112 protein-coding genes and 2 tRNA genes (1 of these 114 only partly in view) are annotated in these 112,305 nt (G+C 66.8%); 66 read left to right on the top strand and 48 right to left on the bottom strand.

Features of this window, described 5'->3' with window-relative positions:
* The 14 genes from lptB to BUA54_RS21210 form a co-directional block, all read right to left on the bottom strand.
* Positions 1 to 204, bottom strand: the beginning of a protein-coding gene (lptB, locus tag BUA54_RS08355; RefSeq protein WP_072856791.1) for an LPS export ABC transporter ATP-binding protein. 558 nt of this gene lie to the left of the window's left edge; only the first 204 of its 762 coding nucleotides appear in the window; the start codon lies at positions 202 to 204; the stop codon falls past the left edge of the window.
* A complete protein-coding gene (gene lptA, locus BUA54_RS08350; protein ID WP_072856790.1) occupies positions 204 to 683 on the bottom strand; it encodes a lipopolysaccharide transport periplasmic protein LptA in 480 nt (159 codons plus the stop codon). The genes lptB and lptA overlap by 1 nt, the downstream gene beginning before the upstream one ends.
* A 1-nt stretch (position 684) precedes the next feature.
* Entirely contained in the window at positions 685 to 1,302 is a 618-nt protein-coding gene (locus tag BUA54_RS08345; RefSeq protein WP_072856789.1) for an LptA/OstA family protein, read from the bottom strand.
* Complete coding sequence (locus tag BUA54_RS08340; RefSeq protein WP_072857036.1) at positions 1,302 to 1,913, bottom strand: ribonuclease D; 612 nt, start codon at positions 1,911 to 1,913, stop codon at positions 1,302 to 1,304. The genes BUA54_RS08345 and BUA54_RS08340 overlap by 1 nt, the downstream gene beginning before the upstream one ends.
* 55 nt (positions 1,914 to 1,968) lie before the next feature.
* On the bottom strand, positions 1,969 to 2,676 hold the full coding sequence (locus BUA54_RS08335) for an endonuclease/exonuclease/phosphatase family protein (protein WP_072856788.1): 708 nt from the start codon (positions 2,674 to 2,676) through the stop codon (positions 1,969 to 1,971).
* Positions 2,673 to 4,022, bottom strand: a complete 1,350-nt coding sequence (locus BUA54_RS08330; protein WP_072856787.1) for a phospholipase D-like domain-containing protein — start codon at positions 4,020 to 4,022, stop codon at positions 2,673 to 2,675. Before BUA54_RS08330 ends, BUA54_RS08335 begins: the two co-directional genes overlap by 4 nt.
* 189 nt (positions 4,023 to 4,211) lie before the next feature.
* Positions 4,212 to 4,288, bottom strand: a tRNA-Pro gene (locus BUA54_RS08325).
* A gap of 42 nt (positions 4,289 to 4,330) precedes the next feature.
* Entirely contained in the window at positions 4,331 to 5,389 is a 1,059-nt protein-coding gene (locus BUA54_RS08320; RefSeq protein ID WP_084114247.1) for a DMT family transporter, read from the bottom strand.
* Between the two features lie 127 nt (positions 5,390 to 5,516).
* Positions 5,517 to 6,623 (bottom strand): 3-isopropylmalate dehydrogenase, encoded by a 1,107-nt coding sequence (leuB, locus tag BUA54_RS08315; RefSeq protein ID WP_072856786.1) that lies wholly within the window; start codon positions 6,621 to 6,623, stop codon positions 5,517 to 5,519.
* A gap of 69 nt (positions 6,624 to 6,692) precedes the next feature.
* Complete coding sequence (locus BUA54_RS08310) at positions 6,693 to 7,616, bottom strand: endonuclease/exonuclease/phosphatase family protein (RefSeq protein ID WP_342742702.1); 924 nt, start codon at positions 7,614 to 7,616, stop codon at positions 6,693 to 6,695.
* 95 nt (positions 7,617 to 7,711) lie between these two features.
* A complete protein-coding gene (locus BUA54_RS08305) occupies positions 7,712 to 8,581 on the bottom strand; it encodes a hypothetical protein (RefSeq protein WP_342742698.1) in 870 nt (289 codons plus the stop codon).
* 267 nt (positions 8,582 to 8,848) lie between these two features.
* Entirely contained in the window at positions 8,849 to 9,454 is a 606-nt protein-coding gene (gene leuD, locus BUA54_RS08300; protein ID WP_072856784.1) for a 3-isopropylmalate dehydratase small subunit, read from the bottom strand.
* Entirely contained in the window at positions 9,454 to 10,857 is a 1,404-nt protein-coding gene (leuC, locus tag BUA54_RS08295) for a 3-isopropylmalate dehydratase large subunit (protein ID WP_072856783.1), read from the bottom strand. Before leuC ends, leuD begins: the two co-directional genes overlap by 1 nt.
* A gap of 204 nt (positions 10,858 to 11,061) precedes the next feature.
* Positions 11,062 to 11,235 carry a hypothetical protein gene (locus tag BUA54_RS21210; protein ID WP_178352728.1) on the bottom strand — a complete coding sequence of 58 codons (174 nt, stop codon included), beginning with the start codon at positions 11,233 to 11,235 and terminating at the stop codon, positions 11,062 to 11,064.
* A 416-nt stretch (positions 11,236 to 11,651) separates the two neighbouring features.
* On the opposite strand from BUA54_RS21210, the gene BUA54_RS08290 reads away from it, so the two are divergent.
* The 5 genes from BUA54_RS08290 to rlmH all read left to right on the top strand — a co-directional run bounded on the left by BUA54_RS08290 (position 11,652) and on the right by rlmH (position 16,432).
* Entirely contained in the window at positions 11,652 to 13,022 is a 1,371-nt protein-coding gene (locus BUA54_RS08290) for a mechanosensitive ion channel family protein (RefSeq protein ID WP_084114245.1), read from the top strand.
* Positions 13,023 to 13,114: 92 nt separating this feature from the next.
* Entirely contained in the window at positions 13,115 to 14,923 is a 1,809-nt protein-coding gene (locus BUA54_RS08285; protein WP_072856782.1) for a YadA-like family protein, read from the top strand.
* A complete protein-coding gene (locus BUA54_RS08280) occupies positions 14,920 to 15,426 on the top strand; it encodes a hypothetical protein (RefSeq protein WP_143155376.1) in 507 nt (168 codons plus the stop codon). The genes BUA54_RS08285 and BUA54_RS08280 overlap by 4 nt, the downstream gene beginning before the upstream one ends.
* 104 nt (positions 15,427 to 15,530) lie before the next feature.
* Positions 15,531 to 15,962 (top strand): ribosome silencing factor, encoded by a 432-nt coding sequence (gene rsfS, locus BUA54_RS08275; protein WP_072857033.1) that lies wholly within the window; start codon positions 15,531 to 15,533, stop codon positions 15,960 to 15,962.
* Entirely contained in the window at positions 15,962 to 16,432 is a 471-nt protein-coding gene (gene rlmH / locus BUA54_RS08270) for a 23S rRNA (pseudouridine(1915)-N(3))-methyltransferase RlmH (protein ID WP_072856780.1), read from the top strand. The genes rsfS and rlmH overlap by 1 nt, the downstream gene beginning before the upstream one ends.
* Before the next feature lie 41 nt (positions 16,433 to 16,473).
* On the opposite strand, the gene BUA54_RS08265 is transcribed toward rlmH, so the two are convergent.
* On the bottom strand, positions 16,474 to 17,109 hold the full coding sequence (locus tag BUA54_RS08265; RefSeq protein WP_072856779.1) for an SGNH/GDSL hydrolase family protein: 636 nt from the start codon (positions 17,107 to 17,109) through the stop codon (positions 16,474 to 16,476).
* Between the two features lie 100 nt (positions 17,110 to 17,209).
* On the opposite strand from BUA54_RS08265, the gene BUA54_RS08260 reads away from it, so the two are divergent.
* From BUA54_RS08260 to BUA54_RS08250, 3 genes are read left to right on the top strand one after another with little or no spacing between them, the layout of a single operon-like run.
* Positions 17,210 to 18,124: a thioredoxin family protein gene (locus BUA54_RS08260; RefSeq protein ID WP_072856778.1), complete on the top strand. Its 915-nt coding sequence runs from the start codon at positions 17,210 to 17,212 to the stop codon at positions 18,122 to 18,124.
* A 30-nt stretch (positions 18,125 to 18,154) separates the two neighbouring features.
* Complete coding sequence (locus tag BUA54_RS08255) at positions 18,155 to 18,793, top strand: LON peptidase substrate-binding domain-containing protein (RefSeq protein WP_072856777.1); 639 nt, start codon at positions 18,155 to 18,157, stop codon at positions 18,791 to 18,793.
* Positions 18,790 to 18,972 (top strand): Trm112 family protein, encoded by a 183-nt coding sequence (locus BUA54_RS08250; RefSeq protein ID WP_072856776.1) that lies wholly within the window; start codon positions 18,790 to 18,792, stop codon positions 18,970 to 18,972. Before BUA54_RS08255 ends, BUA54_RS08250 begins: the two co-directional genes overlap by 4 nt.
* Here the strand turns inward: BUA54_RS08250 and BUA54_RS08245 are convergent.
* Positions 18,969 to 20,216 carry a UbiH/UbiF/VisC/COQ6 family ubiquinone biosynthesis hydroxylase gene (locus BUA54_RS08245; RefSeq protein ID WP_072856775.1) on the bottom strand — a complete coding sequence of 416 codons (1,248 nt, stop codon included), beginning with the start codon at positions 20,214 to 20,216 and terminating at the stop codon, positions 18,969 to 18,971. The two genes, BUA54_RS08250 and BUA54_RS08245, sit on opposite strands and share 4 nt — an antisense overlap.
* 48 nt (positions 20,217 to 20,264) lie before the next feature.
* On the opposite strand from BUA54_RS08245, the gene BUA54_RS08240 reads away from it, so the two are divergent.
* The 5 genes from BUA54_RS08240 (at position 20,265) to BUA54_RS08220 (ending at position 27,876) form a co-directional block, all read left to right on the top strand.
* Positions 20,265 to 21,590 (top strand): amidase, encoded by a 1,326-nt coding sequence (locus BUA54_RS08240; protein WP_072856774.1) that lies wholly within the window; start codon positions 20,265 to 20,267, stop codon positions 21,588 to 21,590.
* Positions 21,591 to 21,726: 136 nt separating this feature from the next.
* Positions 21,727 to 22,905, top strand: a complete 1,179-nt coding sequence (locus tag BUA54_RS08235; protein ID WP_072856773.1) for an aminotransferase class I/II-fold pyridoxal phosphate-dependent enzyme — start codon at positions 21,727 to 21,729, stop codon at positions 22,903 to 22,905.
* Between the two features lie 11 nt (positions 22,906 to 22,916).
* The gene (locus BUA54_RS08230; RefSeq protein WP_072856772.1) at positions 22,917 to 25,949 is read left to right on the top strand and encodes a DNA translocase FtsK 4TM domain-containing protein; all 3,033 of its coding nucleotides are present in this window, start codon (positions 22,917 to 22,919) and stop codon (positions 25,947 to 25,949) included.
* A gap of 123 nt (positions 25,950 to 26,072) precedes the next feature.
* Positions 26,073 to 26,894, top strand: a complete 822-nt coding sequence (locus tag BUA54_RS08225; RefSeq protein ID WP_072856771.1) for a bifunctional allantoicase/(S)-ureidoglycine aminohydrolase — start codon at positions 26,073 to 26,075, stop codon at positions 26,892 to 26,894.
* A 1-nt stretch (position 26,895) separates the two neighbouring features.
* Positions 26,896 to 27,876 (top strand): type I glyceraldehyde-3-phosphate dehydrogenase, encoded by a 981-nt coding sequence (locus tag BUA54_RS08220; RefSeq protein ID WP_072856770.1) that lies wholly within the window; start codon positions 26,896 to 26,898, stop codon positions 27,874 to 27,876.
* 45 nt (positions 27,877 to 27,921) lie between these two features.
* Here BUA54_RS08220 and BUA54_RS08215 read toward each other — a convergent pair whose 3' ends face one another.
* Together BUA54_RS08215 and puuE are read right to left on the bottom strand one after the other, a co-directional pair.
* A complete protein-coding gene (locus BUA54_RS08215) occupies positions 27,922 to 28,350 on the bottom strand; it encodes an ureidoglycolate lyase (protein WP_245810607.1) in 429 nt (142 codons plus the stop codon).
* Positions 28,351 to 28,400: 50 nt separating this feature from the next.
* Entirely contained in the window at positions 28,401 to 29,804 is a 1,404-nt protein-coding gene (gene puuE / locus BUA54_RS08210) for an allantoinase PuuE (protein ID WP_072856768.1), read from the bottom strand.
* A 66-nt stretch (positions 29,805 to 29,870) separates the two neighbouring features.
* Between puuE and BUA54_RS08205 the strand changes: the two genes are divergently transcribed.
* Complete coding sequence (locus BUA54_RS08205; protein ID WP_072856767.1) at positions 29,871 to 31,091, top strand: urate hydroxylase PuuD; 1,221 nt, start codon at positions 29,871 to 29,873, stop codon at positions 31,089 to 31,091.
* 3 nt (positions 31,092 to 31,094) lie between these two features.
* Here the strand turns inward: BUA54_RS08205 and BUA54_RS08200 are convergent, their stop codons facing one another.
* Positions 31,095 to 31,694 carry a LolA family protein gene (locus BUA54_RS08200; RefSeq protein ID WP_072856766.1) on the bottom strand — a complete coding sequence of 200 codons (600 nt, stop codon included), beginning with the start codon at positions 31,692 to 31,694 and terminating at the stop codon, positions 31,095 to 31,097.
* A 192-nt stretch (positions 31,695 to 31,886) separates the two neighbouring features.
* On the opposite strand from BUA54_RS08200, the gene dps reads away from it, so the two are divergent.
* Entirely contained in the window at positions 31,887 to 32,366 is a 480-nt protein-coding gene (gene dps / locus BUA54_RS08195) for a DNA starvation/stationary phase protection protein Dps (RefSeq protein WP_072856765.1), read from the top strand.
* Positions 32,367 to 32,419: 53 nt separating this feature from the next.
* On the opposite strand, the gene BUA54_RS08190 is transcribed toward dps, so the two are convergent.
* Complete coding sequence (locus BUA54_RS08190; RefSeq protein WP_072856764.1) at positions 32,420 to 33,004, bottom strand: transglycosylase SLT domain-containing protein; 585 nt, start codon at positions 33,002 to 33,004, stop codon at positions 32,420 to 32,422.
* A gap of 218 nt (positions 33,005 to 33,222) precedes the next feature.
* Between BUA54_RS08190 and hspQ the strand changes: the two genes are divergently transcribed.
* Entirely contained in the window at positions 33,223 to 33,549 is a 327-nt protein-coding gene (gene hspQ / locus BUA54_RS08185) for a heat shock protein HspQ (RefSeq protein ID WP_072856763.1), read from the top strand.
* On the opposite strand, the gene BUA54_RS08180 is transcribed toward hspQ, so the two are convergent.
* The 3 genes from BUA54_RS08180 to ggt form a co-directional block, all read right to left on the bottom strand.
* On the bottom strand, positions 33,542 to 34,435 hold the full coding sequence (locus BUA54_RS08180; RefSeq protein WP_072856762.1) for a cytochrome c: 894 nt from the start codon (positions 34,433 to 34,435) through the stop codon (positions 33,542 to 33,544). The two genes, hspQ and BUA54_RS08180, sit on opposite strands and share 8 nt — an antisense overlap.
* A gap of 1 nt (position 34,436) precedes the next feature.
* Positions 34,437 to 34,916, bottom strand: coding sequence for a c-type cytochrome (locus BUA54_RS08175; RefSeq protein ID WP_084114241.1), 480 nt, complete (start codon positions 34,914 to 34,916; stop codon positions 34,437 to 34,439).
* A gap of 112 nt (positions 34,917 to 35,028) precedes the next feature.
* The gene (gene ggt, locus BUA54_RS08170) at positions 35,029 to 36,606 is read right to left on the bottom strand and encodes a gamma-glutamyltransferase (RefSeq protein ID WP_072856761.1); all 1,578 of its coding nucleotides are present in this window, start codon (positions 36,604 to 36,606) and stop codon (positions 35,029 to 35,031) included.
* Between the two features lie 236 nt (positions 36,607 to 36,842).
* Here ggt and BUA54_RS08165 point away from each other — a divergent pair, with 236 nt between their 5' ends.
* From BUA54_RS08165 to BUA54_RS08155, 3 genes are read left to right on the top strand one after another with little or no spacing between them, the layout of a single operon-like run.
* Positions 36,843 to 37,304, top strand: a complete 462-nt coding sequence (locus BUA54_RS08165) for a GAF domain-containing protein (RefSeq protein WP_072856760.1) — start codon at positions 36,843 to 36,845, stop codon at positions 37,302 to 37,304.
* 38 nt (positions 37,305 to 37,342) lie between these two features.
* Positions 37,343 to 38,230 (top strand): homocysteine S-methyltransferase family protein, encoded by an 888-nt coding sequence (locus BUA54_RS08160; RefSeq protein WP_072856759.1) that lies wholly within the window; start codon positions 37,343 to 37,345, stop codon positions 38,228 to 38,230.
* A gap of 20 nt (positions 38,231 to 38,250) precedes the next feature.
* Entirely contained in the window at positions 38,251 to 38,634 is a 384-nt protein-coding gene (locus BUA54_RS08155) for a VOC family protein (RefSeq protein ID WP_342742696.1), read from the top strand.
* A 91-nt stretch (positions 38,635 to 38,725) separates the two neighbouring features.
* Here the strand turns inward: BUA54_RS08155 and BUA54_RS08150 are convergent, their stop codons facing one another.
* From BUA54_RS08150 to BUA54_RS08130, 5 genes are all read right to left on the bottom strand, one after another.
* The gene (locus BUA54_RS08150) at positions 38,726 to 40,135 is read right to left on the bottom strand and encodes a S41 family peptidase (protein ID WP_072856758.1); all 1,410 of its coding nucleotides are present in this window, start codon (positions 40,133 to 40,135) and stop codon (positions 38,726 to 38,728) included.
* 12 nt (positions 40,136 to 40,147) lie between these two features.
* A complete protein-coding gene (locus BUA54_RS08145) occupies positions 40,148 to 41,251 on the bottom strand; it encodes a murein hydrolase activator EnvC family protein (RefSeq protein WP_178352727.1) in 1,104 nt (367 codons plus the stop codon).
* Positions 41,251 to 42,777, bottom strand: coding sequence for a 2,3-bisphosphoglycerate-independent phosphoglycerate mutase (gene gpmI, locus BUA54_RS08140; protein WP_072856756.1), 1,527 nt, complete (start codon positions 42,775 to 42,777; stop codon positions 41,251 to 41,253). Before gpmI ends, BUA54_RS08145 begins: the two co-directional genes overlap by 1 nt.
* A gap of 140 nt (positions 42,778 to 42,917) precedes the next feature.
* On the bottom strand, positions 42,918 to 43,706 hold the full coding sequence (locus BUA54_RS08135; protein ID WP_072856755.1) for an exodeoxyribonuclease III: 789 nt from the start codon (positions 43,704 to 43,706) through the stop codon (positions 42,918 to 42,920).
* Positions 43,707 to 43,715: 9 nt separating this feature from the next.
* A complete protein-coding gene (locus BUA54_RS08130) occupies positions 43,716 to 44,711 on the bottom strand; it encodes an asparaginase (protein ID WP_072856754.1) in 996 nt (331 codons plus the stop codon).
* Positions 44,712 to 44,893: 182 nt separating this feature from the next.
* Between BUA54_RS08130 and BUA54_RS08125 the strand changes: the two genes are divergently transcribed.
* From BUA54_RS08125 to BUA54_RS08115, 3 genes are all read left to right on the top strand, one after another.
* The gene (locus BUA54_RS08125; RefSeq protein WP_178352726.1) at positions 44,894 to 45,427 is read left to right on the top strand and encodes an invasion associated locus B family protein; all 534 of its coding nucleotides are present in this window, start codon (positions 44,894 to 44,896) and stop codon (positions 45,425 to 45,427) included.
* Positions 45,428 to 45,563: 136 nt separating this feature from the next.
* A complete protein-coding gene (gene rlmN, locus BUA54_RS08120) occupies positions 45,564 to 46,745 on the top strand; it encodes a dual-specificity RNA methyltransferase RlmN (protein WP_072856753.1) in 1,182 nt (393 codons plus the stop codon).
* A 35-nt stretch (positions 46,746 to 46,780) separates the two neighbouring features.
* Complete coding sequence (locus BUA54_RS08115) at positions 46,781 to 47,230, top strand: ribbon-helix-helix protein, CopG family (RefSeq protein WP_072856752.1); 450 nt, start codon at positions 46,781 to 46,783, stop codon at positions 47,228 to 47,230.
* Here BUA54_RS08115 and BUA54_RS08110 read toward each other — a convergent pair.
* Positions 47,227 to 47,871 (bottom strand): DUF4396 domain-containing protein, encoded by a 645-nt coding sequence (locus BUA54_RS08110; protein ID WP_072856751.1) that lies wholly within the window; start codon positions 47,869 to 47,871, stop codon positions 47,227 to 47,229. The genes BUA54_RS08115 and BUA54_RS08110 overlap by 4 nt on opposite strands.
* Positions 47,872 to 47,905: 34 nt before the next feature.
* Positions 47,906 to 48,751, bottom strand: a complete 846-nt coding sequence (locus BUA54_RS08105) for an LOG family protein (RefSeq protein ID WP_072856750.1) — start codon at positions 48,749 to 48,751, stop codon at positions 47,906 to 47,908.
* Positions 48,752 to 48,834: 83 nt separating this feature from the next.
* Here BUA54_RS08105 and dapD point away from each other — a divergent pair, with 83 nt between their 5' ends.
* The 8 genes from dapD (at position 48,835) to BUA54_RS08065 (ending at position 56,752) form a co-directional block, all read left to right on the top strand.
* On the top strand, positions 48,835 to 49,662 hold the full coding sequence (dapD, locus tag BUA54_RS08100) for a 2,3,4,5-tetrahydropyridine-2,6-dicarboxylate N-succinyltransferase (RefSeq protein ID WP_072856749.1): 828 nt from the start codon (positions 48,835 to 48,837) through the stop codon (positions 49,660 to 49,662).
* The gene (locus BUA54_RS08095; RefSeq protein ID WP_072856748.1) at positions 49,662 to 49,991 is read left to right on the top strand and encodes a hypothetical protein; all 330 of its coding nucleotides are present in this window, start codon (positions 49,662 to 49,664) and stop codon (positions 49,989 to 49,991) included. Before dapD ends, BUA54_RS08095 begins: the two co-directional genes overlap by 1 nt.
* A 55-nt stretch (positions 49,992 to 50,046) precedes the next feature.
* The gene (locus BUA54_RS08090) at positions 50,047 to 50,295 is read left to right on the top strand and encodes a GlsB/YeaQ/YmgE family stress response membrane protein (RefSeq protein WP_072856747.1); all 249 of its coding nucleotides are present in this window, start codon (positions 50,047 to 50,049) and stop codon (positions 50,293 to 50,295) included.
* 84 nt (positions 50,296 to 50,379) lie between these two features.
* Positions 50,380 to 51,405: a sodium:calcium antiporter gene (locus BUA54_RS08085; protein ID WP_072856746.1), complete on the top strand. Its 1,026-nt coding sequence runs from the start codon at positions 50,380 to 50,382 to the stop codon at positions 51,403 to 51,405.
* Between the two features lie 32 nt (positions 51,406 to 51,437).
* On the top strand, positions 51,438 to 51,773 hold the full coding sequence (locus BUA54_RS08080) for a hypothetical protein (RefSeq protein WP_072856745.1): 336 nt from the start codon (positions 51,438 to 51,440) through the stop codon (positions 51,771 to 51,773).
* 62 nt (positions 51,774 to 51,835) lie between these two features.
* On the top strand, positions 51,836 to 52,978 hold the full coding sequence (dapE, locus tag BUA54_RS08075) for a succinyl-diaminopimelate desuccinylase (RefSeq protein ID WP_072856744.1): 1,143 nt from the start codon (positions 51,836 to 51,838) through the stop codon (positions 52,976 to 52,978).
* Between the two features lie 96 nt (positions 52,979 to 53,074).
* Entirely contained in the window at positions 53,075 to 55,324 is a 2,250-nt protein-coding gene (gene rnr / locus BUA54_RS08070; RefSeq protein ID WP_072856743.1) for a ribonuclease R, read from the top strand.
* A gap of 162 nt (positions 55,325 to 55,486) precedes the next feature.
* A complete protein-coding gene (locus BUA54_RS08065) occupies positions 55,487 to 56,752 on the top strand; it encodes a lytic murein transglycosylase (RefSeq protein ID WP_072857029.1) in 1,266 nt (421 codons plus the stop codon).
* On the opposite strand, the gene BUA54_RS08060 is transcribed toward BUA54_RS08065, so the two are convergent.
* The 3 genes from BUA54_RS08060 to BUA54_RS08050 are packed head-to-tail and all read right to left on the bottom strand — an operon-like array spanning position 56,732 to position 58,234.
* A complete protein-coding gene (locus tag BUA54_RS08060; RefSeq protein WP_072856742.1) occupies positions 56,732 to 57,193 on the bottom strand; it encodes a hypothetical protein in 462 nt (153 codons plus the stop codon). The two genes, BUA54_RS08065 and BUA54_RS08060, sit on opposite strands and share 21 nt — an antisense overlap.
* Positions 57,190 to 57,693: an RNA pyrophosphohydrolase gene (locus tag BUA54_RS08055; protein WP_245810598.1), complete on the bottom strand. Its 504-nt coding sequence runs from the start codon at positions 57,691 to 57,693 to the stop codon at positions 57,190 to 57,192. The genes BUA54_RS08060 and BUA54_RS08055 overlap by 4 nt, the downstream gene beginning before the upstream one ends.
* 46 nt (positions 57,694 to 57,739) lie before the next feature.
* Positions 57,740 to 58,234, bottom strand: coding sequence for a L,D-transpeptidase family protein (locus BUA54_RS08050; RefSeq protein ID WP_072856741.1), 495 nt, complete (start codon positions 58,232 to 58,234; stop codon positions 57,740 to 57,742).
* Between the two features lie 82 nt (positions 58,235 to 58,316).
* On the opposite strand from BUA54_RS08050, the gene BUA54_RS08045 reads away from it, so the two are divergent.
* A complete protein-coding gene (locus BUA54_RS08045; protein WP_072856740.1) occupies positions 58,317 to 59,084 on the top strand; it encodes a bestrophin-like domain in 768 nt (255 codons plus the stop codon).
* On the opposite strand, the gene ribA is transcribed toward BUA54_RS08045, so the two are convergent.
* Positions 59,081 to 60,151: a GTP cyclohydrolase II gene (gene ribA / locus BUA54_RS08040; protein ID WP_072856739.1), complete on the bottom strand. Its 1,071-nt coding sequence runs from the start codon at positions 60,149 to 60,151 to the stop codon at positions 59,081 to 59,083. The genes BUA54_RS08045 and ribA overlap by 4 nt on opposite strands.
* 159 nt (positions 60,152 to 60,310) lie before the next feature.
* Here ribA and BUA54_RS08035 point away from each other — a divergent pair, with 159 nt between their 5' ends.
* The 3 genes from BUA54_RS08035 (at position 60,311) to BUA54_RS08025 (ending at position 61,929) form a co-directional block, all read left to right on the top strand.
* On the top strand, positions 60,311 to 60,997 hold the full coding sequence (locus BUA54_RS08035) for a response regulator transcription factor (RefSeq protein ID WP_072856738.1): 687 nt from the start codon (positions 60,311 to 60,313) through the stop codon (positions 60,995 to 60,997).
* 210 nt (positions 60,998 to 61,207) lie between these two features.
* Complete coding sequence (locus BUA54_RS08030; RefSeq protein ID WP_072856737.1) at positions 61,208 to 61,495, top strand: SH3 domain-containing protein; 288 nt, start codon at positions 61,208 to 61,210, stop codon at positions 61,493 to 61,495.
* A 53-nt stretch (positions 61,496 to 61,548) separates the two neighbouring features.
* Positions 61,549 to 61,929 (top strand): rhodanese-like domain-containing protein, encoded by a 381-nt coding sequence (locus BUA54_RS08025; RefSeq protein ID WP_072856736.1) that lies wholly within the window; start codon positions 61,549 to 61,551, stop codon positions 61,927 to 61,929.
* On the opposite strand, the gene BUA54_RS08020 is transcribed toward BUA54_RS08025, so the two are convergent.
* Positions 61,930 to 62,691 carry a TSUP family transporter gene (locus BUA54_RS08020; RefSeq protein ID WP_072856735.1) on the bottom strand — a complete coding sequence of 254 codons (762 nt, stop codon included), beginning with the start codon at positions 62,689 to 62,691 and terminating at the stop codon, positions 61,930 to 61,932. It lies immediately after the preceding gene.
* 6 nt (positions 62,692 to 62,697) lie between these two features.
* The gene (gene serB, locus BUA54_RS08015) at positions 62,698 to 63,567 is read right to left on the bottom strand and encodes a phosphoserine phosphatase SerB (protein ID WP_072856734.1); all 870 of its coding nucleotides are present in this window, start codon (positions 63,565 to 63,567) and stop codon (positions 62,698 to 62,700) included.
* Between the two features lie 235 nt (positions 63,568 to 63,802).
* On the opposite strand from serB, the gene BUA54_RS08010 reads away from it, so the two are divergent.
* Together BUA54_RS08010 and BUA54_RS08005 are read left to right on the top strand one after the other, a co-directional pair.
* Positions 63,803 to 64,975, top strand: a complete 1,173-nt coding sequence (locus BUA54_RS08010) for an efflux RND transporter periplasmic adaptor subunit (protein ID WP_072856733.1) — start codon at positions 63,803 to 63,805, stop codon at positions 64,973 to 64,975.
* Between the two features lie 30 nt (positions 64,976 to 65,005).
* Positions 65,006 to 68,131: an efflux RND transporter permease subunit gene (locus BUA54_RS08005; protein ID WP_072856732.1), complete on the top strand. Its 3,126-nt coding sequence runs from the start codon at positions 65,006 to 65,008 to the stop codon at positions 68,129 to 68,131.
* Here BUA54_RS08005 and BUA54_RS08000 read toward each other — a convergent pair.
* Positions 68,128 to 69,057 (bottom strand): acetamidase/formamidase family protein, encoded by a 930-nt coding sequence (locus tag BUA54_RS08000; RefSeq protein WP_072856731.1) that lies wholly within the window; start codon positions 69,055 to 69,057, stop codon positions 68,128 to 68,130. The genes BUA54_RS08005 and BUA54_RS08000 overlap by 4 nt on opposite strands.
* On the bottom strand, positions 69,054 to 70,220 hold the full coding sequence (locus BUA54_RS07995; protein ID WP_072856730.1) for a M20 aminoacylase family protein: 1,167 nt from the start codon (positions 70,218 to 70,220) through the stop codon (positions 69,054 to 69,056). The genes BUA54_RS08000 and BUA54_RS07995 overlap by 4 nt, the downstream gene beginning before the upstream one ends.
* A 157-nt stretch (positions 70,221 to 70,377) precedes the next feature.
* Here BUA54_RS07995 and BUA54_RS21205 point away from each other — a divergent pair, with 157 nt between their 5' ends.
* Positions 70,378 to 70,515 carry a hypothetical protein gene (locus tag BUA54_RS21205; RefSeq protein WP_178352725.1) on the top strand — a complete coding sequence of 46 codons (138 nt, stop codon included), beginning with the start codon at positions 70,378 to 70,380 and terminating at the stop codon, positions 70,513 to 70,515.
* Between the two features lie 100 nt (positions 70,516 to 70,615).
* Here the strand turns inward: BUA54_RS21205 and BUA54_RS07990 are convergent, their stop codons facing one another.
* From BUA54_RS07990 to BUA54_RS07980, 3 genes are all read right to left on the bottom strand, one after another.
* On the bottom strand, positions 70,616 to 71,284 hold the full coding sequence (locus BUA54_RS07990) for a ferredoxin reductase domain-containing protein (RefSeq protein ID WP_072856729.1): 669 nt from the start codon (positions 71,282 to 71,284) through the stop codon (positions 70,616 to 70,618).
* Between the two features lie 66 nt (positions 71,285 to 71,350).
* Positions 71,351 to 73,246: a potassium transporter Kup gene (locus tag BUA54_RS07985; protein WP_072856728.1), complete on the bottom strand. Its 1,896-nt coding sequence runs from the start codon at positions 73,244 to 73,246 to the stop codon at positions 71,351 to 71,353.
* 54 nt (positions 73,247 to 73,300) lie between these two features.
* Positions 73,301 to 73,927: a TetR family transcriptional regulator C-terminal domain-containing protein gene (locus BUA54_RS07980; RefSeq protein WP_072856727.1), complete on the bottom strand. Its 627-nt coding sequence runs from the start codon at positions 73,925 to 73,927 to the stop codon at positions 73,301 to 73,303.
* A 168-nt stretch (positions 73,928 to 74,095) separates the two neighbouring features.
* On the opposite strand from BUA54_RS07980, the gene BUA54_RS07975 reads away from it, so the two are divergent.
* The 7 genes from BUA54_RS07975 to BUA54_RS07945 all read left to right on the top strand — a co-directional run bounded on the left by BUA54_RS07975 (position 74,096) and on the right by BUA54_RS07945 (position 84,558).
* Positions 74,096 to 75,346 (top strand): Zn-dependent hydrolase, encoded by a 1,251-nt coding sequence (locus tag BUA54_RS07975; RefSeq protein WP_072856726.1) that lies wholly within the window; start codon positions 74,096 to 74,098, stop codon positions 75,344 to 75,346.
* Between the two features lie 74 nt (positions 75,347 to 75,420).
* Positions 75,421 to 76,872 (top strand): dihydropyrimidinase, encoded by a 1,452-nt coding sequence (hydA, locus tag BUA54_RS07970; protein WP_072856725.1) that lies wholly within the window; start codon positions 75,421 to 75,423, stop codon positions 76,870 to 76,872.
* An 84-nt stretch (positions 76,873 to 76,956) separates the two neighbouring features.
* A complete protein-coding gene (locus BUA54_RS07965) occupies positions 76,957 to 77,721 on the top strand; it encodes an ABC transporter ATP-binding protein (RefSeq protein WP_072857027.1) in 765 nt (254 codons plus the stop codon).
* A gap of 69 nt (positions 77,722 to 77,790) precedes the next feature.
* Positions 77,791 to 78,708 (top strand): ABC transporter permease, encoded by a 918-nt coding sequence (locus BUA54_RS07960; protein ID WP_072856724.1) that lies wholly within the window; start codon positions 77,791 to 77,793, stop codon positions 78,706 to 78,708.
* A complete protein-coding gene (locus BUA54_RS07955) occupies positions 78,705 to 79,541 on the top strand; it encodes an ABC transporter permease (protein ID WP_072856723.1) in 837 nt (278 codons plus the stop codon). Before BUA54_RS07960 ends, BUA54_RS07955 begins: the two co-directional genes overlap by 4 nt.
* 42 nt (positions 79,542 to 79,583) lie before the next feature.
* Entirely contained in the window at positions 79,584 to 80,567 is a 984-nt protein-coding gene (locus BUA54_RS07950) for an ABC transporter substrate-binding protein (protein ID WP_072856722.1), read from the top strand.
* 265 nt (positions 80,568 to 80,832) lie between these two features.
* Entirely contained in the window at positions 80,833 to 84,558 is a 3,726-nt protein-coding gene (locus BUA54_RS07945) for an ExeM/NucH family extracellular endonuclease (RefSeq protein WP_072856721.1), read from the top strand.
* A gap of 85 nt (positions 84,559 to 84,643) precedes the next feature.
* On the opposite strand, the gene BUA54_RS07940 is transcribed toward BUA54_RS07945, so the two are convergent.
* Positions 84,644 to 84,719: transfer RNA gene (locus tag BUA54_RS07940), tRNA-Val, on the bottom strand.
* Between the two features lie 29 nt (positions 84,720 to 84,748).
* On the bottom strand, positions 84,749 to 85,318 hold the full coding sequence (locus tag BUA54_RS07935) for a histidine phosphatase family protein (protein ID WP_072856720.1): 570 nt from the start codon (positions 85,316 to 85,318) through the stop codon (positions 84,749 to 84,751).
* Positions 85,319 to 85,451: 133 nt separating this feature from the next.
* Between BUA54_RS07935 and BUA54_RS07930 the strand changes: the two genes are divergently transcribed.
* The gene (locus tag BUA54_RS07930) at positions 85,452 to 86,372 is read left to right on the top strand and encodes a 5'-methylthioadenosine/S-adenosylhomocysteine nucleosidase (RefSeq protein ID WP_072856719.1); all 921 of its coding nucleotides are present in this window, start codon (positions 85,452 to 85,454) and stop codon (positions 86,370 to 86,372) included.
* 5 nt (positions 86,373 to 86,377) lie between these two features.
* On the opposite strand, the gene BUA54_RS07925 is transcribed toward BUA54_RS07930, so the two are convergent.
* The 3 genes from BUA54_RS07925 to crtD are packed head-to-tail and all read right to left on the bottom strand — an operon-like array spanning position 86,378 to position 90,194.
* Positions 86,378 to 87,775, bottom strand: a complete 1,398-nt coding sequence (locus BUA54_RS07925) for a DUF2252 domain-containing protein (RefSeq protein WP_072856718.1) — start codon at positions 87,773 to 87,775, stop codon at positions 86,378 to 86,380.
* Between the two features lie 32 nt (positions 87,776 to 87,807).
* Positions 87,808 to 88,692, bottom strand: coding sequence for a carotenoid 1,2-hydratase (crtC, locus tag BUA54_RS07920; RefSeq protein ID WP_072857026.1), 885 nt, complete (start codon positions 88,690 to 88,692; stop codon positions 87,808 to 87,810).
* Positions 88,656 to 90,194, bottom strand: a complete 1,539-nt coding sequence (crtD, locus tag BUA54_RS07915) for a 1-hydroxycarotenoid 3,4-desaturase CrtD (protein ID WP_072856717.1) — start codon at positions 90,192 to 90,194, stop codon at positions 88,656 to 88,658. The genes crtC and crtD overlap by 37 nt, the downstream gene beginning before the upstream one ends.
* 105 nt (positions 90,195 to 90,299) lie before the next feature.
* On the opposite strand from crtD, the gene BUA54_RS07910 reads away from it, so the two are divergent.
* The 16 genes from BUA54_RS07910 (at position 90,300) to BUA54_RS07835 (ending at position 104,312) form a co-directional block, all read left to right on the top strand.
* On the top strand, positions 90,300 to 91,175 hold the full coding sequence (locus BUA54_RS07910; RefSeq protein WP_072856716.1) for a polyprenyl synthetase family protein: 876 nt from the start codon (positions 90,300 to 90,302) through the stop codon (positions 91,173 to 91,175).
* Complete coding sequence (locus BUA54_RS07905) at positions 91,172 to 92,302, top strand: methyltransferase (RefSeq protein WP_072856715.1); 1,131 nt, start codon at positions 91,172 to 91,174, stop codon at positions 92,300 to 92,302. Before BUA54_RS07910 ends, BUA54_RS07905 begins: the two co-directional genes overlap by 4 nt.
* A 107-nt stretch (positions 92,303 to 92,409) precedes the next feature.
* Positions 92,410 to 93,348 carry a chlorophyll synthesis pathway protein BchC gene (gene bchC / locus BUA54_RS07900; RefSeq protein WP_072856714.1) on the top strand — a complete coding sequence of 313 codons (939 nt, stop codon included), beginning with the start codon at positions 92,410 to 92,412 and terminating at the stop codon, positions 93,346 to 93,348.
* Positions 93,345 to 94,346, top strand: a complete 1,002-nt coding sequence (locus BUA54_RS07895; RefSeq protein WP_072857025.1) for a chlorophyllide a reductase iron protein subunit X — start codon at positions 93,345 to 93,347, stop codon at positions 94,344 to 94,346. The genes bchC and BUA54_RS07895 overlap by 4 nt, the downstream gene beginning before the upstream one ends.
* Positions 94,336 to 95,937 carry a chlorophyllide a reductase subunit Y gene (bchY, locus tag BUA54_RS07890; protein ID WP_072856713.1) on the top strand — a complete coding sequence of 534 codons (1,602 nt, stop codon included), beginning with the start codon at positions 94,336 to 94,338 and terminating at the stop codon, positions 95,935 to 95,937. The genes BUA54_RS07895 and bchY overlap by 11 nt, the downstream gene beginning before the upstream one ends.
* Before the next feature lie 109 nt (positions 95,938 to 96,046).
* Positions 96,047 to 97,504, top strand: a complete 1,458-nt coding sequence (gene bchZ, locus BUA54_RS07885) for a chlorophyllide a reductase subunit Z (protein WP_072856712.1) — start codon at positions 96,047 to 96,049, stop codon at positions 97,502 to 97,504.
* Positions 97,501 to 97,725 carry a cytochrome PufQ gene (gene pufQ / locus BUA54_RS07880; RefSeq protein ID WP_072856711.1) on the top strand — a complete coding sequence of 75 codons (225 nt, stop codon included), beginning with the start codon at positions 97,501 to 97,503 and terminating at the stop codon, positions 97,723 to 97,725. Before bchZ ends, pufQ begins: the two co-directional genes overlap by 4 nt.
* Positions 97,726 to 97,860: 135 nt before the next feature.
* On the top strand, positions 97,861 to 98,016 hold the full coding sequence (gene pufB, locus BUA54_RS07875; RefSeq protein ID WP_072856710.1) for a light-harvesting antenna LH1, beta subunit: 156 nt from the start codon (positions 97,861 to 97,863) through the stop codon (positions 98,014 to 98,016).
* Between the two features lie 15 nt (positions 98,017 to 98,031).
* The gene (pufA, locus tag BUA54_RS07870; RefSeq protein WP_072856709.1) at positions 98,032 to 98,202 is read left to right on the top strand and encodes a light-harvesting antenna LH1, alpha subunit; all 171 of its coding nucleotides are present in this window, start codon (positions 98,032 to 98,034) and stop codon (positions 98,200 to 98,202) included.
* A 136-nt stretch (positions 98,203 to 98,338) separates the two neighbouring features.
* Entirely contained in the window at positions 98,339 to 99,172 is an 834-nt protein-coding gene (pufL, locus tag BUA54_RS07865; protein WP_072856708.1) for a photosynthetic reaction center subunit L, read from the top strand.
* A gap of 13 nt (positions 99,173 to 99,185) precedes the next feature.
* On the top strand, positions 99,186 to 100,115 hold the full coding sequence (gene pufM, locus BUA54_RS07860; protein ID WP_072856707.1) for a photosynthetic reaction center subunit M: 930 nt from the start codon (positions 99,186 to 99,188) through the stop codon (positions 100,113 to 100,115).
* Positions 100,116 to 100,128: 13 nt separating this feature from the next.
* Positions 100,129 to 100,365 (top strand): RC-LH1 core complex protein PufX, encoded by a 237-nt coding sequence (gene pufX / locus BUA54_RS07855; protein WP_072856706.1) that lies wholly within the window; start codon positions 100,129 to 100,131, stop codon positions 100,363 to 100,365.
* Positions 100,366 to 100,560: 195 nt separating this feature from the next.
* A complete protein-coding gene (dxs, locus tag BUA54_RS07850) occupies positions 100,561 to 102,474 on the top strand; it encodes a 1-deoxy-D-xylulose-5-phosphate synthase (RefSeq protein ID WP_072856705.1) in 1,914 nt (637 codons plus the stop codon).
* 230 nt (positions 102,475 to 102,704) lie between these two features.
* Entirely contained in the window at positions 102,705 to 103,598 is an 894-nt protein-coding gene (locus BUA54_RS07845) for an SPFH domain-containing protein (protein WP_072856704.1), read from the top strand.
* Positions 103,598 to 103,864, top strand: a complete 267-nt coding sequence (locus BUA54_RS07840; protein ID WP_072857024.1) for an NfeD family protein — start codon at positions 103,598 to 103,600, stop codon at positions 103,862 to 103,864. The genes BUA54_RS07845 and BUA54_RS07840 overlap by 1 nt, the downstream gene beginning before the upstream one ends.
* Complete coding sequence (locus tag BUA54_RS07835; protein WP_143155373.1) at positions 103,857 to 104,312, top strand: hypothetical protein; 456 nt, start codon at positions 103,857 to 103,859, stop codon at positions 104,310 to 104,312. Before BUA54_RS07840 ends, BUA54_RS07835 begins: the two co-directional genes overlap by 8 nt.
* A gap of 112 nt (positions 104,313 to 104,424) precedes the next feature.
* Here BUA54_RS07835 and BUA54_RS07830 read toward each other — a convergent pair whose 3' ends face one another.
* Both BUA54_RS07830 and pyrF read right to left on the bottom strand, forming a co-directional pair.
* Positions 104,425 to 104,637 (bottom strand): orotidine 5'-phosphate decarboxylase, encoded by a 213-nt coding sequence (locus BUA54_RS07830; protein ID WP_072856702.1) that lies wholly within the window; start codon positions 104,635 to 104,637, stop codon positions 104,425 to 104,427.
* 104 nt (positions 104,638 to 104,741) lie between these two features.
* Positions 104,742 to 105,461, bottom strand: coding sequence for an orotidine-5'-phosphate decarboxylase (pyrF, locus tag BUA54_RS07825; protein WP_072856701.1), 720 nt, complete (start codon positions 105,459 to 105,461; stop codon positions 104,742 to 104,744).
* Between the two features lie 66 nt (positions 105,462 to 105,527).
* Between pyrF and BUA54_RS07820 the strand changes: the two genes are divergently transcribed.
* From BUA54_RS07820 to msrQ, 5 genes are all read left to right on the top strand, one after another.
* Positions 105,528 to 106,346, top strand: a complete 819-nt coding sequence (locus tag BUA54_RS07820; protein WP_072856700.1) for a TolB family protein — start codon at positions 105,528 to 105,530, stop codon at positions 106,344 to 106,346.
* Positions 106,347 to 106,416: 70 nt separating this feature from the next.
* Entirely contained in the window at positions 106,417 to 107,382 is a 966-nt protein-coding gene (locus BUA54_RS07815) for a hypothetical protein (protein ID WP_072856699.1), read from the top strand.
* A gap of 187 nt (positions 107,383 to 107,569) precedes the next feature.
* A complete protein-coding gene (gene clpB / locus BUA54_RS07810) occupies positions 107,570 to 110,179 on the top strand; it encodes an ATP-dependent chaperone ClpB (protein WP_072856698.1) in 2,610 nt (869 codons plus the stop codon).
* 158 nt (positions 110,180 to 110,337) lie between these two features.
* Positions 110,338 to 111,237, top strand: coding sequence for a protein-methionine-sulfoxide reductase catalytic subunit MsrP (msrP, locus tag BUA54_RS07805; RefSeq protein ID WP_072856697.1), 900 nt, complete (start codon positions 110,338 to 110,340; stop codon positions 111,235 to 111,237).
* The gene (gene msrQ / locus BUA54_RS07800; RefSeq protein ID WP_072856696.1) at positions 111,237 to 111,881 is read left to right on the top strand and encodes a protein-methionine-sulfoxide reductase heme-binding subunit MsrQ; all 645 of its coding nucleotides are present in this window, start codon (positions 111,237 to 111,239) and stop codon (positions 111,879 to 111,881) included. The genes msrP and msrQ overlap by 1 nt, the downstream gene beginning before the upstream one ends.
* The last annotated feature ends 424 nt before the right edge of the window (positions 111,882 to 112,305 follow it).

Here is a 112,305-nt window from a genome sequence, read left to right as displayed (position 1 = left end):
TTCCAGCGTGATCAGGCCGGCGATCAGGTAAAAGCAGGTGGTTTTGCCGGACCCGTTCGGCCCCAGCAAGGCCACGACCTCGCCCCGGCCCAGATGCAGGCTCACGTCGCGGATGACCGGGCGCTTGCGATAGCTCTTGCGCAGGTTGCTGACCCGCAGCCCGCCGGCCTCCACCTCGGTCTCTGCACCGGCGTCGCGGGGCATCAGTTGTTGCCGTCCTGCTGGAACACCGTCTTGACCCGGCCCGACATCTGCGCCGTGCCGTCGTTCAGGTTGACGGTCATCGAATCCGACGACAGCGCGCTCTTGCCCTGCGTCAGCAATACCGAGCCATCAAGCTGCAGCAGTCCGTCCGCAAGGTTGTAGTCGGCCGTCTCGGCCTCCGCCGCCTCGGTTGCGGTGGCAAAGGTTACGCCGCCGCTGGCCTGCAGGCGGGTGATGTCGCCGCTATCCGCGGCATAGGTCACGCGCACTTCTGGCGCGGCCAGCCGCAGGTCGCCCTGCCCAATCTTCACGTTGCCGCTGAAAACGGCAGAGCCGGTGTCCTGATCGACCTTCAGGTTGTCCGCCGTCACCTCGACCGGCGCATTCGGGTCGGCCCGGATGCCGCCAAGATCGATGTTGGTCTGCGCCAACAACGGTGTCGCGCCAAGGGCGAGGACGATGGCTAGAAGTCGGGTCATCTCAATTGTCCTTCGCTGGGGCGGCTGAGGGGGTATATACCAGTTTCACGCCCTTGGTGAAATTCATCTGCTGCCCGGCGCCGTCCTGCCCGGCAGAAAACGTCACCTGCCCCGCCTCCAGCTGGCCATAGGGGGCATGCACCTCCAGCGCGCCGTCAGAGGTGACGGTGCCGCTGGTCATGTCGGCCACCAGCCCGGCGGTTTCCATCGTGTAGCCGGAAGAGGTTTCAACCCGCGCCAGACCCGAAAGGTGCGCGACACGGCTTTGCGTGTCGATCGCGCCGCTGCCGGCGGTGACGCGCAGGGTTGTCCCGTCGGTGGCGTCGAGCGACAGGCTGGGGCGATCGATGCTGACTTGCGGACCGCCTGCGGCATCGGGACGCGCGGCGGCGGCCGTGATCTGAATCGTGTCACCGGTGTTCGTCAGGCCTGAAAAGCGTGGCGCCGCGATGCGCTGTTCGGCGGCGGCGGCGTCGATGTCGGCAAAGGGGATGGTCTGCGTGCCGCGATCGCCGCGTGCGAACAGAAACAGCGTTGACAGCAGCATCAGCGCGGCAAGCGGCAGCAGGATCTTCAGCCAGCCGACCAGCTGCGAATGAAAGTTCGACGCGACCGCCATCAGTGCGCGAACACGTCGGGATCGGCCCAACCCGCAAGGTCGAGGCGTGCGCGGGTCGGCAGAAAGTCGAAGCAGGCCTGCGCGAGGTCGGTGCGCCCCTCACGGGCCAGACGCTCTTCCAGCACGGCCTTCAGCCGATGCAGGTGCAGCACGTCGGATGCGGCATAGTCTAGCTGTGCCGTCGTCAGCTCCGGCGCGCCCCAGTCGCTTTGCTGCTGATGCTTGCTGATGTCGACGCCCAAAAGCTCGCGCAGCAACTCCTTCAGCCCGTGACGGTCGGTATAGGTGCGGACCAGCTTTGACGCGATCTTGGTACACCAGACCGGCGTGCAGAGGACGTCGTAGGCGTTGTAAAGCGCCGCGATGTCGAAGCGGCCGAAGTGGAACAGCTTCGTCACGCCGGGGTCCGCCAGCATCCGGCACAGGTTGGGGGCCGGCGCGCGGTCCGGGGCGACCTGCACCAGATGGCAATGCCCGTCGCCACCCGACATCTGGATCAGGCACAGCCGGTCGCGGCGCGGAATCAAACCCAACGTCTCGCAATCGATGGCGACCACGGGCCCAAGGTCCAGCCCGTCGGGAAGGTCGTCGTGGTACAGGTGGTTCGTCATGGGGCGTGGCGCCTTGGTCTGCATCTCCGTCAGATAGGCCGCGCGGGTCGCGCCCTCAACCCCTGGCCTCCAACCGCACGCCGGCGCGGATCGGCAGATGGTCAGAGGCCGCGCGAGTCATCGCCGTGTCCAGCATGTCGATCCGGTCCAGCGACAGGCCCCGCGACAGGCCGATCCGGTCCAGCGGCGCCAGCCGCCAGCGGGCATGAAACGAGTGCCCGGGCGAATGCAGGTCGAAGACCTGTGCCAGCGGCCCCAGCCCGCGCCGCGCCGACCATTCGTTCAGGTCGCCCGCGATCAGCGTCGGCATCTCCTCGCGCCCCGCAACCCACTCGACCAGCGTATGTTGCTGGCTTTGTCGCGATCGTCGCAGCAGGCCCAGATGCGCCCCGATGACGCACAACGGTCCTGCGGGCGTGGCCACGACCGCCGCGACCGCACCCCGCGGTTCCAGCCCCGGCAGGGTGATCCGGTCCACGGACCGTACCGCCCAATCGGGCCGGACGAGGATTGCGTTGCCATGCCAGCCAAGGCTGACCGCACTCGTCGCCACGGCCACCGCCGACAGGCCGGTGTCGCCGATCCGGTCGCGGGGCAGGGCAGAGGGACGCTGCCCCAGCCGCAGATCCGCCTCCTGCAATATGACGATGTCGGCCTGCGCCTCTTTCAGCACGCTCAGGATACGGTGCGGGTCGCGACGGCGGTCGGTGCCGACAGCCTTGCGAATGTTGTAGCTGACGATGGACAGCGCGGGACCGGTCACAGCATCGGTGCTCCGATGCGGAACAGCCCCTCGCTGATCCGCCGCAGGGCATGCGCATCCCCGATCCCGGTTTCGCACTCGGCGGTCTTGCCCGTGAACCAGTCGGCCAGACGGCCGACGCTGTCGGCGTCATGCAGGATCAGCGCATCCTCGAAGTTCAGCAGCATGCTGCGCACATCGAAGTTCACCGAACCGACGTAGGCGGCATCGTCGATGATACCCGCTTTCGCGTGCAGCATCCCCGGCTGATAGAGCAGCACGCTGCACTTTGCCCGCTGCAGTTCACGCATGTAAGCCCCGCGGGCGAAATCCGCGATACGTTGATTCGACCTGCGCGGCATCATCAGCTTGACGTCCACGCCGCGTCGCCCTGCGATCGACAGCGCCTCGGCCAGCGTATCGGTTGGCAGGAAATAGGGCGTCGCGATCCAGATCCGGCGGTTCGCCCGGTGGATGGCGTTGACCAGAACGTCGTGCAGTCCGTCATGCTTCAGATCGGGACCGGAGGGGGCCACCTGAGCCACCGTCGTCCCCGCGCCCCGCGACGGAAAGGGTGCCACCGGGATCGCCTCGCCTCCCGTGCCGTCCCAGTCAGAGGCAAAGACGTCGTCGAAGCTGCCGACCGCCGGGCCGGTCAGGGTAAAGGCCAGATCGGCCCAGACATCCTCACCGGTTCCAAGATATTCCTCGCCCACGTTCATTCCGCCGCCGAAGACCTTGACGTTGTCCACGACAAGGATCTTGCGGTGGTTTCGCAGGTTCAGATGCCCCCGCATCGGCGGCTGTACGAGGGGAGAGAAGAAATGCACCTCGCCCCCCGCCTCCTGCAGGGCTCGCAACGCGCGCCGCGGCGGAAACAGCGTGCCGAGCCTGTCGATCACAAGCCGAACCTTGACGCCGTTCTGCGCGCGCTCCGTCATGGCGGCGACGAAGGCGCGGCCGATCGCGTCATTGGCCACGATGTAGAACAGCGCGTCGATCCGTGTCTGCGCGCCCTGCACCAGATCGAACAGCGCGGCCTTTGCCGTGTCGGGCCGGTCGAGCAGGGTGAAGTCATGACCGGGCAGCGCGCCGGGCAGGCGATAGGACCGCAGGATCTCGTCGATATCGTTGATCGGCTGGCCGTCCGTCGTCTCGCGCAGAGTCAGCGCGCCGGGACCGGAAGCGCGCTTGCGCACGCCAAGACCGATGAAGATCGGGATTGCGAAATAGGGCGCCACGATCAGAAACAGCAGCCAAGCGGCCGTGGATTGCGGCGACCGGCGCTGCTGCAGCAGGTAGGCCGCTGCCGCCAACACCAGAAAACTGATCAGAACGATTTCGCCGTGGGTCGTCAGCCAGCTCATGCGGGGCGCAGTCTCCGTGTGTCGGCACAACCTGTCACGGGATGCGACACCTTGTCCATGCAGACCGAACACGGCCCGCCGTCAGACGGATCCGTCCGACGATACGTCAACCACGCAAACCCTGATGGGATGGCGTGGCCTGCATGCCGATCTGTCATGAAATCGACCGGGACCGATCCCGGCGTGTTCTGGTCGGGCTGAGAGGATTCGAACCTCCGACCCCCTGCTCCCGAAGCAGGTGCGCTACCAGGCTGCGCTACAGCCCGACCGTGGCGGCGTCGTAACCTCGCCAGCGGCATTTGACAAGCCTAATCGCTGTCGCGTCTGCGCGGTTCCGCAAGCGGTGGCACGCGACCGGGCAAACCGCGCATGTGCGGCCGGGCCTTGGCAGAGGGTGCGGTGTCAGGCACCTTGCGCGGTTCCGCCTTGGGCGCGTCCAGCTCGCGCGGGCGGGGACGCAGAAACGTGCCCGTCTCGAACCGCGCACGGGTGCGCAGGACGGGTGTGGCACTGTCCTCCGACCGGCTTTCGCGCAGCACGATGTAAAGGCCCGAGGCGATGATGATCCCCGCGCCCAGCACCGTCGCGCCGTCCGGCGTCTCGTCAAAGAACAGCATGCCATAGGCCGTCGCCCAAAGGATCTGGCTGTATTGCATCGGTGCGACGATCACCGCCTCGCCCGCCTTGTAGGCCGCGATGACAAGCAGGCCCGCAACGAAGGCAAGAATGGAAATCACGGCCAGCATCCCGATATGGGCGATCGGCAGCGGCTGATAGACGAAGGCGAGCGCCGATCCCATGACAAGGAAGTTGCCAAGCATCGGGAACAGCATCAGCACGACGGGCCGTTCGTCCGCACCGATCTTGCGCACGATGATCGACCCCAGCGACCCGCCGACCGCCGACAGCAGCGCCGCCGCATGGCCAAGCTGCAGCACGGTGCTGCCGGGGCGCAGCACGACCAGCACGCCGATCAGGCCGACGATGACCGCCAGCCACCGGCGCAGGCGCACGGTTTCACCCAGAATGGGGACGGACAGGATAGTGATCAGCAGCGGCGCGGCGAACAGGATCGCGTAGACCTGTGCGAGCGGCAGCACCGTGAAGGCATAGAAGGCACAGAACCCGGTCACGATGGCGGTGACGGTGCGCAGCAGCATCCACCACGGATGGCGCGGCTGCAGGGTGCCCGGGTTGTTGTCCCGCATCAGCGACACGGTCGCCAGCGGAAAGGCCAGCGTGACCGAGAAGAATACGATCTGGATCGGTGAATAGCTGCCCCCCAGCACCTTGATCAGGACGTCGTGGGTGGCGAAAATGCCGAAGGCGATCAGGGCGAGCAGGGCCCCGCGAGCATTCGATGACATCGGTTTTTCCTTGCGCGACCGCGGTTCGGGGGCCGCTACGTGGTCTACCCTGACGGCAATAAGGTCAAGGACCAGTCAAGGCAGGGCGGCGATTCCGGCCGCCCCACCCGATTGTGCAGTGCTTCGCCTACAGGCTGGCGTCGAGCGCAGCGAGAATCGCATCGCCCATTTCGGTCGTGCTGATGGGCGAGCCGCCTTCCGGCCCCAGCAGATCGGCGGTGCGGGCACCGTCCGCCAGCACCTTCTCTACCGCTGCCTCCAGCCGGTCGGCCTCGGCCCCGGCGTCGAAGGAATAGCGCAGCGCCATGGCGAAGCTCAGGATGCAGGCAATCGGGTTCGCCTTGCCCTGCCCGGTGATGTCGGGGGCAGAACCATGCACCGGCTCGTACAGCGCCTTGGGCCGGCCGTTGGCCATCGGCAGGCCAAGCGACGCGCTGGGCAGCATGCCGAGCGATCCGGTCAGCATCGCGGCGGCGTCCGACAGCAGGTCACCGAACAGGTTGTCGGTCACGATGACGTCGAACTGCTTGGGATTGCGCACCAGCTGCATCGCGCCGTTGTCCGCATACATGTGGGACAGCTGGACGTCGGAATATTCCTTCTCGTGGATCTCGGTCACGACCTGCCGCCACAGCACGCCGGATTCCATGACGTTGGCCTTCTCCATCGAGCAGACCTTGTTGTTCCGCCGCCGCGCCAGTTCGAACGCCGACCGCGCCACGCGGGCGATCTCGCTTTCGGTATAGCGCTGGGTATTCACGCCGACGCGCTCGTTCCCTTCGACATGGATGCCGCGGGGTTCGCCAAAGTAGACGCCCGAGGTCAGCTCGCGCACGATCATGATGTCGAGGCCCGCAACGATGTCCCGCTTGAGCGAGGAGAAATCCGCCAGCGCGTCGAAGCACTGTGCCGGGCGCAGGTTCGAAAACAGGTCCATCTCCTTGCGCAGGCGCAACAGACCGCGTTCCGGCTTTACGGAAAAGTCGAGGTCGTCGTACTTCGGCCCGCCCACGGCGCCCAGCAGGACGGCATCGACCTCCTGCGCCTTGGCCATCGTGTCGTCGTGCAACGGCGTGCCGTGCTTGTCGTAGGCACAGCCGCCGACCAGATCCTCGGTCACATCGAAGGGCATGTCGCGCTTGTCGCCATACCAGGTGATGATGCGCTTCACCTCGTTCATGACTTCCGGGCCGATGCCGTCACCGGCGAGGATGAGGAGGGATGGGTTCGACATGCGGACTGTCCTTGGCTGATGCGGTTGACACCGCGTAACGCCAAGCCCGCGACGTTTCAAGCCATGCCCTTAGCGGTGCAGATCGACCCAGACCAGCCGGTGCGGTCCCGCTGCCTGCGCCAGTGCGGCATCCGGATCGTCGGGGGCAGGCCAGAACACGCCCGCGCCGGTGACGGTCCATGTCGCGGCGGGCAGGACATAATCGACGCGCAGGTTGCCGGGCGCACCGTCCGGCCAGTCTGCGGTATCCAATGCCGGATCGCCGGTCTGGCCGGGGTCCGCGGCGGCCATGCCGCCGGCGCTGACAGGCAGGGGATCGGTCAGGCGCGGATCAGCCAGGACGTCGCGCATCGCCTGCCGCAATCCATCGCCGTCGAAAGGGTCGAGGTTGGTATTCCCGAGCAGGACGAAATCCTGCGGCGCGGGGCCAAAGGCGCCGTCCAGCACCTGCGTCCAAAGCCGCAGCTCGTCGCGATTGCGCAGCCCGTTGCGATCTTCCGGTCCGTCGAAGACCGGAGGCGTCGCGGAAAATGCCAAGATGTCCACCGGCCCGCCCGGCGCCAGCACCGGCACGATCCAGTGGCCCGTGGTGGACAGGCGCTGCACGGCGGCGATGTCATCGGTCCAGAGCGGGCCCTTGGGCAGCACCGCGCCCGAAAGATCGCGCCACAGCAGGTCCGACAGATCCCGCACTGCGTCCGGGTCGAACGGCCAACGTGACAGAAGGCCCATGCCGCTGTCGCCGCTGAACTTGCCCCAGCCCTGCGCATCGCGCGCCTCCCCGATGCGGCCGTTGCCATCCAGATCGAGGCCCGTCGCCATACCGCTGTTGGGCGCCAGTGCAAAACTGTGCTCAAACCCCATGCGCCCCGCTAAATTGCGCAAAGCCTCACCGTCGAGGTCGTAGTCCACATCCGTTAGCAACAGGACGTCAGGCGCCACCTGCTCCACGATCGCCACGGTGGCCTCTATCTGCGCATCCTCACGCCCCAGATCGCGCAGCAGCAGCCCCGGCCCCTCGCGGCCCAGCGCAGCGCCGAAGGTCGCGACGCGCAGGTCCTCGGCCGGGGCAGCCGTTGCGGCAAGGATCAGACCGGCAACAAGCCCTCTGCCGCCGCGCGGGCATACTCGCGCTTGCGCTGCTTGTGGATCAGCTGCGCAACACGGCTGAGCGCGATGCCACGCATCAGCAGGCTTGCGGGAAGGAACGCCCATGCGGCCACCATCCAGATCAGGGTCTGCGGATCGTTCACCGTGATCGGCATCACGAAGATCGACACCAGCTTGCCGATTGCAGGAAACACGAAGGGCAGCAGAAAGCCAAGGATCAGGTTCGACTGGCTGTCGCGGTTCAGGCGCTTGACGACGTCACCGCCGCCGGTCGGGTCGAACATGGGCATGTTGACCCAGACGTTGAAGGCACCGCTGCGCCGGGGCCAGTGATGGAATCGCAGCAGCAGCCCGAAGATGGCGATCGACAGCAGCGACACCAGATAGGCCAGCCCGGCCGAGATCCGGATCAGGTAAAGCGTGTAGTCGGGCGTGTCCTGCGGCATCATCAATATGATCAGCCGGACCGGAGAGAACGGGAAATCAAGAGAGCCGCCGATCCGTTCGCCCAGAAGCTGCAGCACCAGCGTCAGGGTCGACGGTGCCTCGTTCCCGCGCATGATCAGCGACAGGACCAGTACGGTCGCGAAAAGCGCAATGAACCGCAGCCGGTTGAACGGTGGCGCGCTGCGAAACTCGATGAAGCTGGGGCTGGCGACGGTATACTCGACCAGTGTGAAGATGGCGCCGAAGATCGCGACCAGTGCAACGATCTGTGCGCCGTCCTTGCTTTGGATCGGCAGCAGCATCGATGGCAGGGTGACAAGGGCCACCACGCAAATTGCACGCAACACCGCTCCGGGGAGGGTCGAACTGATCGCCATAACTGCCTTTGCCCGGTCGGCCACGGTACGTCGCCGTCGCCTTTTCCCGCCATCATGCCGCAATCGTTTCGCGGACCGCCTCTTTGTTGCCACGATTTTGCCCCGATTGCATGAAGTGTTGCAACGCCGGGTTAACGATAGCGAAGGATAACTGGCGGATTTGCGGCAAAAGTGGTGCGTCAATGCAACCGTTTCATGGCATCAGCAAGGCAGTCTTGATCCGGTCACAAGATGATGGGGCCAGATTGCTCCGACCCCATAGAGGAACCTTCAGTCTAGATCGGAGCGCTGTCAGACCCAAGGCCGCGCCGTCGCGGCCTGTTCCTCGAACGACCTGATCGACCCGACCTTTTCCATCGTCAGGCCGATGTCATCCAGCCCGTGCATGAGGCAATGCTTCTTGAAGGCGTCGACCTCGAAGTGGAACACCTCGCCATCGGAGGACGTGATCGTCTGCGCATCCAGATCGATCTCGATACGGGCGTTCGACCCCTTCTCGGCGTCCTTCATCAGCACGTCGACCTGTTCCTGCGGCAGCACGACGGGCAGGATGCCGTTCTTGAAGCAGTTGTTGTAGAAGATGTCGGCATAGCTCGGTGCGATGATGCAGCGAATGCCGAAATCCTTGATCGCCCAGGGCGCATGTTCTCGGCTCGACCCGCAGCCGAAATTGTCCCCGGCCACGAGGATTTCCGCGTTGCGGTACTGCGGCTTGTTCAGGACGAAGGACGGGATCTCGTTGCGGTCGTCGTCATAGCGCATCTCGTCGAACAGGTTCACCCCCAGGCCCGACCGCTTGATGGTCTTCAGGAACTGTTTCGGGATGATCATGTCGGTGTCGATGTTGATCAGGGGCATGGGGGCAGCGACGCCGCTCAGCTTGTCGAACTTGTCCATCACATCATCTCCCGTACGTCGGTCAGGTGCCCTGTGATCGCCGCTGCGGCGGCCATCGCGGGGCTCATCAGGTGGGTGCGGCCGCCGCGGCCCTGACGGCCCTCGAAGTTGCGGTTGCTGGTCGCGGCACAGCGTTCGCCGGGGGCGAGCTGGTCGGGGTTCATCGCAAGGCACATGGAACAGCCCGCCATGCGCCATTCGAAGCCCGCATCGATGAAGATCTGCGCCAGACCCTCCTCTTCGGCCTGCGCGCGCACGAGGCCCGATCCCGGCACGACCATTGCGCGGCTGACGGCGATCTTCTTGCCCTTCAGGATCGCGGCGGCAGCGCGCAGGTCCTCGATCCGGCCGTTGGTGCAGGACCCGATAAAGACGGTGTCGATCTTGATCTCGGACAGCGGGGTACCGGCCGTCAGCCCCATGTAGTCGAGGCTGCGCTGCGCCGCATCGACCTTGCCACCGGCAAAGTCGGATGCAGCGGGTACGGCTGCGGTGATCGGCAGCACGTCCTCCGGCGAGGTGCCCCATGTGACGGACGGCGCGATATCCTCGCCCTTCAGGGTCACGACCTTGTCCCAATGGGCGTCGTCGTCGGAATACAGGGTCTTCCACCAGTCCATCGCTGCTTCCCACTGCGCCCCCTTCGGCGCGTGGGGACGGCCCTTGCAATAGTCGAAGGTCTTCTCGTCGGGTGCGATCAACCCGGCGCGGGCGCCGCCTTCGATCGCCATGTTGCAGACGGTCATACGGCCTTCCATCGACAGATCACGGATCGCCTCGCCGCAATATTCGATGACATAGCCGGTGCCGCCGGCGGTGCCGGTCTTGCCGATGACGGACATGGTGATGTCCTTGGCGGTGACACCCGGGCGCAGCTTGCCGGTGATCTCGACCTTCATGTTCTTGCCCTTGCGCTGGATCAGCGTCTGGGTGGCAAGGACATGCTCCACTTCACTTGTGCCGATGCCGTGGGCCAGTGCACCAAAGGCGCCGTGGGTCGCCGTGTGGCTGTCGCCGCAGACGACGGTCATGCCGGGCAGGGTCCAGCCCTGTTCGGGGCCGACGATGTGGACGATGCCCTGACGGACGTCGGACACGGGGTAATAATGGATGCCGAAATCCTTGGCGTTGGTGTCCAGCGCCTCGACCTGGATCCGGCTGTCCTCGGTCATCGTGGCCGCATTGGCGCGGTCCAGCGTGGTCGGCACGTTATGGTCCGGCACCGCGATGGTCTTGTCCGGCGCGTGCACCGTGCGACCGGTCATGCGCAGACCCTCAAAGGCCTGCGGACTGGTCACTTCGTGGACGAGGTGGCGGTCGATATAGAGAAGGCAGGTGCCGTCTTCGGCTTCGTGGGCCACGTGGGCATCCCAGATCTTGTCATAGAGCGTCTTGGGGGACATGGGTCCTCTCCCGTATTAATCATGTGAATGTGCAGGCATGATGTGGGCGCAAGCGCGCCGCGCGCATCATAGATGGGCGAGGATCGTCCGGGTCGCGCCAAAGAACCGCCAGGGCAGCCGCGCGCGATCATCCATGTCGAAAACCGGTTTCATGGCAGAGGAGATACACCCCCGCGGGCTGTGCCGCAAGGGAATCTCAATCCGTCAGCACAACGGGGCCGCGTCGATTGCGGCGGTCAGATCCTTGTACCTGAAGACCGACAGGCCGAAACCCTCTTCCGAAATTTCATCCGCCGTGACGCCGCGCAGCGCGATGACCTGATCGATGTTCGACACCGTCATCCAGGCGGGCGCATCGGCAGCGAGGGACAGGAGCACGATTGTGTAGGGTTCGCCGTGTCGGACAGTGTCGGCATCCCCGCCCCCGGTCAGGGTGGTCCGCTCGATCGAAGCCCAGAGTTCACGGGCCGAATTGGCCCGGCGTTGCCGTCAAAGGGCGACGAGTTCGCGTCCGGCGTGTCTTCGCCGGTTCTATCGAAGAGGGCAAAAGTCAGAAGGCTGCACAGAATCACGGGACGTATAATCAGTTTCATCAACTATCACGACGCTCATTGTTCCCAAGATATCCTATAATACATTAAAATATAAAGGCTTTTTAGATTTTGGACGGGGCTGTATCAGTGCACGGTGTATCGTCTTGCCAGGATCACCGCGTGCGCACAGGCTGGACGTGTCGGGCTGGCATGTCACATTGGAAACGACACGGCAGGCAGGCCTGACCGAAGGGGTGCGCAATGGCTCTTCATGACCAACTCCTCGACACGGACGAGTCGACTCCGATCGGCACGGTCGTCACCCTTTGGCAAAGCCTCGTCGCGCAAGCGGATTACTTCATCGGCACGTTGTGGCGGCCATGGGTCGGCTACCAGATCCTGATCGCGCTTGCGATCTTCGGGGTTGCGCATGTACTGCGCATGGTGCTGGCCCCACGCCTGCATGCCTGGATGCGCGCCCGTGAAGGCTGGCCGATGTGGCGCATCCGCTGGCTGGTCGTGCTGCACAAGCGGTTGCGCAGCATCATCTTCGTCCTGCTGATCTGGCTCGTCATCTCGGTGATGAGGGAGGTGACGTGGAACAGCCGCAGCTACCAGCTGTCGATCATCGCGAACCTTGCGACCGCTTGGCTGATCGTGGCGCTGACCACACGCCTGATCGCCAACCCTTTTCTGCGCAAGATCGTCCGCTACGGCGCCTGGACCTGGGTGACGCTGCGCATCCTCGGCCTGACGGAGGCCTTCGAGCGCCTGCTCGACAACCTCGCCGTATCCGTCGGCACCATGCGGATTTCGGCGCTTCTGCTCGTGCAGGCGATCTTCGTCATCGGTTTGCTTTGGGTCGGCGCGCGCTTTCTGTCGCGGACCGTGCGCAACCGGATCACTGGCAACGAGGATATCAGCCCCTCGATGCAGGTGCTGGCAATCAAGATGATGCAGCTGCTGTTCTACGGCCTTGCGGTCTTTATCGGGCTCAAGGCGATCGGCATCGACCTGACCGGACTTGCCGTGCTGTCGGGGGCGATTGGCGTCGGCCTCGGCTTCGGCCTGCAGAAAGTGGTGTCGAACCTCGTCTCCGGCGTGATCCTTCTGCTGGACAAGTCGATCAAGCCCGGCGACGTCATCAGCCTCGGCGATACCTTCGGCTGGATCACGTCGCTCGGCGCGCGCTATGTTTCGATCACCACGCGCGATGGCAAGGAATATCTGATCCCGAACGAGGATCTGATCACCGGACAGGTGGTGAACTGGTCGCACCAGAACGATTTCGTCCGACTCGACATCTATTTCGGCACGGCCTACGGCGACAACCCGCACGAGGTTCGCAAGATCGCAGTCGAGGCGGCGATGGCAGTCCCCCGCGTGCTGCAAAGCAAGCCTGCCGTCTGTCACATCGTGGGCTTCGGCGACAGTTCGGTCGACTACATCCTGCGGTTCTGGATCTCTGATCCCACCGGTGGCCTGACGAACATCCGCGGCAACGTGTATCTGGCGCTTTGGGATGCCTTTGCGGAACACGGAATCTCGATTCCGTTCCCGCAACGAGAGGTCAAGGTTCTGCCGGATTCGACCCTGCAGACGACGACGAGGAAGGACCCCCCTGTGTCCTGACAGGAACGTGATGCCCCTAGGTCAATTCCGTATTGCCCGGTGACGCCAACCAGTTAACTATACATTTATGTAATGTTTAAAGGGTACCTGAAATGTTTTTCCAAGGCATCACCGCGTCCGCGGTTCTGAAATCCACCGTCGCCACTTTCATCCTTGTCAGCGCAGCTCAGTCCGTCGCGGCCCAGACCGCCACGGGCACCGACGCCAACGCAGGCGCAAGCGGTTCCGCCTATGGCGAGAGGGCCACGGCCACCGGCCCGTTCTCGGTCGCCGTCGGCACTGATTCGCAAGCCACAGGCACGGATGCGGTCGCCGTGGGGGGCGACGATGACGGCACAGGCGCGCAGGCGCTCGCCGCCTCGACCACCGCCGTCGGCGGTGAAAGCCTGGCCCAGCAGCCCGGCGACAGCGCCTTCGGCTGGGAAGCCATGGCGATCGGCAACCGTTCTACCGCGCTGGGTCACCAGACCACTGCCGCTGGCGCGCAATCGGTCGCAGTGGGAGAGGATGCCTCGGCCACCGGCATCAGCGCGATTGCCATCGGCGGCAACAATGACGCCGACGGTGACGGGGTCGTGGACGACGGTACGGGATCAAATGCCAACGGCAATGACGCGGTCGCCATCGGCGCCGCCGCCAGCGCGCAGGGCAACTCGACCACCGCGCTGGGGGGCGAAAGCATTGCCAGCGGCGCCGGTGCTACCGCCATCGGTTGGCAATCGAACGCTGTCGGCGCACAGGCGCAGGCATTCGGCCACCAATCCACCGCAACTGGCGATCTGGCCCTCGCCATCGGCGAGGATAGCCGCGCACTCAGCAACAACTCGACCGCCATCGGCAACCTGTCGACTGCGGACGGTATCGACGCCTTGGCGCTGGGCGATCAGGCCAATGCCGCCGGCCCCTCGACGACCGCCGTCGGCGGCGAAAGCAACGCCACGACCCCCGGTGCCACGGCGCTGGGCTGGCAGGCGCGCGCCACGGGTGCGATGGGCACGGCCGTCGGCCATCAGTCCACCGCCTCGGGCGGCCAGTCGTTTGCGGGGGGTGAGGATTCCGTTGCCTCCGGCATGAACGGCATCGCCATCGGCAACACCGCACTGGCGAGTGGAGAGGATGCGGTGGCCATCGGCGGCAACCGCGATGGCGCGACCGGCATGCAGACGATCGCCTCCGGCACGTCCTCCACCGCTGTCGGCGGGCAGTCGCAGGCCACCATGGCAGGCGCCACGGCGATCGGCTGGCGGGCGCAGGCCACGGGTGTCCGGGCGCAGGCCTTCGGTCACCTCGCCATCGCCAGTGGCGAACGCGCGACCGCCGTGGGCGAAAATGCGACCGCCTCCGGCGCGACGGCGCTGGCCTTCGGCAATCTTGCCACGGCATCGGGCGCGAACTCGGTTGCCATCGGCAACGGTGCGACGGCCACCCGCGACAATCAGGTGGTCGTCGGCACCGCGACGAACACCTACACGCTGCCCGGCATCGCCTCTGACGAAAGCCGTGATGCGCAGTCCGGCAGCGTGCGTCTGGTGACGTCGGACGCGAACGGCAACCTCGCCGTCAGCGATACCGATATCGGCGCCTTTGCGAGCATCGGCCAGACGCTGTCGGCGCAGGGCAATTCCATCGCCGCACAGGGCGCGCAGATCCAGCGTAACCGCAACGATATCCTGGACAACCGCGATGGTATCGCGATGGCCATGGCGCTGGAGGTGCCCTACGTCCCGGTCGACCGCCAGTACGCGGTTTCGGGCGGCCTCGGCGCCTTCGACGGCGCGACGGCCTTCGCCATGTCCGGCGCGTTCCGGATCAACGCCAACACGCAGGTCGACGCCGGCGTGACCTATGGCTTCGACCGGCAGAAGGTCGGCGGCCGGGTGGGCGTCAGCTACTCGTGGTGATCGCTGCCCTCCTGCGAAAACGTGCAACGCCGTGGCTTCTTGCCACGGCGTTTGCCTCTGCGATTGCATTGCCGGTGACGGCGCAGCAGACGACGCAGATCGAGGAAAGCTTTGCCGTCGCCCTGATCCGCGACACCTTGCTGGCGGTCAATCACGCGAACTGGACCGGCAATTATACGACCCTGCGCGACTATGCCGCCACTGCGTTCCACGATGCCAACACGGCGACCGATCTGGCGATCCTGCTGCAGCGCTTCCGGGCCGAGAAACTGGACCTGCTGCCCGTCCTCTCCGTCGATCCGGTGATCGAGACGAGTGCCGTTTCCCTCGATCAGCGCATCATCCGCCTGTCGGGCCATTTCCCGCTGCAGCCCCGGTCGATCACCTTCGATCTGGAGTTCATGAACGAGGCCGGACGCTGGCGCATCTACGGCCTGTCGGTCGGCGCGTTCGATACGGTGACGCCGCAAGTCCCGGTTGACACACCCCCCGCAGCGGACTAGGGCCCCGCCTTCGGTTGTTGAAATTTTTCGGGAGACCCCCTAGGTTTCAATCAGGCCTTGCACCGGGGCCACCCGTCCGGTGCTTTTCATCGGAGGACGATGCACTGTCTCTTTCCACCTCGGCAGCATCCGCTGCCACCCAAGGGGCCCACGCTGTGAAGGCGGCGGCTTCCTACGACAGCGACCAGCTGCTTGACGCAATCCTGATATCTCTGGACGACGACAAGGCCGAGGAGGTCGTGAAGATCAACCTGCGCGGCAAGTCGGAAATGGGCGACTGGATGGTTATCGCCTCCGGCCGGTCCACGCGTCAGGTCTCTGCCATGGCCGAACACCTGACAGACAAGCTGAAGCAGGACTACGGCCTGATCACCAAGACCGAAGGCAAGGATACCGGCGACTGGGTCCTGATCGACACCGGCGACGTGATCGTCCACCTGTTCCGGCCCGAAGTGCGCGAATTCTACCAGCTGGAAAAGATGTGGACACCCGGCAGCCAGGATGTCCTGGCCGTGGATCCGTCCAAAGCCCCCTGATGCGCCTGCGCATCTGCGCGGTGGGCCGTCTGCGCGGCGGCCCTGAATCCGCGCTGATCACCGACTACCTGACCCGTTTCGACCGGACGGGCCGTGCGCTGGCGCTCGGCCCCGCAGAGGTCGTGGAGGTCGAGGACAAGAAGAACGGCGGCATGGCCGGCGAGGCCGCGCTGCTGGCAAAGGTCGTGCCCGACGGCGCGCTCCTTTGCGTGCTGGACGAGCGCGGAAAGGTCATGACCTCCCCCGATTTCGCAACGCAACTCGGTAGCTGGCGCGATCAGGGCCGTCAGGACGTGGCCTTCGTCATCGGCGGTGCCGACGGCATCGACCCCGCGCTCCGCAACCGCGCCGATGCGGCGCTGTCCTTCGGTAGGATGGTCTGGCCGCACATGCTGGTGCGGGTCATGCTGGCGGAACAGCTTTACCGCGCCGCGTCGATCCTGGCGGGATCGCCCTATCATCGGGTGTAGGCGCCTCCGGCGGGAGTATTTCTGGAAAAAGCGAGGCGGCCTCAAAGGCGCATCACGGCTTTCGCGACGGCCTGGCCCAAGGTCTGATGCGAAGCCGCATTGAAGTGCACGCCGTCCTGCGGGCTGACAGAGATATGCTCGCCCGCATCCAGAAAGCCGACGTTCCAAACCCTCGCAAGGGCCTCGTAAAGCGGCGGCAGCGCCAGCGATTTCGTGGCGCCGCCAAAGAAGACCTGTGCGATGGGCCCCTGTTCCAGCACCGGCGGCGGGCAGACGAGCAGCACCTTGAAGCCGCCGTGCCGGGTCTGCATCTCCTCACCGCAGGCGATGGCCAGCAGGCCGGCGACGCCGGCGGCGATCCCCTCTGGCGTCAGGCCGACATGCGCCTTGCAGTCGTTGGTGCCCAGCATGATCGTCAGCAGGTCGATCGGACCGTGGCTTTCCAGCGCGATCCGCAGGCCGAGGTGGCCGTTCATGTGGACGCCCATCTCGGGGTCGGTCAGGGGGCTGGCGGTGCGGCCGGGCAACCCTTCCTCGATCACCTCGCAGCCCAGTTCCGCCGCCATGACCCGAGGCCACCGCGTCGCCGCGTCGTGGCGGGCGTAGACGCCGCGCGTCACGATGGGGGGCGTGCCGTGAGTGTTGCTGTCGCCGAAGGTCAGGATGGTGCATGTCATGCCGCCGACGCTAGGCCCTGCACGCGGAACGGGCAATCCCCCTTGGCCTTTGCCCCGCGCGCCCACATATAGGGGGCAACGACGGATCAAGGAGACTGCGATGCAAATTCTGGGCCAGACGCCGGCAAAACCCGCCACGGGCGAACATATCAAGGACGGGACCGACAACAGCTTCATCGCCGACGTGGTCGAGATGTCCATGAAGGTCCCGGTGATCGTCGACTTCTGGGCGACCTGGTGCGGCCCCTGCAAGACGCTCGGCCCGGCGATCGAGGCCGCCGTCACAAAGGCTGACGGCCGTGTGAAGCTGGTGAAGATCGACGTGGATGCCAACCCCGGCTATTCCGGCCAGCTGCGCGTGCAGTCGATCCCGACGGTCTATGCCTTCTGGCAGGGCCAGCCCGTCGACGGCTTTCAGGGCGCGCTGCCGCCGTCCGAAGTCAACGCCTTCGTCGAGAAGGTCGCCAACCTCGCCGGTGAGCCTGACAACGGTCTGGCCGACGCCATCGCCGCCGCGCAGGAGATGCTGGACGAAGGCGCCGCCGCCGATGCCGCCGAAACCTTCGCCGCGATCCTGCAGGAAGACCCGGACAATGCCGCCGCCTACGCCGGCCTCGTCAGCGCCTACCTTGCCCTGAACGACATCGGACAGGCAGAGGCGATCCTGAACGGCGCCCCTGCCGCGATCAGCACCGACCCGGCGTTGGAGGCCGTCGCCGCACGCATCGCCCTGCTGCGCGAAGCAGAAAGTGCCGGTCCAGTGGCTGAGCTGGAGGCGAAGCTTGCCGCTGATGACGGCGACCACCAGACCCGCCTCGACCTCGCGACGGCGCTCCACGCCAATGGCCGCAGCCAGGAGGCGGTGGATCACCTGCTGGAACTGTTCCGTCGCGACCGCGAATGGAACGACGGCGCGGCCAAGGCGCAGCTGTTCAAGGTCTTCGATGCCTTGCCGCCGAAGGACCCGATCGTGCTGACCGGGCGGCGTCGGCTGTCGTCGATGATATTTGCCTGATGGGGGACGCGGGCTAGATCGTCCTGCATCATGATAGCATCCGCAGACCTTCCCGAGACCATTCCGATCTTTCCGCTGCCGGGCGCATTGCTGCTGCCGCGTGGACGGTTGCCGCTGCACATCTTCGAGCCGCGTTACCTGCAGATGATCGAGGATGCGATGAAGACGCAGACCCGTCTGATCGGGATGATCCAGCCCTACGACGCCCCCGGGCAGGCCGGCAAGCTGCACGCCATCGGCTGCGCCGGGCGCCTGAACGCCTTCACCGAAACCGATGACGGTCGCTACATGATCACCCTGTCCGGCGTGTCCCGGTTCCGGGTGATCGACGAGGTCGAGGGCTTCGCCCCCTATCGCCGCTGCAAGGTGAAATGGTCCGGCTTCGAACGCGACCTTGGCCGACCGGAGCATGATGCCGACTTCGACCGCAGGACATTCATGGAGGCGCTGGGGCGGTTCTTCGAGGATCAGGGTCTGAAGACCGACTGGGATTCGCTGGGCGAGGCGGAGGACGAGCTCCTGATCAACTCGCTGTCGATGCTCTGCCCCTTCCCGCCGGAGGACAAGCAGGCTCTTCTCGAGGCGCCAAGCCTGTCGACTCGGCGTGAGACCCTGATGACACTGATCGAATACGCCCTGCGCGGCGGCGATGACGAGGTGATGCAATGACCGGAACGCCCTTCGACCCGCGGATGCTGGAATCCCTCGTCTGCCCCCGGACGCAAGGCCAGCTGCGCTATGACGCCGACCGGCAGGAACTGATCAGCAAGGCCGCGAACCTTGCCTTTCCGGTGCGCGACGGCATCCCCGTCATGCTGGTGGACGAGGCCCGGGCGCTCGACGCCTAGCGCATCAGGCGCGGCAGATCGCCGTTCAGTCCGGCGGCTTCCCGAATGAACCGCCGCCGCAGGCCGGGCATTGCGTTGATCGCACCCATGCCCAGGTCGCGCAATCCACGCAGCACCGGGTTATCATTGGAAAACAGTCGGTTGAAGGCATCCGTGGCGATGGCGAGCCGTGTCGCTTCCGACCGGCGCCAGATCTGATAGCGGTCCAGCACGACGCTGCTACCGATATCCTCGCCCCGCATCCGGGCCTCCTCCAGCACATGCGCCAGCGCCGCCACGTCGCGCAGGCCCGCGTTCAGGCCCTGACCCGCGATCGGATGAATGCCGTGCGCCGCGTCGCCGACCAGCGCCGTGCGGGGCGCCGTCAGGCTGTTCGCAAGCGTCAGGCCAAGCGGATAGGAAAACCGCTCCCCGACCAGCCGGATCTCTCCCAGAAACGACCCGAAAGCCGGGCGCAGGGCGTCCAGAAACGCCGTATCGTCCATCGCGATCATCGCGCGGGCCCGGTCTGCCTGTTCGCTCCACACGACGGAACTGCGGTTGCCGGTCAGCGGCAGGATCGCCAGCGGCCCGCCGGGCATGAAGAATTGATGCGCCACACCGTCGTGCGGCATGTCGTGTTCCACCGCGCAGACGAGCGCGATCTGGTCGTAGTCCCAGCCAGTCCGGCTGATCCCGGCGCGGCGCGCCACGCCGCTACCGCGCCCGTCACAGCCGACCAGCAGCCGCGCGGTCCGCGTCTCGCAGTCGTCCAGCGTCACCGTGACGCCGCCGCCGGTCACCGCCTGCGCGGTGACACTGCGCCCGGTCAGATGCGTGATCCGGTCGCTGCCCGCGATCGCGTCCAGCAAGGCGGCCCGCAGGTGGCGATCCTCGATCAGCCAGCCCATCGGGACCTCCTCGACCTCCGCATGGTCAAAATGCATCATCCAGGGGCTCGCCCCCTCTCCGGCGCGGCCGTCAGTGACCTTGATGTCCAGCATCGGCTGGGCATCGGCCTTGACTGCATCCCACAGGCCGATGCCGCGCAGCAGGCGCATCGACCCCAGCGCGATGGCATAGGCGCGGCCGTCGAAATCGCGCTTGCGATGTGTGTCCGGCGTGACGGTGTCGATGACGATGACGCGCAGGCCAGCCTGTGCCGCGGCCAGTGCCAGCACCGGGCCGTTCAGCCCGCCACCGACGATGATGATGTCTGTCTGTTCCATGGCCTGACATATGGACGTCCGGGCGGGATTGTCCATGCGGTGCGGGGTCGCTAGCGTGGCCGCGAACCGCGAAGGGGACTGATGATGGACGACTGGCGCTGGATGACCGCGACCGCCCTTGGCGAAGGCATCGCCTCTGGCGCCATCGACCCGGTGGCGCTGGCCGAGACCTACCTTGACGCCATCGCCGCCCATCCGATGCGCGACCGCATCTACGCCCGCGTCACCGCCGACCGCGCCCGGGCCGAAGCAGCCGCAGCCGCCGCCCGTGCGCGGGCCGGCCTGCGGCGCGGCCCCCTCGACGGCGTGCCGATCAGCTGGAAGGACCTTTTCGACACCGCCGGCGTCGCGACGGAGGCAGGCACCCGCCTGATGGCGGGCCGCACCCCCGATGCCGACGCAGAGGTGCTGCGCAACGCCACCGCCGCAGGCCTCGTCTGCCTCGGCAAGACCCATCTGTCGGAAATCGCCTTTTCGGGCCTCGGTCTGAACCCGATGACAGCGACGCCGCCCAATGTGAACGATGCGGATGCAGTGCCGGGCGGGTCGTCTTCCGGCGCCGCGGCCTCGGTCGCCTTCGGCCTTGCCGCGGCGGGCATCGGGTCCGACACTGGCGGGTCCGTCCGCATACCGGCGGCCTGGAACGATATCACCGGCTTCAAAACCACCCACGGGCGCCTGTCTCTGGCGGGCACGGTGCCGCTGTGCCTGACCTTCGACAGCGTCGGGCCGCTCTGCCGGTCGGTGCAGGACGCCGCCCTGCTCACGGCCGCGCTGGAAGGATCGCGGGCCCCCGACCTGTGCCGTGCAACCGGACCGCTGCACCTCGCGATCCTTGATACCGTGGCGATGGAAGATCTGCGCGACGCACCTCTCGCCGGCTTCACCGCCGCTACCGACCGCTTAAGAGATGCAGGCGCGCAGATCACCCATCTCAGCGTCCCCGACCTGACCAAGGCCTTCGCCTTCGCCGGACCGCTCTACACCGCCGACAGTTGGGCGTGGTGGCGCGAACGGATCGAGGCCGATCCCGAGGCGATGTTCGCGCAGATCTACGAACGGATCAGCGCGGGTCGCGACGTCAAGGCCGCCGACTACATCGCCGCATGGAACACTCTGCGCCGTATCCGCGCGACCTGGGCCGCCGCCACCGCCGCCTTCGACGCCGTGATCATGCCCACCGCCCCGATCCTGCCGCCCCACGCGCAGCGCCTTCTGGACGACTCCGACTACTACAAGTCGGAAAACCTGCTCGCCCTGCGCAACACCCGCGTCGCCAACCTGATGGACCTGCCCGCCGTGACCCTCCCGACGGGCACGCCGTCCTGCGGCATCATGCTGTGCGGTCACACCGGGCAGGACGACCGCCTGCTGCGCGTGGCGGCGGTGGCAGAGGCCGCGCTGACCTGATCACGCGACGCAACCGAAATGACACATTTCGCACCGATCCCCCTTGGTTTGGGGGGTAACGCGCTGGACAGCCACATCACGTAGCGGCTACCCTCACCCCAAGCGGGGCGCTCTATGATCCCGTAACGAGGCAGTGATGGATTTCCCCAAGCGGTTTGCGAACCTTCCGGTTGCGACGTGGCCCCGATTGCGTGGCCTGCTGGATGCTGTCCAGCCGGGTGGCGATCCCATCAACATGACCATCGGCGACCCGCAGCACCCGATGCCGCCCTTTCTGGCCGAGGCGATGGCAAGCCAGATCGCAGGCTTCGGCGGCTATCCCAACAACGACGGCAGCCCCGCACTGCTTGACGCCATCGCGCGCTGGCTGAACCGCCGCTACGGCGTGACCGTCGCGACCAGCGAGATCATGGCCCTCAACGGCACGCGCGAGGGCCTCTACAACGCCGCGATGGCACTGTGCCCTGAAACCAAGAACGGCCAAGTGCCCGTCATCCTGACGCCGAACCCCTTCTATCAGGTCTACGCCGTCGCCGCCCTCTCCGTCGGGGCCGAACCCGTCTACCTGCCCGCCACCGCCGACACGGGCCATCTGCCCGATTTCGAGGCCGTGCCCGCCGACGTGCTGGACCGCACCGCCATCGCCTATATCTGCTCGCCTGCGAACCCGCAGGGCGCCGTGGCGAGCGAGGATTACTGGCGCACCCTGATCGGTCTTGCCGAAAAGCACGACTTCAAGATCTTCGCCGACGAATGCTATTCCGAAATCTGGCGCGACACGCCCCCCGTCGGCGCGCTGCAGGTGGCGCAGGCGATGGGCGCCGACCCCGACCGCGTCGTGATCTTCCACTCGCTGTCCAAGCGGTCGAACCTCGCGGGCCTGCGGTCTGGCTTCTGCGCCTCGGGTCCGCGCAACATGGCCGCAATCCGCAGCTTGCGCGCCTACGCCGGTGCGCCGCTGCCCGGCCCGGTGCAGGCGGTCTCGGCCCTCGTCTGGGACGACGAGGATCACGTCGCCGCCTCCCGCGCGCTCTATGTCGAGAAGTTCGAGATCGCCGACCGCATCCTTGGCAACGTGCCGGGCTACGCCAGCCCGGAGGCCGGGTTCTTCCTCTGGCTGCCGGTTGATGACGGAGAGACGGCGGCGCTGGACCTGTGGGCGAAAACCGGCGTGCGCACACTGCCGGGCGCTTACCTCAGCCGAGAGATCAGCGGCTTCAATCCCGGCGCACATTATATTCGGGTGGCCCTCTGCGGCCCCAAGGACGACGTCGAACGCGGACTGACCCGCCTGCGCGACACGCTTTACCAGTGAGGAACGGCAAGATGGCATCCTATCAGACACGGCACCGCGATCCGCTACTGGATAGCGAGACCCAGGCCGCGCTCGAACGCCGCAGCCGGGAATTGCTGGGGATCGCTCTGGTCGTGCTGGGGATCGTGGTCGCGATGATCTGCTTCAGCTATTCGCCCACCGATCCGTCGTGGATCTCTGCCAGCGATGCGCCGGTGCAGAACTGGCTCGGCCTGTTCGGCGCCGCCACTGCCGCGCCGCTGATGATGATCGTGGGCAAGGGCATCTGGACCCTGCCATTGGTGCTGATTGCCTGGGGCCTGCGTTTCGTGCTGCACCGGGGATCGGATCGGGCGATGGGCCGCGTGGTCTACGTCCCCGTCGTCATCGCCGCCGCATCCCTCTATGCGGCCTCCCTGCCGCGCGGGATCGACTGGCCAGCCAATTTCGGCATGGGCGGCCTGTTCGGCGACACGGTACTGGGCATGGCGCTGACGATCCTGCCGCTGGGGCCGGTGATCGGGGTCAAGCTGCTGTCGCTGCTGCTGGGTGCCGCTACCGTCGGCCTGATGGCCTTCGGCCTCGGCTTCACCCGCCCGGAACTGCGCAGCGGCCTGCGCTTCGTCCTGATGGGCACCGTGATGATCTATGACATGCTGCTGAGCCTGATCGGGCGTGGCACGGTCCGCGCCACGCAGGCCGCCGTCGCGGCACGCGGCAGCATGGCCGCCCGGATGCAGAACCGGGCCGACGCCCGTGCCAGCCGTCCGCTGGAACCGTCCGTCGCACCGCGTCAATACCCTGCTGCGCAGTCCCGCCCGGCGATGGCGCAGGACGGCAGCCGCAAGATGCCGCCGATCATCCGCGCCGACGGCAGCTACGGCGACCCGCAAACCGCGGCACCCACTCCCGCTCCGGCGCCAGAGGCGCCGGCCTCGCGCAAGATGCCGGGTCTTGGCGGCATGCTCCGCCGCCAGGTGGCCGAGCCGGAACCGGAGCTGGTCGAGGCGGATGTCTTCGACCATGACCTCGACGCGCCGACCGACGACCGGGTGCACAGCCGCATCACCGATGCCATTAAATCCCGCGTCATGCCCAAGCCGCAGGCCGAACCGCATCCCGTCACCGGCATCCGGATCGAGCCGTCGCTGACTGCCGGCAAGCGCCCCCGTCCGCTGATCCTGCCCTCCGTCCCGCCCCTGACTGCCGCCGCCCCCGCCGCTGCTGCGCATGACGACTGGCAGGACGAGGCCGAGATGCTCATCGACGATGCGCCCGCATACGACGCGCAGGATTACGCCACGGCCGAGGCGCAGGACACGCCGCCGCCCGCCGCCGCCCCGTCCGTCTATCAGCGCAGCCCCGTGCCCCGGACCGAGGCACCGTCGCTGACCGCCGAACCCCTGTTTGACCCGGACGCCCCACGCCCGGCGATTCCGACGCAGGCCCCGAAAAAGGCCGTCGTCCAGCACGGCATGAACCGCGCCACGATGCCCAGCAAGCAGGCCCGGGCCGAGGCGCAGCCCTCCCTGACATTCGAGGAGAAATACGCCGACTACGAACACCCGCCGCTGAACCTGCTGACCAACCCGTCGGAAGTGAAGCGCCACGTCCTCTCCGACGAGGCGCTGGAACAGAACGCCCGGATGCTCGAATCGGTCCTCGACGACTACGGCGTGAAGGGCGAGATCGTCAGCGTCCGCCCCGGTCCCGTCGTCACCATGTATGAACTCGAACCCGCGCCGGGCCTCAAGGCCTCCCGCGTGATCGGCCTGGCCGACGACATCGCGCGGTCCATGTCCGCGCTCTCCGCCCGCGTCTCCACCGTGCCGGGCCGCACCGTAATTGGCATCGAACTGCCGAACGAGAACCGCGAGAAGGTCGTTCTGCGCGAAATCCTCTCCGCCCGCGACTTCGGCGACAGCAACATGAAGCTGCCGCTGGCGCTGGGCAAGGACATCGGCGGCCAGCCCATCGTCGCCAACCTGGCCAAGATGCCCCACCTGCTGATCGCCGGCACCACCGGTTCGGGCAAGTCCGTCGCGATCAACACGATGATCCTGTCGCTTCTCTACAAGCTGACGCCGGAAGAATGCCGGATGATCATGATCGACCCCAAGATGCTGGAACTCTCCGTCTATGACGGCATCCCGCACCTGCTGTCCCCCGTCGTCACCGACCCGAAAAAGGCGGTCGTCGCCCTGAAATGGGTGGTGGGCGAGATGGAGGAACGCTACCGCAAGATGTCCAAGATGGGCGTGCGCAACATCGACGGCTACAACGGTCGCGTGAAAGAGGCGCTGGCCAACGACGAGACCTTTAGCCGCACCGTCCAGACCGGTTTCGACGACGAGACGGGCGAGCCCGTGTTCGAGACCGACGAGTTCAAGCCAGAGGTCCTGCCCTACATCGTGGTCATCGTGGACGAGATGGCCGACCTGATGATGGTTGCCGGCAAGGAAATCGAGGCCTGTATCCAGCGCCTCGCCCAGATGGCCCGCGCGTCGGGCATCCACCTCATCATGGCGACGCAGCGGCCTTCGGTCGACGTCATCACCGGCACGATCAAGGCGAACTTCCCGACCCGGATCTCCTTCCAGGTCACCTCGAAGATCGACTCCCGCACCATTTTGGGAGAGATGGGGGCCGAGCAGCTGCTGGGCATGGGCGACATGCTCTACATGGCCGGCGGGTCCAAGGTCACCCGCGTCCACGGCCCCTTCTGCTCGGACGAGGAGGTCGAGGAGATTGTCAACTTCCTGAAATCCTTCGGCCCGCCCGAATACATGTCCGGCGTGGTCGAAGGCCCCGACGAGGATACCGAAAGCAGCATCGACGCGGTGCTGGGCCTCGCCGACGGGTCGGATCTGGAAAACGCACTCTACGACACGGCCGTGGCTATCGTCATCAAGGACCGCAAGTGCTCCACCTCCTACATCCAGCGCAAGCTGGCGATCGGCTACAACAAGGCCGCCCGGCTGGTGGAGCAGATGGAGGATCAGGGCGTCGTCAGCCCTGCCAACCACGTGGGCAAGCGCGAGGTGCTGGTCCCCGAGCAGCACTGATCCTCTTCTTCTCGTCGGAAATACCTTCGGGGGGGCCGCAGGCGGGGGGCAGACAGCCCCCCTCCGCCCTTTGCCAAGCCGCGCGAAAGGGTGTCTAAGGTTCCCGCAACTGGGACGCATGACATGACCGACTACTACAGCCCCACCGGCGGCCTGCCGCCGCAGACCGACCTTCTGACTGACCGTGCGGTCTTCACCGAAAGCTATGCGGTGATCCCGAAGGGCACCCTGCGCGACATCACCACCAGCTTCCTGCCGCACTGGCGCAAGATGCGCATGTGGGTCATCGCCCGCCCGATGACTGGCTTCGCGGAAACCTTCAGCCACACGATCACGGAGGTCGCCCCCGGCGGCGGCAGCGAAAATCCGGAGAGCGATCCGACTGCACAGGCCGTGCTGTTCGTCGTCGCGGGTCATGCGGAACTGACCATCGGCGATCAGACCCACCTGCTGTTCCCCGGGTCCTATGCCTACCTGCCTGCCGGCTGCGCCTGGTCCTTCGCCAACGACCATGACGCGCCCTGCACCTTCCACTGGATCCGCAAGGCCTATGTCGCCGTGGACGGCATCGCCCCGCCCGATCCCTTCGTGACGCAGGACGCCGACGCCCCGGTGATCGAGATGGCGGGCACGAACGGGGCTTGGTCCACCACCCGCTTCGTCAGCCCCACGGACATGGCCCACGACATGCACGTCAACATCGTGAACTTCCAGCCCGGCGGCACGATCCCCTTCATGGAAACACACGTGATGGAACACGGACTCTACGTCCTGCAGGGCAAGGCGGTCTACCGCCTGAACCGCGACTGGGTCGAGGTCGAGGCCGGCGACTACATGTGGCTGCGCGCCTTCTGCCCGCAGGCCTGCTATGCCGGCGGGCCGGGGCCGTTCCGCTACCTGCTCTACAAGGATGTGAACCGGCAGATGCCGCTGACCCTGCGCTGACATGCGGATTTTGATCAACGGCTTCGGCCGCATCGGCCGCACGATCCTGCGGCAATTGCTGACGACCCGCACCGATGCGGGGATCGAGGTCGCCGGCATCAACGACATCGCCCCGCTGGACCTCTGCGCCTACCTTTTCGCCCACGACAGTGTATTCGGACCCTTCCCCGGCGAAGTGTCGGCGGACGAGAACGCGCTGCGGGTGGGCGACAGGCATATCGCCTTCACCCATGCGCGCGACTTGTCGACGCTGGACCTTCGCGGCATCGACCTCGTGCTGGAATGCACCGGCATCGCCCGCACATCGGACATCGCAACCCGCGGCCTGACTGCGGGGGCAGGGGCGGTGCTGATCTCCGGTCCCTCGCCCGCGGCAGAGGTGACGGTGGTGCTGGGCGCCAACGACGAGGCTCTGGGGGACGCGCGCATCGTGTCCAATGCCAGCTGCACCACGAATGCGCTGGCGCCGATCGTGAAGCATCTGCATAGCAGCCTCGGCATTACCGCGGCTCACATGACCACGATCCATTGCTACACTTCCAGCCAGCCGATGACCGATGCGCCGCGCGGCGATTTCGCCCGCAGCCGCGCCGGGGCCTTGTCGATGGTGCCCACGACGACCTCCGCCACAGAGCTGGTGACCGAGGTCGTCCCCGAACTCGCGGGCCGCATCACAGGCGCCGCCGTGCGCGTGCCGGTCGCCAGCGTGTCCTGCATCGACCTGACCGCCACGACCGAAACCGCGGTCACGACCGATGACCTGCGAGCGGTGCTGCGCCGCGCCGACCCCGCCCTGATCGGTGCGACCGACCTGCCGCTCGTCTCCTCGGACCTGCGCGCAAGGCCCGAATCGCTGGTGCTGGCGCTGCCGGAATGCTTTGCCACCACCGACCATCAGATCAGGGTGTTCGGATGGTATGACAACGAATGGGGATTCTCGGCGCGCATGATCGACATGGCGGTCCGCATGGGCGGGCGCTGAGGGGGGCTGTCTGCCCCCCGGCTTCGCCGCCCCCCGAAGGTATTTTCAACCTGAAAAAGGATGGACCGTGAAGGGCGTCACGCGGACTTCCTGAAGGTTCGCGCCGTCGCCGATGCGGTCGATCACGGCGAAGAGGCCGGGGGCATGCAGCGGCGTAAGCACGCCGTGCCATGTGCCGCGATGCAGGTTGATCGCCTGCCCGGGGGCGGTGACGAAGGCCTGAGGTTGGCCCGGTTCCCCGCCATCGTCCGGGGCGACGATGACGAGGAAGGGATTTAGGGACATCGGGATGAAGGCCTGGCTTCCGTCCGGGTGCCGTTCCAGAAGGTCGCAGCTGTAGGGCAGGGCGCGGGGCTCCGCGTCGAAAAGGCTGATCCCGGCGCGCCCGTCGCCGAAGTCGAGGCGGGCGCGGTCGTGCCAGCGCCCGCAGAGACCCGCATTGATCAGCCGGTCGGGGTCGCCCGCCGTGTCCATCACGTCGCCGAAGGGGGCGAAGGCGCCGGCGGTCAGGGGCTGGGCGATGATCACATCAGCGCCTGCAGGCGCAGTTCGGCGATCCGCTCCACCTGGTCGCAGGCGGTGGCGAATTCTTCTGCAACGCTGTTCTGCAGCCGGTCGCCGAAGGCGCGCAGGATGCTCTCCTTGGTGTGGTCGCGCACGGCGATAATGAAGGGGAAGCCGAACTTCGCGACATAGGCGGCATTGGCCTTCTGAAAGGTCTCGCGTTCCTGATCCGTCAGCGCGTCAAGGCCGGCGGTTGCCTGTTCCGCCGTGCTGTCGGCAGTCAGCCGCCGTGCCGCCGCCAGCTTGCCCGCAAGGTCGGGGTGGGCGCGCAGGACCTTCAGCCGGTCCTCTGTCGTGCTGGACCGGAATACGCGGGCCAGCAGGTTGGCGAGGCCCGCCGGCGTGTCCTGCGCCGGTCCCAGTTCCAGACCGTGGGCACGTTCGGCGATCCACGGCGAATGTTCGTAGATGCCGCCGAATGTTTCGACGAAGGCGGCCTTGGACATCTGGCTCGGCCGGTCGCGGCGTACATGGGGGAAACGCGCGCGCCAGTGATCGGCGATCTGCGCCCGGGTGGCGAACCAGACGCCGTCATGACCTTGGGCATAGTCGATGAACTGCCGCAGCGCCTCGACGCGGCCCGGCCGGCCGACAAGGCGACAGTGCAGACCGACGGACATCATCTTGGCCTGCCCCTCCTGCCCCTCACGATAGAGCGCGTCGAAGCTGGCCTTGAGATAGTCGAGGAACTGCCCGCCCGCGTTGAACCCCTGCGGCGTGGCGAAGCGCATGTCGTTGGCGTCGAGCGTATAGGGCACGATCAACTGGTCGCGCTCGCCCATCTCCATCCAGTAAGGCAGGTCGTCGGCGTAGCTGTCGGCGAGGTAGTCGAAGCCTTCCTCCGCCGCCAGCCGGACAGTATTGATCGAGGCGCGGCCCTGGTAGAAGCCGCGCGGCCGCTGGCCCGTGACCTCGGTATGCAGGCGGATTGCGCGCTGGATATGGGCCCGCTCGGTGTCCTCGTGGGCGTCCTTGTATTCGATCCACTTCAGCCCGTGCGAGGCGATCTCCCACCCCGTCTCCTGCATGGCGGCGACCTGTTCGGGCCCCCGCGCCAGTGCCGTCGCCACGCCGAACACGGTGATCGGCAGATCCTTCAGCAGCCGGTGCAGCCGCCAGAACCCGGCCCGTGCGCCGTATTCATAGATCGTTTCCATGTTCCAGTGGCGCTGTCCCGGCCAGGCGCTGGCGCCGACGATCTCTGACAGGAAGGCTTCCGATGCCGCATCCCCGTGCAGGATGTTGTTCTCGCCGCCTTCCTCGTAGTTCACGACGATCTGGATGGCGATTTTTGCGTCGTTCGGCCATTTCGGGTCTGGCGTCCGGGCGCCATAGCCGATCATGTCGCGGGGGTAGCGGGTCATTCCGGTCTTCCTTTGGGATCGGGCCGTTTATACCGTGATTGGCGCGACTGGCGAGAGGGCATTGAGATGTACGACATGGCGATCCTGTGGGAATGGCTGACCTTCGCCGTGCGCTGGACCCATGTCATCACTGCGATCGCCTGGATCGGGTCCAGTTTCTACTTCATCGCCCTCGACCTCGGCCTGAACCGCAACATCCCCGGCCCCGCCGACGGCGAGGAATGGCAGGTCCACGGCGGCGGCTTCTACCACATCCAGAAATACCTCGTGGCGCCCGACGCGATGCCCGCCCACCTGACGTGGTTCAAGTGGGAGAGCTATTCCACATGGCTGTCCGGCTTCGCGATGCTGATGGTGGTCTACTGGGCGGGCGCGAACCTTTTCCTGATCGACCCGGCCAAGGCCGACCTCGCGATCTGGCAGGCGATCCTGATCTCGGGCGGGTCGCTGGCGCTGGGCTGGGTGATCTACGATGCGCTGTGCAAATCGCCCCTTGGCGAGCGGCCGACGGTGCTGATGCTGCTGCTGTTCGCAATGCTTGTCGTTATGTCCTGGGGCTACAATCAGGTCTTCACGGGGCGCGCGGCGCTGTTGCACCTCGGCGCGTTCACTGCGACGATCATGACGGCGAATGTGTTCCTCATCATCATGCCGAACCAGCGCATCGTGGTCGCCGACCTGAAGGCGGGGCGCAAGCCGGATCCGAAATACGGCAAGATCGCCAAGCTGCGCAGCACGCACAACAACTACCTGACGCTGCCGGTCATCTTCCTGATGCTGTCGAACCATTACCCGCTGGCCTTCGGCACCCAATACGCCTGGATCATCGCGGCGCTCGTGTTCCTGCTGGGGGTGACGATCCGGCATTATTTCAACAGCATGCACGCGCGAAAGGGCAAGCCGACCTGGACCTGGGCCGCGACGGTCGTGATCTTCATCGTGATGGCCTGGCTGTCGAGTTTTCCGGGATACGAGAGCCTTGACGACTCCGAGGCCCGCACCCTGACGCCCACCGAAGAAAGATTCGCGCAGGCCGACGGCTTTCAGGACGCGGCCCAGATCGTGCAGGGCCGCTGTTCCATGTGCCACGCGCGCGAACCGGTCTGGGACGGCATCCGCTGGGCACCGAAGGGCGTTTTTCTGGAAACCGAGGCCGACATCGCCCGCCACGCGCACCAGATATATGTGCAGGCCGGCATCAGCCACGCCATGCCCCCCGCCAACGTGACAGAGATCAGCGACGCGGACCGGCAGGTGCTTTCCCGCTGGTTCCGCGCCGCCTCGTGACAATCAGCGCTGGCGCGCGACCTCTGCATCGATGTTAAAGCGGCTGTCGGGGATGCTCGCACCCTTCGTCAGATCGTTCAGGATCACCGTCGTCTTCTCGCCCACGTCATCGGTCACGATCCACTGCCGCAGCTCGACCGGGTTGGCGGTAAAGACCATCTGGATGTTGCCGTATTCCGGGTGGGCCGGGTCCTGTGCCGTAATCGTGGTGGACGTGCCGTCGGACGTATGCCCCGTCACCATCCGCGCCTGACCGAGGTTGACGTTGCGGTCGAGGATGATGCTCAGCGGCGTCTTCGACAGGGGATAGCGTTCGACCGGCTGGTTCGACTTGGGATCGAAGACGCCGACCTCGCCAGCACCCGCCAGCACGAGGCTGTTGTCGGGAGCATTGTATTCGAACCGGATCCGTCCGGGGCGCTTGATGTACAGCTGACCCGTGGACAGCGTGCCGTCACCGTTGATCTGCGTGAACCCGCCCTGTGCCGACTGCATCTGGTTGAGGTAATTCGATACCTCGTTCAAAGACAACTGCTGCGCGCTGGCGGCGCTGCCGGCCAGCACCAGTGCGGCGGCCGAAAGGAAGAGGGTGCGTCTTTTCATGGCATTCACCTTGCATTGCGTTCACCCCCAGATAGGGCGGGGGTGTCCTGTCTTCCATGACGATATGGCCGCTGACATGCGATAGCGCCACGGGGTCAGCGCTTAGCCGCCGCCGGGAACAACCGCAGGGGCCTTTGCATTGAGGAACCGAGACGGCGGGATTCCCCGCCGCGGAAGATCAGGAGAATTCATATGCCAGACGTTTTCGTCGCCGGCCTCGACGGCCAGACCCGCAAGAAATCCATTGACATCCTCAACGCCAATCTGGCCGAGGGCATCGCATTGACGCTTGCGGTGAAGCAGGCGCACTGGAACCTCAAGGGGCGTGGCTTCATCGGTGTGCACGAGCTTCTGGACGATGTCGCCGCCCGCCTGCGTGACGGCACCGACCTGCTGGCCGAACGTGCGGTGATCCTCGGCGGATTCGCTCGCGGCACGCAGGAAGTTGTGGCCGATACCGCCAAGATGGAACCCTACCCGGTCGAGATCAGCGACATCAAGGAACACATCGAGGCGCTGAAGGAACGCTTCCTTTACGTCGGAGAGGCGGTCCGCAAGGGGATCGACGCCGCGAGCGAGGCCGGCGACGAGGACACCGCCGACATCCTGACGGAAGTCAGCCGCGCGATCGACAAGGACGCCTGGTTTATCGGCGCAAACGCGCCGGCCTGATTGCCGCTACCGACACCGGAACGCGTCGCCTCTCGGCGGCGCGTTTCTCGGTTCTACCGCTTGCGGCAGGACCGCAGCTGGGCGTCATACAGTAACGCCCGCGCCTCGACCTCGCCTGCTATGCGGATCAGCCACGATTTGTCGCGCCAGGTGCCGCGCATGTAGCCGCCGCGCCCGTCGTGATAGGCAAGGTACTGGTTGCGCACGTCCGATAGCGGCACGCCGGTCTCGCGCACCGTCGCCACCATGTACCAGCCCATGAAATCGGACGCTGCGTTGATGTCCTCTCGCTTGGCCCGCCGGTTGCCCGATGCGCGCTGGTATTCTTCCCAGGTGCCGTCCAGCGCCTGCGAATATCCCATCGCCGACGATTGCCGTCCGACGGGAATCACCCCCAGCGCATACTGGTGCGGCGGGCGGTTGTTACCGATGAATTTCGATTCCTGATAGATGATCGCCATCATCGCCGGCATGGGCACGCCGTACTTCTTCTCGACCTTCTTGAAAGCGCGCCGGTATTCCGGCCGCTCGCTCAGGATATTGCACGCATTGTCCAGGTCGCGCGGTGCGGAATACTCGCGGCTGCCGCAGGACCCCAGCAACGCAAGCAACACCAGTGCGCGAAAGAAACTGCTCATATGCCTCTCGCTTTTCGTCTTTTATTTTTATCCACCCTAGCCGGAAATGACCCGTTTGTGAACGCTTAAGGTGCGCCCGGTCATCACGAAATAGTCGGATTGCGACATGACATCGGCGTGGGGTGGGTGCATACAGACTGTTTCTGGTGTACAGGCTGCTGGAATATGGACTTTTCCGACCGGAAACGTCTAATGACACTGCGGGGGTATCTGCATCCATGTTCAAGACGCGCGCGAAATATCATCTCGGTCAGGTCGTCAGACACCGCAAGCACCCGTTCCGGGGCGTGGTCTTTGACGTGGACGCGATGTTTTCGAATACCGACGCGTGGTACGAGGCGATTCCCGAGGAATCGCGCCCGGCCAAGGACCAGCCCTACTATCACCTGCTGGCAGAGAACGAGCAAAGCTTCTACGTGGCCTATGTTTCGGAACAGAATCTCGTCGCCGATTATTCCGGCGAACCCGTCGACCATCCCGATCTGCCGGACCTCTTCGGTCCGTTCGAGGACGGTCACTACCCCCTGCACGTCCAGCTCAACTAGGCGGATCCTCCACCGCCGGCACCGCCTTGACATAGGCGGCGATGGCCGCCCTGTCCGCATCGGTCAGTTGCGCGGTGTTCTTGACGACCTCGGCCATCTCGCCCCCCGCCGTGTCGAAATCGGGGGTGAAGCCGCTCGACAGATATTCCGCGATCTCTCCCTCCGACCATGACAACCCACCCGGCGTGATGTTGGGAATCCGTCCCTTGCCCGAAGGGTTCGGTGCCCCCGACAGCCACGCGCTGCGATCCAGTCCGCCCAGCGCGTCGCGTGGCGTATGGCATTCGCCGCAATGGCCCAGCGCCTCGACCAGATAGCGACCGCGCGCGACTTCGGGCGAGGGCGCCTCTGCCATCACCCAGTCGTCCTTCAGATACAGCGCCTTCCAGACCCCCAGCGTGGCGCGGATGTTGAACGGAAACGACAGGTCATGCGGCTGGCTGGGCGTCGGATCGGCTGGCAGGGTGCGCAGGTGGGCAATCAGGTCCGCCACGTCCTGCAGGTCCGCCTTGTGGTAGGCCGTGTAGGGAAACGCCGGATACAGGTGCGCGCCGTCGGCGCCGACACCCTGCGTGATCGCGTCGGCGATTTGCAAATCAGACCAGCCACCGATGCCATGGTCGGGATCCTGGCTGATGTTCGGGGCATGGAAGGTGCCGAAGGCGCTGACGAAGGCCTTGCCGCCCGACAACACATCCGCCGGGCCGTCCGCTGCGGCGTGGCACGACGCGCAGCCCGCCGCCGCATAGACCAGTGCCCCGTGGCCTGCATCCGGCGTCAGACCGTCCAGCGCGTCGGATGCCAGCGGCTGGGGCCGTGTCGCCACGGCCCCGCCCGCCAGCACGACAAGCGCCACCAGCGCCAGCCCGGTCAGGACCCGACGCATCCTACTTGTCGGACACGCGGAATTCCTCGTGGCAGCTGCCGCAGGCCTTGCCCACATCCCCGAAGGACGCCTTCAGGCTATCCAGATCGGTGCCGGCATTTTCGGCCAGCGCCGTGGTCGCCGTGGCAAGCTGCTCGATGTGTTCCTCGAACTCCGGCATGTCCGACCAGATCTCGGCCTTGGCCTTGGTCCCCTCGATGCTGCCTGCATCCGTGCCCTCGACCCAATAGCCGGCCTGATCGAGGCTCGCGAGCGCGGCGAGGTTCTCGGCCGCGCGTCCGGCAGCTTCGGCATCGTATGGCATCTTGTCCTGCGCCATCCCGCCGAGCGTTCCGATGTTGAAGGCATAGAGCGTCATGTGCGACTGGCGCGCCTTCACCGCCTTCTCGGCGGCCGGATCCATGTGGCTGGCCGCAAAGGCCGCCGTCGCCATCAGGGCCGTGCCCGCCAGAACCGTGCCGAAACGCTTGAAAAGTGCCATGTCCGTCTCCTGTTCAGAACCATTCCCGGGAACAGGCTACAGGAGCTTTGGTCAAATCCATCAGACCAAGGTCGCGCGATCACGAAAAAGTGCGCGCGACCCCGCCCGCGTATCAGTAGCCGAGTGCACAGCCGTCCTTGCGCGGGTCCGACCCGCCCTGCAACACGCCATCCTCGCGCAACAGGATCGCCTGCGCACCGCCGATCGCCGTGTCGGGTGTGACGACCTCGTGCCCCATGTCGGACAGTTCCGTCCGCACCGCATCGGCATAGCCGCGTTCCAATTTCAGCTGTCCCGTTTCGGCAAAGGCGCGCGGCCCGTCGATCGCTTCCTGCGGGTCCAGTCCGAAGTCGGTGATGTTGGTCACGAACCGCGCGTGGCCGGTGCACTGATAGGCCCCGCCCATCACGCCGAACGGCATATGGGTCTTGCCGCCCTTCTGCAGCATCCCCGGGATGATCGTGTGCATCGGCCTCTTGCCGGGGCCGCCCTCGTTCGCATGGCCCTCGGTCAGGCTGAACCCCGCGCCGCGGTTCTGGAACAGGATGCCGAACTTGTCCGACGCGATGCCCGACCCGAAACCGTGGAAGATCGAATAGATCAGCGACACCGCCATCCGGTCCCGGTCGACCACGGTGATGTAGATTGTCTCCTTGTGCACCGCCTCCGCCCCCGGCAGATCGACGGTCATTGCCTTCTTTGGGTCGATCAGCGCAGCCAGCCGCTTGGCCGTGTCCATCGACAGCATGTGATCCAGCCGCGTCATGTGGTCCGGATCCGACAGGAACCGGTTGCGCGCGTCATAGGCCAGCTTCGTCGCCTCCGCCTCGATATGCACGCGCTGCGCCCCCCAGGGGTCCATCGACGCGATGTCGAATTGCGACAGGATGTTCAGGATCAGGATCGCCGTCGCCCCCTGACCGTTTGGCGGATGCTCGTACAGATCCAGCCCGCCATAGCCGCCCTGCACCGGATCGCCCCAGCTACTTTGCGTCTGTGCGAAATCGTCCAGCGTATGCACGCCGCCCATCGCGTTCAGCGACGCGACCATGTCCTCCGCCACCTCGCCCTCGTAGAACCCGGCGCGGCCTTCCGTGGCGATACGCGTCAGCACCTCGGCCTGATCGGGCGCGCGGAACATCTGCCCCGGCTGCGGCACCTTGCCGTTCAACAGGAACCGGTCGCGCGCCACGCCCTGCAGCACGCCCTCGTCCATCGCCCAGTCGAAGGCGACGCGCGGGCTGACGGGCACGCCGGCCTTTGCGTAATGGATCGCGGGCGCCAATGACGCCTTCAGCCCCAGCTTGCCCCAGTCCTTCGACAGGGTGCAGAAGGCATCGACCGCCCCCGGCACCGTCACCGCCGCCGCATCGCTGACCGGCACGACGGTATGCCCCTTCGCCCGCAGGTCTGCTGCGGAATAGGCGGCGGGCGCACGGCCCGACCCGTTCAGCGCGTGAATCCTGTCGGACCCCGGCGGCGTCATCAGGACAAAGCAGTCGCCCCCGATCCCCGTCATCTGCGGTTCGCAGATCCCCAGCAGCACGGCACCCGCGATGGCGGCATCCACCGCATTGCCCCCCGCCTCCAGCATCTGGATCGCGACCTTCGCGGCCAGGGGATGCGATGTGGCGCACATCCCGTTCTCGGCAAAGGTGGCCGACCGGCCGGGTATCTGAAAATCGCGCATCGTGCCTCTCCCTGTTCGTCGGGCGAAACGTCGGTCATTCCCGCGGGAAAGACAATCGCACAATTGGAAAGGCCGGTCCGGCACCGCGCTACTGGGTGGGGGCTTCGAAAGCGCGGTGCCGTTGAAGCTTTTGCAGCTACGCAACCTCCTTGCCCGAGAATCGTGGCGGCAAATGGGCATGCGCCCGCTGCTTTCAGGGCTTTTTCAGGCGCGAATAAGGCGCTAGGTCAGGACCCATGAAACATGTCGATTATCCCCTGCTCACGCAGACCGTCGCCGCCCTGACAGAGGGTGAGACCGATGCCGTGGCCCTCATGGCGACCGTGGCGTGCGAGGTGCATCATGCCGACGACCGCTTCGACTGGACCGGCTTCTACCGTGTCACGGGGCCGGACCTGCTCAAGATCGGGCCCTACCAGGGCGGCCACGGCTGCCTCGTGATCCCATTTTCCCGCGGCGTCTGCGGCGCGGCGGCGCGCACCGGTCAAGTCCAGCTCGTCCCCGACGTGGACGCCTTTCCGGGCCACATCGCCTGCGCCTCCTCCACCCGGTCAGAACTCGTCCTGCCGGTCTGGAACGGGGCGGGCACCCTGCTGGGCGTCTTCGACATCGACAGCGACCAGCCCGACGCCTTTACCAAGGATGACGCAGAGGCTTTGACAAGGATCCTCGCCGCGACCTTCGCCGCGGCGTCCTGATCGCACCGCCTGCATCCGACACCTTTCAGGGAATGCCCATGACCGACATCACGCTTCTGGACGGCGGCCTCGGGCAGGAACTGGTGCACCGCGCCGGCGACACGCCCACCAACCTGTGGTCCACCCAGGTCATGATCGACCACCCCGGCCTCGTGCAGCAGGTCCATGCCGACTATTTCGCCGCCGGCGCCACCGTGGCCACGACCAACACCTACGCCATCCACCGCGACCGGCTGGGCGAGGAGGGGCAGGACAGCTTCGCCGCCCTCCATGCCCAGGCGCTGGCAGAGGCGACCGCCGCCCGCGACGCCCACGGATCTGGCCGGATCGCCGGCAGCATCGGCCCGTTGATCGCCAGCTACCGCCCCGACATCCACCCGCCGGCCGCCAAGGCGGTGCCGCTCTATGCCGAGGTGGCACAGCTTCTTGCCCCCGCCTGCGATCTGCTGATCTGCGAAACCGTCGCCTCGCTCGCCCACGCCCGCGCGGTTCTTGACAGCGCAAAGGACAAGGGCCTGCCGGTCTGGCTGTCGATCACCGTCGACGACCGCGACGGCCGCCGCCTGCGGTCCGGCGAACCGGTCGGTGGCATCCTGCCCATCGCGTACGAAGGCGCCGCCGCCGTCCTCGTCAACTGCTCCGCGCCAGAGGCGATCCACGCCACGCTCGCCATTCTGTCCCGCGGCAACCTGCCCTGCGGTGCCTATGCCAACGGGTTCGAGCGGATCACCTCCGATTTCCTGCAGGACAGGCCCACCGTCGCGACGCTGTCATCCCGTGACCTGTCGCCCGCCGCCTATGCGACCCACGCGATGCGCTGGATCGATGCTGGCGCCACCATCGTCGGCGGCTGCTGCGAGGTCGGTCCAGCCCATATCGCGGCCCTTGCCGCCGCCATCACCGCCGCTGGCCACCGCATCGTCTGACCGCAAAGGAAGACCAATCCATGCCGTCCATCTTCGACCACGTTACGCTGGGTATCTCGGATCTGATGAGTGCACGCCGGTTCTACGATGCGGTCATGGGTGCACTTGGCCTGCCGATGCTCTGGAGCAATGACCGGATGCTTACCTATGGCGCCGGAGGAGAGGACTTCGGCCTGCAGCTTGATGCCGGCGCCCCGCGCCACGGCACCCACGTCGCCTTTCGCGCGCCGGACCGGGCCACCGTTGACCGCTTTCACGCCAGCGCGCTGGCGGCGGGCGGTACCGATGCCGGTGCCCCCGGCCTGCGCCCGGAATACGCGGTGACTTACTATGCCGCCTTCGTGCGCGATCCCGACGGCAACCGGATCGAGGCGGTCTGTCACCTCCCGCAACCAGACGCCTGACATTCCGCGCTCGCCCGGATCGCCAAGGTCCGGGCCAAACGTGAAACGCCCCGCCGATTGACGGGGCGCCTCATCGCAGATTGCGCGAAAGTCAGTTGTTGGCAGGCGCCGCACTCTCCGCATCGGCGGGGGCGCTGTCGTCCTTCACGGTCACGTCCACCTCGACCTGCGGACCCAGCGCATGCAGGCCCTTCAGGATGTCGATGGCATAGGCCAGCTGATAGTCCTCGTCCCGCAGCTTCGCCGCATCCTCGGCCCGGGCGCGGTCTTCCTCGATCTGCTTGATCTCGTCCTCGCTCAGGCTGTCGTTCGACAACGTGCCGCGCAGATCGGCCTCTGACCGCATCTGCTGCGCCGTCGTATCCTCGGTCTCGGTCTCGTCCGCGGGATGCACGGCGGGCTGTTCCACGATGATGTCGGGAGAGATACCGAGGTTCTGGATCGACCGCCCCGACGGCGTGTAGTAGCGCGCCGTCGTCAGCCGCATCGCGCCGTTGCCCTGCAGCGGCACGACGGTCTGCACCGATCCCTTGCCGAAGGACTTGGTGCCCACCACGATCGCCCGGCGATGATCCTGCAACGCGCCTGCCACGATCTCCGATGCGCTGGCCGATCCGCCGTTGATCAGCACGACCATCGGCAGCCCCTGCGCCAGATCGCCCGCCGTCGCGTTGTAACGGTCGCTGTCGGCGGAATTGCGGCCACGGGTCGACACGATCTCTCCGCCTTCAAGGAAGGCATCCGACACGAAGACCGCCTGGTTCAGCAACCCGCCCGGGTTGTTGCGCAGGTCCAGCACGATGCCGTCGACGTTCTCGACCCCGCCGGCCTCCTCGATCTGCTTCTTCAGGCCTTCCTCGAGGTTGGGGAAGGTCTGCGCGTTGAACGTCGTCACCCGCAGCACCACGGCCTTGCCCTCGGTGCGGGCCCGCACGGCGGTCAGCTTGATCGTGTCGCGCACGATGGACACGTCAAAGGGCTCCGGCTTGTCGCCGCGCACGACGGAAATGATGACTTCCGACCCCACCGGCCCGCGCAGCAGCTTCAGCGCCTCGTCCAGCGTCAGGCCCAGCACGTTCTCGCCGTCGACCGCGGTGATGTAGTCGCCGGCCATCATGCCGGCGGCGGCGGCGGGCGTCCCGTCGATGGGGGACACGACCTTCACCCAGCCTTCTTCCTGCGTGACTTCCAGCCCCAGACCGCCGAACTCGCCGCGGGTCTGCACCTGCATGTCCTTGGCGTCGTCCTCGGACAGATAGGACGAATGGGGGTCAAGCGACGTCAGCATCCCGTTGATCGCAGCCTCGATCAGCTTCTTGTCGTCCACATCCTCGACGTAGCCCTGACGGATCCGCTCGAAGATGTCGCCGAACAGGTCCAGCTGCTCGTAGACGCTGCTTTCCTTGCTGGCAGTCTGCGCCAGCAGCGGGCCTGCGAATTGCGTCGTGGCCACAAGGCCCAGCACGGTGCCGCCGGCGGCTGCCATCAGAATTTTCTTCATGCGTGTTCCTATCTAGTCCAGCGCGAACCAGGTGCCTGGGTTGACGGGACTTTGCCCGTCTCTGACTTCAAGATAAAGGGTCTGCGTCGCCGCAACCGCCGATCCGGGCGCCGGATCGGTCAAAATCGCGTCAACGTCTGGCGAATCCCCGCCCAGCAACCCCAGCGGCGCCCCCGCCGGCAGGACCTGACCGGCCTCGCCATAGACCTCCGCCAGCCCGCCGATGACGAACAGGACGTCCTGCGCCGGTTCCAGGATCACGACGTTGCCATAATCCAGCAGCGGCCCGCGGAACAGCAGCGTCGCCGCCACCGGCGTCGTCACCAGCGCCCGCGGCCGCGCTGCGATCACGACGCCGGGCCGCGCGATCCCCGCCGCATCCGGCGCGTCGAAGGCGCGCAGCACCGTGCCGCGCACCGGCAGCGGCAGATCGCCCTCCGCCACCAGCTCCGGCGCCGCCACGTCGACACTGCCCGCCAGCGCATCGGCAAAGGCCGCCAGCGTGTCGGTGCTGGCCAGCAGCAGGGCCGTCTGCACCGCATCCTCCGTATAGCGCTGTGGCAGATCGGTCCGGTCTGCCACCGCCGCCGACAAGGCGGCGCGCGCCGTCTGCGCCCCCTGCAGTCCGTCGCGCAGCGTATCCGCGGCGGTTTCCTGCAGGGACTGCAGCAGCGCCAGTTCCTGTAATTGCCCGCGGAGGCTGTCCGCTTTCGTCTGCAACGCCGGCGCCACATCCGCCACCAGCAGGCCGGACCGCACGGTCCCCAGCGGCCCCGCCGGATTCAGCAGCAGCAGCGGCGCCGGGGCCTTGCCGATCGAGGCGAGGACGCCCAGCAGTTGCGAGATTTCCTCCTGCCGCGCGTCCAGCTGTACCTGCAGCGTGTCCCGCCGGATCGCCACCCGCCGCAGCCCGTCGCGCAGGGCGACCAGTCCGTCCTCGTAGGCGCGTACGGTTTCGGTCAGGGCGGCAACCCGGTCGCGCGCCCCCGCTGCGGCATCCAGCTGCGCCCGTGCCGCCCGCAGCCGGTCCGCCGCCTGTGTCGCCGCGTCGCCGGGCGTCTGCGCTGCCAGCGGCCCGGCAAGGCACAGCGCCAGCAGGATCGCCGCACGGCGCATCAGGCGATCAGGCTCCGGCCCGTCATCTCTTCGGGCTGCGGCAGGCCCATCAGTTGCAGCAGCGTCGGTGCAAGATCCGCCAGCCGCCCGTCGCGCAGACGCGCGCCAGCCGGCCCGCCGAACAGGATCACGGGCACGAGGTTCGTGGTATGCGACGTGTGCGGCCCCCCGGTCTCGGGGTCGACCATCGTCTCGCAGTTGCCGTGGTCGGCGCAGACCACCATCGCACCACCGGCCGCCTCCAGCGCCTCAAGCACGCGGCCAAGGCCGCGGTCAACCGCCTCGCAGGCCTTGATCGCGGCACCCAGATCGCCGGTATGGCCCACCATGTCCGGATTGGCATAGTTCGTCACGATCAGGTCGTAACCCTTCCCGATCGCCGCCACGAAATCGTCCGTGACCTCGACCGACGACATCTCCGGTTGCAGGTCGTAGGTCGCGACCTTGGGCGACTTCGGCATCTCGCGATCCTCGCCCTCCTCCGGCTGCTCCTTGCCACCATTCAGAAAGAAGGTGACGTGCGGATACTTCTCGGTCTCCGCCAGCCGGAACTGGGTCCTGCCGTGATGCGCCACCCATTCCCCCAGCGTATTGCGGATGTCGCGCTTGGGAAAGACGGCGTCAAACCACGCGCCGTGACGGTCGGAGTATTCAACCATCCCCAGACGCACCGCCAGTTCCGGCATCTCGCGCGGGAAGCCGTTGAAATCCGGATTGCCGATCGCCTCGAGAATCTCCCGCGCCCGGTCCGAGCGGAAGTTCAGGCAAAAGAAACCGTCGGCGGGGCGCATGCCGTCGTAATCCCCGATCACCGTGGCGGGGATGAACTCGTCGGTCTTGCCGGCGTCATGGGCGGCGGCAATCGCGGCCTGCGGCGTCTCTGCCCGGTCCCCCTCGCCCTTCACCATCGCGTCGAAGGCGGTCTGCACCCGGTCCCACCGGTTATCGCGGTCCATCGCGTAATAACGTCCGATGACCGTCGCGACCGTCACGTTCTCGGGCAACTGCGCCAACATGTCGTCCATGAAAGCGGGGGCAGAACTTGGCGCCACGTCGCGCCCGTCGGTGATCGCATGGATGACTACGGCAATGCCCTGCGCCGCCAGCATCCGTGCGGTCTCCACCAGATGCGCGACGTGCCCATGCACGCCGCCATCGGACACCACCCCCATCAGATGCGCCCGCCCGCCGGTGTCCTTCAGCCGCGCGGCGAAGCGCCGGATCGCCTGCTGCTCGGGATAGCTGCCATCCTCGATCGCAAGGTCGATCTGACCGAGGTCCATCGCCACCACGCGGCCCGCGCCGATATTGGTATGCCCGACCTCTGAATTGCCCATCTGCCCCTTCGGCAGGCCGACATCCGGTCCGAAGGTCACGAGGGTCGCATGAGGACACTCCGCCATCAGCCGGTCGAAGTTGGGCGTCTCCGCCAGCACGGGCGCATTGGCCTCGCGCCCGTCACGCAATCCCCATCCGTCGAGGATGCACAGCACCACGGGTTTCGGCACGGGCTGGGTCAGCGGCATGGCAACTCTCCTGAAATTTCGCGCACCCTAGCGCAACGGCCGATCATGTAAAACGACCGCGTCCTCGCTTTTTCCCAAATACTCCCGCCGGAGGCATCCTGTCCCACGGGGACAGGATCTGCCCGAACCGCAGTCACACCCTACAGGTCGAAAGTCGCAAACACCGGCGCGTGGTCGCTCGGCTGTTCCCAGCCGCGGACATGGCGCAGGATGCGGCTGCCGTGCGCTGCACCGGAGATGTCGGGCGTGGCCCAGATGTGATCCAGCCGCCGGCCCTTGTCGGCGGCATCCCAGTCCGGCGACCGGTAGGACCACCAGCTGTAGAGCTTGCCCTGCGGGATGTCCTGCCGCGTCACGTCCACCCAGTTGCCCGCATCCTGCGCCTGCGCCAGATGCTCCACCTCCACCGGCGTGTGGCTGACGATCTTCAGCAGCTTCTTGTGGTCCCAGACATCGTCCTCGCGGGGGGCGATGTTCAGGTCGCCCACCATGATCGACTTCTCCGGCCTGTCGGCATGGAAGGCGTTGCGCATCTCGGTCAGGTAGTCCAGCTTCTGCCCGAACTTGTCGTTCACCGTCCGGTCCGGCTTGTCACCGCCCGCGGGCACATAGAAGTTGTGGATCGTGACGCCGTTCTCCAGCCGCCCGGCAATGTGCCGCGCGTGACCGAGCGAGGCGTAATCCGCCGCCGCCGTCTCGACGATCGGCAGCTTCGACAGGATCGCGACCCCATTGTAGCCCTTCTGCCCGCGTCCGATCATGTGGGTGTAGCCCAGCGCCCGGAACTGCTCGACCGGGATCTTGTCCAGTGGGCTCTTGCATTCCTGCAGGCACAGCACGTCCGGCGCCTCGTTCCGCAGCAGCGCGACCACGAGCGCTTCGCGCAGGCGGACCGAGTTGATGTTCCATGTGGCAAGGGTAAAGGTCATGTCGTCTCCTTACAGCAGGGCTTGCGTCGGGGCGATGTGACCGCAGAGCGTGCCGCGCCAGTTGCGGATCTGCGGTTCCATCCGGGCCCGGGCCGCGGGATGGGCGGGGTCGAGCACCCCCAGCTTCACGAGGATCGCCGCGATGGCGGATTCCGACGCGCGCGTCGCACCGTCCGCGATCTTCAGCGCGACGCCCAGTCGTTTTTCGGGGATGATCGCGACGAAGACGCCCTCCGCCCCGGTCTTGATCGACACCCGGCCTTCCATCGCGCGCATCAGCTCGGTGCAGGCGCGGGTCTCTCCCGCCACAAGCGCTGGAAAGGTCGCCATCGCGTCGCGCAGCCGCACGGCGGCCTTGCTCCTTGCATCCTCGCGGTCGTGCGCCGTGGCGAAGAAGCTCATCGCCCGCGCCAGCCCGTGGACGGAGGTCGCGAAATTCGGCGCCGAACAGCCGTCGATGCCGTAGCCGGGAGACGTTTCGCCCGTCACCTCCTCGAAGGCGGCCTTGCAGGCCTGCTGCACCGGGTGGTCGACAAGTTCGTAGTCCGCATCGCCGCCCAGATGCCGGTTCAGCGTCAGAAATCCCGCGTGCTTGCCGGAACAGTTGTTGTGGATCTGGCATGGCGCGGCATGGGCCCGGATGATCTCGTTACGGGCGGGAATGTCGTTCGGCCATTGCGGTCCGCAGCGAAAGTCGCCGTCGGCAAGGCCAAGGCTGTCCAGCCAGACCTGCACCCGGTCGGTATGGATATGTGCCCCCTGATGGCTGGCGCAGGACAGCGCCAGCTGTTCGACACCTAGCCCGTGCGCATCCGCCGCACCGCTTTCGACCAAAGGCAGTGCCTGGATCATCTTGCAGGACGACCGGGGATAGATCGTGGCCTGCGGATCGCCCCAGGCCTCCAGGATCTCTCCGTCCGCACCGCAGATGACCGCATGGCCCTGATGACGGGATTCGAGGATGTCGCCGCGCCAGACGTCGACCAGATCCACGGGAGCATTCATCGGCATTTCCTTTTCGTCACATCCCCCCACGGGTTTGTGCGCGGATCGGGGCTTTGCAGTTTGGGCGAATTTTTGCTAGGGACATGGCTATCGCGTTGAACACGGACCCGCCAGACGAAAAGGTTGATAAAACCCCTGCGCGGGCAGGACAGAGGCAAGGGCAGCTTGGAGGCCTATACATCATGATCAAGACGACAATCCGCACCCTGGCGCTGGCGGCGGCGACCTGCGTGGCATCACAGGCGGGGGCGCAGGCGACGACCGACAACCTCGTGGCGGCGAACACGGACTGGAGCACCTTCGAGGCCGAGAACCCGCGCGAATGCATTAGCACCTCGGCGCCCAAGAACAGCACGCTGACCGATGGCAACGGCAACCCGACCACCGGCAACCGCGGCGACATCTACCTGATGGTCTTCTACCGCCCGTCAGAGAACGTGAAGGGTCAGATCATGTTCACCGGCGGCTATCCCTTCGCGCCGGGATCGACCGTCGATCTGGACGTCGGCGGCTCGCAGTTCCAGCTGTTCACCGAAGGTGAATACGCCTGGCCCGCCACGCCGGAGGATGACGCCCGCGTGGTCGCCGCGATGAAGCGGGGATCCGATGCCGTGCTGAAGGCCCGGTCCGGCCGGGGCAACGTCACGACGGACACCTTTTCCCTGCTCGGCTTCACCGCCGCGGTAGAGGAAGCCGCCAACCGTTGCGCGGGGTAACGATTTTTCTGGCGAAAAATCACCTCCGCCGGCGCAGGTCCGACGTCGAACGATCCGCCGGCCCCGGTTTTCGCTTGGAAACCGGGGCTTCTTCCATATATGAGGCGCGCTTCACCGTTCCGAAAGGTCCAGACCCATGACCGCCACCGCCCCGATCACGCAAGACGTCCACACCATCCCCCGCAAGGTGCCGGAGGGGCCCGTCAACCTGATCGGCCTGACCCGTGACCAGATGCGCGAGGCCCTGATCGCCGCCGGGACGCCGGAGAAGCAGGCGAAGATGCGGGTGAACCAGCTGTGGCAGTGGCTCTATCACTGGGGCGTGCGTGATTTCGCGCTGATGACCAATCTCGCCAAGGACTACCGCGCCATGCTGGCCGAGACCTTCGTCATCCAGTTGCCCGAGGTCGTGACCCGTCAGGTCAGCACCGACGGCACCCGCAAGTACCTTGTCCGCATCGCCGGCGGTCACGAGGTGGAGGTCGTCTACATCCCCGAGGAGGATCGCGGCACGCTCTGCATCTCCTCCCAGGTGGGCTGCACGTTGACCTGTTCCTTCTGTCACACCGGCACGCAGAAGCTGGTCCGCAACCTGACTCCTGCCGAGATCGTCGGCCAGATCCTGATCGCCCGCGATGATCTCGGCGAATGGCCGCAGCCGGGGCAGGGGACCGGCGACAACGGCCCGCGCCTGCTGTCGAACATCGTGCTGATGGGCATGGGCGAACCGCTCTACAACTTCGAGAACGTGCGCGACGCCATGAAGATCGCGATGGACGGCGAGGGCATCGCCCTGTCACGCCGCCGGATCACGCTCTCCACCTCCGGCGTGGTCCCCGAAATCGCCCGCACCGCGCAGGAGATCGGCTGCCAGCTGGCCGTCAGCTTTCACGCGACCACGGACGAGGTGCGCGACCGTCTGGTCCCGATCAACAAGAAATGGCCGATCGCGGAGCTGCTGGACGCCCTGCGCGTCTATCCCAAGGTTTCCAACTCCGAGCGGATCACATTCGAATACGTCATGCTTGACGGCGTGAACGATTCCGACGCCGACGCGCACCGGCTGGTCAAGCTGATCGATGGCATCCCCGCCAAGATCAACCTGATCCCCTTCAACGAATGGCCGGGCGCACCCTACAAGCGGTCGTCGAACAACCGCATCCACGCCTTCGCCGACATCATCTACAAGGCCGGCTACGCCTCCCCCGTCCGCAAGCCGCGCGGAGAGGACATCATGGCCGCTTGCGGTCAGTTGAAGTCCGAGACCGAACGCGCCCGCAAATCCCGCAGGCAGATCGAGGCGGATGCGGGGCTTTAACGCTTCGCTAACCGGAACTGCCCCAGACTGGCGGGATGAAGGTCTCCGTCGATATTCCCGAACCGATGCTGCGCGCGCTTTCGGCTTTGGCGCGTACGGAAGATGTGACGGTCGGACAGCTGATGCGGGATGCGATCGCCCGTGATCTGCGACTGCGCGCCAAACCGAAGAAGGACGCAAGGACTGATGAGGCGCTCGTCGCCTCACTCCGCTCGCTCCTCGCGCAGGATCTGGCTGACGCTCAAGATTGGCCCGATCTTCAGGGCAGACTTGCCCGGCATGGCTTCGCCCTGCGCCCCGCAGGCGGCGGACTCATTCTCTGCAGCCTGTCGGATGGTCAGAAATGCTGCAAGGCCTCCGACCTTGGCTACGCGCACAGTCACCTTGCACGCACGTTCGGCCGTGCTTTTCCGGGACACCCCCAGGCTCATCTATACCGGCCGACAAAGCCGCCGGCCGCTGTCGTCCTGATCGAAGACTCTTAAGCCTTGCGCGGGTCCATCATGCCCTCTTTCACGCCGAACCGCAGCAGCACCAGATTGACGGGATAGGCGGCCAGCAGCCCGCAGGTCAGGGATACGATCATCGACGTCCAGAACCGCACATCGCCCATCGTGGCCTGCCCCGCCAGCCACAGGTCGACGCCGATGGCCACCACCTCCATCACCGCGATGGAGGGTGTCTCCGAGATCAGAGCGTCCTTCAGGGCCTGCGAAAAGTCCACGCCGTCCTGCATCAACGGTCCGATCGTCAGTGCCAGACCGAAGAGGTAGGCAAAGGTGAATGTCACCGCCGCCGTCCAGCCGTTGCCTGCCGCAAAGAGTCCCACGGCGATCAGCACGCCCACGATCTCTCCCGCGCCGCAACCGGAATAGCAGTGCGCCACGGACCGGAAGCCGCGCCGCCAGAGGCGGTCGTCGGCGATCTGCCTGCGGCCGGTCAGCCAGTAGATCAGCAACCCCAACGGGCCGGAATAGATGACGGTCAGTGTCCAGACCGCCTTCATCAGCGACATGATCGGCTGCCGTCGCAGGTCCCACCAGAGGATCGCGACGGAGGGGATCATGAGGCAGGCCCAGCCGATCAGGAAGGCGGGGCTGTCGAGGAATGTCCTGATGCTATCCATGAACTCCAACGGACCGCCCCCGCGATCCGTTCCGTCACCGCCCGGGAATATCCCGTCGCTTCGTCCCCTTGCCGTCCCAGTCGTCCAGCGCCGCCATTGCGTCCTCCGCCGTCTCGACATAGCGGAAAAGGTCGAGGTCAGCCTGCGCGATGGTGCCAGCGTCGGCCAGCGCCTGCCAGTTGATGATCCCCTCCCAGAACGCCTTGCCGAACAGCAGGAACGGCACGCGGGCCATCCGGCCGGTCTGGATCAGGGTCAGCGCCTCGAACATCTCGTCCAGCGTGCCGAACCCCCCGGGGAACACGCAGACCGCCGAGGCGCGCATCAGGAAATGCATCTTGCGGATCGCGAAGTAGTGGAAATTGAAACACAGGTCCGGCGTGACATAGGCGTTCGGCGCCTGCTCGTGCGGCAGCACGATATTCAGGCCGATCGACAGCCCACCCGCGTCCGCTGCACCGCGGTTGCCTGCTTCCATCACGCCGGGACCGCCGCCCGTGGCGATGATGTTCTCGCAGGGATCGTCGGCCAGCGATCGCTCGGTGATCATCCGGGCAAAGGTCCGGGCCTCGGCGTAATACTTCGTCAGGTCGGCCAGCGTCTCGGTTCGCGCCTGCGCCTTGTTGGCCGGGTCGGGAATCCGCGCGCCACCGAACAGCACGACGGTGGATTTCACGCCGGCCTCGTTCATCAGCATCTCCGGCTTCATCAGCTCCAGTTGCAGCCGAATCGGCCGTAACTCGGGCCGCGCCAGAAAATCGTCGTCCGCGAAGGCCAGTGCGTAGGACGGCGCACGGGTCTGCGGCGTGTCCGGCACCTGTCGCGCGGTGACGCGGTCCTCGCCGGACCGGCGGAACTTGTTTTCGTGGTCTTCGGGCATGAAACGTCCTTGAGATTGCGCGACTGGGGTTGCGCGTCTATAGCCCTTGCGAACCCGCAGAACCAGCCAAGAGGTCCGCCCCCATGTCGAACGCCGCTCTGGAAACCGCAATCGAATCCGCCTGGGACGCCCGCGACCAGATCACCCCGGCGACGACCGGCGAAACCCGCGAGGCGATCGAGGACACGCTGAACGCATTGGACTCCGGCACCCTGCGCGTCGCGGAAAAGCAGGCGGACGGATCGTGGCACGTGAACCAGTGGGCCAAGAAGGCAGTGCTTCTATCCTTCCGCCTGAACGACATGGAACCGATCAGCGGCGGTAACGGCGGCAGCACCTGGTGGGACAAGGTGCCGTCCAAGTTCGACGGCTGGGGCGAAAACCAGTGGCGCGACGCGGGATTCCGCGCCGTCCCGGGCAGCATCGTCCGCCGTTCGGCCTTTATCGCCAAGGGCGTCGTGCTGATGCCGTCCTTCGTGAACCTCGGCGCCTACGTGGATGAAGGCACGATGGTCGACGGCTGGGCGACGGTCGGCTCCTGCGCGCAGATCGGCAAGAACGTCCACCTGTCCGGCGGTGTCGGCATCGGCGGCGTGCTGGAACCGATGCAGGCCGGCCCCACGATCATCGAGGACAATTGCTTCATCGGTGCCCGGTCCGAGGTCGTAGAGGGCTGCATCATCCGCGAGGGTTCCGTGCTGGGCATGGGCGTCTTCATCGGCCAGTCCACCAAGATCGTCGACCGCGAGACGGGCGAGGTCACCTACGGCGAGGTGCCGCCCTATTCCGTCGTCGTGGCCGGCACCATGCCGTCGAAGAACGACATCAGCCTGTATTGCGCGGTGATCGTGAAGCGGGTCGACGAACGGACCCGCAGCAAGACCGGCATCAACGAGCTCCTGCGCACCTGATGATCGTCAGCCGCACGGTCGCCCGCCACCGGATCGCCACGGGTACCCGCCCCGGCTGGTTCGGAGCGTGGTCGCTCGTGGCTGTCGACGCCCTCCTGCTCTTCGTGGTAATGGGGCTGGCGTTCGGCGCGGCGCAAGGCCTTTTGCACAGCTGGCCCGTCTGGGCGGCGATCCTAGCCCTCTTCCTCGTCTTCTTCATTCCGTTGCAGATCGTACTGATCACCGCGGCGCTCTGGGCCGCCAAATCGCGATGGATCGGGCATGACGACGGTCTCGAAGGCGGTGCTTCACTTTCCGTTCACGAAGACGGGAACCTTCCTCATTCCTGAGGCGTTCTGTCGCGGAAGGCCCTGTTGGAGGGCAAGACTTACAAAGGAACGTCGTATGGGCTGGCTCGCAGCAATCATCATCGGTGGCATCGCAGGATGGCTTGCCGAACAATTCATGAAGTCCGACATGGGCATCCTCATGAACATCATCCTGGGCATCGTCGGTGCCTTCGTCTTCAACCTGATCTTCGGCACGCTGCTGGGTCTCTATGCCGCCGAAAGCTGGATCAGTTACCTGATCGCCGGTTTCATCGGTGCCTGCCTGCTGATCTGGATCGCACGCCTGGTGCGTCGCAAGACCTGATCACCGCCTGACGGCACGAATCCGACGGCGCGCAGACCCCTGCGCGCCGTTTTTCATTGTCCCGACCTGCAGGACCGCCACCGCATGATCGCCAACCTGTCGCTCCTGCCGCTTCTCGCGGTCTTCCTCGTCGCGGCCGCCGTCGTCGTCGCCGCCTCGATCAAGGCGACGGGGCTGGCCGACGTCATCGCCGATCGGACCAAAATGGGCGAGGCGCTGGTCGGCGGCCTCATCCTCGGCGGCGCCACGTCGCTGGCGGGGGTGGTCGTCTCCGTCGATGCGGCGCTGAACGGCAATGCAAGCTTCGCCTTTTCCAATGCCGTCGGCGGCATTGCAGCGCAGACCCTGTTCCTTGCGCTCGCCGACATGATCTATCGGCGCGCCAATCTCGAACACGCCGCCGCCGAACCCGCCAACCTGTTCCAGGCGGTCCTGCTGATCGGGCTCCTCGCCCTGCCGCTCTGCGCCGTCGCGGGGCCAGAGGTGTCGGTCTTCGGTCTGCACCCGGTCTCCCTCGTCATGTTCGCCGCCTATCTCGGCGGGATGAAGGTTGCATCGATCGTGGCAGAGCAGCCGATGTGGCGCCCGGTCCAGACCGAGGCGACACGAGAGGACACGCCCGACGATCCCGATGCCGCCGGCAAGTCCGCCCTGCGCCCCGCGCTCTACTTCGCCGGTCTGGTGGCGCTGATGGGCCTCGGCGGTCTGGCGATCAGCCAGGTCGGCAGCGCGCTGATCGACCGCTTTGGCCTTGCCTCCTCGCTGGTCGGCGCGGTCATCACCGCCGTCGTCACATCCCTGCCGGAACTGGTGACGACACTCGTCGCCGTGCGCCGCGGCGCGCTGCAACTGGCGGTCGGCGGGATCATCGGCGGCAATACCTTCGACACCCTCTTCCTCGTGGCCTCCGACGCCAGCTACCGCGACGGCTCGCTGTTCCACGCGATCGGCGACAACGACCTCTACTGGCTGACGACGGGCCTCCTGATGACCGCCGTCCTGCTGGGCGGGCTGATCGTGCGGCAGCGGGCCGGGCCCGGGCGGATCGGCATCGAAAGCGTCCTGATGATCCTGATCTACGGCACGGCGCTGGGGCTGGAACTGACTTGACAGGGCGCAGCATCGGCGCGATGCCACCGCCCATGAACAAGCGCACGCAACAGGTCTACACGCTGCTGGTCGAGGTCGGACGGTCGAAGGACGACGGCCTGCCCAGGGATGCCACGGGTGCCGCCCTGATGTGCTACGCCTCCGGCGTGGACGAGGCCGAGGCCGTGCGCGAGACCGTGGCGATCCTCAAGCAGGCCGACCTCTCGCCGCTCGATGTCTCCGGCTATGGCACGCTCGACGAACGGCTCGCCGAAGGCCATGACATCGACGACGACGAACGTGCCCTGATGCAGCGCGCGCTGGACGAAAACAGCGTCATCGTGGCCCAGATGACGCCCTTCTTCGACGACGGCGACGCCACAGCCTGACGGCACCGTTTGCATGCGCCGCAGCCCCGCGCTACCTCTCGGCCAAACCGAAAGGACCGCCCATGCCCCTCGACCCCGTCGACCTGACCGCGCAACTGGTGCGCTGCAACTCCGTCACCCCGGCCGAGGGCGGCGCGTTGGTCCTGCTGGAACGGGTCCTGACCGAGGCGGGCTTCGCCTGCACCCGCGTTGACCGCGGCGGCATCGCGAACCTCTACGCCCGCTGGGGCCGCAAGGGGGCGAACCGCAGCTTCGGCTTCAACGGGCACACGGATGTGGTTCCCGTCGGCAACCCCGACGACTGGACGGTGGACCCCTTCGGCGCGGAAATCCGCGACGGCTTCCTCTACGGCCGCGGGTCGACGGACATGAAATCCGGCGTCGCGGCCTTCGCCGCCGCCGCCTGCGACTTCGTGACGGACACGCCCCCCGACGGCGCCGTGATCCTCGCCATCACGGGGGACGAGGAAGGCGACGCCCGGGACGGCACCACCGCCCTGCTGGACTGGATGGCGACCAACGGCGAGGCGATGACCGACTGCCTTGTGGGCGAGCCCACCAGCCCCGACCACATGGGACAGGCGATGAAGATCGGCCGCCGCGGCTCCATGACCGCATGGTTCACCTTCCACGGGGTGCAGGGCCATTCCGCCTATCCGCACCGGGCGAGGAACCCGCTCCCCGCCATGGCCCGCCTGATGGACCGGCTCGCGGGCCACACACTCGACACGGGCACCGCCCATTTCGACCCGTCCTCACTGGCCATCGTCACGATGGACACCGGCAACCCCGCGACGAACGTGATCCCCGCCACCTGCCGCGCCACGGTGAACATCCGATTCAACGACGACCATACCGGCGCCGCCCTGACCGACTGGATGCAACATGAACTGGACGCGGTCGCCACCGACACCGGCATCCGCATCGACATGGCGGTCAAGATCAGCGGCGAAAGCTTCCTCACCCCCCCCGGCCCCCTCTCCGACCTGATCGGCAAGGCCGTCCAGGCAGAGACCGGCAAGACCCCCGACCTCTCGACCTCCGGCGGCACCTCCGACGCGCGCTTCGTCAAGGACCACTGCCCAGTCGCGGAATTCGGCCTCGTCGGCAAGACCATGCACATGGTCGATGAACGGGTCCCCGTCGCCGACATCCACACCCTCAAGGCGATCTACGCCCGCATCCTGCGCGACTACTTCGCCTGACCTCCTCGCTTTTTTCGAAATACTCCGGGGTCCGGGGCTGGCCCCGGTCCGACATATCGCATGACGAACCACCCGCCCCGTGCTAGGTGCCTCGCCATGACACAGATCCCCTCCAAGACCGAGATCCTCGCCTTCATCGCCGACAACCCGACCCAGACCGCCAAGCGCGACATCGCCCGCGCCTTCGGCATCAAGGGGGCGGACCGCATCCTGCTGAAGCAACTTCTGCGCGAGATGGAGGCGGCGGGCCAGTTGGCGAAACGCCGGTCGTCCTACCGCGATGCGGCGAAGCTGCCGCCGGTCTCGGTTCTGCAGGTCGAGGCGCCCGACGCCGACGGCGACCTTCATGCCCGTCCGCTGGAATGGAACGACGCGCTGCCGCCGCCGCGCATCCTGCTGGCGCTGCGGTCCTCCGATCCCGCACTGGGCGCCGGCGACCGCATCCTCGCGCGGCTGACCGAGACGCCGGGCGAGCCGCACGCCTACCTCGCCCGCATGATCCGGCGAATCGGGACGAACCCCGAACGCATCCTCGGCGTCTACCGCGCCCAGTCCGAGGGCGGCCGCGTCATGCCGATCGACAAGGGGTCGGACCGGCAATACGTTATCGCTGCCGGTGCCACCGGCGGCGCGCAGGACGGCGAACTGGTGGAGGCGGAGCAGACCGGCCCCAAGGGCCGCATGGGCCTGCCCAAGGCACGCATCGTGACCCGGCTGGGCGATCCCTCCGGCCCCCGCGCCGTCAGCCTGATCGCGATTCACCAGCACGGCATCCCCGACCACTTCCCCGACGACGTGGTGGCAGAGGCGGACGCCGCGAAACCCGCGTCCATCAAGGGCCGCAAAGACCTGCGCAAGGTGGACCTGCTGACCATCGACCCCGCCGACGCCCGCGACCACGACGACGCCTGCTTTGTCGACGCCCACGACGACGGCAGCTTCACCATCTGGGTCGCCATAGCCGACGTGGCCCATTACGTCACCCCGGGGTCCGAACTGGACCGCGAGGCGCGCAAGCGCGGCAATTCCACCTATTTCCCCGACCGCGTCGTGCCGATGCTGCCCGATACCCTGTCCGGCGACCTCTGTTCGCTGCACGAAGGCGTCGACCGCGCCTGCATCGCGGTCGAGATGCAGGTGGATGCGGAGGGCAACAAGACCGGCCACACTTTCCACCGCGCGGTGATGAACTCGGTCGCCTCCCTGACCTACGAACAGGCGCAGGCGGCGATGGACGGCAATCCCGACGCCCAGACCGCGCCGCTGGTCGAGACGGTCATCAAGCCGCTCTACGCCGCCTACGCCGTGCTGGCGAAGGCGCGGGAGCGGCGGCAACCGCTGGACCTCGACCTGCCGGAACGGCGGATCGAGCTGGACGAGGATGGCAAGGTCACGGGCATCGCTTTCAAGGACCGTCTAGACGCGCACAGGCTGATCGAGGAATTCATGGTCCTCGCAAACGTCTGTGCCGCCGAGACACTGATCGCGAAGAAAACGCCTCTGCTGTTCCGCGTTCACGAGGAACCGAGCCCCGAGAAGCTCGATGCCCTGCGCGAGGTGGCCGAGGCTTCGGGGCTCGTGCTGGCGAAGGGGCAGGTGCTGAAGACGGCGCATCTGAACCGGCTGCTGGCGCAGGCGGAAGGCACCGATGCGGACGAGCTGATCAACCTCGCGACCCTGCGCAGCATGACGCAGGCCTATTACAACGCTGAAAACTTCGGCCACTTCGGCCTCGCCCTGCGCAACTACGCGCATTTCACTTCGCCGATCCGCCGCTATTCCGACCTGATCGTGCATCGCGCGCTGATCACGGCGCATGGTTGGGGCAAGGACGGCCTGTCGCCCTGGGACATCGAGCATCTGGACGAAACGGCCAAGCAGATCTCGGACACCGAACGCCGGTCGATGGCGGCGGAGCGGGACACGACGGACCGCTACCTCGCCGCCTTTCTGGAGGATCAGGTGGGGGCGGAGTTCGGCGGACGGATCGCCGGAATCGCGCGCTTCGGCGTCTTCGTGAAACTGGACGGCACCGGGGCCGACGGCATGATCCCGATCCGCAACCTCGGGCGCGAGTATTTCCACTACGACGCCGAGACGCAGACCCTGATGGGGTCGGAAACGGGTCAGATCATCGGCCTCGGCCAGCGCGCCCGCGTCCGGCTGGTGGAGGCCGCACCCGTGACCGGTGGCTTGATCGTGGAATTGCTGGAACTGGACGGGCGGACCCAGCCGAAAGGGCCGGCCAAGGGTCGCGGCAAGCCGCCGCGCTTCAAGCAGGGCGCGGCGAAGAAGAAGGCCAACAAGACGGCGCGCAAGGTCAGTCGGGTCCGCCAGGCGCGCTGACGGGAATATCCGGCTTTGCCGTATGCCTCCGGCGGGAGTATTTGGAAAAAAGCGAGGACGGCGGTTGGCGGCCGGTGGAAATGTGCCGGCTGCGGCGGACCGGGGGTAGGCGGGGCGATTCGTGTGGTTATGCTGGGTGGAAACGTCATCGGACACCGAGATATGCGCATTGCCCTGACCCTATGTCTTTCGGTGGCGACGGCCGCCAATGCTGCACCGGAGCGTACATTGCGCCCGTCTGTGCGGCCGCCGGCGGTGACAGTCGCTGCTGCGGTGGCGCCGTTGGCGCGGACCTATGCGCGGGTGCCGGATGCCGGGTTCGATGCCTGGGTGCGGCGGTTCCGGGGGCGGGCGCTGGGGCAGGGGGTGTCAGCGGCCACCTTCGATGCGGCCTTTGCCGACGCGGGGTTCATTCCTGACAGCATTGCGCTGGACCGCAATCAGGCGGAGTTCGTGAAGCCGCTGGCCGATTACATGGCGACCGCTGCCTCTGACACCCGGGTGGCGACGGGGCGGGCGATGCTTGTGCAATATGGCAGCCTGCTGGACCGGATCGAGGCGAAATACGGTGTCGATCGTCAGGTTGTCCTGGCGGTCTGGGGGATGGAGAGCAACTTCGGTGCGCGGCGCGGGGCGGTGCCGCTGATCTCCACCTTGGCCACGCTGGCCTACGAGGGACGGCGGGGGCGCTTCTTCGAAGGGCAGCTGGTGGCGGCGCTGCAGATCCTGCAGCGGGGGGACACGACGCCCGCCCGGATGACCGGATCATGGGCCGGGGCGATGGGGCACACCCAGTTCATGCCGACGAGCTATGCGGCCTATGCCGTGGATTTCACCGGCGACGGGCGCCGCGACGTCTGGTCCGACGATCCGAGCGATGCGCTGGCCTCGACCGCCGCTTACCTGTCTCATTTCGGCTGGACGACGGGCCAGCCCTGGGGGGTGGAGGTGCGGCTGCCCGAAGGGTTCGACTATGGCCTGACCGCGCGCCGCGTGACGCAGTCCGCCGCGGACTGGGCCGCGCTGGGCGTGACCGGCGCCGACGGGCGGGCGGTGCCCGGTCACGGACCGGCCAGCCTGATCACGCCCACCGGGGCGGGCGGGCCGGCGTTTCTGGTGTTCGGAAACTATGACGTCATTCGCCGCTACAACAACGCCGAGGCCTATATCATCGGCGTCGGTCATCTGGGCGACCGGATCGCGGGGGCGGGGCCGCTGTCGCATCCCTTTCCACCGGGCGAGCGCGGGCTGACCCGGGCGGAGCGGGTGGAACTTCAGCAGCGACTGACGGACGCGGGGTTCGGCACCGGCGGGGCGGACGGCAAGATCGGTCCCGCCACGCGCCGGGCGATCCGGGCGTATCAGGCGCGGGCCGGGCTGCCGCAGGACGGCCACGCCGGCGTGGCGCTACTGCAGCGGTTGCGCTGAACAGGCGGCGCCGCCGAGGCAGGCGGCGAGCCGGTCCGTCGTGGCCGTGTCCGGTGCGGGAAAGGTCCAGCCGCCGCAGGGGCCCATGGTCAGCACCGGAACAGGTCCGTCGATCTGCACGAAGGCCAGCAGCGGTTCGGTCCCCGGAAAGCCGCCGCACCACGGCCCGGCACAGGTGACGTTCACCACGACATCCCCGTCATAGGGCACGGTAAAGCCGTCGGGCGTCAGTCCCATGCCGGTCATCCGGCCGGTGGCGGTGGTCGCCTCTGCGATCCCGTCCGTGTTCGGCAGACCGGTCAGCGTGCCTGTCAGGATCAGGTAGGGCAGGTCGCTGGCCGCGGCCTCTGCATAGCTGGTCATCAGATCCGGCGCGCGGCAGGACAGGGCCTGCGCCTGACCGGCGGCCAGCAGAGCCGCGGCGGTCAGCAGCGCCTTCACAGCCGGTCGCCCAGTTCCGCCAGCACCTGCGCATAGACCGCGCGCTTGAAGGGGACGATCGCCTCGACCAGCTGGTCCTTGGGCATCCATTTCCACTCCGAGAATTCCGGATGCTCGGTCGCGATGTTCACGTCCGCGTCGGTGCCGTGAAAGCGGAACAGGAACCACTTCTGTTCCTGCCCGCGATACTTGCCGCCCCAGGCCTTGCCGACAAGGTCGTGCGGCAGGTCGTAGCGGATCAGGCCGCGGGTCTCGGCCTCGACGCTGATCAGCTTCTCGGTGACGCCGGTCTCTTCCCACAACTCGCGCAGGGCGGCATCCAGACATTTCTCTCCGGCATCGACGCCGCCCTGCGGCATCTGCCAGGCCGGGGTATCGCTGTCGCGGCGCTGACCGACGAAGACATGCCCGCGGGTGTTGGCAAGCATGACTCCCACGCAGGGGCGGTAGGGAAGCTGTTCGATCTGGTCGAGTGTCATGAAATGGCCTTGGGTTTTCATCGTCGGGTCCTTTCGTTTGAGGCGGTTCTGCCCCGAACGACCGGCGCTAAGCGATAACAAGCCGAGTGTTATACATAATCCTTGGTGCTATCCACGCCAGATGCGCCCGCGACAGCGCGACGCAACCCGCCGTCGGCCGCCCGGGCCCCCGCCACCGGTGGATGAAGATCGCGGAACCACGGCCTTTCACGGGATAGGGCCAGTTCCAGTCCGAGAGAATCACCAGATCGTACATCGGGTCGGCGCGGCGGAGATTCTCGTGGGACAGGTCGTGCGGCGCGCGGACCATCATGTTGTAGTCGGGGTCATCGACGTCGTCCGACCATAGATCGCCGGGACGGATTGGCACGGCCCATGGCGTAGGCGGCGCGATGCGGTCGGGACGGTAGAGCATGCCGACGATCCGGTGCGTGCCGCGCGGCGTGGCGCCGTCACCTTCGCGCTTGGCGTCCGTCAGGCCACTGCGCCCGATGGTGCAGGGAAACCGCTGACCGCGGAATCGCAGGTGAGTCGGGGTCAGGACGAGGTCGGTGGGTGTCATCGGTTCTTCCTTGCTGTCGCGGGCATAGACCGGTCGGGGTCGCTGGGCTAGCCTTGCGTCAGGACGGGGCGCGGGGGCAGACATGCATCTTTACGAGCTGATGATGGGCTTCGGCATCGCCCTGATCAATGTGGTCGGCGTGCTGGTGATCTATGCCGTCACCCGGGCGATCTGGGGCGGCCGACAGACAGAGGAGACGACGGCCCTCGCCGGGTCGGTGATGACGCGGGTGGCGACGCTGCACGGGCTGATCCTCGCGCTCGTCTTCGCCCAGGAACTGGCGGATTATTCCGACATCCGGTCCGATCTGGTCAGCGAGGCGACGGCGATCGCCGACATCTTCAATGACATCCGCCGCTATGACACGCCGCAAATGGCAGAGGTGCAGGCCACGCTGGCCGCCTACATGCGTCATGTGATCGCCAACGAGTGGGAAACGCTGTCTGACACCGGCAAACTGACCGGCGCGGGCTGGCAGCTGCGCGAGAAGATCCATCAGACGGTGCTGGACCTGAACCCCGACACACCGCGCCGGGAGGATCTGCGCGCGCATATGGTCGCGAAATCCGAACTGATCGCGGAACTGCGCCAGAAGCGCGAGAACAACGCGGTGCGATCCCTGTCGGGTCTGTTCTGGTTTGCGGCGATCGTGGGGCTGGTGTGGGTCGCGGTCCCTTATTTCACCTATGCGCCGACGCCGCTGCACCTGTCGCTGCTGTCGCTTTACGGGGCCTATACCGGCGTGATCCTCTACGTGATCTTCGCGTTCTTGGACCCGTTCTCACAACCGGGCGCGCTGCCGCCAACGGCCTTTACCCAGTTGCTGGCGGGAGAGATGGGTCGCTATTAAAGCAAATGGCCGGACTTGGCCGCCTTGGTGGCAAGATAGGCGTGGTTGTGGGCGTTCTCGCCTACCTTCAGCGGCACACGTTCGACCACGCTGATGCCAGAGGCCTCCATCCGAAGGATCTTGGCGGGGTTGTTGGTCAGCAGTCGGACGGCCGAGAATCCCATTTGCCGCAGGATCGCGGCGCCGATGCGGAAATCGCGCTCGTCGTCGTGAAAGCCGAGTCGATGGTTCGCCTCGACCGTGTCGAACCCCTGATCCTGCAGGGCATAGGCGCGCATCTTGTTGGCCAGCCCGATGCCGCGCCCCTCTTGGTTGAGGTAGAGCAGCACGCCGTGCCCCTCTGCCCCCATCTGCGCCAGTGCGGCGCGCAACTGGGGCCCGCAGTCGCATTTCAGCGATCCCAGCAGGTCGCCGGTGAAGCAGGCGGAGTGCAGGCGCGCAAGCACCGGGCGGGCGCGGTCCGGCTGGCCGATCTCGACGGCGTAATGCTCCTCTCCGCCATCTTGCGGGCGAAAGACGTGCAGGCGGCCGGCCTCTGATACGGACATCGGCAGGCGGGCGCTGACGACGCCGGTCAAGGGCGACATATCCGTCGCGCGGGCGGCGAAGCCGTCGATGACGGTCAGGCCATGCGTTGCCGCAAATGCCGCAGGATCGTCCAGCGGCGCCACGACGGCGGCAGGCAGCAGGCGGGCGGACTTGCACAGGGCGATGGCCGCGCGGGCCAGATCGGCGGACCCGTCGCGCAGGGCGCGCAGCGGCCCCTTCATCGGACTGCGCAGGTCATCCGCGGGGTTGGCCAAAGCTTGCACCCAGGCAGGGCCTGCATCGGTGGGGATCAGGATACGGGCCACGTCGCCATCATAGGCCGCGACCTTCAGCGTCCGCGCGCGCCAGTCGGTGATGGCGACCGCAGCACCCATGTCGCGCAGCAAGGCCAGACGACCGGGCTGCAGCGTCTCGGCCGCCAGAACGACACCGGCCCCGGCCACCACGACGGGCACGCCCATACGCAGGTCCGCGCGGGCCCGGGCCAGTCGTTCGGTATCGTCAGGAGCGAACCCCATGGGTCAAGGCCTTTGCAATCGTCGACCCGACTTAGGCCCTGCCTGCGACAAATGAAACATTTGTATATGAAATCACACGTCCGTGTGAACCTTTTGCAGCACAACTTGTTGATCACGTGACTGCTGCACACCTGTCGTGAAAGAGTTCTGGAGGTCGATATGGCCCAATTGAAGAAAATTCTGCTGGTTGACGATGATGACGACCTGCGCGAGGCGCTGGGCGAACAGCTGTTGATGACCGAAGATTTCGACGTGTTCGAAGCCGACGACGGCGCGACCGCGATGACAAAGGCCAAGGAACAGCTTTACGACCTGATCATCCTCGACGTCGGCCTGCCCGACACCGACGGCAGGGAGCTGTGCCGTCTGATGCGCAAGCAGGGCGTGAAATGCCCGATCGTCATGCTGACCGCGCAGGACAGCGATGCTGACACGATCTACGGCCTCGATGCAGGGGCCAACGACTACGTCAGCAAGCCGTTCAAGTTTCCGGTCCTGCTGGCCCGCATCCGCAGCCAGTTGCGCACCCACGAACAGTCCGAAGACGCGGTCTTCCAGCTTGGGCCATATACCTTCCGCCCGGCGCAGAAGATGCTGGTGACCGAGGACGACAAGAAGGTGCGCCTGACGGAGAAGGAGACGAACATTCTCAAGTTCCTCTACCGCGCCTCCGATGGCGTGGTCGCCCGTGACGTCCTGCTGCACGAGGTCTGGGGCTACAACGCCGGTGTCACCACCCACACGCTGGAAACCCACATCTACCGCCTGCGGCAGAAGATAGAGCCCGATCCCTCCAACGCACGCCTGCTGGTGACGGAACAGGGCGGCTACCGTCTGGTCGCCTAGGCCGGGAACCGAAACCGCGCAGGCGGCGTTACGCCATCAGAGTCCCGCGTCACCGGGTCATGTGACACCCTCCCTGTTGGACTGACCCGGGCCCGGTGCCCGGGTTTTTTTTTACCTTCGCAAAGCATCGCCGCGCCCGGCGCTGTCCGGTTCCCACGACGGCCCCGGCGCGCTAGACTGGCCGCAAAAGAAGCAGAGCAGGAGCATCATATGAGGATCGTCATTGCCGCCGCCTTGGCCGCCACGCTGACCGGCTGCGCCGTGCCGGAGGTCGTGCAGGGCCGTTATGTCGTCGCCGGCGTCGAGGCGGACGACATGCTGAAGCTGCGGGCAGGGCCGGGCACGGGCTATATCGCCGTGCTGGGCCTGCCGAACGGTACGGAGGTCTTCGTCGACAGCTGCGATCCGAACGGCAATACCGCGTGGTGCCGGGTCACGCTGGACGACGGTCAGGGTGTCACCGGCTATGCCAGCAAAGCCTACCTGCGCAAGCTTTGACGCCCGGCGGATCGCACTAGATCAAGGGTGAAGCAACAGAAGGAAGACCCGCGATGAAGACCGCAAAAGACTACCTCGAGGAAGCCAATGCCGTGATCACCCGGATCCCGACCGAAGAGGCCATCAAGAAGCATGGCGCCGACGACGGCGGCATCTGGATCGACGTGCGCGATTCGGGCGACATCGCCAAGACCGGCACCATCAAGGGCGCCAAGCGTGTGCCGCGCGGGTTCATGGAATTCGCCGCCGACCCGGCCTCGCCCTATCACAAGGACTTCCTGAAGCCCGACGGCAAGTACTACCTCGTCTGCGGGGCAGGCGGTCAGGCGGCACTGGCCGGCAAGACGCTGAAGGAAATGGGCTACACCGACGTCACCAACGTCGGCGGTGTGCCCGACTGGAAGAACGCCGGCGGCCCGACCGAAGAGGCGTAATCAGCCCCACATCTGCCAGAGCAGCCGCACGGCGAGCGCCGTCGCGGCTGTCACCAGCACCGGCTTGATCAGGCGCGCGCCGACCCGCATGGCAAGGCGCGATCCCACCCAAGCCCCGGCGATCTGCGCCGCCCCCATCGCCAGCCCGACACCCCACCACGGGCTGGCGACAAGGGCATAGGCCCCGATGCCGCCAAGGTTGGATGCAAAGTTCAGCAATTTGGTATGCGCCGTGGCGCGCAGCACGCCGTAGCCCGCCAGCGCCACGAACCCCAGCATGTAGAACGCCCCCGCGCCCGGCCCGATCAGCCCGTCGTAGAAGGCGACCAGCGGCACGATGGTCAGCGCGAACAGCCCCGGCGCCATGCGCTGCGCCCGGTCGATGTCGTTCAGCCCCGGCTTCAGCGCGAAAAACAGCGCGATCCCGATCAAAAGGACCGGCAGGCCCAGACGGATCACCTCGGTCGGCAGGTGGGACGTCAGCAGCGCCCCGCCCACACCGGCCACCAGCGCCAGCAGCGCGGATTTCATCTGACGCCGCGGATCGACGTGACCGCCGCGGGCATAGCTGATCGCGGCCATCCCGGCGCCGAATACGCCCTGCACCTTGTTCGTGGCGATGGCGGTGACGGGCGGCGCCCCGGCCAGCACCAGCACCGGCACGGTGATCAGGCCGCCGCCGCCGGCAATGGAATCGACCATGCCGGCCACGAAGGCTGCCAGCATCAGCCAGATCAGAACGTCGGTCGCGACTTCGAACATGGCGCGTCAGGTCACGAATGCGCTGCGGGCATAGCCCTGCACGAACAAGAGCGCGGTCAGATCGCCGTGATTGATCCGCACATCGCATTCCGCCTGCACGCTCGGCTTGGCGTGCAGCGCCACGCCGATCCCCGCACGGCCCAGCATGCCAAGGTCGTTGGCCCCGTCGCCGACGGCGATCACGTCGTCCTCGGTCAGGCCAAGGCGGGCGGTGATCTCTTCCAGCGCCGTTACCTTGGCCTGACGGCCAAGGATGGGTCGCGCGACATCGCCGGTCAGCCGGCCACCCTCGACCAGCAGCGTGTTCGCCCGGTGTTCGTCAAAGCCCAGCGCCGCGGCGATGGCCTGCGTGAAGGCGGTGAACCCACCGGATACCAGCGCCGCGTGGCCGCCGTGCGCCTTCATCGTCTGCACCAGTTCATATCCCCCCGGCATCAGCTGGATGCGGGTATCGAGGACGTGGCGGATGATGCTCTCCGGCAGGCCCTTCAACAGGCCCACCCGCTCGATCAGCGCGCCTTCGAAATCGAGCTCTCCGTTCATCGCCTTGGCGGTGATCGCGGCGACCCGGTCGCCCACGCCCGCCTCTGCCGCCAGTTCGTCGATGCATTCCTGCCGGATCATGGTGCTGTCCATGTCGGCCAGCAGCATGCGCTTGTGGCGACTGGCGCTGGGCTGCATCACAAGGTCGATCTCCCGCCGCTGCAGATCCTCCCACACGCCCCAGAACCGGTCCGGCACCCGCTGCACGACAAAGGCCGCCGCCTCGTTCGGGGACAGCCAGTCCACCGGGCCACCGGCCCAGGCCTTGCGCAGGGTCTCTGCCACGGGGGCGTCAAGCTGGCCGGGCTTGGCAATAAGCGTGATCGTGAACATCCCCAAAGCCTTTCGCGTCAGGTTTGCGGTTCAGCTAGCCCGTTTCGCCGGAAGGGAAAAGGGCAGGGACATGCGGCGGCCGCGACAACATGTCATTTGGGCGCCGGTGGTGCAAAACTATCTGACGACCGACGGGATCGTGATGGACGGGCGTATCACCGTGGCGGGACGTCGGGTTTCGTGGCACTAGATTGCATCAGGCAGGCCCGGGTGGCCCCTTGCCCAAGGAGAGCGGATGTCCCTGTTCAAGCAATGCCTGATCGGCCTCGTCGTTCTGGCCGCGGCGCTTGCCGCTTGGATCTTCTACGTTCCATCGGCCCGTGCGCTGCTGGACCGCGCCGGCGTGACCGACCTGCTCGGCATCCCCGCGCAAGAGGCGGAAGCCGAGGCCGCTCCCGCCGGGCCGCGCGGCGGCGGTGGGCCGGCCCGCGTCATCAGCGTCCCGGTCGCCATGGGTGTGCTGGACGACCGCATCAGCGCCATCGGCGACGCGCAGGCGATCCGGTCCGTCACCGTGAGGACAGAGACCGCGGGCCTCGTCCGCCGGGTGGCGGTGGATGACGGCGGCACCGTGGCGCAGGGCGACATCCTCGCGGAACTCGACGACGAGGCGCAGCAGATCGCGGTGTCCAACGCGCAGGTGATGCTGGACGACGCGCAGGCGGAACTGGAACGCCAGACCCAGCTGCGTCAGACCGGCGCATCCGCCGCGGTAACCTTTCAGGCGGCGCAGCTTGCGGTCAAAACGGCGGAACTGGCGGTGCGCCAGGCGGATTTCGACCTGTCGCAGCGCACGGTCCGCGCCCCCATCGCCGGACGGATCGGCCTGCTGGCGGTGGAGGAGGGCGCCCGCATCGCCACGCAGGACGCCATCGGCGTCATCACGGACCAGTCGCAGATGCTGATCGACTTCAGCCTGCCGGAACGGGTGATCGGCCAGATCGCGGTGGGGCAAAAGATCCGCCTGACGCCCCTCGCGCGGCCCGACCAGACACTCGAAGGGCGCATTCGCGCCATCGACAACGTCGTCGATCTGGCCAGCCGCACCCTGCGGGTGCAGGGCGTGGTGGCGAATGACGATGACCTGCTGCGCTCGGGCATGGCCTTCCGCGTCGACCTCGCCTTCGAGGGCGACCCCTATCCGGTGATCGACCCGCTGGCGCTGCAGTGGTCGAACGAAGGCTCCTACGTCTGGGCGGTGCGCGACGGTGCCGCCGCGCGCGTCCCCGTCGTGATCCGCCAGCGCAACGCCGACGACATCCTGGTAGAGGCCGACCTGACCGAAGGCGAGGATGTCATCACCGAAGGCGTGCAGACCCTGCGCGACGGCGCCCCGGTCGAGATCGTGCCATCCGACGCCGCCCGCGCCGCCGTGAACCCGGCAGAGCCGCCACCCACCGCCGACTGACCGCCGTTTCCCCTTCCGCCAAGGCCACCCATGACCCAGACCGGACCAGAGCCAGAGACAGACACGGATGCCCCCGCCCCCGGCGGCACGGCGCTCTTCGTACGCCGCCCGATCCTCGCCTTCGTGCTCAGCGCGCTGATCATCATCGCCGGGATCGCGGGGCTGCTGGGCGTCGAGGTCCGCGAACTGCCAGACGTCGACCGCCCCGTCATCACCGTCCGCACCGATTTCGAGGGCGCCTCGCCCGAGACCGTCGATCAGGAGCTGACAGGACGGATCGAGGGGGCGCTGGGCCGGGTGTCCGGCATCCGCAGCATCTCCTCCAGCTCGGAATTCGGGCAAAGCCGCGTGACGCTCGAATTCGGCGACGACGTCGATCTGGACGTGGCGGCGACGGATGCCCGCGACGCGGTAGCGCGGATCGTGAACAACCTGCCCGAAGGTGCGGACGAACCGCGCATCGTCAAGGCGGACGCCAACGCGCAACCGGTGATCCGTGTCGCGGTCACATCCGCCACGCGGTCGCCGCAGGACCTCACCGACATCGTGCAGGAACAGGTAGAGGATCGGCTGATCTCTGTCGCCGGTGTCGCCGATCTGCAGATCTACGGCGACCGCGCGCCGATCTTTCGCGTCGACATCGACATGGCGGCGCTCGCCAGCCGCGGGCTGACGCTGGCGGACGTGCGGAATGCCCTGTCCGACGTGGCCTTCGACGCGCCCGCGGGCGACCTGTCCGGCAGCCGCCAGACCATCAACGTGCGCACCACCGCCACCGTTGCCACGCCAGAGGCCTTCGGCGATCTGGAACTGGCCGACAACGTCTTCATCCGCGACGTGGCGACCGTGACCCTTGGCCCCGCCCCGAATGAAACCGTGCTGCGGGCGAACGGGCAGACGGGCCTCGGCCTCGGCGTGATCCGTCAGGCGACGAGCAATACGCTGGAAATCTCCAAGGCCGTGCGCGCGGTGGTGGCAGAGCTGGACCGGACCCTGCCCGACGACGTCAGCATCTTCGTCACCTCCGACGATGCGGTCTTCATCAACGGCGCGATCACAGAGGTGCTGAAGACGCTGGGCCTCGCGACGCTGATCGTGGTCGTCATCATCTACATCTTCCTGCGCGACTGGCGGGCGACGCTGATCCCCGCGCTGACCCTGCCGGTGTCGCTGATCGGCACGCTGGCTGCCGTCTACATCGTCGGATTTTCGGTCAACATCCTGACGCTGCTGGCGCTGGTGCTGGCGACGGGGATGGTTGTGGACGACGCCATCGTGGTGCTTGAAAACATCGTGCGGCGCAGGTCCGAAGGGATGGGCGCCCGCGCGGCTGCCGTGCTTGGCACGCGGCAGGTCTTCTTCGCCGTCGTCACCACGACCGCGACGCTGGCCGCAGTCTTCGTCCCGCTGTCGTTCCTGCCCGGGCAGGCGGGCGGGCTGTTCCGCGAATTCGGCTTTACGCTGGCCATCGCGGTCATGCTGTCGTCGCTGGTGGCACTGACGCTCTGCCCTGTGCTGGCCAGCCGCCTGCTGACCCGCGACATGACGCAGGCGCCGCGTGGGCCGATGGTCTGGCTGGGCGACCGCTTGGGCGGCTTCTATGCCGCGACGCTGAAAGGCGCGCTGGCAGCCCCGCTGGTCGTCGTGCTGGTGGCGGCGCTCTTCGGCGCCACGGCGATCCTCGTGGCCGGCGGCATCCGCAGCGAACTGACCCCGCCAGAGGATCGCGCGGTGGCCCTGTTGCGCGTATCGGTGCCGCAGGGGGTGTCGGTCGACTACACCAACGCCAAGATGAAAGAGATCGAGGGCATCATCGACCCGCTCCGCGCCAGCGGCGAGGTCACGAACGTCTTCGCGATCAGCGGGTTCGGCGGCAATGGCGGCTTCATGGTCATCAGTCTGGCCAACTGGGAGGATCGGGCCCGCAGTCAGCAGGAGATCGTGGGCGAGATCAATGGCAAGCTGCGCGGCATCGTCGGCGTGCGGGCCTTCGCGATCCAGCCGAACTCTCTTGGCATCCGTGGTGCGGGCGAGGGGCTGCGCTTTGCCATCACCGGCGACAATTACGAACAATTGGCAGAGGTTTCGGCCACGATGGTAGAGCGGATGCGGCAGGACCCGGCGCTGGGACAGATCGACCTCGGCTACGAGACGACCCAGCCGCAGCTCTTCATCCAGATCGACCGGACACGGGCCGCCGACCTTGGCATCGACATCACCGGGCTGGGGCAGGCCCTGCGCGCGGTGCTGGACGGTGCGCCGGTCGGGTCGGTCTTCATCGACGATACCAGCTACGACATCGAGATGCTGTCGACCCGCGACCCGGTGAACGATCCCGGCGATCTGGAAAACGTCTTCATTCAGTCCGGCGACGGGCAGATGGTGCCGATGTCCAGCTTCGTCACGCTGGAAGAACGCGCCGTCGCCCCCGAACTGACCCGCGAGGGACAGAACCGCGCGGTCGAGATCACCGCCGGGCTGACGCCGGAACTGGCCCTCGGCGCCGCTTTCGATCAGGTGCAGCAGATCGGGGCCGAGGTGCTGGCCGAACAGAACCGCATCGTGCCGCTGGCCGAGGCGGCGACGCTGGACCAGACGGCAGGCGGGCTGGTCGTCACCTTCGGCTTCGCCATCCTGATCGTGTTCCTCGTCCTGTCGGCACAATTCGAAAGCTTCATCTCGGCCATCGTGGTGATGTCCACGGTGCCGCTGGGACTGGCCTGCGCGATCTTCGCGCTGCTGCTGTCGGGGCAAAGCCTGAACGTCTACAGCCAGATCGGGCTGGTGATGCTGGTGGGGATCATGGCCAAGAACGGCATCCTGATCGTGGAATTCGCTAACCAGCTGCGCGACGACGGGCAGGATATCCATTCTGCCATCTTCGATGCCTCCACCATCCGGTTGCGGCCGGTGATGATGACCATGGTCTCGACCGTGCTGGGCGGCGTGCCGCTGATCTTTTCCGCCGGTGCGGGCGCCGAGGCGCGCGAGGCGCTGGGCTGGATCATCGTGGGCGGGCTGGGGCTGGCGACGATCTCGACCCTTTACCTGACGCCGGTCGCCTATCTGCTGCTCGCACGGTTCACCACCCCCAAGGCAGAGGAAGAGGCGCGGCTGGTGCGCGAGTTGCGCGATGCCAAGGCGCTTGGGGCCTAGGTTCCCAGCAGCGCCTTCGCCATCATCATGTGCACGCCCTTGCAGCCGTTGACGGTCTGCGTGATGTGCAGGTCGCCAGCAAGCGAGCAGAGCATATAGGCCTGCGCCCTTGTGATCCCGGCGCGGTCCGCCACCAGCGCGATCATGTCGCGCAGGGCCATCTCCGTGCAGCGTTCAAGGTCCGGGTCCATACCCATCGTGATGTGATGCGTGGGCGTCTCCGCCTGCGGATAGGTCAGCGTCAGATCGCGGCGGATCGTCAGGCGGAACCGGCCGGTCAGCGCGGTCTCGATCGCGGTGATGCAGACCTCTCCATCCCCCTGCGCGCCATGGCCGTCGCCGCAGGAAAACAGCGCGCCGGGCGCGTGGACCGGCAGGTAAAGCGTCGTTCCCGCCACCAGCTCCTTGTTGTCGATGTTGCCGCCGTGGACGCGCGGTTCGATGGTGGAAATCCGACCCCAGTTGGACGGTGGCGCGACCCCCATGACGCCGAAGAACGGCGCGAGCGGCAGGTCCAGACCCCAGGGCATCCGGGCGGTCCCCTTTTCCGCATCCAGCGGCAGGATCGTCAGATGCGTCTCGTCGAAGTCATAGGGCAGGGTGCCTGCCAACGGACGGATCACGTTGTAGCCCCAGTCCTGCCGCAGTTGCACATCAAGGATGTCGACCTGCAGCACGTCGCCGGGAATCGCCCCCGCGACGGCGACGGGGCCGGTCAGGATGTGACCGCGCATCGTCTCGCCTTTGTCGTGGATTGCGTGCAGCTCCGGCGGAACGTGAAACCCCTCCCCCGGCAAGACCTGCGGCCCGCCGGAAACGGTGTGGATCGTCACCTCCTCGCCGCTTTCGATCGTGACGGCGGGGGGCAGGGTCGCGTCGAAGAAGCCCCAGTGACAGGTTTCCGGCCCGGCGTTCAGTGTGGTCATGCGGGCAGCCTTTGTTCGGCCAGTTCGACCCAGTAGGACGCGCCCACCGGGATGATCGCGTCGTTGAAGTCGTATTCCGGGTGGTGCAGCCCCTTGGACGGTCCGTTGCCGATTTGGATGTAGGCGCCGGGACAGGCCTCCAGCATGTAGGCGAAGTCCTCGCCTCCCGTGGTGCGGGGCGCGTCGGTGTTGCAGTCGCCGGCCACGGCACGGGCGGCGGCGGCGGCGAAATCAGTTTCCTCGGCATGGTTCGCCATGACCGGATAGCCGTCCTCGGGCCAGTCGACAGCGGCACGCGCACCATAGGTCTCTGCGGTCAGGGCGGCGATGGACTTGATCCGCGTTTCGATATCCCTGCGCACCTGTGCGTCGAAGGTGCGGACGGTGCCGCGCAGGGTGACGGTCTCGGGGATCACGTTGAAGGCGTCGGATTCCGTGCGGAACGACGTCACCGTGACGACGGCGGCCTGCTGGGGGTCGGTGTTGCGGGACACGATCTGCTGCAGGTTCATCACCAGCGCCGCGCCCGCCAGCGTCGTGTCGATGCAGTTGTTGGGCCGCGCGGCGTGGCCGCCCTTGCCGGTCAGCGTGATCTCGAACAGGTCGACGGCGGCATAGAACGGACCGGGGCGGATGGCGAATGCGCCCTCCGGCAGCAGCGGCGAGTTGTGCATGCCGTAGATCTCGGAAATGCCGAAGCGGTCGATCAGCCCATCCTGCAACATCTCCAGCGCCCCCGCCCCGCCTTCCTCGGCGGGCTGGAACACCACGGCCACGGTGCCGTCGAAGTTCCGCGTCTCGGCCAGATATTGCGCCGCGCCCAGCAGCATCGCCGTATGCCCGTCATGGCCGCAGGCGTGCATCTTGCCGGGCACGGTAGAGGCGTGATCCGCCCCCGTCGCCTCGAGGATCGGCAGCGCATCCATGTCGGCCCGCAGCGCCACGGTCTTGCCGCTGGCGTTGGACTTGCCCCGGATCAGCCCGACGACGCCGGTGCGCCCCATTCCGGTCACCACCTCGTCGCAGCCGAAGGCGCGCAGCTTGTCGGCGACGATGCCACTGGTGCGGTGCGTGTCGTACAGCAGTTCCGGGTTCATGTGAAAGTCGCGCCGCCACGCAGTGACGTCTGCGTGCAGGTCGGAAATGCGGTTGCGGATCGGCATGGTCTGTCCTCGTCTGGGTCCGGCAGGGCGTCTGGCGCCTTGCAGCGCAACAGACTGCCTTGGCCACGGGCGGTCAAGGCGATCCAGCCGACTGCCCAAAATATGGAACTTGCCCGCCAGCGCCCGCGTTGGCCCCTCAACATGAAGGAGATAAATCATGACCGGCAAGACAAACGACGCCATGACGGGCAACGACAAGGCCGTAGAGGCGAACGAGCGCCAGAAGAACCGGCCCGAGGGCGCGGATCATCTGCCGCTCAAGGATGACAAGGCGAAAGCCGACGACAAGTCGTAAGTCGGACCCTGATCCATACGAAAGGCCGCCATCTAGGGCGGCCTTTTTGTGTCTGGGGGTCCGGCCCCCGCCGGACGCGGGGACCGGTGAGGGGCGGCACTTACCACCCGTTTTCGATCACCATCTTGTCCTTCGGCACGCTGAGGTCCGTCAGCGCGTCGCGCATCGCGTTGACGAAGGGCTTCGGCCCGCAGATGTAGAGCGTCTGACCCAGATCATCGAGCAGGTCCTGCAGCATCTCCCGGTCGATCTGGCCCTTGAGGTGATCGGTGTCGGGCTGGTCGCTGATGACATAGGTGGCGCGCAGACCGTCCATCGCGTCCCACTTGTCCTTCAGAATGATGTCGCGGTCGGTCTTGTTGGCAAAGATCAGGCGGTCGCCCGTCACGCCGTCCTTTTCGTGCTTGTCCAGCAGCGGGATGAAGGGCGTGACACCGGCACCCGCCGCCAGAAATACGCCCTGCCCGTGGTCGGTGATCGCACCCGCCGGGTCTTCGGCGATGAATGCATCGCCGGGCTTCAGGTCGGGAATCTGCTTGGTCACGCCGTCGTGGTCCGGATAGGACTTGATGACGAATTCGACGGCTTCGTCCTCGGGCTGCGAGGTCATGGTAAAGGGTCGGTCCTCGTCCCGCCAGCCGTCGCGGTCCAGCGCCATGTGCGTCGCCTGACCGGCCTCGAAGTCGAAGCCTTCGGGCCGGTCGCAGACCAGATGCCATGTGTCATGGGTCACGGGGGTCAGCGACGTGATCGTCAGGGTATGGGTCATCGGAATTCTCCTGCCTTGGTTGCAGGGAAAACCCCCGGGCCGGGCCGGGGTTCCAGCGACACCCTGTCAGATGACGATCTGCTGGCCCAGTTCGATGACCCGGTTCGGCGGCAGGTGGTAATAGGCCGGCGCATTCGACGCGGTCTTCGTCATCGCGGCGTAAAGCCGCTGCTGCCACCCCGGCATCACGCCCTTCTCCGCCAGCTTGAAGCTGCGGCGGTTGATGAAGAACGAGGTCGACATGATCTCGAACTTCACGCCCAGCTTGCGGGCCATGGCCAGCGCGCGGGGCACGTTGGGATCGTCCATGTAACCGAAGGTGACGAAAACGCGGGTAAAGGCGTCGGTGATCGTCTCCGTCACGACCTGATCGGCGGGCAGGACGTGCGGCGCGTTCGTGGTCGTCACCGTCACGATGTAGTTGCGGTCATGCAGCACCTGATTGTGCTTGAGGTTGTGCAGCAGGGCGGGCGGCGCCACGACGGGCTCTGCCGTCAGGAACATCGCCGTGCCGTGCACGTGGCGCAAATTTTCCGACCCTTCCAGCGAGGTGATGAGGGTCGAGAGCGGGATCGATTCGGACCGTGACTTGTCCTGCACGATCCGGGTGCCGCGCACCCAGGTGGCCATGACGATCACCAGCAGCGCCGCGACCGTCAGCGGCAGGTAGCCGCCCTGCAGGAACTTCGTCATGTTCGCGGCGAAAAGCCCGATCTCGATCACCGCAAGCGGGGCCAGCATCGCCAGCGCCAGCGGCACCGACCATTTCCACAGGTAGCGGTAGACGACGAAGGCGAGGATCGTGGTGACCAGCATTTCCCCCGTCACGGCGATGCCATAGGCGGTGGCGAGGTTGGCCGACGACCCGAAGGCCAGAACCAGTACTACGACGCTCATCAGCAGGATCGCATTCATGCGCGGGATATAGATCTGCCCCAGCTGGGTTTCCGACGTGTGATGCACTTCCATCCGCGGCAGCAGGCCCAGCTGCACCGCCTGATGCGCGACGGAAAAGGCGCCGGTGATGACCGCCTGGGACGCGATGACCGTGGCCACGGTGGCGAAGGCCACAAGAAACGGCAGCGCCCACGCGGGGGCCATCAAGAAGAACGGATCGCGCGCGGCGGACGGGTCCGACAGCACCAGTGCCCCCTGCCCGAGGTAGGACAGCGCCAGGGCCGGAAACACCACGAAGACCCATGCGATACGGATCGGCCTGCGCCCGAAGTGGCCCATGTCCGCATAAAGCGCCTCTGCCCCCGTGATCGCAAGGAAGACGGACCCGAGGACCGGCAGGGCGGCGGGTCCGTGGGTGAACAGGAACTGCAGGCCCGGCGCCGGGCTGAAGGCGGCGAGGATATGCGGATCGTCGGCGATGTGGCGCAGCCCCATGATCGCCATCATCGCGAACCATGCCAGCATGATCGGCCCGAACAGGCGGCTGATGCCTTCCGTCCCGCGCCGTTGCGCCGCGAAGAGAGCGATCAGGATTCCGACGGTCACGGGAATGACATAGGGCGCGAAGGACGGCACGATCAGCGTCACGCCCTCCACCGCCGACAGCACGGAAATCGCGGGAGTGATGATCGCGTCGCCGAAGAACAGCGAGGTGCCGACGATCCCCAGCATCAGCAGCAGGCGCTTCGTGCCCAGCGCGCGCTGTCCCAGCGCCAGCAGCGACAGGGTGCCGCCCTCGCCCCGGTTGTCGGCGCGCAGGATCAGGACGACATACTTGAAGGTGGCGATCAGGATCAGCAGCCACAGCAGCAGCGACACGATCCCCAGCACGTCGCCGGCCTGCGCCTCGGTGCCGTGGGTGGCGGCGGCCAGACCTTCGCGCAGGGCATAAAGCGGGCTGGTGCCGATGTCGCCGTAGACGACGCCCACGGACCCGACCGCAAGGGCAAGTGTGCTGGCGGGTTTGGCAGCATGACCGGGCGCGCCGGCGTGGACGGGGGACATGGCAGTGACCCAGATGATGACAGCAAGCGGCGACGTAGCCCTGTCCGTATGCCTTTACAAGGGACGGTCTTGCACAGGCTCCAGAACGCTGCGGAACAGCTGATCGATGAACCGGTCGGCCCCTGCAAAGGGGTCGGTTTCGCCCAGCACCGCCCGCACCTGCACGTCGAAATCCGCGTAGTGCTGGGTCAGCGCCCAGATCGAGAAGATCAGGTGATGCGGGTCGCTGGCCCTGATCTGTCCGGCCTCCATCCAGCCGCGCAGCACCGTCGCCTTTTCATCGACGAGGCTGCGCAGCGGCCCCGACAGGACCGCGCCGATCTGCGGCGCGCCGGCAAGGATCTCGTTTGCGAACAGCCGGCTCTCGCGCGGGAAATCCCGGCTCATCGCCAGCTTGCGATGGGCATAGGCGAGGATCTCGGCCACCGGATCGCCGTCCGCATCCAGTGCGTGCAGCGGGTCCAGCCATGTTTCCAGCAGACCCTCCAGCAAGGCGGTGTAGATCGCGTCCTTGGATGGAAAGTAATACAGCAGATTGGGTTTCGACAGCCCCGCTGCCTCGGCGATCTGGTCCAGCGTGGCGCCGCGAAACCCGGCAGAGGAAAAGGCGTCAAGACCCCCCGACAGGATCGCCGCACGGTTGCGGGCCTGGATGCGGGTCAGGGGTTGCGCCTCGTTCATCACTTTCTCCTCGCGCCGCAAATAGCGGCAGGGATCGGCCGCATCGCATTCATTTGCCCGATTTCCGGGCGTTTGCCGCATGAATGCGCGTGGCGCTTGACTGACCCTGACCCTCTGATAGCGTTTGTTTTACCGAACGGTCAAATCGAGATTGAGCAGGAGAGACGCATGGCAGCCCCCGGAGAAAACCTGCGGATCAATCCCGATCGCCTGTGGGATACCCTGATGGAGATGGCGAAGATCGGACCGGGCGTCGCGGGCGGCAACAACCGCCAGACCCTGACCGACGCCGACAGCGAGGGGCGGCACCTCTTCGCCGGCTGGTGTGCCAAGGCCGGGCTGAAGATGGGCGTCGATTCGATGGGCAACATGTTCGCGCGGCGCGAGGGCACGGACCCCGACGCGCTGCCGGTCTATGTCGGCAGCCACCTCGACACGCAGCCGACCGGGGGCAAGTATGACGGCGTGCTGGGCGTCCTCGGCGGGCTGGAGGTGATCCGCTCGCTGAACGACCTGAACATCCGCACGAAGCACCCGATCGTCGTCACCAACTGGACGAACGAGGAAGGCACCCGCTTCGCCCCCGCGATGCTCGCCTCCGGCGTCTTCGCCGGTGAGCATACGGAGGACTGGGCCAAGGCGCGCACCGATGCCGACGGCAAGACCTTCGGCGACGAACTCCGCCGCGTCGGCTGGGAGGGTGACGAGCGCGTGGGGACGCGCAAGATGCATGCCTTCTTCGAACTGCACATCGAGCAGGGCCCGATCCTCGAGGCCGAAGGCAAGCAGATCGGGGTCGTCACTCACGGGCAGGGGCTTTGGTGGCTGCAGGTGACGCTGACCGGCAAGGACGCGCACACCGGGTCCACCCCGATGAACATACGGGTGAACGCCGGCCTCGGCATGGCGCGGATCACCGAAGCCGTGCACCGCATCGCCATGGATCACCAGCCCGACGCGGTGGGCGCCGTGGGGCAGGCCAACGTCTATCCCAACTCGCGCAACGTGATCCCGGGCAAGGCCGTCTTCACCATCGACTTCCGCTCGCCCGACCTCGGCAAACTGACCTCCATGCGCGAAAAGCTGGAAGCGGAGGCGGCAGAGATCGCCGCAGACCTCGGCCTCGGGATAGAGATCGAGCCGGTCGGCCACTTCGACCCCGTGACCTTCGACGAAGGCTGCGTGACCGCCGTCCGCGATGCCGCCGAACGGCTGGGCTATTCCCACATGAACATCGTTTCTGGCGCCGGCCACGACGCCTGCTGGATGAACCGCCTGTTCCCGACCGCCATGGTGATGTGCCCCTGCGTGGATGGCCTAAGTCACAACGAGGCCGAGGAGATCAGCAAGGAGTGGGCCGCGGCAGGTGCCGACGTGCTGTTCCATGCGGTGGTCGAGACGGCGGGAATCGTAAGCTAGGGGGCGCTGCCCCCGGCCCAAAGGGGCCTCCCCCGAGGTATTTGAGACGAGAAGAAGGTCAGAGGAGTGACGAGATGAGCAAGGTGATCAAGAACGGAACGGTCGTGACCGCCGATCTGACCTACAAGGCCGACGTGAAGATCGACGGCGGCAAGATCGTCGAAATCGGGCCGGACCTGACGGGCGACGAGGTGCTGGACGCGACCGGCTGTTACGTCATGCCCGGCGGTATCGATCCCCATACCCATCTGGAAATGCCTTTCATGGGCACCTATTCCGCCGACGATTTCGAGAGCGGCACGCGCGCGGCGCTGGCCGGCGGCACCACCATGGTCATCGACTTCGCGCTGCCTTCGCCCGGTCAGGGGCTGCTGGACGCGCTGAAGATGTGGGACAACAAATCGACGCGTGCGCATTGCGACTACAGCTTCCATATGGCCGTGACCTGGTGGGACAAGCAGGTCTTCGACGAAATGCCGAAGGTCATCGAACGCGGCATCACCACCTTCAAGCACTTCATGGCCTACAAGGGCGCGCTGATGGTGAACGACGACGAACTCTACGCCTCCTTCTCGCGCCTGGCAGAGCTCGGCGGCATCGCCATGGTCCACGCCGAGAACGGCGACGTGGTGGCGGAACTCTCTGCCAAGCTGCTGGCCGCCGGCAATACCGGGCCCGAGGCGCACGCCTATTCCCGCCCCACGCAGGTCGAGGGCGAGGCCACCAACCGCGCGATCATGATCGCCGACATGGCGGGCGTGCCGCTCTACGTCGTGCACACCTCCTGCGAGGAAAGCCACGAGGCGATCCGCCGGGCGAAGATGCAGGGCAAGCGGGTCTGGGGCGAGCCGCTGATCCAGCACCTGACGCTGGACGAGAGCGAGTATTTCAACACCGACTGGGATCACGCCGCCCGCCGCGTCATGTCGCCGCCGTTCCGGAACAAGCAGCATCAGGACAGCCTCTGGGCGGGGCTGCAAAGCGGATCGCTGTCGGTCGTGGCGACGGACCACTGCGCCTTCACCACCGACCAGAAGCGCACCGGCGTCGGCGACTTCACCAAGATCCCGAACGGCACGGGCGGGCTGGAGGATCGCTTGCCGATGCTCTGGACCCACGGCGTGAACACCGGGCGGCTGACGCCCAACGAATTCGTCGCCGTGACCTCGACCAACATCGCCAAGATCCTGAACTGTTATCCCCGCAAGGGTGCTGTGCTGGTGGGTGCCGACGCCGACCTCGTGGTCTGGGACCCCGAGGCGACCAAGACCATCACGGCGGACAGCCAGCAATCCGCCATCGACTACAACGTCTTCGAAGGGCAGCAGGTGAAGGGCCTTCCGCGCTATACCCTCACGCGCGGCCGGGTCGCCTTCGCGGACGGCAAGATCAACCCGGAGCCGGGCCACGGCCAGTTCGTCGCGCGCGAACCGAAGGGATCGGTCAATCAGGCGCTGTCGACGTGGAAGGAGCTGACCGCCCCCCGCCCGGTGGAACGGTCGGGCATTCCGGCGACGGGGGTCTGATCCTTGGCATCCTCCCTTCACTTGGCTGAAAAAACTCCGGGGGAGGGGCCGCTTGCGGCACCGGGGGCAGCGCCCCCCGCCGTCATCGCCGCCGGGTCCGTCGACCTGACTTTCCAGACCGGTGACGGCCCGGTCCATGCGCTCAAGGACGTCAGCCTCGATATCGCCAAGGGCGATTTCGTCAGCTTCATCGGGCCGTCGGGCTGCGGCAAGACGACCTTCCTGCGCTGCATCGCGGGGCTGGAGACGCCCACGGGCGGCACCCTGACCGTCAACGGCATGTCGCCGGAAGAAGCGCGGCGCGCGCGGGCCTATGGCTATGTCTTTCAGGCGGCGGGGCTTTATCCGTGGCGGACCATCGGCGGCAACGTGAAGCTGCCGCTGGAGATCATGGGGTTTTCCAAGGCCGAGCAGGCCGAGCGCGTAAAGCGCGTGCTGGAGCTGGTCGACCTCGCAGGCTTCGAGCGCAAGTTTCCCTGGCAGCTGTCGGGGGGAATGCAGCAGCGGGCGAGTATCGCGCGGGCGCTGGCATTCGATGCGGACATCCTGCTGATGGACGAACCCTTCGGCGCGCTGGACGAGATCGTGCGCGACCACCTGAACGAGCAGTTGCTGCAACTCTGGGCGCGGACGGACAAGACAATCGCCTTCGTGACGCACTCGATCCCCGAGGCGGTGTATCTGTCCACCAAGATCGTGGTGATGAGCCCACGCCCGGGGCGCATCGCGGATGTGATCGAGAGCACGTTGCCGAAGGAGCGGCCCTTGGACATTCGCGATTCAGCAGAGTTCATCGCCATCGCCCACCGGGTGCGGGACGGGCTGCGGGCGGGGCATTCCTATGACTGACCTGCGCGCCTGTTGCGGATGCCGGACGCTCCGCGGGGAGTATTTCGGAAAAAGCGAGGAGGGGCGTTGATGCGGAACGTCCTGCCGATCCTGACCGTGGTGGCGGTGATCCTGGGCCTTTGGGTGATGGCGGTCGTGCCGATGAACATTCATCTGGCCGTCGATCAGGCGCAGCGGGACGGGGTCGTCGTGACGCCGGAGACTCCGGCGGCACGGCAGGACGTCGGCGCGCTGGCGCTGGCGGCACGCAATACGGGGGTGATCCCGGCGACCTACACGCTGGACCGGCCACGGCTGCCGGGACCGCAACAGGTGGTGGCGGAGCTGTGGAAGACGACCGTGGGCACGCGCGTGACGTCGAAGCAGAGCCTCGTCTATCACGGCTGGGTCACGCTGTCGGCGACATTGCTGGGCTTCGCCATCGGCACCGGCCTCGGGATCGCGCTGGCGGTGGGGATCGTGTTCTTCCGCACCATGGACCTGAGCGTCATGCCCTGGGCCATCGCCAGCCAGACGATCCCGATCCTGGCGCTGGCGCCGATGATCATCGTGATCATGGGGTCGCTGGGGATACAGGGGCTGCTGCCGAAGGCGATCATCAGCGCCTACCTGTCGTTCTTTCCCGTCGTCGTCGGCATGGTGAAGGGGCTGCGCAGCCCCGACGCGATGCAGGTCGACCTGCTGCGGACCTACCACGCGAATGCCGCGCAGGGGTTCTGGAAGCTGCGGCTGCCGGCATCCATGCCCTATCTCTTCGCGTCGCTGAAGATCGGGATTTCCGCAGCACTGGTGGGGGCCATCGTGGGCGAGCTTCCGACCGGGGCGCGGGCGGGCTTCGGGGCGCGGATGCTGGTGGGGGATCAATACGGGCAGCCGCTGGTCACATGGGCGGCGCTCTTTGCCGCGGCGATCACCGCGGCGGTGCTGGTCGGCCTCTTCAGCGCGCTGGAGCGGGTGTCGCTGAAACGCATGGGGATGGCCCGATGATGGCGCTGGCCGCCGTCATGCTGGTCTGGGGCGCGGGCTGGGTCATCAACCTGATGCTGGCCCGGCGCGGGCAGGGCACCGCCGGCTGGGCGGCGCCGCTGGTCTTCGGCCTCACGCTCCTGCTGATCTGGGAGGTGGGCGTGCGCCTCGGCAACGTCAGTCCGATCATCCTGCCGCCGCCCTCCGCCATCGCGGTCACCTTCGCGGACAGCCTGCCGACGCTCTGGGCGGATTTCGCGCAGACGATCCTGAAGGGTGCGCTGACGGGATATGTCTGCGGGGCGCTGGCGGCCTTCGTCGTCGCGGTGCTGGTGGACCGGTCGGATTTCCTGACGCGGGGCATCCTGCCGGTCGGGGCCTTCATGGCCGCCCTGCCGATCGTCGGGACCGCGCCGATCTTCGTCAAATGGCTGGGCAGCGACTGGCCGTCGAAGGCGGCCGTCGTCGGCGTCATGGTGTTTTTTCCGATCCTCGTGAACACCGTCGCGGGCCTGCGCGACACGACCCAGATGCAGCGCGACCTGATGCGGACCTACGGCGCCGGCTACTGGCCGTCCTTGCTGAAGCTGCGGGTGCCCGCCGCGCTGCCCTTCGTCTTCAACGGGCTGAAAATCGCGACCACGCTGGCGCTGATCGGCGCCATCGTTGCCGAATTCTTCGGCTCGCCCACCGTCGGCATGGGCTTTCGGATCTCGACCAGCGTGGGGCAGCTTGCGCTGGACCTTGTCTGGGCAGAGATTGTCGTGGCGGCCCTTGCCGGCAGTGCATTCTACGGCGCCATGGCGCTGATCGAAAGACGCCTGACCTTCTGGCACCCGTCGCAACGCAGATAACAGACCGGCCCAACCCGGCATCCCATCAACAAGGAGAGAAGAATGAAGAAGCTGATCACCGCCGCCACGCTGGCCTTCGTCGCCAGCGGTGCGAGCGCGCAGGACAATGACGTGAAACTGCAGCTGCAGTGGGTCACGCAATCCCAGTTCGCGGGCTACTACGTGGCGCAGGACAAGGGCTACTACGAGGAAGAGGGCCTGAACGTCACCATCCTGCCCGGCGGTCCCGACATCGCACCGCCGCAGGTGCTGGCCGGCGGCGGCGCCGACGTCATGCTGAACTGGATGCCCTCGGCGCTCGCCGCGCGCGAAAAGGGCCTGCCGGTCGTGAACATCGCCCAGCCGTTCAAGACCTCCGGTCTGATGCTGACCTGCTGGAAGGACACCGGCATCACGAGCGTCGAGGACTTCAAGGGCAAGACCATCGGCGTCTGGTTCTTCGGCAACGAATATCCCTTCCTGTCGTGGATGAGCCAGGCCGGCATTTCCACAGACGGCGGCGACGACGGCGTCACGGTGCTCAAGCAGGGCTTCAACGTCGATCCGCTGATCCAGCGGCAGGCGGACTGCATCTCGACCATGACCTACAACGAATACGGGCAGGTGCTGGATGCGGGCGTCAGCCCGGACGAGCTGGTGACCTTCAAGTACGAGGACCAGGGCGTCGCCACGCTGGAAGACGGCATGTGGGTGCTGGAAGAAAACCTGCAGAACCCCGAATTCGTCGACAAGATGGTGAAGTTCGTCCGCGCTTCGATGAAGGGCTGGAAATACGCCGAGGAGAACCCGGCCGAGGCCGCGCAGATCGTGCTCGACAACGACGAGACCGGCGCCCAGTCGCTTGAGGCGCAGGAGCGGATGATGAACGAGGTCGCCAAGCTGACCGCCGGGTCGAACGGCACACTGGACGAGGCCGACTACCAGCGCACCGTCGACACGCTGCTGGCGGGCGGGTCGGACCCTGTCATCTCGAAGGCGCCCGAAGGGGCCTGGACGCACGAGATCACCGATCAGGCGCTGAATTGACCTAACCACGCAGCGGCGCCTTGAGGTAGAGCAACACGAGACCGGCCCCCACGGGCCGGTCTTTTTCGTATGCGGTATCCTCCCGCGTTGCCCCGCCTGAAGCGGCGGAGGCTCGCCGACGCACCCCTCGATTTGCCGCGAAAACCGGCATGGATCAGGTTTTGCCACTTTCAACCCAGAGGTGCCGCAAGGGAAACGCAGACCTGTTACAAAACCCCGGTAATTTTTATCAAATGGGAAAAAACTGACGCGAGGCCTGCATATCATGTCGAAATTCTTCAAGATCGGACTGTTCTTCGGCGGCTTCGGCCCCGACCGGATCAAGGGGTCGGATCACGACGACATCCTGTTCGGCAGTTTCGGTCCGGACCGGATCGATGCGGGCCGTGGCGATGACATCGTGTTCGGCGGCTTCGGCGATGACACCATCCTCGGGGCGGCGGGCGACGACCGGATCTTCGGCGGGCTGGGGCAGGACACGGCAGTCTACGACGGCGGCGTCGACGACTATACGGTGACGGTCAAGCCCGCGCGCGGGTTCAGCCCGGCGCAGGCCACGGTCACGGACCTGACCGGCGACCGCGACCGCCTGCAGGGGGTGGAGCGTCTTTATTTCGCCGCCGATGACTACACCGCCGATCTGACGGGGCGGAACAACGCGGTGCTCGCGCGTGACGATGCCGCCGCGGCCACCGCCGATGCGCCGACCCTGCTGACCGGGCTGACGCAGAACGATTTCGACTTCGACCGCGACACCCTGCGGATCAGCGCCATCGACACGACGGGCCTCGTCGGTCAGGCCACCCTGAATCCGGACGGCAGCATCGCCTATGACGCGATGGGTGCCTTCGATTCCCTCCGGGAGGGACAGACGGCGACCACGACCCTGCGTTATACGGTGACCGACGGGCGCGGCAGCAGCGACACGGCGACGGCGACGATCACCGTGACCGGTGTGAACGACGCGCCGGGCCTTGCACTGGCCGATACGCTGGTGTTCGAGAACAGCACCGACGTGCTGACCGCCGCCGCCACAGATCCCGATGGCGATGCCGTGACCTACAGCCTGTCCGGCACCGATGCCGCGCTCTTCGTCATCGATGCCTCCACCGGGGCGCTGTCATTCGCCACCGGTCCCGATTTCGAGGCGCCCGCCGATGCGGACGGCGACAACGTCTATGACATCGCCGTCACCGCGACGGACGACGGCGGGCTGTCCGCCACCGCCGTGGTCAGCATCACCGTCGCCGACGTGGACGAGGCGACGGCCTTCCTGAACGAGATCCACTACGACAACGCCGGCGCCGACGCGGGCGAGTTCATCGAGATCGCAGGCGTGGCCGGCACCGACCTGACCGGCTGGACACTTGCGCTCTACAACGGCAACGACGGCAGCGTCTATGATACGGTGACGCTGGCGGGCCGTCTGGCCGGCACCGGCGACACCGGCTACCTTACCGTCGATTTTCCGGCCAACGGATTGCAGAACGGCTCTCCCGATGCGGTGGCACTGGTCAATGCCGCCGGGCAGGTGGTGGAATTCCTGTCCTACGAAGGCACGTTGACCGCCACGGGCGGCCCGGCCCGTGGCCTGACTTCTGCCGATATCGGCGTGGCAGAGGACAGCAACACCCCAATCGGCTTCTCGCTCGCGCGGCAGGCCGACGGCACATGGGCAGCACCCGCCCCGGCGACGCCCGGCGCCGGCAATGATGCACCGCCCGCGCCGCAGACCGCCGCCTTCATCAACGAGATCCACTACGACAACGCCGGCGCCGACACCGGCGAGTTCGTCGAGATCGCGGGCCCCGCCGGAGGAGACCTGACCGGCTGGACGCTGGTCGCCTACAACGGCAGCGACGGCACGTCTTACAAGACGGTGGCGCTGGACGGTGCCTTGTCCGGCAGCACGGGACAAGGCTATGCCGTGGTCGATATCGCTGGCCTGCAGAACGGATCGCCGGACGGTCTGGCACTGGTCGACCCGACCGGCACGGTGACGGAATTCCTCTCCTACGAAGGCAGCTTCACCGCTACGACCGGGCCCGCGCTGGGCCTCACCTCCACCGACATCGTCGTGGCCGAAGACGGCACCGAGGCGCCCGGCCTGTCGCTCCAGCGATTGCCGGACGGCACGTGGATCGGCCCCGTGGACCAGACCCCCGGCACCGCGACCGGCGTTACCACCCCGCCGCCGCCCCCGCCCGCGCCGACGGAAACCACGCTGATCTCGACCATTCAGGGCGACGGCTTTGCCAGCGGCTTCGTGGGGCAGGCGGTGCAGGTTTCCGCCGTCGTGACGATGGTCACCGCCAATGGCTTCTATCTGCAGGAAGAGGATGCGGACGCCGACGGCAACGCCGCCACGTCAGAAGGCATCTTCGTCTTCACCGGCGACACGCCCGATGTGGATGTGTCCTACGCCGTGACCGTCGTCGGCACGGTAGAGGAATACTTCGACGCCACCCAGATCAACGCGCAGACCTTCGACATCATCGGCCCCTTGGCCGACCTGCCGACCGCCGCCGACATCTCGCTGCCCTTCGGCGATGCCGCGATGCTGGAAGCCGTGGAAGGCATGCGCGTGTCGCTGGACACCGGCACGGCGGACGCACCGTTGCAGGTGATCGAAACCTTCGAACTCGGCCGCTTCGGAGAGATCGTCGTCTCCGAAGGGGCGCAGTTCCAGCCCACGCAGATCTACGATGCCCAGACCCAGGCAGAGGAGATCGCGGCGCTGCAGCAGGCGAATGCCGCCAACCGACTGACCATCGACGACGGCAACCCGGCGCAGAACCCCTCCGGCTTCGCCTACATCCCCAACGCGACCGCCGGTGACAACGGCAACGGCTACCTCGACATTGGCGACGACCTGTCCGCCGGCGGCACCCTGCGGATCGGGGCAGAGATCACGGCCCCCGTGACCGGCGTGATGACCTACGCCTTCGGCGAATACAAACTCGTCGCCGATGGCCTTCTGCAGATCGACGAGACGACGAACACCCTCTCCCGAGATCCCGTGCCCGCCGATGTCGGCGGCACGCTGCAGGTCGCCAGCGTCAACACGCTGAACTACTTCACCACCCTCACGTCAGAGGATTCGGACGCCCGGGGTGCGACGACGGCAGAGGATTTCCTGCGTCAGACCGACAAGCTGGTGACGGCGATCACCGCGCTAGACGCGGACGTCATCGGCCTGCAAGAGATCGAGAACAACGGCTTCGGCGACGGCTCCGCGATCGCCACACTGGTCGACGCCCTGAACGCCCGCGCGGGGGGCGAGGTCTATGCCTTCGTCGATCCGACCGGCACCGGGTCCACCATCGGGACCGATGCGATCACCACCGGCCTGATCTACCGCACCGATGCGGTCAGCGTGCTGGACTCCGGCATCCTTGACTACACGCCGGAAGGCGAGAGCCAGCGCAACCGTCCCACCGTCGCCGCCGCCTTCGAGGATGCGAACGGCGGGGTGGTGACCATCGCCGTCAACCACTTCAAGTCCAAGGGTGGCTCCGGCACCGGCAACGATGCGGACCTCGGCGACGGGCAGGGCAATTTTAACGCCACCCGCACCGCGGCGGCGGAAAAGCTGACCGCATGGCTGGCCAGCGATCCCTTCGATCTGGACGACCCGGACTACCTGATCATCGGCGACCTGAACGCCTACGGCAAGGAAGACCCTGTGCAGGCGATCGAGGCGGCGGGCTACACAAGCCTGCTCGACACGCTGATCGGTCAGGATGCCTTCAGCTACACCTTCGACGGACAGCGCGGCGCGCTGGATCAGGCGCTGGCCAGCGCCTCGCTCGCAGGGCAGGTGACCGGCATCACCGAATGGCACATCAACTCGCTGGAGCCGAGCCTGCTGGGCTATTCTTCGGAGTTCGTCGATCCTGCTTGGTTCAATGGCACTGATCCATACTCCGCCTCTGACCACGACCCCCTGCTGATCGGCCTGCAGCTGACGTCCGATCTGGAAGTCGCCTGACCCGACCGGCCGCCTTGCCCCATAGGGGCAGGGCGGCATCGCGCAGAAGCGACGACACTGGCGAAAAGCGCGGCCTGAAGGAATATGGTGGGTGGTGAGGGGCTCGAACCCCCGACATTTTCGGTGTAAACGAAACGCTCTACCAACTGAGCTAACCACCCGCAGGCGCCGATCTAGCGCCAAACGAAGGTCAGCGCAACTCTTCCATCCGGCCGCCCGTCAAGTGAAAGACATTGCCCTGACCGCCCGGCAGTTCCGTCCAGGCGCCGTGGTGCAGCCCCAGTGCGGCGCAGCGCAGCATCCGGCTGACGATGCCGTGGCAGACCACCACGGCGGGGCCGTCCAGATCGTTAAGGAACGCCCGCGCCCGCAGTGCCACGGCGTCCAGCCCTTCCCCCGGCGCGTGGGCATAGAGGCTGAGGTCGCCGTCGGGACCGTGCGCACCACCGCCCGCCGGCGCGCAGTCCGCCCGCAAACGGCCCTGCCAGTGGCCCACGTCGATCTCGCGCAGACGGTCGTCGGTGCGGACCTCTGCCGCGATGGCACCCAGCGCCAGCGCCGCCGTCTCGACCGCGCGCAACAGGGGCGAGGTCCAGAAGCCGAAGCCCGCCAGATCGCGCGCGGCCAGCAGCGCCCCCTGCCGTTCCGCCTGCGCCCGGCCCACGGGGGTCAGCGGTGCATTCAGATGCCCCTGCATCCGGCCCTCGCGGTTCCAGACCGTCTCGCCGTGGCGCAGGATGTAAAGGTCGGGATAGCCCATGCGCCACCTTCCGTGCTGAATTTCGCGCCACATGCCCGGCACCGGTGCGGGCGGACGGCGCAATCCGGCGGCCCGCGCTTGCGGTCCCGTCCCCCGCGTGCAGCATGTCCGCACACCCAGACCGGAGATACCGATGCACTGCCCGCCTGTCCACGCCGTCCGCGCGCCCCTCGCCCTGTCGCTCGCGATCCTTGCCGCCCCGCTGGCGGCGCAAGAGGCGGATACCACCCATCGCACCGCCATCGTCTCGGCCTTTCCGCCTGAAATCGCGGCCCTGCAGGACGGGTTGAGCGACACCGCGACGCAGACGCTGAACGGCGTCACCTTCACCACCGGCCAGATGGAGGGTCAGCCCGTCGTCATGTTCATGTCCGGGGTCAGCATGGTGAACGCCGCCATGACGACGCAGCTGGCGCTGGACCACTTCAGCATCGACCGGATCCTGTTTTCGGGCATCGCCGGTGGCGTGGACCCGGACCTTGCCATCGGCGACGTCGTGGTGCCCGGTCAGTGGGGCCAGTACCTGCAGGGCGTCGCCGCGCGGGACACCGACGGTGCCTTCGCCATCCCGCCGTGGATGACCAGTGAATTTCCGAACTTCGGCATGACCTTCACCGTCCCCTTCGGCGTCATGGCCGACGGCCTGACAGAGCCCGACATGAGGTTCTGGTTCCCCGTCGATCCCGACCTGCTGGCGCTGGCGCAGACCGTCGCCGCCGACGTCACCCTGTCCGACTGCACGCCGGAACGGGCCTGCCTGACAGAGGCGCCGAAGATCGTGGTCGGTGGCAACGGCGTGTCCGGCCCGATGTTCGTCGACAACGCAGATCTGCGGCGGCACGCCTTTGCCACCTTCGACGCGCAGGTGCTGGACATGGAAAGCGCCGCCGTGGCGCAGGTGGCCTTCGCCAACGACGTGCCCTTCATCGCCTTCCGGTCGCTGTCCGACCTTGCGGGCGGTGGCGAGGGTGCGAACGAGATGGGCACCTTCATGGCGCTGGCCGCCACCAACGCGGCGACCGTGATCCGGGCCGTGGTTGCCGCGCTGGACTGACGCCGTCAGCGGTAGGTGATGTCGATGCGGTCGAAGGCCCCCGCCGCGTGATCCTTGCGGAACATGCGGTGATCGCGGCGCAGGCGCTTCACCGCCTCCTTCGTCCACCGCTGGATGTCGGCCACGAACAGCCCGCGCGGGCTGGCGGCGGCGATGATCGACGGTTCCACGTCGTAATCGACCTGTCCCAGATCGTCCGACAGCGCATGGGCCTGCGCCAGCGCCGCGCCGCAGACGGCGGCATACTTGCGCCATGTCTTCTTCGACAGGTCGTCAAGGTCGATGTCGTCGCGGAACGGCGCGCGCTCGCGGCTCATGTAGCTGTCGCCGTCGATGGTCACGGCACCGTAGAAGACGTCGCCATGGGCCAGCTGCACCTTCTGCCCGTGGGCGATCCGGTCCGCCCGGTCGCCCGCCTCGAACGCCGTCGGCGGCGTAAGCCCCTGCAGGGCAGAGGTGCGGGCCCGCTTGAATTCCACAATCATGTCGTCGGTCGCATCCTTGGACGGTCCTTCCAGCAGCACGTAGTAGCGCGGCAGGCCCAGTGACGCCGTCCCCTGACCGTGGCGCACGCAGACGTCCTTGACCTTCAGCTCCGGGCTGCGGTCCGGCACGTCAAGGCCGTTGGCCTCGGCCAGATCGTCGATCGCCTGCTGGAACTTCGCGATCTCGCCGCTGATCGGTTGCAACTCCTCGTCGGCGCGAAAGCCCTTGCCGCCGGGCTTCAGATAGTCGCCCCACAGCCAGTCCTTGCGTTCTTCCCAGGCCTGCGCGAACAGGCGGCGGATCACCTTGGGCGAATTGTCGAGGCGGTAGTTGTCGTTCTTCTCGGTCGCGTGGCGGGCGTAATCCTCCATCGCCCGCAGATAGCCCTTCACGAAGTGCTTCACGATGCGCTTGCGCTGCTTCTTGCCCGCACCCGCGACCTCTTCCGCCGCGATCCAGAAGCCCACGGCGCCGCGCTTGATGTCCCAGGTGAACGGTGCATACAGCACCTCATCGAAGTCGTTCACGCCGAAGATCGGCACGTTGTGCGCATCCGGCATCACGCCGAAGTTTTCCGGGTGAACGTCGCCCAGCGCCAGCACCGTCGGCATGCCGGGATCCTCGCCCGCCATGTCCCGATAGAACAGCAGCGCGGTGCCGCGAAAGAACTTGAAGACATCCTTCGACAGCGTATCGAACTTTTCCGCCGTGCCGCTGGTTTGCTGCTCGATCCGGGTGGCGTGATCCTCTCGCAGGGTGCGGCGCACATGCTCGCGCCGGGCCTGACCGGTCAGCAGCACCGGCGGAATCAGCCGCTCGCCAGAGGCCATGGCCTGCGACAGCGCCTCGAATGCCGCGACGCGCGGTTCGGCCTTGCTGGCGCCTTCGGGCAGGCGCCGTGTCGTGTCTTCGGCCATGGCAATTTCCCTGATCTGTCGCAAGTCCAACGTCAGCGCGACGCGCCCGGTTCCGCCCAGCCGCGGCGCCGGGGCACCCGGAACGCCAGCATCGCCTTGACCAGCGGGTTGCGGTAGCGCGCCAGATCCAGCGCCTCGTGGACGCCGGTCACGGTCTCTCCGTTCAGTCGGGTCCGCACCGCGGACCGGCTGTAGAACGGCGCATCCAGCATCCCCAGCACCTGCCGCGGCACCGTGCCCGGATCGGACCGCGTCTCTCGTTTCACCTGCCACAGCGACCGCTTGAACGCGGTGCGCGGCGGCGCGATGGCCGACCGCGCCGATCCGTCCGGGGCAAAGGCGATGGCCGTGTCGAACCGGCTGCCGTCGCGCCGCACCGCGTCGTAGAAGCAGGTCGCCCCGGCGGATGTCGGAAACCGTCCCCACGTCCAGAAATCGAAATCCTCCTCCAGCGCGCGGGTGCCGAAATTCGCGTCGAAATAGCCGTGCCCCGACCAGTGCCACCCCTTCGCCTCCAGCGCAACGGTGATGTCGCTGACCGGCGCGAAGGGGCGCCAGACGTGCCCGCCGTCCGCCGCCAGCGGCAGCTCTACCCCCGTGATCGCGCGCGGTGTCACCTTGATCGTGCCGCGTACGCGGGAAATGACCGGCAGCCCGCTGACTTCATCAATATCGATGACCAGCGACCGCCCGTCCCAGTGCATCCGCGACGGCCCGACCTGCAGGGTGTCCCGCGTCGTCCGCAGGGCGTCGCGCCCCCGGTCCGTCATCGTGAACCGCCCGCCGGGGCCATAGGTCGCCACGTTGATGCAGCAGTTGTCGGCCGGATCGCGCCGCCCGCTCCATGCGTACCAGGGGCTGAACACCGACCCGATGAAGCCTATGACGGAAACGCCCTTCTGCCCGTCGTCGCTGATCCCGTCGACATACCACCACGCGTATCCGCCGGGCGGGACGTCGAGGTTGAAGCAAGGTCGCGCAGCATCGTCTCTGCCGCATGCCGGGCGGAGAGCGTGGCCATCGGCACCCCCGCCCCCGGATGCGTCCCCCCGCCGCACAGATACAGACCCGACACCGCCGTCCGCGCGGTCGGCCGCTGCAGCGCGGCCGTCAGCCCCTGCGGGGATCGCCCGTAAAGGGATCCTCTGCTGCCGGGAAACAGCCGTGCGAAATCCGCCGGCCCGGTCAGCGTCACCGGACCGGGGGACAGGTGCAGGCCGAATAGCCGCAGCCTGTCGAACATCAGTATTTGACATGAAAAGTCCTCTGCCGGGTGGTCGCCCAGGGGGGCGGCGTTGCGGATGATCTCGAAGCGCTGCAGCGCGCCGGGGGCGGCGCCGTGGTCCTGCGCGCAGATGTAAAGCGTGGCGTCCCGCGGCACCGCGCCCTTGGCGATGGCCGTGAACTCCGCGTCGGCATCGTCGGCGAAAAAGACCGTATGATGCGCCAGCGGCACCCCCTCCGGGACGGCGGCGAAACTCGCCACATGTGCCGACAGGCTGCGCGGCGTCACCGCGACCTCGGTCACGGCGGCCTTGGGCGCGGGTCCCAGCAGGCCGTCGTGCAGCGCGGCCGGATCGCCGTTGAACAGCACCATGTCGGCGGCCACGAACCCCGCGCCCGTATCCACACCGCTGACCTTGCCGCCCTGCCTGACGATCCGCCGCACCGGCGTCCCGTAGCGGAAGGCGGCGCCGAACCCCTCGGCCAGCCGCGCCAGCGTCGCGGCCAGCGCGTGCATCCCGCCGTCCACGGTCCAGACGCCGCGCGCCTCCGCCTCCCAGATCAGGGACAGCAGGGCAGGGGATGCACCCGGACTGCCACCGACGTAAGTGGCATAGCGCGCAAAGAGCTGCGCCAGTCGCGGTTCCCGGAACGACGCCGCCACAAGCCCCGCCAGCGTCCTTTGCGGCGCCATGTCCAGCGCCAGCCGCGGCTGGCGCAGCACCCGCCGCACCAGTTCGCGCTGCGACGGCTGTGCCGCCTGCATCATCGGCCCCTCGAAGGCCGCGAACAGCCGCGCCGCCCGCGCCGTGAATCGGCGGAAATCGTCGGCGCTGCCGGGACCGAAGACCTGCGCGATCCGCGCGGCGCTGTCGTCGGCCTCCGCCGTCAGGTCCAGCGTCGCGCCGTCGGGCCAGTAGTGCCGGGCCAGCGTCCGCAGGGGGTGCAGGGTCAGATGATCCTCCAGCCGCAGGCCCACATCGGCGAACAGCGCATCGAAGACCGGCTTCAGCGTCAGCACCGTCGGCCCCGCATCGACCGGCCCCGCCGCCGTGGGCAGGGTCCGCATCTTGCCGCCGGGGGTGGCCTGCGCCTCGATCACCGTGACGGCGCAGCCCGCATACGCCAGCCGCAGCGCCGCCGCCAGCCCGCCAATCCCGGCCCCCACGATCACGATCCGCGCCTGCCTGTCCATCGCGTCTCTCCCTCAACCCGAGTGTTGACTCGAAATGCAAATGTGTCCAGTCTGGTTTACATTAAGGTGTCTAATATAGATTACAGTTATCAGAGGATACGGCCCATGCGCCTGTCAGACCGGATCGACGCCGCCGTGGCATCTGCCATCCAGTCCGGCCAGCGCGGCCCGGCGCCTCAACGCCTCTCTGCCGCGCTGCACTATGCGGTCACGCCCGGCGGCGCGCGCATCAGGCCCACGATCCTCCTGTCTGTCGCCATGGCCTGCGGCGACGACCGCCCGGCCCTCTCCGATGCGGCTGCGGCCGCGCTCGAGGTCATTCACTGCGCCAGCCTCGTCCACGACGACCTGCCCTGTTTCGACGATGCCGACACCCGCCGCGGCAAGCCCGCGCTGCACCGCGCCTTTTCCGAACCGCTCGCCGTGCTGACCGGCGACAGCCTGATCGTCATGGGGTTCCAGCTGCTGGCCCGCGCCGCGGCCCATGCCCCCGACCGCGCCCTTGCGCTGATCGACGTGCTGGCCACCCGCACCGGCATGCCCTTCGGCATCTGCGCCGGGCAGGGGTGGGAATCCGAGGACCAGATCGACCTCGCCGCCTACCACCGGTCCAAGACCGGCGCGCTTTTCATCGCGGCGACCCAGATGGGTGCCATTGCCGCCGGTCAGGACGGCGAACCCTGGGCCGAACTCGGCGACCGGATCGGAGAGGCGTTCCAGCTCGCCGACGACCTGCGCGATGCCCTCTGCGATGCGACGGAACTGGGCAAGCCCGCCGGTCAGGACGACCTGCACGGCCGCCCCAACGCCGTGGCGCAGCTTGGCATCCGGGGCGCCGTGGCGCGGTTCGACGACGTGCTCGCCGGTGCGATCTCCTCGATCCCCGCCTGCCCGGGCGAAGCGGCGCTGGCGCAGATGGTCCGCGCCTACGCCGACCGCCTCGTGCCCGCCGTCGCGCGCCAGCCGATCCCCGGCGAATGACCGCGCGGGCGGGCCTCTTGCCGCCGCGCCCGGGCCTGCGCCAGCGCCTGATCCGCCTGATCGCCGACCCCGCCTTTCAGGCCCGCGCCGCCCGCATCCCCCTGCTGCGCCGCATCGTCCGGTCAGAGGGCGAGGCGATGTTCGACCTCGTCGCGGGGTTCTGCCACAGTCAGGTGCTGCTGGCGCTGGTCCGCCTCGACATCCCCGCACAGCTGCTGGACGCGCCCGCCGACACCGCGACCCTCGCCACCCGGTCCCATATCCATCCGGACCGCATGACCGTCCTGCTGAACGCCGCCGCATCCCTCGGGCTGCTGCGCCGCTCGCGCGATCTCTGGTCCCTGACCGCCCGCGGCGCCGCCCTCGCCGGCGTGCCCGGCCTGCAGGGCATGATCGCCCACCACGACGTGCTCTACCGCGACCTGACCGACCCCGTCGCCTTCTTCCGGGGCGAGGTCGAGACCGAGCTCGCCGCCTTCTGGCCCTACGTCTTCGGGGCCGGGGGGGCAACCGACCGCGCCGTCACCGCCACCTACTCGGCCCTGATGGCCGACAGCCAGCGGCTCGTCGCCGCGGACACGATCGCCGCCCTCGACTGGCGGCAAAGCCAGCACGTCATGGATGTCGGCGGTGGCACCGGCGCCTTCCTGACCGCCCTCGGCGCCGCACACCCGCACCTGCGGCTGACGCTCTTCGACCTCCCCGCCGTCGCCCCCGCCGCCGCCCACCGATTCGCGCAGTCGGGCCTCGCGGACCGCACGACGATCCGGGCGGGGTCGTTCCGCGACGATCCCCTGCCGACCGGCGCCGACACGATCGCCCTTGTCCGGGTGCTCTACGACCATGCCGACGACACGGTCCTGATCCTGCTCCGGGCGGCCCATGCAGCACTGCCGCCCGGCGGGCGGCTCGTCATTTCCGAACCCATGACCGGCGGTGCATCGCCGACGCGTGCGGGCGATGCCTACTTCGCGCTCTACTGCATGGCGATGCGGACCGGGCACGCCCGCTCCGCCGCGCAGATCAAGGCGCTTTTGACCGCGGCGGGCTTCACGGATCCCGTCACGGCACCCACGCCGGCACGCGCCTACGTCACCTCCGTCCTCTGGACTGTAAGGTCAAGTTGACAGTTGATATGTCTAAATATGTTGACACATAAGTGCATCTCGCTAAAGTTGATCCAAGGGGGAACGCGACGAAACGCACCCCATCACCTCGGAGGAGGGACCGCATCATGCACACGACCGCCGTCCTTCTGCAGGCCCCCGGCCAGCTGTCTCTTGCACAGGTCGGCCTGACCGCCCCCGGCCCCGCCGACGTCGTCGTGCAGATCCGCCACTCCGGCATCTCCACCGGGACGGAAAAGCTTTTCTACACCGGCGCGATGCCGCCCTTCCCCGGCATGGGCTTCCCGCTCGTCCCAGGCTACGAGGCCGCTGGCGAAGTGGTGGAGGCCGGGCCTGAGACCGACATTCCCGTCGGCACCCATGTCTTCGTGCCCGGCGCTAATTGCTACGACGGGGCCTTCGGCCTCTTCGGCGCCGCCGCGCAAACCGTCACCACCGCCGCCGCCCGCGTGACCCGGATCGACGCGGGTCTCGGCGCCGCCGGCGCGCTTCTGGCCCTTGCCGCCACCGCCCGCCACGCCATCGCGGGCCCCGGCAAGGCCGTCCCCGACCTCATCGTCGGCCACGGCACGCTCGGTCGCCTGCTGGCCCGCCTGACCATCCTCGCGGGCGCGCCCGCGCCGACCGTCTGGGACATCGACCCCGTACGCCGCACCGGTGGCACGGGCTATGACGTCATCGACCCTACGACCGACACCCGCCGCGACTACCGGTCGATCTACGACGCCTCCGGTCAGTCCGCCCTGCTGCCCGACCTGATCGGCCGCCTCGCCCGTGGCGGGGAAATCGTGCTCGCCGGTTTCTACACCGAACCGCTCTCCTTCGCCTTCCCGCCCGCCTTCATGCGCGAAGTACGCCTCCGCATCAGCGCCGAATGGCAGCCCGCCGACATGATCGCCACCCGTGCGCTGGTCGAATCGGGCGACCTGAACCTGGCGGACCTCATCACCCACACGATGCCGGCGGCGCAGGCCCCCGCGGCCTATCGCACCGCCTTCACCGACACCGCATGCCTGAAAATGATCCTCGATTGGAACGCCGCATGAAAGACGAAGTCCCGAACCTGCGCGACTACCACACCGCGCTGCGCGACGAGGCCGCGGCCCCCACGCTGGAGGTGCCGCAGGGCGAACCCACGTCGAAGACCCAGATCATCGCGATCTACGGCAAGGGCGGCATCGGCAAGAGCTTCACCCTCGCCAACCTCAGCCACATGATGGCCGAGATGGGCAAGCGCGTCCTGCTGATCGGCTGCGACCCGAAGTCCGACACCACCTCGCTGCTGTTCGGCGGCAAGGCCTGCCCCACGATCATCGAGACCTCGTCCCGCAAGAAACTGGCCGGCGAGGAAGTCCAGATCGGCGACGTCTGCTTCAAGCGCGGCGGCGTCTTCGCGATGGAGCTCGGCGGGCCAGAGGTCGGTCGCGGCTGCGGCGGCCGCGGCATCATCCACGGCTTCGAACTGCTGGAGAAACTGGGCTTCCACGACTGGGATTTCGACTACGTCCTGCTCGACTTTCTGGGCGACGTGGTCTGCGGCGGCTTCGGCCTGCCAATCGCGCGCGACATGGCGCAGAAGGTGATTCTCGTCGCCTCCAACGACCTGCAATCCCTTTACGTCGCCAACAACGTCTGCTCGGCGGTGGAATACTTCCGCAAGATGGGCGGCAACGTCGGCGTCGCGGGCCTCGTGATCAACAAGGACGACGGCACCGGCGAGGCGCAGGCCTTCGCCGAAGCGGTGAAAATCCCTGTCCTCGCCGCGATCCCCGCCGACGACGACCTGCGCAAGAAATCCGCGAACTACCAGATCGTCGGCACCCATGCCTCGCAATGGGGTCCGATGTTCGAAGGTCTGGCAGAGGCCGTCGGCATCGCGCCCCCCGTCCGCCCCACGCCCCTGAATCAGGACGGACTCCTCGGCCTATTCGACAGCAAGGACACCGGCGGCGATTACCAGCTCGTCCCTGCGACCGACACCGATATGCGCGGCAAGCACGGCACGCCCAAGGCCAGCCTCGAGGTCATCTACGATGACGCGTGAAGGCTTCCATGTCAGCAAGGACACGGACGGCACGGTGCTGGTCACGGCCTCCCCTGCTTCTTCTCGTGAAAAATACCTCGGGGGAGTCGCTTCAGCGACGGGGGCAGAGCCCCCCGCTGCCGCCGGCCTTTGTTCCTCGAGATCCGAACTGGACTCCGCTGCCCGCGCCGCCGGCCAATCCGACCTGCTCGACCAATTCGCGAAAGACTACCCCAAGGGCCCCCACGATCAGCCGCAATCCATGTGCCCCGCCTTCGGCAGCCTGCGCGTCGGCCTGCGGATGAAGCGGGTGGCGACGGTGCTGTCCGGCTCCGCCTGCTGCGTCTACGGCCTGACCTTCGTGTCGCATTTCTACGGCGCCCGCCGGTCGGTCGGCTACGTGCCATTCAATTCCGAATCCCTTGTCACCGGCAAGCTCTTCGAGGACATCCGCGAGAGCGTGCACCAGATGGCCGACCCGGACCGTTACGACGCGATCGTGGTAACGAACCTCTGCGTGCCGACCGCCTCCGGCGTGCCGCTGCGGCTGTTGCCGAAGGAAATCAACGGCGTACGGATCGTCGGCATCGACGTGCCCGGCTTCGGGATTCCCACCCACGCGGAAGCCAAGGACGTCCTCGCCGGGGCCATGCTGAACTATGCCCGGACCGAGGCCGAGGCCGGACCCGTCGCCCGCCCCGCCTCCGCCGCCGAGGATCGCCCCAGCGTCGCGCTGCTGGGCGAGATGTTCCCGGCCGACCCGATGATGATCGGCGCGATGCTGGCGCCGATGGGCCTGGCCGCCGGTCCCGTGGTGCCGACACGCGAATGGCGCGAGCTCTACGCCGCCCTCGATTGCGGCGTCGCCGCCGCGATCCATCCCTTCTATACCGCGAGCGTCCGCGAGTTTCAGGCCGCCGGTCGCACGGTCGTCGGCTCCGCCCCCGTGGGTCACGACGGCACCGCCGCCTGGCTGGCCGCCATCGGGGGCGCCTACGGCATCGCCGCCGACAAGATCGCCGCGGCGCAGAACGCCTTTCTGCCTGCCATCAAGGGCGCGCTGATGGGGGCGCAGGTAAAGGGCACGATCACCGTCTCGGGCTACGAAGGCTCCGAACTGCTGGTCGCCCGCCTGCTGATCGAGAGCGGCGCCGATGTGCCCTACGTCGGCACGGCGCTGCCGAAGACGCCCTGGTCCGCCGTCGATGCGGACTGGCTGCGGGCGAAGGGAGTCACGGTGAAATTCCGCGCCTCGCTGGAGGACGATCTGGCCGTAATGGAGGGCGTCCGTCCGGACCTCGCCATCGGGACCACGCCCGTCGTGCAGCGCGGCAAGGAACTGGGCATCCCGGCGCTCTATTTCACCAACCTGATCTCGGCCCGGCCCCTGATGGGGCCTGCCGGGGCTGGCAGCCTGCAGCAGGTCGTCACCGCCGCGATGGGCGGCAAGACCCGCATGGACACGATGCGCGCGTTCTTCGAGGGCGTGGGCGCAGGCGATACCGCCGGTGTCTGGGAAGGCAGCCCGAACCTGCGGCCCGATTTCCGGGCCCAGCACCAGAAGAAGCTGGACAAGCAGGCGCGCGCGGCCGCGGCGGAGCAGATGATATGAGCGTCGCGCGTGTGTCATGGGGGGCGGCGGGCCCCGCCCGCCCACCCCTTTCGGGGGCTTTGCCCCCGGACCCCCAAGGTATTTTCGACGAGAAGAAGGGGGGTGCGTCATGCTGGTGACCGATCACGATCGCGCCGGCGGCTACTGGGGGGCGGTCTATGCCTTCTGCGCCGTCAAGGGCCTGCAGGTCGTCATCGACGGGCCAGTGGGCTGCGAGAACCTGCCGGTGACCTCTGTCCTGCACTATACCGATGGGCTGCCGCCGCACGAGTTGCCGATCGTGGTGACCGGACTGGGCGAGACCGAGATGGGCGAGGGCACCGAGGCCGCGATGAAGCGGGCCTGGGATGTGCTCGATCCGGCACTGCCCGCCGTCGTCGTGACGGGCTCCATCGCCGAGATGATCGGCGGCGGCGTCACGCCGCAGGGTACCAACATCCAGCGGTTCCTGCCGCGTACCATCGATGAGGACCAGTGGGAGAGTGCCGACCGCGCGATGACCTGGCTCTTTACCGAGTTCGGTCAGACCAAGGGCCGGATGCCGCCGGAGAAGAAGCGGGAAGAGGGTGCGGCACCTCGCGTTAACATCCTCGGGCCGATGTACGGCACGTTCAACATGCCATCCGACCTGCATGAGATCCGGCGTCTGGTGGAGGGGATCGGGGCCGAGGTAAACATGGTCATGCCGCTCGGCGCCCATCTGGCCGAGATGCGCAATCTGGTGAATGCCGACGTCAACGTCTGCATGTACCGCGAGTTCGGACGCGGCCTGTGCGAGGTGCTGGACAAGCCCTATCTGCAGGCGCCCATCGGGATCGAGCAGACGACGCTGTTCCTGCGGTCGCTGGGCGAGCTGCTGGGACTGGACCCCGAGCCGTTCATCGAGTGCGAAAAACATTCCACGCTGAAGCCGGTCTGGGACCTGTGGCGGTCGGTGACGCAGGACTTCTTTGCCACCTGCGACTTCGCCGTCGTGGCGAACGAGACCTACACCCGCGGCATCCGCAAGTACCTCGAAGGCGATCTGGGCTTTCCCTGCGCCTTCGCCGTGGCCCGCACGCGCGGGCAGAAGACGAACAACGACGAGGTGCGTCACCTGATGCACAGCAAGCGGCCGCTGATCGTCATGGGATCGATCAACGAGAAGATGTACATGGCCGAGATGAAGAAGGGCTTCGGCCCGGCCCCGGCCTTCATCCCCGCCAGCTTTCCGGGTGCTGCGATCCGCAGGCACACCGGCACGCCCTTCATGGGCTATGCCGGCGCCACCTACCTGCTGCAGGAGGTCTGCAACGGGCTCTTCGACGCGCTGTTCCACATCCTGCCGCTGGGGTCCGAGATGGACGCCGCCCCGCCGACGCCCACCACACTGCGGCAATTGCCTTGGGATGCGGACGCGCAGGCGGCGCTGGACCGGATCGTGGCGACTCACCCGATCCTGACCCGGATCTCTGCCGCGAAATCCCTGCGCGATGCCGCCGAGAAGGCTGCGCGCGACGCCGGATGCGACCGGGTGGACCTGTCCACCCTCGCCACCTTTGACACCACCACTGGAGGACGATCATGAGCGATTTCACAACGGACGCACCGATCCTGCGCCGCCACGCCGCCGCGCCGAAGCGTGAATACTACGCCTATTTCGCGCTGATCTTTCTGGCGACGATCCCGCTGTCGCTGCTGACATGGGCGCTGAAGGCGGCCCGCCGGATGGCGTGGCCCGAGAAGGGCCCCATCGCCAGCGCCTGGTCCCAGGCCCGCATCATCACGCCGCACATCTTCAGCGCGTGACCCCATTCCCCGGACCGAAGGGGAGACGATTTCGCCTGTCCACCAACGGGCGGCGAAGACCGGACGGGGGAGGAGCCCCCGTCAATACCCGGCCGCGGGGGGTGCGCGGTGTCAGTTCATATTTGGAGACAAAAGATGGCTGATAGAAGTGACCTGTCTTTCACGGGTCTGACGGACGAGCAGGCGCAGGAGTTGCACTCGGTCTATATGAGCGGTTTCGCGATCTTCACGGCCGTGGCCGTGGTCGCTCATATCCTGACCTACATCAAACTGCCCTGGTTCAGCTGGTAAGGAAGGAACAAGCGAATGGCACAGTTCTACAAGATCTGGCTGGTTTTCGACCCGCGCCGCGTTTTCGTGGCACAGGGCGTCTTCCTGTTCCTTCTGGCGGTGATGATCCACCTTGTTCTGCTCTCGAACCCCGAGACGAACTGGTTGAACCGCGCCTTCGGCCCCGACGTCGAGGCGGTCCAGTAACTCGCCTGCGCCCGGCGCAGGATTGCCGCGGGCGGCATGCCCGGCCGCGGCAGACCACAGCAACGCCACGACAGACCGCCCGCGCACGGGGGGCCGGACAGGGCCTCGGCCTGTCCATTGATGGAATGAGGGGAAGATGGCACAGCTCAGCTTCGAGAGAAAATACCGGGTCCGCGGCGGGACGCTCGTCGGCGGTGACCTGTTCGACTTCTGGGTGGGGCCGTTCTATGTCGGCTTCTTCGGGGTCACGACATTCTTCTTTGCCGTACTCGGCACGATCCTGATCTTCTACGGCGCCAGTCAGGGTCCGACCTGGAACCCGTGGCTGATCAGCATCGATCCGCCGTCGCTGGAGGTCGGCCTTGGCGCCGCGCCCCTGCTGCAGGGCGGATTGTGGCAGATCATCACGATCTGCGCGATCGGCGCCTTCGTCAGCTGGTTGCTGCGCGAGGTCGAGATCTGCCGCAAGCTGGGCATCGGCTATCACGTGCCCTTCGCCTTTGGCGTCGCAATCCTGGCCTACGTGACGCTGGTGGTGATCCGCCCGGTCCTGATGGGGGCCTGGGGCTACGGCTTTCCCTACGGGATCTTCAGCCACCTCGACTGGGTGAACAACACCGGCTACGCCTACGGCAATTTCCACTACAACCCCGCCCACATGGTCGCGATCAGCTTCTTCTGGATCACGGCACTGGCGCTGGCGCTGCACGGATCGCTGATCCTGTCGGCGATGAACCCCGCGCGGCGCGGCGATGTCGTCAAGACGCCGGACCACGAGGACACCTATTTCCGCGATCTGATCGGCTATTCGATCGGGCCGCTCGGCATCCACCGGCTGGGCCTGTTCCTGGCGCTGATGGCCGGGTTCTGGTCGGCGGTCTGCATCGTGATTTCCGGCACCGTCTGGTTCCAGGAATGGATCGTCTGGTGGGACTGGTACTACGAGCTGCCCTGGTGGGTGAACCTGTAAGGAGGGATGGGACATGGCTGAATATCAGAATATCTTCACGCAGGTCCAGGTGCAGGGGCCGGTCGAACTGGGCGTCCCCGGCGATCCGACCACGAACTACGAACGGACCGACAAGGCGACCTTCTCGACCCTTGCAGGTCTCGTCGGAAACGCCCAGATCGGGCCGGTCCACCTTGGCCCCTACGGGCTGATCGCGGTCGTGGGCTTCGGGGCGTGGTTCTTCATCATCGGGCTGAGCTTCTGGGCGCAGGCGTCCTACAATCCGGCGATCTTCCTGCGGGATCTCGCCTGGATGTCGCTGGATCCGCCGGCGCCGGAATACGGTCTGGGCTTTGCGCCGCTGGACGAGGGCGGGGCCTGGCTGATCGCCAGCTTCTTCTTCCTCGTCGGCTGCTGTTCGTGGTGGATCCGCACCTATACCCGCGCCACGGCGCTGGGCATGGGGCATCATGTCAGCTGGGCCTTCGCATCGCTGCTGTGGCTGATCTTCGTCCTTGGTCTGATCCGCCCGATCATGATGGGCGCATGGAGCGAGGCGGTGCCCTACGGCATCTTTCCGCACCTCGACTGGACGAACCTGTTCTCGATCACCTATGGCAACCTGTTCTACAACCCGTTCCACGCGCTCTCGATCGCCTTCCTTTACGGATCGGCGCTGCTGTTCGCGATGCACGGCGGCACCATCCTGGCGGTCAGCCGGTTCGGCGGCGACCGCGAGCTGGAGCAGATCGTCGATCGCGGCACGGCCACGGAACGCGCCGCCCTGTTCTGGCGCTGGACCATGGGCTTCAACGCCACGATGGAGGGGATCCATCGCTGGGCGTGGTGGTTCGCGGTGTTGACGCCGCTGTGCGGCGGGATCGGGATCCTGCTGACGGGAACGGTCGTCGACAACTGGTACGCCTGGGCGCAGGTCCACGGCTATGCCCCGATCCTGGACTGAGGGAGAGACTGACATGACCGAAAAGACCAATATCCTCGGCGTCAGCGACAAGGCCCGCCTGACCGGCGACGTCACGCTGCTGATGCTCAAGGGCGCGGGCTATGCCGCCATCGTGGTGCTGGCCCTGTGGCTGACGATCAGCGTGATCGCCTTCATCGGTCGCGCGCTGCCGGAGGAAAGCCGCCAGCAGCCCGATCCGACGCCGCAGTCGTCGCTTGTCCTGCCTGCGGGACCGGTCGTTCCGGTCTGAGGCACGGGTTCGGGTCCGGCGGCGGCGCGACACCGCGGCCGGATCCTTCGCCGTCGGAGCGCCGCGTGCGGCGCTCCGTCAAGGGGTGTCACGCTTCCCGGCAGACGCACCCCGTTTCCCACCTGTTGGCTACAGGGCTGGCGTCGCACGGGGCCATCCCCCCTTGCGACGCCATTTTCATTCCGGAGGCGCGCCATGACACAGACACCCCATCTGGACCTTTTGACCGGGCCTGCAAGTCTGCGGCAGATGTCCGACACGGCCCTTGCGGGCGTGGCGCGGGACGTGCGCAATCAGGTGATCGAGTCCGTCAGCGTGACGGGCGGGCATCTGGGGTCTTCGCTGGGTGTCGTGGAACTGGCGGTGGCGCTTCACGCGGTGTTCGACACGCCGCGGGACAAGCTTGTCTGGGACGTGGGCCACCAGTGCTATCCCCACAAGATCCTGACCGGTCGCCGCGACCGGATGCACACCCTGCGGCAGGAAGGCGGATTGTCCGGTTTCACCAAGCGATCCGAGAGCGTGTTCGACCCCTTCGGCGCGGCCCATTCCTCTACCTCGATTTCCGCCGCCCTCGGGTTTACCGTGGGGCGCGACATGGGAATGGACACCGGCGACGCGATCGCGGTGATCGGGGACGGTGCGATCAGCGCCGGCATGGCCTACGAGGCGATGAACAACGCGGGCGCCGAAGGGCGGCGGCTGTTCGTGATCCTGAACGACAACGAGATGTCGATCGCCCCCCCGGTGGGGGCGATGTCGAAATACCTCTCCGGCCTTTACGCCTCGCCGCTGGGCGAGATGCACCGGCTGGCCGAAGGCTTCGAGGCCGCCTTGCCCGGCCCGCTGCGCGACCACGCCCGACGGGCGCGGCAACTGGTGACGGGTGCGGCCAGCGGCGGGCAGGGGACGCTGTTCGAGAGCCTTGGCTTTTCCTATATCGGGCCGATCGACGGGCATGACCTGAACCAGCTTCTGCCGGTATTGCGCACGGCGCGGGTCAGGGCGACGGGACCGGTGCTGATCCACGTCTGCACGGTGAAGGGCAAGGGCTATGCCCCCGCCGAGACTGCCGCCGACCGGGGTCACGGCGTCGGCAAGTTCGATCCCGCGACCGGGCGGCAGGCCAAGGGCAAGCCCGCGCCGAAAAGCTATACCCAGGTCTTTGGCGAGGCGCTGCTGGCCGAGGCGGAGCGCGATCCGACCATCGTGGCGGTGACGGCGGCGATGCCCGGCGGCACCGGAGTCGACATTCTGCAGAAGCGGTTTCCGGGGCGGGTGTTCGACGTGGGGATCGCGGAACAGCATGGCGTCACCTTTGCCGCCGGGATGGCGGCGAGCGGGTTGCGGCCCTTTGCGGCGATCTATTCGACCTTCCTGCAGCGGGGCTACGACCAGATCGTGCACGACGTGGCGCTGCAGAATCTGCCCGTGCGCTTTGCCATCGACCGGGCGGGGCTGGTGGGGCAGGACGGGGCGACCCATGCGGGGGCCTTCGACGTCGGCTTCCTTTGCGCGCTGCCGAACATGGTGGTCATGGCCGCCGGCGACGCGGCGGAGTTGCAGCACATGGTCCGCACGGCCGCAGCGCATGACTCGGGCCCCATCGCGTTCCGCTATCCGCGCGGGGCGGGTGACGCGATGATACTGCCGGACCGGGGCGAGGTGATCGAGATCGGTCGCGGCCGGGTCCTTGTGGAGGGGTCCGATGTGGCGATCCTGTCCTTCGGCGCGCATCTGGGCGAATGCCGCAAGGCCTGCGCGATGATGGTGGCGCAGGGGGTGACGCCGACGCTGGCGGATGCCCGGTTCGCGAAACCGCTGGACCGTGACCTGATCCGGCAACTGCTGCGGCATCACCGGGCGCTGGTCTGCGTCGAACAAGGCGCGCGCGGCGGGTTCGGGGCGATGGTGCTGCACGATCTGGCGAACGACGGTCTGCTGGACGGGCGCTGTCAGGTCAGGACCATGACGCTGCCCGACCGCTTCATCGATCAGGCGGACCCGGCGGCGATGTATGCCGAGGCGGGGCTGACCGCGGTCGACATTGCGGCGACCGCGCTGGAGGCGGCGGGGCTGCGGCTGAAACCGGTCATGGGACTGGCCTGAAATTACATTGCAAAAAGCAAATGTTTCGCATGCGATACATATTATGTAAAATAGAAATATGGAAAATCAAAAGGTTACGATTTCATTCCGGCAGCGCGCGGGGCACGGGCGGGATGCCTCCGGCGGGAGTATTTGAAAAAAAGCGAGGATGACGGGGACGCGACCGGTTTTCGTTGCATGCGCGGCGATCCGGTCTTAGCTGTTCGGCAGTCATTCGAGGAGCGAAGCCGATGGATCCGCAACTGCAACCGGGCGATTTCCTCGGACAGAACCTCGTGCTGCTGCTGCTGGCGCTGTTCATCGTCGTCTGCGTCTTTGCCGGTGTGCGGATCGTCCCGCAATCCGAGAAGTTCGTTGTCGAACGGCTGGGCCGGTTGCGGACGGTGCTGGGGCCGGGGATCAATTTCATCGTGCCGTTCCTGGACCGCGTGCGGCACCGGGTCAGCATCCTCGAACGGCAGTTGCCAACGATGAAGCAGGACGCGATCACCACCGACAACGTGCTGGTGCAGGTCGAGACCAGCGTCTTCTACCGCATCATCGAGCCGGAGAAGACAGTTTACCGCATCCGTGACGTGGACGGCGCGATTTCGACCACCGTGGCGGGGATCGTGCGGTCCGAGGTCGGCCGGATGGAGCTGGATCAGGTGCAATCGAACCGGTCGAGCGTCATCGCAGCCGTGCGCGAGCAACTGGCGGAGCAGGTCGACGACTGGGGGATCGAGGTGACGCGGGCCGAGATCCTTGACGTGAACCTAGACGCGGCGACGCGGGCGGCGATGTTACAGCAGCTGAACGCCGAACGCGCACGGCGGGCGCAGGTGACCGAGGCCGAGGGGCGCAAGCGGTCGGTGGAGCTGCAGGCGGATGCGGACCTCTATTCCGCCGAGCAGGAGGCCAAGGCGCGGCGCGTGCTGGCGGATGCGGAGGCCTATGCCACGCAGGTCGTGGCGGTCGCGATTGCGGAAAACGGGTTGGAGGCGGCGCAGTATCAAGTGGCGCTGAAGCAGGTCGAGGCGCTGGCGAAGATTGCCGCGGGCGAGGGCCAGCAGACCGTGATCCTGCCAGCGGACGCGGTGGAGGCCTTCGGCAACGCCTTTCGCATGTTGCGGGGCAAGGCATGATGCTGGCATCGGTCTGGTGGGTCTGGCTGTCGGCGGCGCTGGCGCTGGCCACGCTGGAGGTGATCGTGCCGGGCTACATCTTTCTGGGCTTCGCAGTGGGGGCGGCGGTTCTGGCGCTGATCCTGTTGATCGTGCCGATCGGATCGCTGCCGCTGATCCTGGTGATCTTTGCCGTGCTGTCGCTGGCGGCCTATCTGGCGATGCGCCGGGTCTTCGGGTTGCCGGGCGAGAAGCCGAAGGTCTGGGACCGGGACATCAATGAGTGAAGCGCGGCCTATCGCCTTGTGGCGCTGGATCGCATTGGCCCTCGGACCGTCGGTTGCCCTCTGGGGGCTGGCAGCGGTTCTGGCACCGTTGGCGGCGGCAGAAGCGGACCTGGCGAGAGCCTTTACGGAGGCGATCATGTCCGATACGGCAGGCGCCATCGAGACCTATAAGGCTCAACGCCCCCTGTTGCGGGTGAATCAGATCATGCCGATCGGGGCGATGGCCGCGGCGCTGGCGCTGAGCCTGCTGATCCCAACGGGCGCGACGGTGCGGGCCACGACAAACGGACTGACGACTTTGCTGACGGGCCTCGCCATCGGGGCGGTGATGGTGGTCAATGTCCGGGTCGAAGATGCTGACGCGTGGCTGATGTTTTTCGTCATTGCCGTCAGCGTCACGGGCGCTGTCATCCTGCGACGCATCCTTGCGGCACGCGTGCGGACATAAAAATGGCCCGGTGAACGAGGGGAACACCGGGCCAGTCGGAAGGTCGCGCCATGTGGCAATCAACAAGGGACAAAGGCAGAGATTGCGGCAACAAGCCTTCGGGAAACGAAAATCAGATGGAGGACAGCAGAGACGCGCCGCTGTCGGACATCCGCAGGGCGTGGCGGGCGAGGCCGGTGCGCACGCGCTCCATATCCATGGTCAGCGGGCCGGCGACCATGCAGGGATAGCGGAAGGTGCGACCGGAGCGCTGGATGTCCACGCGGGCCTCGAAGGCGCCGGCGGTGGCATTGTAGCGAACGTCGCCAAGGTTGATCTGTGTCATTCTGGTCGCTCCTCAATCAACTGCGGTCTGAGCCGCGTTATGCTGTATTGAGTGAGAAACGGCACCAGTGACGATTTAGTTCCGCGTCAAGCGAATTTTTCTGTTTACAGGACGCGATCGCGCGGGATCGAGGTCATCTGGTCCCGAATCGACAGGGCGGCGGCGCGGGGGTCGTCCGCCTGCCAGACGGGGCGGCCGACGACGAGGTGATCGGCCCCGTCAGACAGCGCCTGCGCTGGGGTTGCGACGCGTTTCTGGTCGCCCAGGGCGGCCCCGTCGGGGCGCACGCCGGGGGTCACGATCAGGCGGCCCCGCGATTCGGGCAGTGCGCGGATCGCCGCCGCCTCTTGCGGCGAGGCGATGACGCCGTCGGCGCCGGCGTCGAAGGCGCGACCGGCGCGGTCGGCCACGAGGCCCGGCACGGTGCCGTCGCGAATCAGCGCATCGTCGAGGTCGGCGCGGTCCAGCGAGGTCAGGATCGTGACGGCGAGGATCTTCATGTTGCTGCCCGCGGCGCCTTGCTTGGCGGCACGCACCACGTGGGGGTCGCCGTGGACCGTCAGGAAGTCGATGTCGAACTGGGTGAAACCGCGGACCGCGGCCTCGACCGTGGCGCCGATGTCGAAGAGCTTCATGTCGAGGAAGATGCGCTTGCCGTGATCGTGCTTGAGCTCGTTCGCCAGCGCGAGGCCGCCGCCCGTCAGCATTCCGAGGCCGATCTTGTAGAAGGAGACGGCGTCGCCCAGCTGCGCGGCGAGGTCGAGGCCCGCGATCACGTTGGGCACGTCGAGGGCGACGATCAGGCGGTCATCTGCGGTGGCCATGGGCTTTCCTTTCGCGGTTTGACCGGATCTAGTCCGAAGCGGATGCGGAGGCAATCGGAGGCGGGGATGCGCAGCAGTCTGGAGATATACGACATGGCGCGGGCCACGTCGCGCGTGGTCTTGCAGACCGATGACCTGATCGAGGCGCCGAACTGGCATCCCGATGGGTGGCTGCTGGTGAACCGGGCGGGGCGGCTGGTGCGGGTGCCGCTGGACGGCGGGCCGGTGGCAGAGATCGAAACGGGCTTTGCCGACGCCTGTAACAACGATCATGGCTTCAGCGTTGACGGATCGTTCATCTATCTGTCGCACCATGAAGAGAAGCTGGCGACGCTGTACCGGGTGCCGGTGACGGGCGGGCTGCCGGAACGGGTGGTGACTGCCGTGCCGTCCTACTGGCACGGCGCCGCCGCGGACGGCGAGATCGCGTATTGCGCACGGCGGGGCGGGCGGTACGAAATCTGCGTGATGCAGGAGAAGGAGGTGCAGCTGACCGGGGTGACCGGTGACGAGGGCCATAACGACGGGCCGGATTACAGCGCCGACGGGCAATGGATCTGGTTCAATTCCGATCGAAGCGGACGGGCGCAGATCTGGCGTATGCGGCGGGACGGCACCAGCCCGCAGCGCATGGTGGAGTCGGAGACCGTGGACTGGTTTCCGCATCCGAGCCCGGACGGGGCGCATGTGCTGTATTTGAGTTACCCGGCGGGGACACTGTATCATCCGCGCGATCTGGACGTGACCCTGCGGATCCTGCCGCAGGCGGGTGGCGAGAGTCGCGAGATTCTGAGGCTCTTTGGCGGGCAGGGGACGATCAATGTGCCCTGCTGGGCGCCGGATGGCAGCGCTTTTGCCTATGTGCGTTATGCCGCGGTGGATTGACCAGGGCGGTGCTTGGACCTAGGTCATTTGCAAAGGGTTCGCCCTGACCGTGCTGACAAGGAGTTTCGTGGTGGCAGACAAGACAGGCGGTTTCGCCTCTAACCCGTTTTTCATGATGGTGGGGCTGGGCGCCGGTGTGGCTGCCGTGATCGCGCTGGCGATCGCCGTGACTCTGCCCACGACCGGTGACGCCGTGGGCCCCGGCCCCGCCAGCGAAGAGGTTTCGGCTGACGCGATGTCGGACGAGGGGGCCGCGGCGGAGGGTGCGACCGAGGCTACGTCGACGGATGAAGCCGCGGCAGAGGGTGAGGCGGCGGATGCAGCTGCGCCCGAGGGCGATGCGGCTGCGACTGATGCGGCACCGGCTGCAGGTGATGCCGCTGCTGCGGAAGCGGCGCCTGCCACGGATGGCGAGGCGGCTGCGACTGACGCGGCACCGGCTGCAGAAGGTGATGCCGCTGCTGCGGATACGGCCCCTGCAGCGGATGGCGAGGCGGCTGCGACTGACGCGGCACCGGCTGCAGAAGGTGATGCTGCCGCGACTGACGCGGCACCGGCGGCCGAGGGTGATGCGGCTGCTGCGGATGCGGCGCCTGCTGCCGAGGGCGACGCGGCCGCGGACGGCGATACGACGGAGACGGCGCCGCTCGATTCCTCTGCCGCCACCGAGGAGGCGACGGATGGCGATGCCGTGGGCGAGGCCGCTCCGGCACCGGATGCCGCGGTCGTCGAACAGTCCGGGGATGCGGTCACGCCCGAAGAGACCGATACCACCGTGACGCCGACCGACCAGACGGCCGATCCGGCGCCTGCACCCGAAGCCTCGACCGACGCGGCGACGGCGGCACCGGAAGGTGAGGGGGCGATCGATCCCGATGCGGAAGCGACGACCGAGGGCGGCCTGGCGGTCGACCAGACCGTCGACCCCGACAACGGCGCGAAATCCGGGCCGGATCCGGACGGCGGCGCGGCGCCGGTCTTTCCGACACCCTCCGGCCCGGAAGGTGCAGACGGCAACCCGCTGACCACGAACTAGGCCCTTTCAAAGGCTGTCGAAGGCGCGTCCCCCGGGGCGCGCCTTTTGCGTGGCGGGGTGCATTTTCGGGGTGTGGGATACTTGCAACAGCCGACCGCGTTCCCCATCTTTTCATCGAGGCCCGGACCGGGGCGTGCCGCACCGCGGGCGCCGCCAAGACCAGCGGGTGCTTTGAAGGAGAGACGACATGAACCTCGAAAAATTCACGGAACGGTCGCGCGGTTTCATCCAGGCCGCCCAGACCATCGCGATGCGCGAAAATCACCAGCGGCTGCTGCCGGAACATCTGCTGAAGGCGCTGATGGATGACGGCGAGGGCCTGGCCGCGAACCTGATCGCCCACAGTGGGGGCGACGCCAAGCTGGTGCGCGATACGGTCGACGCCACCGTTGCAAGGATCGCCCGCGTCACCGGCGACGCCGGTCAGACCTATATGGACAACACGACTGCGAAGGTGCTGGACGAGGCCGAGAAGCTGGCCGCGAAGGCGGGCGACAGCTTTGTTCCGGTCGAACGGCTGCTGACCGCGCTGGCCATGGTGAAGTCCAAGGCGAAGGATGCGCTGGATGCGGGCAAGGTGACGCCGCAGGCGCTGAATGCCGCGATCAACGATGTGCGCAAGGGGCGGACGGCGGACAGCGCCAGTGCCGAGGATGGCTACGACGCGCTGAAGAAATACGCCCGCGACCTGACCGAAGCGGCACGCAACGGCAAGATCGATCCGATCATCGGCCGCGACGAGGAAATCCGGCGGTCGATGCAGGTGCTGTCGCGCCGGACAAAGAACAACCCCGTGCTGATCGGTGAACCCGGCGTTGGCAAGACGGCGATCGCCGAGGGCCTTGCCCTGCGCATCGTCAATGGCGACGTGCCGGAGTCCTTGCGCAACAAGCGGCTGATGGCGCTCGACATGGGTGCGCTGATCGCGGGGGCCAAGTATCGCGGCGAGTTCGAGGAGCGGCTGAAGGCGATCCTGAAGGAGATCGAGGCGGCCGCCGGCGAGGTGATCCTGTTCATCGACGAGATGCACACCCTTGTGGGTGCCGGCAAGTCGGACGGCGCGATGGACGCGGCCAACCTGATCAAGCCGGCGCTGGCGCGGGGCGAACTGCACTGCGTGGGGGCCACGACGCTGGACGAATACCGCAAGTATGTCGAGAAGGACGCGGCGCTGGCACGGCGGTTCCAGCCGATCATGGTCGAGGAGCCGACGGTGGTGGACACCATCAGCATCCTGCGCGGGATCAAGGAGAAGTATGAACTCCACCACGGCGTGCGGATCGCCGACGCCGCGCTGGTGGCGGCGGCGACACTGTCGCACCGCTACATCACCGACCGCTTCCTGCCCGACAAGGCCATCGACCTGATGGACGAGGCGGCCTCGCGTCTGCGGATGGAGGTGGACTCCAAGCCCGAGGCGCTCGATGCGCTCGACCGCGACATCATGCAGAAGCAGATCGAGCAGGAGGCGCTGCGCAAGGAGGACGACGCGGCATCCAAGGACCGGCTGGAGAAGCTGAGCGAGGAGCTGGCGAACCTGCAGGAGCGCGCGTCCGAGATGACCGCGAAGTGGCAGGCGGAGCGCGACAAGCTGGAATCGGGTCGTGACCTGAAGGAACGGCTGGACCGCGCCCGGGCCGAGCTGGAGATCGCCAAGCGCGAGGGCAATCTGGCGAAGGCCGGAGAGCTGTCCTATGGCGTGATCCCGGGGCTGGAACGGCAGTTGGCCGAGGCCGACGAAGGCGACCTGATGGTCGAGGAAGCCGTGCGGCCGGAGCAGATCGCCGAGGTCGTCGAGCGCTGGACCGGCATTCCCACGTCGAAGATGCTGGAAGGCGAGCGGGACAAGCTGCTGCGGATGGAGGACGAGCTGGGCAAGCGGGTCGTCGGCCAGAAGCAGGCGGTAAAGGCCGTCGCCAACGCCGTGCGGCGCGCGCGGGCCGGTCTGAACGACGAGGGGCGGCCGCTTGGGTCGTTCCTGTTCCTCGGGCCGACCGGCGTGGGCAAGACCGAGCTGACGAAGGCGCTGGCCTCGTACCTCTTCGACGACGACTCTGCGATGGTGCGCATCGACATGAGCGAGTTCATGGAGAAGCACGCGGTCAGCCGTCTGATCGGCGCGCCTCCGGGGTATGTCGGCTACGACGAGGGAGGCGTGCTGACCGAGGCAGTCCGCCGCCGGCCCTATCAGGTCGTGCTGTTCGACGAGGTGGAAAAGGCGCATCCGGATGTCTTCAACGTCCTGCTTCAGGTCTTGGACGACGGCGTGCTGACCGACGGTCAGGGCCGGACCGTGGACTTCAAGCAGACGCTGATCATCCTGACCAGCAACCTCGGTGCGCAGGCGCTGAGCCTGATGCCGGACGGTGCGGACCCCGCGCAGGCCAAGCGCGACGTGATGGACGCGGTGCGGGCGCACTTCCGCCCCGAGTTCCTGAACCGTCTGGACGAGACGATCATCTTCGACCGTCTGGCGCGGACCGACATGGCCGGGATCGTCACGATCCAGATGAAGCGGCTGGAACAGCGGCTGGCGGGGCGGAACATCCACCTCGACCTCGACCAGAGCGCGCTGAACTGGCTGGCCGACGAAGGCTATGACCCGGTGTTCGGGGCGCGGCCGCTGAAGCGGGTGATCCAGCGGGCGCTGCAGGATCAGCTGGCCGAGATGATCCTCGCCGGCGATGTGCGCGACGGCGACACGGTGCCGGTCAGCGCCGGTGTCGACGGCCTGATCGTCGGCGACCGGGTGTCGGGCACCGGGCGGCCAAGGCCGCGGGATGCCGTCGTCCACTGACCGGCAGGGCATCACGACAGGCGGCCCCGGCAGAGCGATCTGCCGGGGCCGTCGCGTTTTGCCGCCCCCCGCCCGCGTTACAGTCCGCCCGCGGCATCGTGAGAAACCTTTCAGCGGAATCATGCGTATATGAGGTAACACCCTGAGAGGAGACACCCATGGCCCATCGCTGGACGAATGACCTGACCCCTGCCGACGTGACACCGCGTGGCGCCTTCCTGAACCGGCGGCAGATCATTGCCGGGACGGCGGGACTGGGTGCGATCGCCCTCGCGGGCCCTGCCGCGGCGCAGGACCCGCTGGAGCCCAACACGCTGGAAGAGATCACCCATTACAACAACTTCTACGAGTTCGGGACCGGCAAGACCGACCCGGCCGAGAATGCAGACGCCATGGTCATCGATCCGTGGTCGATCAAGGTCGATGGTCTGGTGGACAACCCCGGCGACTTCTCTCTGGCGGAGCTGACCGACGGGCTGACCATCGAGGAGCGGATCTATCGCTTTCGCTGCGTCGAGGCCTGGTCGATGGTCGTGCCGTGGCAGGGGTTCGAACTGGCCGACCTGCTGGCCAAGGTCGGCGTGCAGGACGGCGCACGATATGTCGCCTTCGAAACGGTCGTGCAGCCCGAGAACATGCCCGGCGTGCGCAACCGCGTCATCGACTTTCCATATGTCGAGGGTCTGCGGCTGGACGAGGCGATGCATCCGCTGACGATCATGGCGACCGGGCTTTACGGCGCGCCCCTGCCCAAGCAATCCGGTGCGCCGCTGCGGGTCGTGGTGCCGTGGAAATACGGCTTCAAGTCGATCAAGTCGATCGTGCGCATCTCTCTCGTCGCGGAACAGCCGCCGACGACATGGAACATGCTGAACGCACGCGAATACGGCTTCTATTCCAACGTGAACCCGACGGTCGATCACCCGCGGTGGAGTCAGGCGACGGAACGGCGCATCGGCGGCGGGCTGTTCTCCAGCCGTCAGGACACACGGATGTTCAATGGCTACGACGAGGTCGCGCGCCTCTACGACGGCATGGACCTGACGAAAGACTACTGATGGCACTGGCGAACAGCATCAACGGCGCGGTGCGCCGCGTGCCCGCGTGGCCGCTTTACCTGCTGGGTGCAGGCTGGATGGGCTGGCAGTTCTGGCTGGCGCTGACCGGTCAGGGCAAATACGGCGTGGAGCCGATCAATGTCCTCGAACGGGAATACGGTCTGGATGCGCTGATTCTGCTGGTGGCGGGGCTGGCGGTGACGCCGCTGCGCACATGGGCCGGGGTGAACCTGATCAAGTTCCGCCGGGCGATCGGCCTGCTGGCCTTCTTCTTCGTGCTGGCCCATTTCCTCGTCTTCGCGCTGCTGGACGTGCAGACGCTGGGGCGCGTGGTGACGGAGGTCGTGAAGCGGCCCTATGTCACCGTCGGTTTCATCGCGTTCCTCGCCCTGATCCCGCTGGCCCTGACCTCGAACAACTGGTCGATCCGCCGGATGGGGCCGGTCCGCTGGCGCCGCCTGCACAAGCTGGTCTATCCGGCGGCCCTGCTGGGGGCGTTGCACTTCATCTGGCTGGTCAAGGGATGGCCGCTGGAGCCGTTCCTTTACATGGGCGGACTCATCCTGTTGCTGGCCCTGCGCCTGAAATGGTCGCGGATTCGCGAGATCGCGACGACTCGCCGTGGCGGGGCGCGGACATCCTGACAAGGTCTTGTGGTCGGGCAGTTCCTGACCACAAGACGTTTGACCCGGCGGGTCATTTCCTTTCGATCTGACGCAGGGTCGCCGACGGATTGTTCCGCTAAACCACTCAAAACGCGTCGTATTCCGCCTTGTCACAAAAAATGCGCAATAGGCGAAAAAGGCACTTGCGGGCCGGCGCCGCACTCCGTAGAACCCCTCTCAACGAAGCGACGGACACGCCGCTACGGACCACCGGACGGGCCACACGGAACGCGAGGCGGTTGAGAAATCTGGAGTAGGGCAGGCGGGCGCGCCGACACGATAGGGCGCACCGGCTACGTTTTGCTCCGACGCTGTTTGAAATTGTTATATCTGAAGAGATATGTGGGCGGTTTGGTTCGGTTCGATGGATCAGACGTCTGTATATCGCGCTCTTAGGGTTTCG

It is taken from the genome of Loktanella atrilutea, from assembly GCF_900128995.1.
GTDB lineage: Bacteria > Pseudomonadota > Alphaproteobacteria > Rhodobacterales > Rhodobacteraceae > Loktanella > Loktanella atrilutea.
The sequence above is the reverse complement of the archived record's forward strand: the minus strand, read 5'-3'. Positions and strand labels throughout refer to the sequence as shown.

Coding starts and splice junctions, on each gene's coding strand:
- lptA (WP_072856790.1), bottom strand. CDS start 683: ATGACCCGACTTCTAGCCATCGTCCTCGCCCTTGGCGCGACACCGTTG.
- BUA54_RS08345 (WP_072856789.1), bottom strand. CDS start 1,302: ATGGCGGTCGCGTCGAACTTTCATTCGCAGCTGGTCGGCTGGCTGAAG.
- BUA54_RS08340 (WP_072857036.1), bottom strand. CDS start 1,913: ATGACGAACCACCTGTACCACGACGACCTTCCCGACGGGCTGGACCTT.
- BUA54_RS08330 (WP_072856787.1), bottom strand. CDS start 4,022: ATGAGCTGGCTGACGACCCACGGCGAAATCGTTCTGATCAGTTTTCTG.
- BUA54_RS08320 (WP_084114247.1), bottom strand. CDS start 5,389: ATGTCATCGAATGCTCGCGGGGCCCTGCTCGCCCTGATCGCCTTCGGC.
- leuB (WP_072856786.1), bottom strand. CDS start 6,623: ATGTCGAACCCATCCCTCCTCATCCTCGCCGGTGACGGCATCGGCCCG.
- leuD (WP_072856784.1), bottom strand. CDS start 9,454: ATGGACAAGTTCGACAAGCTGAGCGGCGTCGCTGCCCCCATGCCCCTG.
- leuC (WP_072856783.1), bottom strand. CDS start 10,857: ATGTCCCCCAAGACGCTCTATGACAAGATCTGGGATGCCCACGTGGCC.
- BUA54_RS08290 (WP_084114245.1), top strand. CDS start 11,652: ATGGCTCTTCATGACCAACTCCTCGACACGGACGAGTCGACTCCGATC.
- BUA54_RS08285 (WP_072856782.1), top strand. CDS start 13,115: ATGTTTTTCCAAGGCATCACCGCGTCCGCGGTTCTGAAATCCACCGTC.
- rlmH (WP_072856780.1), top strand. CDS start 15,962: ATGCGCCTGCGCATCTGCGCGGTGGGCCGTCTGCGCGGCGGCCCTGAA.
- BUA54_RS08265 (WP_072856779.1), bottom strand. CDS start 17,109: ATGACATGCACCATCCTGACCTTCGGCGACAGCAACACTCACGGCACG.
- BUA54_RS08260 (WP_072856778.1), top strand. CDS start 17,210: ATGCAAATTCTGGGCCAGACGCCGGCAAAACCCGCCACGGGCGAACAT.
- BUA54_RS08255 (WP_072856777.1), top strand. CDS start 18,155: ATGATAGCATCCGCAGACCTTCCCGAGACCATTCCGATCTTTCCGCTG.
- BUA54_RS08250 (WP_072856776.1), top strand. CDS start 18,790: ATGACCGGAACGCCCTTCGACCCGCGGATGCTGGAATCCCTCGTCTGC.
- BUA54_RS08245 (WP_072856775.1), bottom strand. CDS start 20,216: ATGGACAATCCCGCCCGGACGTCCATATGTCAGGCCATGGAACAGACA.
- BUA54_RS08240 (WP_072856774.1), top strand. CDS start 20,265: ATGGACGACTGGCGCTGGATGACCGCGACCGCCCTTGGCGAAGGCATC.
- BUA54_RS08235 (WP_072856773.1), top strand. CDS start 21,727: ATGGATTTCCCCAAGCGGTTTGCGAACCTTCCGGTTGCGACGTGGCCC.
- BUA54_RS08230 (WP_072856772.1), top strand. CDS start 22,917: ATGGCATCCTATCAGACACGGCACCGCGATCCGCTACTGGATAGCGAG.
- BUA54_RS08225 (WP_072856771.1), top strand. CDS start 26,073: ATGACCGACTACTACAGCCCCACCGGCGGCCTGCCGCCGCAGACCGAC.
- BUA54_RS08220 (WP_072856770.1), top strand. CDS start 26,896: ATGCGGATTTTGATCAACGGCTTCGGCCGCATCGGCCGCACGATCCTG.
- BUA54_RS08215 (WP_245810607.1), bottom strand. CDS start 28,350: ATGGACACGGCGGGCGACCCCGACCGGCTGATCAATGCGGGTCTCTGC.
- puuE (WP_072856768.1), bottom strand. CDS start 29,804: ATGACCCGCTACCCCCGCGACATGATCGGCTATGGCGCCCGGACGCCA.
- BUA54_RS08205 (WP_072856767.1), top strand. CDS start 29,871: ATGTACGACATGGCGATCCTGTGGGAATGGCTGACCTTCGCCGTGCGC.
- BUA54_RS08200 (WP_072856766.1), bottom strand. CDS start 31,694: ATGAAAAGACGCACCCTCTTCCTTTCGGCCGCCGCACTGGTGCTGGCC.
- dps (WP_072856765.1), top strand. CDS start 31,887: ATGCCAGACGTTTTCGTCGCCGGCCTCGACGGCCAGACCCGCAAGAAA.
- BUA54_RS08190 (WP_072856764.1), bottom strand. CDS start 33,004: ATGAGCAGTTTCTTTCGCGCACTGGTGTTGCTTGCGTTGCTGGGGTCC.
- hspQ (WP_072856763.1), top strand. CDS start 33,223: ATGTTCAAGACGCGCGCGAAATATCATCTCGGTCAGGTCGTCAGACAC.
- BUA54_RS08180 (WP_072856762.1), bottom strand. CDS start 34,435: ATGCGTCGGGTCCTGACCGGGCTGGCGCTGGTGGCGCTTGTCGTGCTG.
- BUA54_RS08175 (WP_084114241.1), bottom strand. CDS start 34,916: ATGGCACTTTTCAAGCGTTTCGGCACGGTTCTGGCGGGCACGGCCCTG.
- ggt (WP_072856761.1), bottom strand. CDS start 36,606: ATGCGCGATTTTCAGATACCCGGCCGGTCGGCCACCTTTGCCGAGAAC.
- BUA54_RS08165 (WP_072856760.1), top strand. CDS start 36,843: ATGAAACATGTCGATTATCCCCTGCTCACGCAGACCGTCGCCGCCCTG.
- BUA54_RS08160 (WP_072856759.1), top strand. CDS start 37,343: ATGACCGACATCACGCTTCTGGACGGCGGCCTCGGGCAGGAACTGGTG.
- BUA54_RS08155 (WP_342742696.1), top strand. CDS start 38,251: ATGCCGTCCATCTTCGACCACGTTACGCTGGGTATCTCGGATCTGATG.
- BUA54_RS08150 (WP_072856758.1), bottom strand. CDS start 40,135: ATGAAGAAAATTCTGATGGCAGCCGCCGGCGGCACCGTGCTGGGCCTT.
- BUA54_RS08145 (WP_178352727.1), bottom strand. CDS start 41,251: ATGCGCCGTGCGGCGATCCTGCTGGCGCTGTGCCTTGCCGGGCCGCTG.
- gpmI (WP_072856756.1), bottom strand. CDS start 42,777: ATGCCGCTGACCCAGCCCGTGCCGAAACCCGTGGTGCTGTGCATCCTC.
- BUA54_RS08135 (WP_072856755.1), bottom strand. CDS start 43,706: ATGACCTTTACCCTTGCCACATGGAACATCAACTCGGTCCGCCTGCGC.
- BUA54_RS08130 (WP_072856754.1), bottom strand. CDS start 44,711: ATGAATGCTCCCGTGGATCTGGTCGACGTCTGGCGCGGCGACATCCTC.
- BUA54_RS08125 (WP_178352726.1), top strand. CDS start 44,894: ATGATCAAGACGACAATCCGCACCCTGGCGCTGGCGGCGGCGACCTGC.
- rlmN (WP_072856753.1), top strand. CDS start 45,564: ATGACCGCCACCGCCCCGATCACGCAAGACGTCCACACCATCCCCCGC.
- BUA54_RS08115 (WP_072856752.1), top strand. CDS start 46,781: ATGAAGGTCTCCGTCGATATTCCCGAACCGATGCTGCGCGCGCTTTCG.
- BUA54_RS08110 (WP_072856751.1), bottom strand. CDS start 47,871: ATGGATAGCATCAGGACATTCCTCGACAGCCCCGCCTTCCTGATCGGC.
- BUA54_RS08105 (WP_072856750.1), bottom strand. CDS start 48,751: ATGCCCGAAGACCACGAAAACAAGTTCCGCCGGTCCGGCGAGGACCGC.
- dapD (WP_072856749.1), top strand. CDS start 48,835: ATGTCGAACGCCGCTCTGGAAACCGCAATCGAATCCGCCTGGGACGCC.
- BUA54_RS08095 (WP_072856748.1), top strand. CDS start 49,662: ATGATCGTCAGCCGCACGGTCGCCCGCCACCGGATCGCCACGGGTACC.
- BUA54_RS08090 (WP_072856747.1), top strand. CDS start 50,047: ATGGGCTGGCTCGCAGCAATCATCATCGGTGGCATCGCAGGATGGCTT.
- BUA54_RS08085 (WP_072856746.1), top strand. CDS start 50,380: ATGATCGCCAACCTGTCGCTCCTGCCGCTTCTCGCGGTCTTCCTCGTC.
- BUA54_RS08080 (WP_072856745.1), top strand. CDS start 51,438: ATGAACAAGCGCACGCAACAGGTCTACACGCTGCTGGTCGAGGTCGGA.
- dapE (WP_072856744.1), top strand. CDS start 51,836: ATGCCCCTCGACCCCGTCGACCTGACCGCGCAACTGGTGCGCTGCAAC.
- rnr (WP_072856743.1), top strand. CDS start 53,075: ATGACACAGATCCCCTCCAAGACCGAGATCCTCGCCTTCATCGCCGAC.
- BUA54_RS08065 (WP_072857029.1), top strand. CDS start 55,487: ATGCGCATTGCCCTGACCCTATGTCTTTCGGTGGCGACGGCCGCCAAT.
- BUA54_RS08055 (WP_245810598.1), bottom strand. CDS start 57,693: ATGAAAACCCAAGGCCATTTCATGACACTCGACCAGATCGAACAGCTT.
- BUA54_RS08050 (WP_072856741.1), bottom strand. CDS start 58,234: ATGACACCCACCGACCTCGTCCTGACCCCGACTCACCTGCGATTCCGC.
- BUA54_RS08045 (WP_072856740.1), top strand. CDS start 58,317: ATGCATCTTTACGAGCTGATGATGGGCTTCGGCATCGCCCTGATCAAT.
- ribA (WP_072856739.1), bottom strand. CDS start 60,151: ATGGGGTTCGCTCCTGACGATACCGAACGACTGGCCCGGGCCCGCGCG.
- BUA54_RS08035 (WP_072856738.1), top strand. CDS start 60,311: ATGGCCCAATTGAAGAAAATTCTGCTGGTTGACGATGATGACGACCTG.
- BUA54_RS08030 (WP_072856737.1), top strand. CDS start 61,208: ATGAGGATCGTCATTGCCGCCGCCTTGGCCGCCACGCTGACCGGCTGC.
- BUA54_RS08025 (WP_072856736.1), top strand. CDS start 61,549: ATGAAGACCGCAAAAGACTACCTCGAGGAAGCCAATGCCGTGATCACC.
- BUA54_RS08020 (WP_072856735.1), bottom strand. CDS start 62,691: ATGTTCGAAGTCGCGACCGACGTTCTGATCTGGCTGATGCTGGCAGCC.
- serB (WP_072856734.1), bottom strand. CDS start 63,567: ATGTTCACGATCACGCTTATTGCCAAGCCCGGCCAGCTTGACGCCCCC.
- BUA54_RS08010 (WP_072856733.1), top strand. CDS start 63,803: ATGTCCCTGTTCAAGCAATGCCTGATCGGCCTCGTCGTTCTGGCCGCG.
- BUA54_RS08005 (WP_072856732.1), top strand. CDS start 65,006: ATGACCCAGACCGGACCAGAGCCAGAGACAGACACGGATGCCCCCGCC.
- BUA54_RS08000 (WP_072856731.1), bottom strand. CDS start 69,057: ATGACCACACTGAACGCCGGGCCGGAAACCTGTCACTGGGGCTTCTTC.
- BUA54_RS07995 (WP_072856730.1), bottom strand. CDS start 70,220: ATGCCGATCCGCAACCGCATTTCCGACCTGCACGCAGACGTCACTGCG.
- BUA54_RS21205 (WP_178352725.1), top strand. CDS start 70,378: ATGACCGGCAAGACAAACGACGCCATGACGGGCAACGACAAGGCCGTA.
- BUA54_RS07990 (WP_072856729.1), bottom strand. CDS start 71,284: ATGACCCATACCCTGACGATCACGTCGCTGACCCCCGTGACCCATGAC.
- BUA54_RS07985 (WP_072856728.1), bottom strand. CDS start 73,246: ATGTCCCCCGTCCACGCCGGCGCGCCCGGTCATGCTGCCAAACCCGCC.
- BUA54_RS07980 (WP_072856727.1), bottom strand. CDS start 73,927: ATGAACGAGGCGCAACCCCTGACCCGCATCCAGGCCCGCAACCGTGCG.
- BUA54_RS07975 (WP_072856726.1), top strand. CDS start 74,096: ATGGCAGCCCCCGGAGAAAACCTGCGGATCAATCCCGATCGCCTGTGG.
- hydA (WP_072856725.1), top strand. CDS start 75,421: ATGAGCAAGGTGATCAAGAACGGAACGGTCGTGACCGCCGATCTGACC.
- BUA54_RS07960 (WP_072856724.1), top strand. CDS start 77,791: ATGCGGAACGTCCTGCCGATCCTGACCGTGGTGGCGGTGATCCTGGGC.
- BUA54_RS07955 (WP_072856723.1), top strand. CDS start 78,705: ATGATGGCGCTGGCCGCCGTCATGCTGGTCTGGGGCGCGGGCTGGGTC.
- BUA54_RS07950 (WP_072856722.1), top strand. CDS start 79,584: ATGAAGAAGCTGATCACCGCCGCCACGCTGGCCTTCGTCGCCAGCGGT.
- BUA54_RS07945 (WP_072856721.1), top strand. CDS start 80,833: ATGTCGAAATTCTTCAAGATCGGACTGTTCTTCGGCGGCTTCGGCCCC.
- BUA54_RS07935 (WP_072856720.1), bottom strand. CDS start 85,318: ATGGGCTATCCCGACCTTTACATCCTGCGCCACGGCGAGACGGTCTGG.
- BUA54_RS07930 (WP_072856719.1), top strand. CDS start 85,452: ATGCACTGCCCGCCTGTCCACGCCGTCCGCGCGCCCCTCGCCCTGTCG.
- BUA54_RS07925 (WP_072856718.1), bottom strand. CDS start 87,775: ATGGCCGAAGACACGACACGGCGCCTGCCCGAAGGCGCCAGCAAGGCC.
- crtD (WP_072856717.1), bottom strand. CDS start 90,194: ATGGACAGGCAGGCGCGGATCGTGATCGTGGGGGCCGGGATTGGCGGG.
- BUA54_RS07910 (WP_072856716.1), top strand. CDS start 90,300: ATGCGCCTGTCAGACCGGATCGACGCCGCCGTGGCATCTGCCATCCAG.
- BUA54_RS07905 (WP_072856715.1), top strand. CDS start 91,172: ATGACCGCGCGGGCGGGCCTCTTGCCGCCGCGCCCGGGCCTGCGCCAG.
- bchC (WP_072856714.1), top strand. CDS start 92,410: ATGCACACGACCGCCGTCCTTCTGCAGGCCCCCGGCCAGCTGTCTCTT.
- BUA54_RS07895 (WP_072857025.1), top strand. CDS start 93,345: ATGAAAGACGAAGTCCCGAACCTGCGCGACTACCACACCGCGCTGCGC.
- bchY (WP_072856713.1), top strand. CDS start 94,336: ATGACGCGTGAAGGCTTCCATGTCAGCAAGGACACGGACGGCACGGTG.
- bchZ (WP_072856712.1), top strand. CDS start 96,047: ATGCTGGTGACCGATCACGATCGCGCCGGCGGCTACTGGGGGGCGGTC.
- pufQ (WP_072856711.1), top strand. CDS start 97,501: ATGAGCGATTTCACAACGGACGCACCGATCCTGCGCCGCCACGCCGCC.
- pufB (WP_072856710.1), top strand. CDS start 97,861: ATGGCTGATAGAAGTGACCTGTCTTTCACGGGTCTGACGGACGAGCAG.
- pufA (WP_072856709.1), top strand. CDS start 98,032: ATGGCACAGTTCTACAAGATCTGGCTGGTTTTCGACCCGCGCCGCGTT.
- pufL (WP_072856708.1), top strand. CDS start 98,339: ATGGCACAGCTCAGCTTCGAGAGAAAATACCGGGTCCGCGGCGGGACG.
- pufM (WP_072856707.1), top strand. CDS start 99,186: ATGGCTGAATATCAGAATATCTTCACGCAGGTCCAGGTGCAGGGGCCG.
- pufX (WP_072856706.1), top strand. CDS start 100,129: ATGACCGAAAAGACCAATATCCTCGGCGTCAGCGACAAGGCCCGCCTG.
- dxs (WP_072856705.1), top strand. CDS start 100,561: ATGACACAGACACCCCATCTGGACCTTTTGACCGGGCCTGCAAGTCTG.
- BUA54_RS07845 (WP_072856704.1), top strand. CDS start 102,705: ATGGATCCGCAACTGCAACCGGGCGATTTCCTCGGACAGAACCTCGTG.
- BUA54_RS07840 (WP_072857024.1), top strand. CDS start 103,598: ATGCTGGCATCGGTCTGGTGGGTCTGGCTGTCGGCGGCGCTGGCGCTG.
- BUA54_RS07835 (WP_143155373.1), top strand. CDS start 103,857: ATGAGTGAAGCGCGGCCTATCGCCTTGTGGCGCTGGATCGCATTGGCC.
- BUA54_RS07830 (WP_072856702.1), bottom strand. CDS start 104,637: ATGACACAGATCAACCTTGGCGACGTTCGCTACAATGCCACCGCCGGC.
- pyrF (WP_072856701.1), bottom strand. CDS start 105,461: ATGGCCACCGCAGATGACCGCCTGATCGTCGCCCTCGACGTGCCCAAC.
- BUA54_RS07820 (WP_072856700.1), top strand. CDS start 105,528: ATGCGCAGCAGTCTGGAGATATACGACATGGCGCGGGCCACGTCGCGC.
- clpB (WP_072856698.1), top strand. CDS start 107,570: ATGAACCTCGAAAAATTCACGGAACGGTCGCGCGGTTTCATCCAGGCC.
- msrP (WP_072856697.1), top strand. CDS start 110,338: ATGGCCCATCGCTGGACGAATGACCTGACCCCTGCCGACGTGACACCG.
- msrQ (WP_072856696.1), top strand. CDS start 111,237: ATGGCACTGGCGAACAGCATCAACGGCGCGGTGCGCCGCGTGCCCGCG.